We start from the raw sequence: 115343 nt of genomic DNA on the forward strand, positions 1-115343 counted from the left end.
ACCGTTACTACTAAAGGTAAAACTAAGCGTTTTGGTCGTACTTTGGGCCGCCGCAGCGATGTTAAAAAGGCTTATGTAAGCTTGGCTGCCGGTCAAGAGTTGGATTTGGAAGCCGCTGCTGCAGCTGCAGATAAGGAATAAACAAAATGGCAATCGTTAAAATGAAGCCAACTTCTGCAGGCCGTCGCGGCATGGTTCGCGTGGTAACAGAAGGTTTGCACAAAGGTGCGCCTTATGCACCTTTGCTCGAAAAGAAAAATTCTACTGCCGGTCGTAACAATAATGGTCATATCACCACCCGTCACAAAGGCGGCGGTCATAAACACCATTACCGTGTTGTAGACTTTAAACGTAACAAAGACGGTATCCCTGCAAAAGTAGAGCGTATCGAATACGATCCTAACCGTACTGCCTTCATTGCACTGTTGTGCTATGCAGACGGTGAGCGTCGCTACATCATCGCTCCTCGCGGTATTCAAGCTGGTGCTGTATTGGTTTCCGGTGCTGAAGCTGCCATCAAAGTAGGTAACACCCTGCCGATCCGCAACATCCCCGTTGGTACGACTATCCACTGTATCGAAATGAAACCTGGTAAAGGTGCACAAATTGCACGTTCTGCCGGTGCTTCTGCGGTATTGTTGGCTAAAGAAGGTGCATACGCTCAAGTCCGTCTGCGCTCTGGCGAAGTTCGTAAAATCAACGTAGATTGCCGTGCAACTATCGGTGAGGTTGGTAACGAAGAGCAAAGCCTTAAGAAAATCGGTAAGGCCGGTGCTAATCGTTGGCGCGGTATTCGTCCGACCGTTCGTGGTGTTGTCATGAACCCTGTCGATCACCCTCATGGTGGTGGTGAAGGTCGTACCGGTGAAGCTCGCGAACCAGTTAGCCCATGGGGTACTCCTGCTAAAGGCTACCGCACTCGTAATAACAAACGCACGGATAACATGATTGTTCGTCGTCGTTACTCAAATAAAGGTTAATTAGTATGGCTCGTTCATTGAAAAAAGGCCCATATGTAGACCTGCATTTGCTGAAAAAAGTAGATGCTGCTCGTGCAAGCAACGACAAGCGCCCGATTAAAACTTGGTCTCGTCGTTCTACCATTCTGCCTGACTTTATCGGTCTGACCATTGCTGTACACAACGGTCGCACTCATGTGCCCGTTTTTATCAGTGATAACATGGTTGGTCATAAATTAGGTGAATTCTCATTGACCCGTACCTTTAAAGGCCACTTGGCTGATAAAAAGGCTAAAAAGAAATAAGGTGAATCATGAGAGTAAATGCACAACATAAAAATGCCCGTATTTCAGCTCAAAAAGCTCGTTTGGTAGCTGATTTGATTCGTGGTAAAGACGTTGCCCAGGCTTTGAATATCTTGACTTTCAGCCCTAAAAAAGGTGCTGAGTTGATTAAAAAAGTATTGGAATCAGCTATTGCAAATGCCGAGCACAATAACGGTGCCGACATTGATGAGTTGAAAGTGGTAACTATCTTTGTTGACAAAGGTCCAAGCTTGAAACGATTCCAAGCTCGTGCCAAAGGTCGCGGTAACCGCATTGAAAAACAAACTTGTCATATCAACGTGACAGTGGGCAACTAAGGAAAAGCTATGGGACAAAAGATTAACCCTACAGGCTTTCGCCTGGCGGTAACTAAAGACTGGGCTTCAAAATGGTTTGCTAAAAGCACCGACTTTTCTGCTGTTTTGAAACAAGACATTGATGTTCGTAACTACCTGCGTAAAAAATTGGCGAATGCTTCTGTTGGTCGCGTAGTTATTGAACGTCCTGCAAAATCTGCACGCATTACCATCTACTCTGCCCGTCCGGGTGTTGTAATTGGTAAAAAAGGTGAGGATATCGAAGTTTTGAAACGTGATTTGCAAGCCCTGATGGGTGTGCCTGTTCATGTCAATATCGAAGAAATTCGTAAACCTGAATTAGATGCGCAAATTATTGCTGATGGTATTGCACAGCAATTAGAAAAACGTGTTCAATTCCGCCGTGCTATGAAGCGCGCAATGCAAAATGCTATGCGTTCAGGAGCAAAAGGTATCAAGATTATGACTTCAGGTCGTCTGAATGGTGCGGATATTGCTCGTAGCGAATGGTATCGTGAAGGTCGTGTACCTCTGCATACTTTGCGTGCAAACGTAGATTATGCAACTAGCGAAGCCCATACTACTTATGGCGTGCTGGGTCTGAAAGTTTGGGTCTATACTGAAGGTAATGTAAAGACTTCAGCTAAACCTGAGCATGAAAAGAAACAAAGAAAGGCAGGTGGACGTAATGCTGCAGCCAACTAGACTGAAATACCGCAAGCAACAAAAAGGTCGCAATACTGGTATTGCTACTCGCGGTAACAAAGTAAGTTTCGGTGAGTTCGGTTTGAAAGCCGTTGGTCGTGGTCGTTTGACTGCCCGCCAAATCGAAGCTGCTCGTCGTACAATGACTCGCCACATTAAACGTGGTGGTCGTATTTGGATTCGTGTATTCCCTGATAAACCAATTACTGAAAAACCTATTCAAGTTCGTATGGGTGGCGGTAAAGGTAACGTGGAATATTACATTGCCGAAATTAAACCAGGCAAAGTGTTGTATGAAATGGACGGTGTTCCAGAGGCTCTGGCTCGTGAAGCATTTGAATTGGCTGCTGCCAAATTGCCTATTCCTACGACCTTTGTAGTAAGACAGGTAGGTCAATAATGAAAGCAAATGAATTGAAAGACAAATCTATTGAGCAATTAAATGCAGATTTGTTGGACTTGTTGAAGGCTCAGTTTGGCTTACGTATGCAAAACGCAACTGGTCAATTGGGTAAACCAAGCGAATTAAAACGTGTACGTCGCGATATTGCTCGTATTAAAACCATTTTAACTGAAAAAGGTGCTAAGTAATGAGCGAAAATAAAAATGTTCGTACTTTGCAAGGCAAAGTGGTAAGCGACAAAATGGACAAAACTGTCACAGTGTTGGTTGAGCGTAAAGTAAAACACCCTCTGTACGGTAAAATTATCCGTTTATCAACTAAAATCCATGCCCATGATGAAAATAATCAATATGGAATTGGTGATGTAGTGGTAATTGCGGAATCTCGTCCACTGTCAAAAACCAAATCTTGGGTTGTTAAAGAACTGGTTGAGAAAGCACGTACTGTTTAAAATTTAAGACAGTTAGCTTCAATAAGAAACGAAGTGTTGCGCCAAAGTGAATTTGCGTGTAAACTTCGTTTCTTATCTTTCAGTTTCTTCTGGAAGTTTCTTCCCTTCGGGATCCAAGACTGGTTTACTAGAACCGTGATGGTTTCATTTAGTTAGCTTAATTTAAATAGGTGAGCGAGCTATATGAAAATGGTAAATTAAGTTGGTTAATTTAAAGGTACTAATATGATTCAAATGCAGACCATCTTAGATGTGGCTGATAACTCTGGTGCGCGTCGCGTGATGTGTATCAAGGTATTGGGCGGATCTAAGCGTCGCTACGCTTCTGTTGGCGATATTATTAAAGTCGCAGTTAAAGATGCGGCCCCACGTGGTCGTGTCAAAAAAGGTGATGTGTACAATGCAGTTGTTGTTCGTACTGCTAAAGGTGTGCGTCGTCCTGATGGTGCGTTGATTAAATTCGATAACAACGCCGCCGTGTTGTTAAACAATAAACTTGAACCTCTGGGTACCCGTATTTTTGGTCCGGTAACCCGTGAGTTGCGTACTGAGCGATTTATGAAAATCGTTTCATTGGCGCCTGAAGTGTTATAAGGAATAGCGCGATGAATAAAATCATTAAAGGTGACCAAGTTGTTGTGATCACTGGTAAGGATAAAGGTAAGCAAGGTCAAGTAGTTCGCGTATTAGGCGGTAAAGTTGTTGTTGAAGGTGTTAACGTTGTAAAACGTCATCAAAAACCTAATCCGATGCGTGGTGTTGAGGGTGGTATTGTTTCGAAAGAAATGCCGTTGGATATTTCTAATGTTGCAATTCTGAATCCGGAAACTAATAAAGCAGACCGTGTTGGTGTTAAACTGATTGAAAATGAAGGCAAAGTGAAGCGCGTTCGTTTCTTCAAATCAAATGGCTCTGTTATTGGAGCATAAGGAGATAACATGGCTCGTTTGAGAGAGTTTTATAAAGATACAGTTGTTCCTGAATTGGTTAAGCAGTTTGGTTACAAATCAGTAATGGAAGTTCCTCGTATTGAAAAAATCACTTTAAATATGGGTGTTAGAGAGGCTGTTGCTGATAAAAAAGTTATGGAGCATGCGGTATCTGATTTGGAAAAAATTGCTGGTCAAAAGCCAGTAGTTACTGTTGCTCGTAAATCTATCGCTGGCTTTAAAATTCGCGATAATTATCCTGTAGGTTGCAAAGTAACATTACGTCGTGATCAAATGTTCGAATTCTTGGATCGTTTGATTACTATTGCATTACCTCGAGTGCGTGACTTCCGTGGTGTAAGTGGCAAATCTTTTGATGGCCGTGGTAATTACAATATGGGTGTTCGCGAGCAAATCATTTTCCCGGAAATTGAATACGATAAAATTGATGCTTTGCGTGGTTTGAATATTACTATTACAACTACTGCAAAAACTGATGAAGAAGCTAAAGCTTTATTGTCGCTGTTCAAGTTTCCGTTTAAAGGATAATCATGGCTAAGAAAGCACTTATTAATCGTGAACTGAAACGTCAAGCTTTGGCGAAAAAGTTTGCAGCCAAACGTGAGGAAATTTTTGCTGTTATTAATGATGCGAATGCAACTGAAGAGGAGCGTTTTGAAGCTCGTCTGAAATTCCAATCCATTCCACGTAATGCAGCTCCTGTACGTCAACGCCGTCGTTGTGCTTTGACAGGTCGTCCTCGTGGTACTTTCCGTAAATTCGGTTTGGGTCGTATTAAAATCCGTGAAATCGCTATGCGTGGCGAGATTCCGGGTGTTGTTAAAGCTAGCTGGTAATAGGAGTATTAATAATGAGTATGCATGATCCTATTTCCGATATGTTGACTCGTATTCGTAATGCGCAACGTGCCAATAAGGTAGTAGTTGCCATGCCTTCTTCCAAATTAAAGTGTGCAATTGCAAAAGTCTTGAAAGAAGAGGGTTATATCGAGGATTTTTCGGTTTCTGCTGATGCGAAACCGGTATTGGAAATTCAATTGAAATACTATGCAGGTCGCCCTGTGATTGAGCAAATTAAACGTGTTTCACGTCCAGGTTTGCGTATTTACAAAGCTTCTAGCGAAATTCCTAATGTTATGAATGGCTTAGGTATCGCTATTGTTAGTACTTCTAAAGGTGTGATGACTGACCGCAAGGCTCGTTCTGAGGGTGTTGGTGGTGAGTTGTTGTGCATCGTAGCCTAGTGGAGAAAAGTAAATGTCACGTGTCGCAAAAAACCCAGTGACTGTTCCTGCTGGTGTAGAAGTAAAATTTGGAACAGAAGCATTGGTTATCAAGGGTAAGAATGGTGAGTTGTCTTTCCCTTTGCATTCTGATGTAGCCATTGAATTAAACGATGGTAAATTGACTTTTGCTGCAAAAAATGACAGTAAACAGGCAAATGCTATGTCTGGTACTGCCCGTGCATTAGTTAATAATATGGTTAAAGGTGTTTCTGAAGGTTTTGAGAAAAAACTGCAGTTGATTGGTGTGGGTTACCGTGCTCAAGCTCAAGGCAAAGTTTTAAACTTGTCTTTAGGTTTTTCCCATCCAATCGTATATGAAATGCCTGAAGGTGTTTCTGTTCAAACCCCTAGCCAAACAGAAATCGTTTTGACTGGTGCAGATAAACAAGTGATTGGTCAAGTTGCTGCTGAAATTCGTGCTTTCCGTTCTCCTGAACCTTATAAAGGTAAAGGTGTTCGTTATGTAGGCGAAGTGGTAGTGATGAAAGAAGCCAAGAAAAAATAATTGAGGTTCACTAATGGATAAACATGCAACCCGACTCCGTCGTGCACGCAAAACCCGTGCGCGAATTGCGGACTTGAAAATGGTAAGATTATGTGTGTTCCGTAGCAATAATCATATTTATGCTCAAGTAATTAGTGCTGAAGGTGATAAAGTATTGGCTCAAGCCTCTACATTGGAAGCTGAGGTACGTGGTAGCCTGAAATCTGGTAGCAACGTCGAAGCAGCTGCAGTGGTTGGCAAGCGTATTGCTGAGAAAGCTAAAGCAGTAGGTGTAGAAAAAGTTGCTTTTGATCGTTCAGGTTTCCAATATCACGGTCGTGTGAAAGCTTTGGCTGAAGCTGCACGTGAAAATGGTTTAAGCTTCTAATAATTGGAGACTTTCAGATGGCAAAACATGAAATTGAAGAACGCGGTGACGGCCTGATTGAAAAAATGGTCGCAGTTAATCGTGTGACTAAAGTAGTTAAAGGTGGTCGTATCATGGCTTTCTCTGCACTAACTGTTGTTGGTGATGGAGATGGTCGTATTGGTATGGGCAAAGGTAAGTCAAAAGAAGTGCCGGTAGCTGTTCAAAAAGCAATGGATCAGGCTCGTCGCTCTATGATTAAAGTACCTCTAAAAAATGGTACGATTCATCATGAGGTTATTGGACGTCATGGCGCTACCAAAGTCTTTATGCAGCCTGCTAAAGAAGGTAGTGGTGTAAAGGCGGGTGGTCCTATGCGCTTAGTTTTTGATGCTATGGGTATTCATAACATTTCTGCTAAAGTGCATGGTTCTACAAATCCTTATAACATTGTACGAGCTACATTAGACGGTTTGTCTAAGTTGTATACACCTGCAGATATTGCTGCTAAACGTGGCTTAACAGTAGAAGACATTTTAGGAGCAAGCCATGACTGAGCAAAAAAAGATTAAAGTTACATTGGTGAAGAGCCTGATTGGTACAATTGAATCTCATCGTGCATGTGCTCGTGGTTTAGGTTTGCGTCATCGTGAGCATACAGTAGAGGTTTTAGATACCCCTCAAAACCGTGGCATGATTAACAAAATCAGCTACTTGTTGAAAGTGGAGTCTTGATATGTTTCTAAATTCTATTCAACCTGCTGAGGGTGCTACCTACGCCCGTCGTCGTGTGGGTCGTGGTATTGGTAGCGGTTTAGGTAAAACCGGTGGTCGTGGTCATAAAGGTCAAAAAAGCCGTTCTGGTGGTTTTCATAAAGTAGGTTTTGAAGGTGGTCAAATGCCTTTACAACGTCGCCTGCCAAAACGTGGTTTTAAATCATTGACTGCTGCTGCAAATGCTGAGATTCGTTTGAGTGAATTGAACTTACTGGCTGTAAATGAGATTGATGTATTGGTTCTCAAGCAAGCTGGGTTGGTTTCTGCAGCTGTTTCTAATGTGAAAGTTATTGCCTCTGGTGAGCTTTCAAAAGCTGTTGTCCTGAAAGGCATTAAGGCCACTAAGGGTGCTAAAGCAGCGATTGAAGCTGCTGGTGGTAAAGTGGAAGAATAAGGCTTGCATTATAGTGGCTAATCAACAATCTTTATCAGGCTTGTCCAAATTTGGAGATCTGAAAAAACGCCTAACGTTTCTTTTAGGGGCGTTAGTTGTTTTTCGTATTGGTGCTCATATCCCAGTACCCGGCGTAGATGCTGTTGCTTTAGCTAAATTATATGAAAGCGCTGGGAACGGCATACTAGGCATGTTGAACATGTTTTCTGGTGGTTCGTTAGAGCGCTTTAGTATATTTGCAATTGGCATAATGCCATATATTTCAGCATCAATAATTATTCAGCTGGCCTCGGAAATTATTCCTTCTTTAAAGGCTTTAAAAAAGGAAGGAGAGGCGGGTCGAAAAGTTATTACAAAATATACAAGATATGGTACGGTGCTATTGGCCATCTTACAGAGTTTTGGTGTAGCTACTTTTGTATTCCAGCAAGGCGTGGTTGTTACTAATTCTTTGGAGTTCCATATTTCTACTGTAGTCAGCTTAGTCACAGGTACAATGTTCCTGATGTGGTTAGGTGAGCAGATTACAGAGCGAGGGATTGGGAATGGTATTTCCTTGATTATTACTGCTGGTATTGCTGCCGGTATACCTTCCGGTATCGCAAGATTATTAGCTTTAACGAGTCAAGGGGCAATTGGTATGCCGACGGCTGTGTCAATTGTTATTGGTGCGTTACTGTTAATTTATATTGTTGTATATTTTGAAAGTGCTCAGCGTAAAGTTCCTGTGCATTATGCAAAACGCCAAGTTGGCAGTGGTGTAATGCAGGGTTCAAATACGCATATGCCCTTTAAGTTGAATATGGCAGGCGTAATACCTCCCATTTTTGCGTCAAGTATTATTTTGTTTCCGTCCACTTTGTTAAGTTGGTTTGGTTCTAGTGATACAGGCAGTTTGTTGCATAAAATTGCTGGTTTGCTTCAGCATGGACAAGCTTTGTATATTTTGCTATTTACAGTAGCAATTATTTTCTTCTGCTATTTTTATACAGCCTTAGTTTTTAGTCCAAAAGAAATGGCGGAGAATTTGAAGAAAAGTGGCGCTTTCGTGCCAGGAATTCGACCTGGTAAGCAAACTTCGCAATATCTGGAACAGGTTGTGTTGCGTCTCACTTTATTTGGTGCGTTATATATTACAACTATTTGTTTAATTCCAGAGTTCTTGACAACAGCTTTGAATGTTCCTTTTTATTTGGGTGGTACATCTTTACTAATTTTAGTTGTAGTGACAATGGACTTTAGTACCCAAATTAACTCTTACCGCATGACTCAGCAATATGAGAGTTTAATGAGCGGTCTTGATATGAAATCTTTATCACGTAAGTAGAATTATGGCTAAAGAAGATACCATACAAATGCAGGGGGAGATTCTTGAAACTCTGCCTAACGCAACTTTTAAAGTAAAGCTTGAGAATGACCATGTTGTATTAGGTCATATTTCCGGGAAAATGCGTATGCACTATATCCGGATCTCTCCAGGGGATAAGGTGACGGTAGAACTGACACCTTATGATTTAACTCGAGCTCGGATTGTCTTCCGAGCTAGATAAAACGATATAAGGAAATATAATGCGTGTACAACCGTCTGTAAAGAAAATTTGCCGCAACTGTAAGATTATCCGTCGTAATCGAGTAGTTCGTGTAATTTGTACTGATCCTCGTCACAAACAACGTCAAGGCTAAGGGAACTTTTCTTTTAGTAAGACTTTGTGGTATAGTGACGAACTTTGCCGTTTAAAGGAAAAAATATGGCTCGTATTGCAGGGGTGAATATCCCTAATAATGCACATATCGTAATTGGCTTGCAGGCTATTTATGGTATTGGTGCTACTCGTGCTAAATTGATTTGCGAGGCAGCAAATATTGCTCCCACTACTAAAGCAAAAGATTTGGACGAGGCTCAATTAGACGCTTTGCGTGAACAAGTTGCTAAATATGAAGTGGAAGGTGACTTGCGTCGTGAAGTAACGATGAGCATCAAACGATTGATGGACATGGGTTGTTATCGTGGTTTCCGTCATCGTCGCGGTTTGCCTTGTCGTGGTCAACGCACTCGCACAAATGCTCGTACCCGTAAAGGTCCGCGTAAAGCGATTGCTGGTAAAAAATAATTTTTAAGGAATTTTATTAATGGCTAAAGCAAACACAGCTTCGCGTGTACGTAAAAAAGTACGTAAAACCGTAAGCGAAGGTATTGTGCATGTACATGCTTCTTTCAACAATACCATCATTACAATCACTGACCGTCAAGGCAATGCATTGTCTTGGGCTACCTCTGGCGGCGCTGGTTTTAAAGGTTCTCGTAAAAGTACACCATTTGCGGCTCAGGTAGCTGCAGAAGCAGCTGGTAAAGTTGCCCAAGAATATGGCGTTAAAAATTTAGAAGTTCGTATAAAAGGTCCTGGTCCTGGTCGAGAGTCTTCTGTACGTGCGCTCAACGCTCTTGGTTTTAAAATTACCAGTATTACCGACGTTACTCCGTTGCCTCATAACGGTTGCCGTCCGCCTAAAAAACGTCGTATTTAAAGGAGTGATTGAAACATGGCACGTTATATTGGCCCTAAATGTAAATTGGCACGTCGAGAAGGCACCGATTTATTTTTGAAGAGCGCTCGTCGTTCTTTGGATTCTAAATGTAAACTTGATTCAGCTCCTGGTCAGCATGGTGCAAAGAAACCACGTTTGTCTGACTATGGCTTGCAATTGCGTGAAAAGCAAAAGATTCGTCGTATTTATGGCGTTTTGGAACGTCAATTCCGTCGCTATTTTGCAGAAGCAGATCGACGTAAAGGCTCTACTGGTGAATTGCTGCTGCAATTGTTAGAGTCTCGTTTGGATAATGTAGTATATCGCATGGGATTCGGCTCGACTCGTGCTGAAGCACGTCAGCTGGTTTCTCATAAAGCAATTACCGTTAACGGTCAGGTTGTAAATATTCCTTCTTTCCAAGTTAAAGCAGGTGATGTTGTAGCTGTTCGTGAGAAAGCTAAAAAACAAGTTCGTATTCAAGAAGCTTTAAGTTTAGCAACTCAAATCGGTTTGCCAAGCTGGGTTTCTGTTGATACAGACAAATTGGAAGGTGTATTTAAAAATATGCCGGATCGTTCAGAATTAACTGGCGATATTAATGAACAGCTGGTGGTAGAATTCTACTCTAAATAATGCTAGCTCAGTGAGGGACAGTTAAATGCAAAATAGCACAACCGAATTTTTGAAACCTCGTCAAATTGATGTTGATACTTTATCTACAACTCGTGCAAAAGTATCTATGCAGCCGTTTGAGCGCGGTTTTGGTCATACTTTAGGTAATGCTTTGCGTCGTATCTTACTGTCATCCATGAATGGTTTTGCTCCTACTGAAGTGGTCATTTCCGGTGTGTTGCACGAATACTCTACTGTTGATGGTGTTCAAGAAGATGTTGTTGATATTTTATTGAATGTCAAAGGTATTGTATTTAAGCTACATGGACGTGGCCAAGTTCAGTTAACTTTGAAAAAATCAGGTGCCGGTGCGGTTGTTGCCGGTGATATCGAATTGCCACATGATGTGGAAGTTTTAAATCCTGAGCATATTATTTGTCATTTGGCTGAGAACGGTCAAATTGAGATGGAAATCAAAGTTGAGCAGGGTCGTGGCTATCAATCTGTTTCCGGTCGTCGTGTTGTACGCGATGAGAACCGTCAGATTGGTGCAATTCAGTTGGATGCGAGCTTTTCGCCCATCAGTCGTGTTAGCTTTGAAGTTGAACCTGCACGCGTAGAGCAGCGTACGGATTTGGATAAGTTGGTTTTGGATATTGAAACTGATGGTTCTATTGATCCTGAAGAAGCTGTACGTAGTGCCGCTCGTATTTTAATTGATCAAATGTCTATCTTTGCTGATTTGCAAGGTACTCCAGTAGAAGAAGTTGAAGAAAAAGCTCCTCCTATTGATCCTATCCTGCTGCGTCCGGTAGATGATTTGGAATTAACTGTACGTTCAGCTAATTGTCTGAAAGCTGAAGATATTTATTATATTGGCGATTTGATTCAACGTACTGAAACAGAGCTTCTTAAAACTCCGAATTTGGGTCGTAAATCTTTGAATGAAATCAAAGAAGTGTTGGCATCTAAAGGTCTGACACTAGGTTCCAAATTGGAAGCTTGGCCGCCTGTAGGCTTAGAAAAGCCGTAAGTTTGAAGATTAAAGGATAATGACATGCGTCATCGTAATGGTAACCGCAAATTAAACCGTACAAGCAGCCATCGCGCTGCAATGCTGCGTAATATGGCGAACTCATTGTTGACTCACGAGACTATTGTGACAACTTTGCCTAAAGCTAAAGAATTACGCCGCGTAGTTGAGCCCTTGATTACATTGGGTAAAAAACCTTCCTTGGCAAACCGTCGTTTGGCATTTGACCGCACTCGTGATCGTGATGTTGTAGTTAAATTGTTTGATGAATTGGGTCCACGTTTTGCTGCTCGTAATGGCGGTTATGTTCGTGTACTGAAATATGGTTTCCGCAAAGGCGACAATGCACCTTTGGCATTGATTGAATTAGTAGACAAAGCAGCAGAAGCTGCCGAGTAATCTAATACACCATAATAAAACACCATTTGTTTTCTCAAATGGTGTTTTATTATATGCAAACTATCTTCTGAATATTTTAAAAGCTCTATTTAAAATACTCTCAAGTATATTGATGTTATTCTCTTTACTTTACAGTAAAGGTTTATAGATAGAAGGTTGTTTTTTTCAGCCCTATACTATAACTGAAATTGATTGTGAACTTCTTTGCTGTTAAGCATTACACTTATTATGTTCTTTTTTGTATTCCATAATTTTATATGACTACTTCTCTTACGATCGCAATGAGTGTTGCTGAGGCATCGGGTGATCTGCTTGGTGCACATCTTATTTGTGCGATTAAAAAACGTTGTCCTGATGCAAGATTTATTGGTATCGGTGGCGAGCGCATGAAGGTGGAAGGATTTGAAAGTCTTTATGACCAAGAAAAATTGGCAGTACGAGGCTTTGTTGAGGTAGTTAAACGTTTGCCCGAAATCTTGAGAATCCGTAAAGGTCTGGTTAATGACCTTATTCGCATAAAACCGGATGTTTTTGTTGGGATTGATGCACCTGATTTTAATCTTTGGGTGGAAGAGAAACTTAAGAAAACAGGTATTCCAACGGTTCACTATGTCAGCCCTTCTGTTTGGGCGTGGAGGCGTGAACGGGTGAACAAAATCGTTCATCAAGTTAACCGGGTGTTGTGCCTTTTCCCAATGGAACCACAGCTCTATTTAGATGCCGGTGGTAAGGCTGAGTTTGTCGGTCATCCGATGGCTCAAACCATGCCTGTAGATGTTGATCAATCTTCTGCGCGTCGTCAGTTGGGAGTTGCACCGTCTATCCCAGTATTTACCTTGATGCCCGGCAGTCGTGTTAGCGAAATTGATTACATGGCTCCTGTGTTTTTTCAAACAGCATTACTTTTGTTGAGACGTTACCCGCAGGCTCAATTTCTTATGCCGGTTGCTACGCAAGCAACCCGTCGTCGTATATCAAAAATTCTTGCCTCTGCACAATTCTCGGGTCTTCCTATTACGCTGGTTGATAAACAAGCAGATACTGTTTGTACCGCGGCAGATGTAGTTTTGGTGACCAGCGGGACGGCAACGCTGGAAGTGGCTTTGTGTAAACGTCCTATGGTGATCAGCTATAAAATATCGCCTCTGACTTATGCTTATGTGAAGCGTAAAGTTAAAGTGCCGCATGTCGGTCTGCCCAATATTTTGTTGAACAAATGTGCTGTTCCAGAGCTTTTGCAACACGATGCCACGCCTGAAAAATTGGCGGAAGCCATGATTTATTGGTATGAACATCCTGAAGCGGTTGCCAACTTAAAACAAGATTTTCATGAGTTGCACTTATTATTAAGAAAAGATACCGATACACTGGTTGCAAATGCAGTGTTGGAAGAAGCAGGTTTTTTCAAATCTTAGTTTGACTTGCTGATTCAACAAGAGAAAAGAGCGGCAATCAGATTTACAAAAAAGTAATGAAGCAGAAAATGGGTTGCAGTTTAAACATCGCTTTGCCCCAACTTATCTATCCTTCAGCCGGCAAAGATGGCGTTTGCACGGCCTTTGCTATATCATTCCCTTATCTGAAACTAAGGAAAACATCATGTACGAAGTCAATCGTAGCGTCTTTTTGCTCATCCCGCTCGATCCTTTTTGGAACTGGCTGCAAACCCTGCCCGGCAATCATCTTGATGGTTTGACCCTTGAAGCTATTCAAGCCGATGCCAATTCTTACCTTGTTCGTCCGTGTGAAACCGCCGACGAAGTTTGGGACGAAATCGAGGCGCGGTTTGAAGACATTTTCGCTGCCGAACTTGCCGACTGGTGCGAAGATGAGAGCGAGTGGCCTGATTTGGATGCCGATATTTTCAACGAATGGTTTGATATCCAACTTTCTACCGTTATTACCGACCTCGAGCAAGAGCCGCTCGCCCGCGAGGCTTTTCAACCTTTCAATCTGAACTGATGAATATCCGCGTCCGCAATTACCATCTTGACGGCTACGGTCATGTCAATAACGCGCGCTATCTCGAATTTCTTGAAGAAGCGCGCTGGGCATTTTTTGAGGAACACGGGTTTTTGTCTGAAATCGACGGCTTGATGCTGGTGGTCGTCCGCACCGACATCCGTTATCGTCGTGCCGCCGTCGATGGCGACATATTGCGCTTTGAAGGTCGTCTGAAAGAGCTGACTTCGCGTCATATTATCCTTACCCAAAACATCGTTTTGCCCAGCGGTAAAAATGCCGTTGAAGCCGAAAGTACGCTGATGGTTGTCAGCGCAGAAAGCGGGCGGAGCATCAGTATTCCTGAACCTCTATTTACCCTTTTAAAACAATACGCCGAAGTATGAAAAAACTCATTACTATTGCCGCCGTCGCTATTATCGGCGCGCTGCTCGCCATCGTCCTCATTCCGGATAACAAACCTGCTCCTGCATTCTCTTTGTCCGATCTGCAAGGCAAATCAGTGTCCAACGCCAATTTGCAAGGCAAAGTCAGCTTCATCAATTTTTGGTTTCCTTCCTGTCCGGGCTGTGTCAGCGAAATGCCCAAAGTCATCAAAATGTCCAAAGACTATCAAGGAAAAGAGTTTCAAGTCCTTGGCATTGCCCAACCGATAGACCCGCTGGAAAGCGTAACCCAATACGTCCAAGAATACGGTTTGCCCTTTACCGTCATGTTTGATGCCGATAAAGCCGCCGCCCAAGCATTTGGCACGCAGGTTTACCCGACTTCTTTTCTGATCAATAAAAAAGGCGAAATTCTGAAAACCTTTGTCGGCGAACCGAATTTCGCTGAGCTTTATCAGGAAATAGACAAAGAATTGGCGAAGTAATGCAAGTTTGCGCGGTTCTTGACTGTTTTCAGACGACCTCTGTTGTGAATGTATTAAACAATCAACGATATTGTCCGTTGTCGGACTTAATGAAGGGCAATTTTGGTAAGTAGATTCTGAGGATCATTGAAAATGGCTTTGAAAAATAAACAATTTCTATATTTTATAGTGGATTAAATTTAAATCAGGACAAGGCGACGAAGCCGCAGACAGTACAGATAGTACGGCAAGGCGAGGCAACGCTGTACTGGTTTAAAGTTAATCCACTATATTTTTGTCGGCTTTATTTTGAGCGTATTTCAGCCGACATTTGCACAAGGCGTTCCTCAAAAAGGCATGCTGTGGGTTTATTGGGGTAATAGTTTAGATGGTAATGTCCGGAGTCAAAGGGTTTTATATTTTGACTTTATTCCTGAAGACACCAAAATATCGAATCAAAATCGGATATCCCTTAATTTGAGCAAATCGCAGCAAGCTGCCGTTTTGAAAGAGTTGGTGCTTCCGCCGAATTTTTACGAATATCAGGAAGATTCTGTCAAACAGCCGGTCCAAATCACTATGGGTAAAGTGGGAACAGAGGTGATTTGTGATGGGAAATATTATTCTGCCAAACTTATAAAATTTGAAAAAATTCCTAAAACAACGGCTAAACAAATACCTGATTCGGGCTGTATTTACTCGTTGATTATGAATAATGATTTTATCGTTAAATCCACAGATAGCCATAAGGTTAATCTTAGGAACCAACCGGATGCCCATGCCGACATAATCAAACGCTTGGACGACAACGCCATAGTAGAAAAATTGAAAACCGTTCGTAAGGATTGGTATCTCGTTCAATTAAAAGATACGGCTACCCAAGGGTATGTTCATAAAAGTCAGTTGGAGCGAGTGGAATAATCAACAGCTGTCGAGATATCGGCGTAATATAGTGGATTAACTTTAAACCAGTACGGCGTTGCCTCGCCTTGCCGTACTATTTGTACTGTCTGCGGCTTCGTCGCTTTGTCCTGATTTTTGTTAATCCACTATAAAGAAGGTCGTCTGAAAACCATTTTTCAGACGACCTTCTTTCATTTTTCCGCTTTAATAATGCGGCGGAATCTCATCACGCAGGCTGTAAGGTTCGCGCTCTCCGTTTGCGCCTTTGTCCTGCATTTTCTGATAAAGCAGCCTCAACTGTGCCTGCTGCAAATCCAGCGTCTGCTGCATTTTCGCCACCGTATCGTTCAGGCTGCCGATCAAATCTTCCTGAAGCGCGGTTTGGATTTCCAGCTCGGTGATGCGGTGTTCCAATTCGTCCATTTCGCTCATTTACAGCACCATCGCGGCAACCCAGCCGGCAATCATTAGCGGGATGTTGTAGTGGATAAAGGTTGGGATGACCGAGTCGCGGATGTGGTCGTGTTGTCCGTCGGCGTTCAGACCCATGGTCGGGCCGAGCGTCGAGTCGGACGCGGGCGAACCGGCATCGCCCAACGCCCCCGCCGTGCCGACGATGGCGACGGTTGCCAGCGGCGAGAAGCCGAGACTGATACACAGCGGCACATAAATCGCGGTAATAATCGGCAAGGTGGAGAAAGAAGAGCCGATGCCCATGGTGACCAACAATCCGACCAACAACATGGCAAATGCCGCCATGCCTTTATTGCCGCCGAAAAGCTGCATACTGTGTTCGACCAGCGGTTTGATTTCGCCTGTCGCGGTCATGACTGCCGCAAAACCTTGCGCTGCAATCATGATGAAACCGACCATCGCCATCATTTTGATGCCTTCGCCAAACACATCACTGGCGGCATTGCGGTTCATCACGCCGAGCATCATAAAGACGGCAAAACCCAGCATCGCGCCCAATACCAGCGAATCTTCATACATCAACTGAATCGCAAAACACACACCGATTGCGATTGCCGCCACCAGACTGCGGTAAGCCGAAGGTTGGGGCTGTTCGGATGCTTCGCGATTGTCCTCGGTATCAACGGTATTGGTTTGATAAGAACGCGGTTTACGGTAATGGAGAAGCGCTAAAATCAGCCCCGAAACCATGCCCAAAGCAGGAATCGCCATCGCGTGCATGACGCTGATGTCTTTTATGTCCATGCCCGCAGATTTGATGTTGCCCAAGAGAATGTCGTTCAAGAAAATCGCGCCGAAGCCGAAGGGCAGGAACATATAAGTCGTAACCAATCCGAACGTAATCACGCAAGTAATCAATCGACGGTCGACTTTCAAGCGGTTAAACACCAGCAAAAGCGGCGGAATAATCATCGGAATGAAGGCGATATGGATAGGCACGACGTTTTGACTCATGATACCCATCGCCAGAATAATCATCAGCAGCGTCCATTTCACCGAACTCTCGCCTTTTGCGGCATCCTGACTGTTGTTGAGTTTGCGGATAATGCCGCCCGCAAGCTGCTGCGGCAGCCCTGAATAGGTAATCGCCATCGCAAACGCACCGAGCATCGCATAAGACAAAGAAATCCGCGCGCCGCCCTTCAAGCCTTCGTTAAACACGGGAATAATCCCCGACTGAGTGACATTGCCTGCGGTATCCACGATGTTTTCCAGCGGCATTCCCGCCACCAGTCCGCCGACGAACGCACCGACAGTCAGGCTCAATACGACGTGTACGCGCGACAGCGACAACACGAGCATAACGATTACTGCAATCACTACGGCATTCATGCCTTTTCTCCGTTTCAGACGACCTGTCGGCCATCTATTTATATATTAAAAGAAACATCATAACCTAACATGATTTAACACGCTAGGGCAAACCGATTATTCATTCAAATGAATAGGATGGAATTTTGCAGGCAAGCAATTCAGACGACCCCCAGTGCAAAAACAATCCAAGCCGCCCGTTCAAGCTATCAGACAAAATGTAAAGGTATGAAGCTGCCTTGCCTGCCGTCTGTAATATCAGCAGCAGGAACTTGAGTATGCTTGTTATCTATTCGACTAGAACAAGAACAAATGTCGTATAATCAAGCCCCAAGTTTCCCCAGTCCTTAAGGTCGTCTGAAAACCATGCACTCAACTTACGCTACCGTACAGCGCGATTTGCTCGAAGCCAATCACCTTTCTCCCGAGCTGCTCGCCAAAAGCCTGAGCATCATCGGCGCGCATCACGTCGATTACGCCGACATTTACTGCCAGCGCACTGCTTTTGAGAGCTGGCATTTGGAAGAGGGTATCGTCAAATCGGGCAGTTTCCAAATCGATCAGGGTGTGGGTGTGCGCGCCGTTTCGGGCGAAAAAACCGCTTTTGCCTATGCGGACAGTTTGTGTATCGATTCGATCAACCGTTCCGCCCAAGCCGTCCGCGTTATCGGTGCGGCAGGTGGCGAAGTTTCTGTCAAAGTGCCGTCCGTTGCACAAGGCAAATCCGTCCATGCGACGCTGAATCCCATTATCGGTCTCGATTCCGCCGCCAAAGTTGCCTTATTGAATAAAGTGGAAACGCTTGCCAAAGCCGCCGATCCGCGCATTGTACAAGTGATGGCGGGGCTGACCTGCGAATACGACATGATTTACATCGCCCGTCTTGATGGCAGACACGCCGCCGACATCCGTCCGATGGTGCGCCTGAACGTTACCGTTATTGCCAAACAGGGCGACCGGCGCGAACAGGGCAGCGCAGGCGGTGGCGGACGCTATGACTTGGCTTATTTCGATGAAACTTTGGTGCGGCAGTTTGTCGATTCAGCCGTCAAACAAGCCCTGATTAATCTTGAATCCCGCCCTGCACCCGCAGGCGAAATGACCGTCGTTTTGGGCAACGGCTGGCCTGGCGTGTTGCTGCACGAAGCCGTCGGACACGGCTTGGAAGGCGATTTCAACCGTAAAGAAACCAGCGTCTTTTCAGGCAGAATCGGCGAGCGCGTTGCCGCTAAAGGCGTGACCGTCGTTGACCAAGGCGATATTGCCGACAGGCGCGGCTCGCTCAATATCGACGATGAAGGCAACGAAACGCGCCGCACCGTATTGATTGAAGACGGCATCTTAGTCGGCTATATGCAGGACGAAACCAACGCCCGCTTGATGGGTACGCAATCTACCGGCAATGGCCGCCGCGAAAGCTACGCCTCCGCCCCTATGCCGCGCATGACCAATACCTTCATGGAAAACGGCGGCTACGAACCCGATGAAATCATCGCATCCATCGACAAAGGCATTTACGCCGTCAACTTCGGCGGCGGACAAGTGGACATCACCAGCGGCAAATTTGTCTTCAGCGCATCCGAAGCGTGGTGGGTCGAAGGCGGTAAACTGCAATATCCCGTCAAAGGTGCAACCATCATCGGCAACGGCCCTGAAGTGTTGAAACATGTTTCCATGATAGGCAACGATACCGCGTTGGATAGCGGTGTCGGCGTGTGCGGTAAAGACGGGCAGAGCGTGCCGGTCGGCGTCGGACAACCGACCTTGCGGATTGATGCCGGGTTGACTGTCGGCGGTAGCGAGATTTAAGGTAGGTAATAAAGTCAAACGTCGTCTGAAAACTGTATTTAGGGTTTTCAGACGACGTTTTGTATTGGATGGTTGATTGGCTTGATTGGAAATGGGTGGAAGCCTTGCCTTACTCAAGTTCGCAGGAAACCGTGTTTTAAGGTATCAAGTGCCAAGTCTATCGATTCTAGCAACTCAAATAATCTGCACAGTTTGCAGCGTATCCATTTGTTAAGGTACAAATAAAGCAGGCTGCCGAAACCAATCGGCAGCCTGCTCCTAGCATTCAATGCGCTTTACTCTTGGACAAAAGTAACGCCGTGAAGATGGGAATTGAGGATGGCGGTCCGCAAAGCAGTCAATGCTTTGGGGCGGACGAAGTTCCGACGGTATGCCAAAACGACGCGGCGGTGCGGTACGGAGCCTGAAAACGGGATGATGCTGAACAACAAATGGTCGTTTTCGGTCAGTGCGGTAGCGGGCATGACGCTGATGGCGAGACCGCTGGCAACCATGTGGCGGATGGTGTTGATGGAGCTGCCTTGCAGGGTGTTGGTCAGACCTTGGATTTTCTGCTTGGCGGCAAGTTCGGAACAGCTTGATAAAACTTGATCGCGCATACAGTTGCCTTCAGTCAGCAACAAAACCTGTTCTTCGCCCAACATCTGCGGAGTAACGGCATCGAGTTCTTCGAAATGGTGTCCTTTAGGGACGATGACGAAGAAAGGCTCGTCATACAAAGGCTCGGTGACGATACCAGGCTCTTGGAAGGGTTCTGCGACTACGATGGCATCGACGTCGCCGCGTTTGAGCGATTCGGTCAGGATGTGCGTGTAGTTCTCTTCAAGCATCAGGGGCATTTTCGGCGCGGTTTCGCGCAGGGAAATGATGAGCTTGGGCAGAAGGTAGGGGGCGACGGTAAAAATCAGACCGAGTTTGAATGCGCCTTCCAATTCGTTTTGCTCTTCGCTGGCAAGGTGCTTGATCAGCTCGGCTTCTTCCAGCACGCGGCGGGCTTGGGCAACGATGCGTTCGCCCGCTTCAGTGGTGATGATGTCGTTGCTGCTGCGGTCAAACAGGGATACCGACAGCTCTTCTTCCAGCTTTTTGATGGCGATGGAAAGGGTGGGCTGGCTGACAAAGCAGCGGCGCGCGGCGCGTCCGAAATGACGCTCCTGCGCGACGGCTACGATGTAACGCAATTCGGTCAAGGTCATGTGTTAAGCCTTTTTCTGTTCCGTTTTTTGTTCAGGCAGGGTGATGTTCAATTCGAGAACGTCCATACCATCCTGTTTTTCTTGGGAAATGCGGATGTCGTCCAAAGAAACGTTGACGTATTTGGACAATACTTCCAGCAATTCTTTACGCAGGGTAGGCAGATAGTCGGGGGCTTGACCTTCTTGGGCGCGCTCTTGTGCAATGATGATTTGCAGGCGGTCGCGTGCAACGGCGGCGGTTTTCGGTTTTCTGCCGAACAACATATCCATTAATGACATGACTTAGCCTCCGAACAGCCGTTTGAAGAAGCCTTTTTTCTCGGCTTCAAGGAAACGCATTTCACGGTTTTCACCCAAGAGGCGCGCGATAACGTCTTTGTAGGCTTCTGCGGCAGTCGCACTGTCTTGGTGGATGACGGGTTCGCCGGCATTGGACGCTTGCAGGACGTTTTGCGATTCGGGAATGACGCCGATGAGCGGGATGCGCAAGATGTCGCAAATGTCTTGTACGGACAGCATTTCGCCTTTGTTGACGCGCTCGGGCGAGTAGCGGGTAATCAGCAGGTGTTCTTTGACCGTGCCGCCTTGTTCGGCTTTGCGGGATTTGCTTTGCAGGATGCCCAAGATGCGGTCGGAGTCGCGGACGCTGGATACTTCGGGGTTGGTGGTGACGATGGCTTCGTCGGCGAAGTAGAGCGCCATCAATGCGCCTTGTTCGATACCGGCGGGGGAGTCGCAGATGATGTATTCGAATCCCATTTTGTCACTACTCAATTCCTGCATGACTTTCTCAACGCCTTCACGGGTCAGCGCGTCTTTATCGCGGGTTTGCGATGCGGGCAGGATGAAGAGATTTTCGCAGTTTTTGTCTTTAATCAGAGCCTGGGTAAGTGTGGCTTCGCCTTGGATAACGTTAACCAGGTCGTAAACGACGCGTCGTTCGCAACCCATAATCAAGTCGAGGTTGCGCAAGCCGACGTCAAAGTCGATGACGGCTGTTTTGTGGCCGCGCAGAGCCAGTCCGGTTGCGATACTGGCGCTGGTCGTGGTTTTGCCTACGCCGCCTTTGCCTGAAGTTACTACGATGATTTTTGTCACGATGTTTCCTTTATCAAATGCTTGGAATGGTTAATCTGTGTCGATTGCGCTGATAACCAGGCGGTTGTCTTGCAATGAAACCTGTACGGCTTTTTTGTGCAGGTGGTCGGGCAGGTCTTGTTCGAAATTGCGGTAGATGCCCGCTACGGAGACCAGTTCCGCCTGCATGGAGTGGATGAAGATGCGCGCGTTGGTGTTGCCTTTCGCGCCTGCCAGAGCCCTGCCGCGCATGGGCGCATAAATATGAATGTTTCCGTCGGCAATGAGTTCCGCACCTTGGCTGACGATGCCGGTTACGATAAGGTCGCCGTTTTCCGCGTAAACCTGTTGTCCGGTGCGGACGGGGGTGCTGATGAGGACGGTCGGGTTGCTGATGACCGTTGCCTGAACGGGTGCAGGCTCTTGGTTGATTTTGGGCTGTTGCGGCTCGGATTTGTCGCTACGGCTGAAAACCAAATGGTAACGTGCTGCGAAGGATGCCCAATATTCGCTTTCGTGGCGCAGCCCCAGAATCTGCATGCCGTAACGGGCGAAAAGGGAAATCATGGAACCGATGTCCAATGACTCAGGATGGTCAAAATCCTGCACATCCAAAACGAAGGGGACGACATCCAATTCTTGGTATTGACCGGCGCGTTGGCGCAAAAATTCTTCCAGTTCGGTCAAGTCTGCGGTATGCAGGTGAATAGCCAGCACGTCAAGCCGGGCTGACTTTATGTCGAAGGCGGGTTTCATAATAGTGAGTAAATCATAAAATTTTTTAATTGTATAAGTTTACCGCGTAAATCTTGGCTATTCAATCCGTTTGGGCCGTCTGAAGTGAAATTTCCCGTATCTATCAGGTTGAAATCACGGCTGGAACGCGATTGCAAGCCGATTGCAAGGTTTTGTCATGAAATGACGTTATCTTTAAAATTGTTTGAAGTGGCGTAAAAGCGACAATAGGTCGTCTGAAATCCGGAGCAGGCTCTGAATCTGAACGATCCGTCAACGGAAGGAACAGATTTTTTTATAAAGGACGGTCGGTTATTGAAGGAATAAATGGTGGGATTCGGAGGTTTTTCAGGTTTGGGTGAGGCGATTTGAACCGCTAAGGTCGTCTGAAAATGCGGCCACCGGTTTCAGACGACCTTTTATAGTGGATTAAAATAAAAATGAGACAAGGCGGCAGCGCCCGCCGTGTACGGGTAGTACATAAGGGCGTTGGCAACGCCGTATCATTGCAATTTTAATCCACTATACTTTTCCGCTTTCTTTGCACATTCTTTGTCTAACTTGACATTTCCTTGCCGCCGCAACACCATAAAGGCAGAATCGGCAGCCGGTTCGAACCTGCCGTAGAGTTTTTTATCAACCGAAAGGCTATCCACGATGACACAATCCACTCACGATCCTTATGCGGATTGCCGCGAGCTGACGCTTCGGGGCATGATACTCGGTGCGCTGATTACCGTGATCTTTACCGCGTCGAACGTTTACCTCGGCTTGAAGGTCGGTCTGACCTTTGCTTCGTCGATTCCGGCGGCAGTGATTTCGATGGCGGTTTTGAAGTTTTGCAAAGGCAGCAATATTTTGGAAAACAATATGGTGCAGACGCAGGCTTCGGCGGCGGGTACGCTTTCGACCATCATCTTCGTCCTGCCCGGTTTGCTGATGGCGGGCTACTGGAGCGGTTTCCCGTTTTGGCAGACGACGCTTTTATGTATTGCCGGCGGGATTTTGGGGGTGATTTTTACCATTCCGCTGCGTTACGCGATGGTGGTGAAAAGCGAGTTGCCTTATCCCGAAGGCGTGGCGGCGGCGGAGATTTTGAAAGTCGGCAGCCACGAGGAGGAAGGCCGTCAGGGTGGCAGCGGCATTAAAGAGCTGGCGGCAGGCGGCGCGTTGGCGGGCTTTATGAGCTTTTGTTCCAACGGTTTGCGCGTGATTGCCGACAGCGCGAGTTATTGGTTTAAAAGCGGCACGGCGATTTTCCAACTGCCGATGGGCTTTTCGCTGGCATTGTTGGGCGCGGGCTACTTGGTCGGGCTGACGGGCGGTATCGCCATCCTGCTGGGTATTTCGATTGCTTGGGGCATTGCCGTGCCGTATTTTTCATCGCACATTCCGCAGCCTGCCGATATGGAAATGGCGGCGTTTGCGATGAAGCTGTGGAAGGAAAAAGTACGCTTTATCGGCGCGGGTACCATCGGTATCGCGGCGGTTTGGACGCTTTTGATGCTGCTTAAGCCGATGCTGGAAGGCCTGAAAATGTCGTTCAAGAGTTTCGGCGGCGGTACGCCCGCTGCGGAACGCGCCGAACAGGATTTGTCACCTAAAGCCATGATTTTTTGGGTATTGTCCATGATGCTGATTTTGGGCGTATCGTTTTATCACTTTATCGGCGATTCGCACATTACGGGCGGCATGGCTTGGCTTTTGGTGGTCGTTTGTACGCTTTTGGCTTCCGTCATCGGCTTTTTGGTCGCCGCCGCCTGCGGTTATATGGCGGGTTTGGTCGGTTCGTCTTCCAGCCCGATTTCGGGCGTGGGCATCGTTTCCATCGTTATCATTTCGCTGGTGTTGTTGGTCGTGGGCGAATCCGGCGGCTTGATGGCGGATGAAGCCAACCGCAAATTCTTGCTGGCTCTGACCTTGTTCTGCGGTTCGGCAGTGATTTGCGTGGCTTCGATTTCCAACGACAACCTGCAAGACTTGAAAACCGGCTACCTGCTCAAAGCAACGCCTTGGAGACAACAGATTGCGTTGATTATCGGCTGTATCGTCGGCGCATTCGTCATCTCGCCCGTGTTGGAACTGCTCTACGAAGCCTACGGCTTTACCGGCGCAATGCCGCGCGAAGGCATGGACGCGGCGCAGGCTTTGGCGGCTCCCCAAGCAACTTTGATGACGACCATCGCGTCAGGTATTTTCGCCCACAACCTTGAATGGGCGTACATCTTCACCGGTATCGCGATCGGCGCGGTGTTGATCGTCGTCGATTTGGTGTTGAAAAAATCGTCCGGCGGCAAACGCGCACTGCCTGTCCTCGCAGTCGGCATGGGCATCTACCTGCCGCCGTCCGTCACTATGCCTATCGTGATCGGCGCAGTGTTGGCGGCGGTGTTGAAACACATCATCGGCAAGCAAGCGGAAAATCGTGAAGGTCGTCTGAAAAACGCCGAACGCATCGGAACCTTGTTCTCCGCCGGTTTGATTGTCGGCGAAAGCCTGGTCGGCGTAGTGATGGCATTCATTATCGTCTTCTCCGTAACCAACGGCGGCTCCGACGCCCCGCTTGCGCTGGGTCTGGAAAACTGGGAAACCACCGCATCCTGGCTGGGACTAGCATTCTTCATCACAGGCATGGTGTTCTTCGCCCAACGCGTGTTGAAAGCAGGACGCGTCAAGTAAGTTGGGTTTGAAAATAAAGAGGTCGTCTGAAAACTTAGGATTCAGGTTTTCAGACGACCTTGTTTTTATCTGTAACCCGCCCCCTCTCCCGTCCGGTGGGAGAGGGCTGGAGAGAGGGCGGCTCTACGGGGCAAACGAATTTGATTTTACCCCAAGCCATAGAACCACCCCCATCCTAACCTTCCCCCGCCGGACGGGGGAAGGGACAGGTTGCTGTTGCTGCAACGAGTAGCGTGGGCTTTGCCCACGAGATGAAAGCAAATTCAATTATTGTCTAATTTGAATGGTTAAGTAGTGGATTTCGTGGGCAAAGCCCACGCTACTTGAGTTATCCCAAGCACGCGTTGATTGAACAAACGAGGTCGTCTGAAAACGAGCGTGAACGAGTTTACTAAAACCGGTTTTCACGTTTTCAGACGACCTGATTTTTACTTGCAACCTGCCCCCTCTCCCGTCTGGCGGGAGAGGGCTGGGGAGAGGGTGGTTCTACGGGTCAAACGAATTTGATTTTACCTAGACCCACAAAGCCACCCCCATCCTAATCTTCCTCCGTCGGACGGGGGAAGGGACAAGTTGCCGTTGCTGCAATCCGTAGCGTGGGTTCTACCCACGAAATCAGTGAAACGTGACCATCCAATTCAGTTTTTAGAAGATAGATTTCGTGGGCAAAGCCCACGCTACAAACTGGCGTGGATTAAATAAAAGGTCGTCTGAAAACTCAACTTCCAAGTTTTCAGACGACCTTTTGTGTCACGACAAGATAGTCGGCTTATGCTACTGAATTTTGATGAATCAGGCAGCCCATATAGAGATTGCCGTCTTTCTGCCAGCCGAACAATTGGTTTTGCTGGTCGCTGTTTTCAGCCATCAAGCCCAAAGTCAGCCAGTGGCTTTCTCGTGGAAGCTGACCGGTATAGGGTTCGGGCGTGTGTATGAGGGGCAGATCGAAATTATCGTTCCAGCTGACGCCTGCTTGGCGAAGTTTGCCGACGTATTGCTGCGTATCTTTAGGCGGTGCGGTAAACCAGGCGGCATGGACGGTGCGGTTTTTCAAAGCGTAATCGGCGTAATGTCCGAACGCTTTGTTTTGTGCCGTTTCATCGGACAAGGAGATGGCAATCGGACGCTGCAAAACTGCTTTGACGGGCAATTTATTCTGTTTGGCGGCATAAGGCGAGGCAAACACCAGCCAAGTCGCGTTTTCCGTAAACTCGGCATCTGAAGCGTCTTCGTTCAGCCATGCCGAAAAAATCACATGGATGCCTTCAAATTGGCGGTTTTCCACCCACTCACCCATCAAGCTTTCGCCATCAGACAGAGGCTTGATGGTCGCGCGGACACCCGCCATTTCGGCGATTTCTTCAAATCTTTGCTGCCAGTTCAAATACGCTTCTTCATCCGGCGCATCGATGTGCAGGGTCACAGGCAGCCGATACTCCGCCAATTCGCTCAATTTTTGATAAAAATGTTCGGCAACGTAAGGATAGCCGCTGCGCCACAGGTCCTCGTCTTCGTCACGCGGAAACAGAAACAGGTCAGCATTTCGTCCGCCTGACGCTTGGGTAATGACGTCCGGCAGCGACAAGGGTTCGGGCAGGATGGTATGCGAATCGACCAACACGATGCTTCTCTGCGCCCAATCCGTCCATTTTTTGCGGATATTTGATTTTTCGGTTTCCCAAGCATCTGCCGCCGCGCTGCGGTTCATCGACAAGATAAAGCGGTACAGCAAAGCCGCGCCCCAAACGCCAACAGGTATCAACAGATAAAACGGACTGATTTTCAGCCACAACACAACAATCAACGCCGCAATGAAAAGCAAAGCCAATACCGTCAGCCATACCCAAGGGGGTATTCCACTTGCTGTTTTTGCGGGCGACGATGGTATCGGGGATATCAGGAATAGACCAGTACATAATCTTCAGATATTGATTTGAAATAAATGGAATGAGTATAACAGCAAAAAAGCCAAATGTTTTTTCAAACTTGATTTCAGGTATCTTTTTCCCACCAAACGGATTGACCGAAAATCCCTGCCCGATGTTTTTCAGACGACCTTTTGAGCCGGATAGAAAAAAACACCGACATCGCGTAAAATATGCGCAAATTTTGTGATTCAATCAGGTCGTCTGAAACAGATTGCGCCTGATTTATTTTTCCGGAAAACACCATGAGCGAACAAAACAATCCGCAAACCGAGCCGCAGTTGGACGAAAACCAAATCATCGCCCTGCGCCGCGAAAAACTGCATAACATCCGCCAACAGCGCAACGCCTATCCCAACGACTTCAAGCGCGATAGCTTTGCCGCCGATTTGCACGCCCAATACGGCGAAATCGGCAAAGAAGAACTCGACCCGCAAGCCGTTCCCGTCAAAATTGCCGGTCGCATGATGCTCAAACGCCAAATGGGCAAGGCGAGCTTCGCCACCATCCAAGACGTAACCGGCCAAATCCAGCTTTATCTGAACAACAAAGGCGTGAGTCAGGAAGTTTTGGACGATTTCAACCATTGGGACTTGGGCGACATCGTCGGCGCGGAAGGTACTTTGTTCAAAACCAACCACGGCGAATTGACCGTGCGTGTGTCCGACATCCGCCTGCTGTCCAAATCCCTGCGCCCGCTGCCCGACAAACACAAAGGCTTGAGCGATCAGGAAACCAAATACCGTCAACGCTACGTCGATTTGATTGCCAACGAAGAATCGCGCAATACGTTTATCAAACGCAGCCAAATCATCCAATCCGTGCGTAATTTCATGGTGAACGAGCATTATCTCGAAGTCGAAACCCCGATGATGCACCCAATTCCCGGCGGCGCGACGGCGAAGCCCTTCGTGACCCACCACAACGCTTTGGACATCCCGCTCTACCTGCGCATCGCCCCCGAGCTGTATTTGAAACGCTTGGTGGTCGGCGGTTTGGAGCGCGTGTTTGAAATCAACCGCAGCTTCCGCAACGAAGGCATGTCCGTACGCCACAACCCCGAATTCACCATGATTGAATTCTACGAAGCCTTCTCCGACTACGAACGCATGATGCAGATGGCGGAAGACATCATCCGCAACGCATCGCGCACGGTAAACGGCACGGCGAAAATCAGCTACAACGGCAAAGAAGTCGATTTGGAAAGCCCGTTTGAGCGCCTGACCATTCTCGACGCCATCAAAAAATATAATCCGCACTACACCGACGAGCAGTTGAACGATGCGGAGTGGCTGAAAAAAGAAATCGTCAAACACGGCGAAAGCCTGCCGCCGTCTCCCGGCATCGGCAGCCTGCAACTTGCCTTGTTTGAAGGTTGCGCCGAAAGCAAACTGTGGAACCCGACCTTCATTGTCGATTACCCGGTCGAAGTTTCCCCGTTGGCACGCGCTTCCGATACCAAACAAGGTCTGACTGAGCGTTTCGAATTGTTCGTTGTCGGTCGCGAGCTGGCAAACGGCTATTCCGAGTTGAACGACCCTGAAGACCAAGCTGAACGCTTCAAATCGCAAGTGGCGCAAAAAGATGCGGGCGACGACGAAGCCATGCACTACGACGCTGACTACATCCGCGCGATGGAATTTGGTCTGCCGCCGACAGGCGGTTGCGGCATCGGCATCGACCGCCTGGTAATGCTGCTGACCGATTCGCAAACCATCCGCGACGTGATTTTGTTCCCGCAAATGCGTCCTGAATAAGGTAGGCAGATAATAAAAAAGGTCGTCTGAAAACCGGAAAATTGGTTTTCAGACGACCTTTTGTTTAAGTTAAACTTGATTCGGTTTTTGTTTTTCAATTGTCTATGTAAGCTCCGTATGCTGTATGTACTGAGGTGGCCGCAAGTGGTTTTACCAGAGGTAACGGATCGCACGGTTGATGAGTTCGTAAACCATCCGCGATGTCTGTTCACGCAAATGTACCCCGAATAAAGTCAGCAAAGAAAAAGGTCGTCTGAAAGATAAGTCTTATTTTCAGACGACCTTTTGTTTAAGCTAAACCCGATTCAGATTCAGCCTCTGTTTTTCAACCGTCCATGCAACTCCTGCACGCTGTATACGCCCAAGTGATCGCGGCTTTTTGCGCCTTCACTCATGGCTTCGCCGCCGGCGATGGTGGTGTATTGCGGCACGCGTTGGGTGAGGGAGGTGCGGCGGATGCTGTGGCTGTCGGAGATGGATTGCGCCGAGCTGCTGACGGTGTTCACCACCAGTGCGATTTCGCCGTTTTTAATCGCGTCCACGATGTGCGGGCGGCCTTCCTGCACTTTGTTTACCGCTTGTACGATGATGCCGTGCTCTTTCAGGTATTCGGCGGTGCCGCGTGTGGCGCAGACGCCGTAGCCTAAGGCTTGGAAGTTTTGCGCGGTTTTGACGATGAGCGGTTTGTCTTCGTCGCGTACGGCGAGGAAGATTTTGCCGGTCGGGTTCAGGCGTTCGCCAGCGCCGAGTTGGGCTTTGTAGTAGGCTTCGCCGAAGCTTGCGCCTACGCCCATCACTTCGCCGGTGGAGCGCATTTCGGGGCCGAGGATGGTGTCCACGCCGGGGAATTTGATGAAGGGGAACACGGCTTCTTTAACGGCATAAAAATCGGGAACGACTTCTTTTTCCACGCCTTGCTCTTGCAGGGAAATGCCTGCCATGCAGCGCGCGCCGACTTTGGCGAGCGGCACGCCGGTGGCTTTGGAGACGAAGGGGACGGTGCGGCTGGCGCGCGGGTTCACTTCCAACACGAACACCACGCCGTCTTGCACGGCAAACTGTACGTTCATCAGGCCGACCACGCCCAGCGCGTACGCCATAGCTTTGGTTTGGCGGCGGATTTCGTCTTGGATTTCTTCGCTGAGCGAGTAGGGCGGCAGCGAGCAGCCGGAGTCGCCGGAGTGGATGCCCGCCTGTTCGACGTGCTGCATGATGCCGCCGATAACGACGTCTTTGCCGTCTGAAACGCAGTCCACATCGACTTCAATCGCGTTGTTCAGGAAGAAATCGAGCAACACGGGGCTGTCTTCGGATACCTGCACGGCTTCGCGCATGTATTTTTGCAGCTCTTCGGCGGAATGGACGACCTGCATGGCGCGGCCGCCGAGGACGTAAGACGGGCGCACGACCAGCGGATAGCCGATTTCTTCGGCTTTGACGAGCGCTTCTTCTTCGTTGTGGGCGATGCGGTTGGGCGGTTGGCGCAGGCCTAAGTCGTTCAACACTTTTTGGAAGCGTTCGCGGTCTTCGGCGGCGTCGATGCTGTCGGCGGACGTGCCGATGATGTTCACGCCGTTTTCAACCAGCGCGTTGGCGAGTTTAAGCGGGGTTTGGCCGCCGTAATGCACAATCACGCCCCACGGGTTTTCGGTGCGGACGATTTCCAACACGTCTTCCAGCGTCAGCGGCTCGAAATACAGGCGGTCGCTGGTGTCGAAGTCGGTGGACACGGTTTCGGGGTTGCAGTTGACCATGATGGTTTCAAAGCCCGATTCGCGCAGGGCGAGCGCGGCGTGAACGCAGCAGTAGTCAAACTCGATGCCCTGACCGATGCGGTTCGGGCCGCCGCCGAGAATCATCACTTTTTTACGGTCGGAAGGACGCGCTTCGCATTCCTCTTCGTAAGTGGAATAGAGATAGGCGGTTTCGGTGGCGAACTCGGCGGCGCAGGTATCGACGCGTTTATACACGGGATGCAGGTTCAGCGCATAGCGGTGTTCGCGCACTTCTTTTTCTTTTACACCCAAAAGCTGCGCGATGCGTTTGTCGGAGAAGCCTTTGCGTTTCAGACGACGTAAGGCGGCGAAATCCAAATCTTGCAGGCAGCCTGCACTTACCTGCTGCTCTTCTTTCACCAAGTCTTCGATTTGCGCCAAGAACCAAGGGTCGATGGCGCAGATTTCGTGGATTTCTTCCAGCGTGAAGCCCGCGCGGAACGCGTCTGCCACAAAGAGCATACGCTCGGGACCGGGGTTCGCCAGTTCACGGCGGATTTCCGCTTTGTCTTCGCTGCGCGGATTGAAGCCGCACAAGCCCGTTTCCAAGCCGCGCAAGGCTTTTTGGAAGCTTTCCTGAATCGTGCGGCCCATCGCCATCACTTCGCCCACCGATTTCATCTGCGTGGTCAGGCGGTCGTCTGCGGCAGGGAATTTTTCAAACGCAAAACGCGGGATTTTGGTTACGACATAGTCGATGGAAGGCTCGAACGACGCTGGCGTGCGGCCGCCGGTGATGTCGTTGCGCAACTCGTCCAGCGTAAAGCCGACCGCCAGTTTCGCCGCCACCTTCGCAATCGGGAAACCCGTCGCTTTGGAAGCCAGCGCGGACGAACGGCTCACGCGCGGGTTCATCTCAATCACAATCATCTCGCCGTTTTCAGGGTTCACCGCAAACTGCACGTTCGAGCCGCCCGTGTCCACGCCGATTTCGCGCAATACCGCCAAGCTTGCGTTGCGCATGATTTGGTATTCCTTGTCCGTCAGCGTTTGCGCCGGCGCAACCGTAATCGAGTCGCCGGTATGCACGCCCATCGGGTCGAAGTTTTCAATCGAGCAGATGATGATGCAGTTGTCGGCCTTATCGCGCACCACTTCCATCTCGTACTCTTTCCAGCCGAGAACGGACTGCTCAATCAACAGCTCATGCGTGGGCGATGCATCGAAACCGCGTTCGCAAATCGCCAAAAACTCGTCTTTATTGTAGGCAATGCCGCCGCCCGAACCGCCCATCGTGAAAGACGGACGAATCAGCGTCGGAAAGCCGACCTGTTCCTGCGCCGCCAAAGCTTCGTTCATCGTGTGGCAGACAAAAGATTTCGGGCAGGAGAGGCCGATTTTCTCCATCGCCTCCTTAAAGCGGCCGCGGTCTTCCGCCTTGTCGATCGCGTCTTCCGTCGCGCCGATCAGCTCGACATTGTATTTTGCCAACACGCCGTTGCGCGCCAAATCCAGCGCACAGTTCAGCGCGGTCTGACCGCCCATCGTGGGCAGAATCGCATCAGGCCGCTCCTTGGCGATAATCTTCTCCACCGTCTGCCACATAATCGGCTCGATGTAGGTAACATCCGCCATTTCAGGGTCGGTCATGATGGTGGCGGGGTTGGAATTCACCAGAATGACTTTATAGCCTTCTTCACGCAAAGCCTTACAGGCCTGTGCGCCCGAATAGTCAAATTCGCAGGCCTGACCGATAACGATAGGGCCGGCGCCGATGATAAGGATGGATTTTAGGTCGGTACGTTTGGGCATGGGATTACTCATTTAGTTGACTATTAAATAGAAATTCGTATTTACTATAAATTTCTTAGTTTATATGGTATTTGGTAGTTATTTTTTTGGATAAAAGTTCTATCTTGGTTTTGGTGTTGGTTTTGGTTTTGGTTCTGGTTCTGGTTTTGGTTCTGGTTCTGGTTTTAATCTTAGTTGTTGTAATTTTTTAATATCATTAACGGTATAACAACCACCATTATTACCTAAGATTAAAATATTAGAAAAATCGGTAGTGTTTTTTTTAGGTGCTTTACTTATGTCGCTGCCACCACTGCCGCTGCCACCTTCGCCACCTTCGCCACCTTCGCCACCTTCGCCACCTTCGCCATCTTCGTCATCATCACAGCCAGTATCTTGCACTCTTAATTGACCAAATTCTCCCAAATATTTAATAAAATCTTCCAAGAAAATTCCATTGTTAATCATTGCATCATATTTAATGTGTTCGCCACTCTTTCTTAAATATGACAAGTATTCTTTATGAAATAAATTTAATTTATTTTCTTCTTCATTTAATTCTGCATATACTATAAAGTGGCATTGATGATTTTGAATGCTCTCTATCTCTTTTAAGATGTCCTTATTACTTTTTTCCTTTGCCACCTTTTTAAATTTATTAAACTCTGCTGTTTGTGAATTATCGTTACGTTTAAATTCTATCAAAATAAATTTATCATCTTGACCTAAAATGGTATCAGAGGTTTGTTTCTCATAATTGCCATCAAGGGGGGCAATAAATTGAAATTCACGATGATTATTTATTACAAATTGATACTCGACAGTTTTTTCCCACCATACTGGATTGTTATCTGACATATCACTTTCCTTTCTATTTAGATCCATTAGTAGCAAGCGTAGGTTGGGTTGAAAACCCAACACAAATCGCTTAATTGTCTAAAATGTTGGGTTTGCTAATCCAACGTGCCATAGCCCACATGTAGGGTATGTGCGGTACGCATGCATGCGTTCCCCATTTTCCCTGCAACCCCAACCCACCGCGTGCGTGCCTTGCGGCACACACCCTACCGATGGGTTCAAAGGTCGTCTGAAAAAACGCTCGCGGCGTTTATTTCATCTGCTTGGCGATAAAAGGCTACCTGAAAAATTCCTGCTGTTGATATTTCGGGCATTCTTTTTCAGACGACCTACAACGCCTGAACCCGCTGCAACCCGCTCCCTCCCCCGTGGGGGAGGGTTGGGGAGAGGGTATTCCCCGAATTGCGGCAATCTTTCCCAAACACCTTAACCGCCCCAATACAAGCCTTGCGGCTTGTTGCCCTCTCTCTAACTCTCTCCCACGGGAGAGAGGACGGGCGGCTGTTGGGGTTAAGGGTTGCTGCAAGGAAAAAGGTTGTGTAGCAGCCTGCATGTAGGGTGTGTGCGGTACGCACGCACGCGTTCTCTATTTTCCCTGCAACCCCAACCCACCGCGCGCGTGCCTTGCGGCACACACCCTTCCGATGGGTTCAAAGGTTGTCTGAAAAAACGCTCACGGCGTTTGTTCCACCTGCCTTGCGATAAAAGGCTACCTGAAAAATTCCTGCTGTTGATGTTTCGGGCATTCTTTTTTCAGACGACCTGTAATACTTGAATCTGCTGCAACCTGCCCCCTCCCCCGTGGGGGAGGGCTGGGGAGAGGGCATTCCCAAAATGGCGGCAACCTTTCTCAACACCTAAATCTCCCAAATACAAGCCTTGCGGCTTGTTGCCCTCTCTCTAACTCTCTCCCACGGGGAGAGAGGACGGGGTGGCTGTTGGGGTTAAAGGTTCTGCAAGGAAAACAGGTTGTGCGGGCTGCTTTTTTTCTTTTCAGACGACCTTCAATCAACGGCAAATCCAAGAAAGCCGTAGCCCACATGTAGTGTGTGTGCGGTACGCACGCACGCGTTCTCCATTTTCCCTGCAACCCCAACCCACCGCGTGCGTGCCTTGCGGCACACACCCTACCGATGGGTTCAAAGGTCGTCTGAAAAAACGCTCGCAGCGTTTGTTACATCTGCCTTGCGATAAAGGCTACCTGAAAAATCCCTGCTGTTGATATTTCAGGCATTCTTTTTCAGACGACCTGCAACGCCTGAATTCGCTGCAACCCGCTCCCTCCCCTGTGGGGGAGGGTTGGGGAGAGGGCATTCTCCAAATTTTGGCGACCTTCCCCAACACCCTAACCGCCCAAATACAAGCCTTGCGGTTTGTTACCCTCTCTCTAACTCTCTCCCACGGGGAGAGAGGACGGAGTGGCTGTTGGGGTTAAGGGTTGCTGCAAGGAAAACAGGTTGTGTAGCAGCCCGCATGTAGGGTGTGTGCGGTACGCACGCACGCGTTCTCTATTTTCCCTGCAACCCCAACCCACCGTGTGCGTGCCTCGCGGCACACACCCTACCGATGGGTTCAAAGGTCGTCTGAAAAAAACGCTCGCGGCGTTTGTTCCATCTGCCTTGCGATAAAGGCTACCTGAAAAATTCCTGCCGTTGATGTTTCCGGCATTCTTTTTCAGACGACCTGCAACGCCTGAATCTGCTGCAATCTACCCCCTCCCCCGTGGGGGAGGGTTGGGGAGAGGGCATTCCCCGAATTTCGGCAACCTTCCCCAACACACTAACCGCTCAAAATACAAGCCTTGCGGCTTGTTGCCCTCTCTCTAACTCTCTCCCACGGGGAGAGAGGACGGGTGGCTGTTGGGATTAAGGGTTCTGCAAGGAAAACAGGTTGTGTAGGTTGCTTTTTTGCTTTTCAGACGACCTTTATAAATGCTCAATTCAGGCAGCCTGTATCCTATAATTTTCAATAATTTAATCAAAATCAGTCATCTGCTACCGTGCAGGCTGTTTTTCCAATTCCTGTAACACGCGCAGGATTTCCGCGAGCACATCGTTTGTCTGCTGCAAAATTTCGTGATTCCAAAAACGCAACACGGTAAAGCCCAAGCTGTTGAGATATGCCGTCCGTGCGTGGTCGTACGCGGCTTGTTCTGTGTGCTGCCCGCCGTCTGCTTCGACAATCAGCTTGGGCGTTACGCACATAAAATCAACAATATAATTTCCCATCGGCTGCTGGCGGCGGAATTTATAGCCGTTCAGACAGCCTGCCCGCAGGTGCTGCCACAAATTTGCTTCCGCCTCGCTCATTTCTTTGCGCATGGTTTTGGCGCGTTGATGCAGGGCGGGGTTGTCGGCGGTCAATAGTTTTTCGGGCAGGTTCATTTTTTATTATTGGGTGTGGGAAACACCTTGATGACAATCTTTTTTCAGTAAGTGTAGATTGGGTTAAAAAACATAAAACGCGTAATCGTATAAAAATGTTGGATTTGGCAACCAACCTACCTTGGAGGTCGTCTGAAAAATCTCAGCGTTTTGAAACCCCAAAAATTTCTGCCGCAATTATTGATATGTAGATCTTGGTGAGTTTCTTTCCGGTAATGTTGGGAACGCTATTTTGTTATTGTGTATTGGGTGGTGAGTGCTGAGTTGCCGAGTGGAGTTTTATTCTATGTCTATGATGGTTTGTACGCCTTCGAATATTTTGTTGGATAGGTTTTCTAGGCTTCTTGCGCCTTCATCGACCCTCGATCCTTTTTGCTTGAGGGCTTGGTCCATATAGATGCTGCTTGTCATGGCGGGTTCTTTCAGGCAGTGGTCTACGGAAAATTGCTCCAATTCTGCGGCGGTTGTGGGGATGGCGCATTCGGAATTGGCTATGGTTTTGCTGCTTTCGGATATGGTTTTGTGTATGCCTTGGGTGGCGGAATCGAAGATGTCCGCGCCGAGTTGGCTGATTTTTTTCAGGTCGATGGTTTTGTCACCTGCGAAGGCTGGGGCGCTGATAAGCAGGCAGAGGAGTAAAGCCGTTTTTTTCATGAAATTACCTTTATGGGTAGGTTTTCTTCAGGCGGTTTGACGGGCAAACCGCCTTGTGGTTTGGTGTAATGTATTAATGATTGTTTTGTCTTTGGTAGTCTTCATTCCATGCTTGTACGGCTGTATTGGTATCGCGTGCGACGGAATGGATGGTGTTGCACGCGGATAATGCGCCGATTAATGCGATAAACAAGGCTACTTTTTTCATAGGGTTAATCCTTATGTTGATGGTGGTGAGTAAGTCCGGCCAGTGTGTGACCGGCATGAAATCGGTATGGTTTTAAAGGCTGGTGAAAAATGTGACCAAGCCCAAAAAGATACCGGGAATGTTTGCCAGTATGATGGGGTAGTCGCGTTTTTCTTTCAAAAAGCCGTAGGCAACCCATAATGTGCAGTTGATGGCGGCGACGAGGGGTTGCAGCGGCGAGCCGGGGTTGCCCGCGAGGTTGTTTTGGATTTGCGGGATATAGGAAACGTACATACCTACGGCGGTCAGGGTGGCGACGACGGAGAGTACGCGCATTTGTTTTTCAGTCATGGGTTTTCCTTTCTGATTTGAGGGGGTTGGTTTTTCAGACGACGTTTTGAGTTGAGAGGTCGTCTGAAAAGGCGGCTTATTATTTTGCCGCTTTCATGTTGTCAATGAATTTGTCAAACAGATAGCCGACATCTTGCGGACCGGGGCTCGCTTCGGGGTGACCTTGGAAACAGAACACGGGTTTGTCGGTCAGCTCGATGCCTTGCAAGGTGTTGTCGAACAAGGATTTGTGGGTAATCCTTGCGTTGGCGGGCAGGGTGTCGGCATCGACGGCGAAACCGTGGTTTTGGCTGGTGATGACGACTTTGCTGCTGTCCAAGTCTTGAACGGGGTGGTTTGCGCCGTGGTGGCTGAAGTGCATTTTCAGGGTTTTTGCACCGATGGCGAGGCTGATGAGCTGGTGTCCCAAGCAGATGCCGAAGATGGGTTTGCCGCTTGCCATCAGTTTTTGCACGGCTTCGATGGCGTAGGTACAAGGCTCGGGGTCGCCTGGGCCGTTGGAGAGGAACACGCCGTCGGGATTGAGCGCCAACACGTCTTCCGCGCTGGTTTGGGCGGGGACGACGGTCAGGCGGCAGCCACGTGCGGCGAGCATACGTAGGATGTTGGTTTTCACGCCGAAATCGTAGGCGACGACGTGGAACGGCTGTTCGGCAGGGGTAACGAAACCTTTGCCCAGCGCCCATTCGCCTTCGGTCCATTCGTAGGCTTCTGTGCAGGAAACTTCTTTCGCCAAATCTTTGCCGACCATGCTGCCGAACGCGGCGATGAGTTCTTGCGCTTTTTCAACCGTGGCATCCGCGCCGGTCAAAATCGCGCCTCCTTGTGCGCCTTTTTCGCGCAGCAGCGTGGTCAGGCGGCGGGTGTCGATGTCGGCGATGGCGACGGTTTTACTGCGCACCAGATAGTCGTGCAGGCTTTCGGAGGCGCGGAAGTTGCTGTGCAGCAAAGGCAGGTCGCGGATAATCAAGCCTGCGGCATAAACGCTGCGGCTTTCTTCATCTTCGGCGTTGGTGCCGGTGTTGCCGATGTGGGGGTAGGTGAGGGTGACGATTTGTTTGCAGTAGGACGGGTCGGTCAGGATTTCCTGATAGCCGGTCATGGAAGTGTTGAACACGACTTCGCCGGAAGTCGAACCTTCGTAACCGATTGATGTGCCGTGAAATACGCTGCCGTCAGCGAGAACGAGAAGAGCCGGAGTGGTCATGATGAATCCTGTTTGCCTGATGATGGTCGGTTTGCAGAAACGGGCAGGGGTCGTCTGAAAATTGTTTACAAAAAAGACCGCCTGAGAAAATATCGGCTAAAAAAAAACACGCCCCGCAGCCTTGATTTTGCTGCGTAACGTGCTTTTTCAGGCATAGCTGCCTATGCCGTAGAAGCAATGCATTCTACGTCAAAAAGCCATATCGTTCAAGCTGTGGCTTGGCAACGGATTTTCCCTTTACAATCATGAAGTCTGTTTCATTTTCGCCATTGTTCGCCGCATCAGATAAAAAAAACAGCCCGAACCCCACATAAATGACATCGTAAATGTTAGAATCTCATTCCGAGAAAATAAAAACAACGTCATCATCCGTCAACCGACGATTTTATGAAAAAAGAACGCATTATGAAAAACAAACCTTCACGTTGCCCCGGCTCCATCCGTCCGATGATTTACAGCATCGCCTCCGCGCTCGCACTGATGGGGGCGGCATCACAAGCGCAAGCACAGTTTGCCAAAACCCCGCTTTATTTGCAAAACGAAAGCCAAATTACAGAGCAGCCGAAAGTCAAACATAACATTATGTTTTTTATTGATGATTCGGCGAGTATGGGTTCTATTGTACCTGGAGCCAGGGGGAAGAGGGGGGAACCTTTAAATAGGTTAGAAGTAACGAAAAATGCGCTAAATGATATTCTTGATCAATATAAGGATCAGTTTAACTGGGGGTTGCAGACGCTTCATAACAATGGTCGATCAGATGCTGATTTTTTCAGTTCTGACCCAGAGGCAATGAAAACGCGTGTCAACAAGATGAGTACTGGCTATGCAACCCCAGCAACACGCCGCTATTTTGAAATTGTCAGTACGATTGTTATGCCTAAGGTTGAGTACCGTTGTCAAAAATCGTATGTCGTCATGATGTCGGATGGCGATGCTAACTATAGCTCTTATTGTGGTAATTCTCCATATTGGCCAGATAGGACGATTTTTGATTATGATGCCCGTCGTTTTTATTATGCTGCTAAAGATTACAATTGGAGAGTTCATAATGCTTATGATAGTGAAGATTACCAGAAAGCATACGAATATTTCGGCGAACGAAAAGGGCAAGATAGGCTTTTACGTTGTATGAGGGCAGAGCCTTCCTACGATCAGTTTTGGGATCGCGGTAACGGTTTGGCCTTTTTCAGTAAAAAACTAGCAGAAAAAGATTTTAAAGTCGGTGGTAAGGATAAAGCGGGTAAGAGCTGGGATGGCGATCCAAATGATTTTGGGGACTACAAAAAGCAAACTGTTCAAACATTTACTGTAGGTTTTGGTGGCGATATTACCCTGGCAGGTGAAGATTATCTGAAGCGAGGCGCCAGTAAAAAAGAGTGGTATTACATTGCTAATAAATCAGAAACCTTACTTGAGGCATTCAAAACTATTACAGATACGATTAAAAATGATAGCCAAAGTGAACCGATTACTTTGGATGGCGGTACCGCTCCGGCAACTTCCAGCAGCGGTATTCCCGATTTGGCGGCAACCATCAAGCTGAATACCGGCTCTTGGAGCAGTCAGATTTTATTTAATAAATTGAATAATAGTGATGGTAGACGGGAAGGTACGGTTACCCAGCCTTCCTTTGGTAATCGTAAAACATTGATTAACACAGGTTCTAATACTTACTTTATCGACGCCATCCCTACCGATAAAGTCAACAATGCCTATTTCGGCATTGAGAATAGTGACAAAGACGAATGGAAAAAACTGCTCAATTGGACGGGTAGGGTCGGCAATGATGACAGTGCATACAAGCCTTACCGTGACCGTAAACCTGGAGAGCGTGATTTGGGCGATATTTTGGACGGTTCCGTTGCTGCAGTCGGTAATCAGGAGAATGGTCGCCGCAAATATTTGGTTGCCGCAGCCAACGACGGTATGGTGCATATTTTCCAAAGTACGGCAGGCGAACATCCTTATGATTTGAAAGTCAGCTATCTTCCTTCTGCGATGGAGCGCGAAAACGATGCGTCAGGCAACCCGATTACGCTTGCCAAAGTATTGAAAGACATTGCACATGCGGATTACGGAAAATCCATTGAAAACCATAAATACGGCGTAAATGGTGGCTTTACCCTGCGTCAGACTGCCGCAGCTGAACAAGGCAGTAAGTTTCAGCAACGTGTCTTTATGTTTGGCGCAATGGGACAAGGCGGACGTGGTGCATACGCTCTCAATATAGGCGGTAAAGAAGATCAAACCACCAATACCGGTATGGATGCGGCTGCTTGGAGCGATAAAGTTCCTTTGTTTGAAACGGCCAAAGGTAAAGACAATACTTTGGGCTTTACCATCGGTACGCCGCAAATCGGTCGTGTTTCCACCAAACGTGAAACTGACGGTAGTGCCAAACTGGATGAAAACATCCGTTACGCAGGCTTCCTCGCCAGTGGCTACGCAGCCGAAGAAAAAGATGCGACAGCCAACGAAACTGCGTTATATGTTTACGAAATGCTTGGTAAAGAAGTTGGTACAGGCGAGAAACGCGGTCAGGCTGCAGGAAAACCCGGTGATCAACTGGCGAAAATTGTCGTGAAGGGTGGTGTAGGCGGGCTGTCTACACCGACGTTGCTCGATACCGATTTTGACGGGGTTGTCGATTTTGCCTTTGCAGGCGACCGAGGGGGTAATATGTACCGCTTCGACCTGCGTGCTGCAAGCCCGAAAGATTGGACTGCGGTTAAAATTTTCTCCGGTTCACCAAACAAGCCGATTACCTCGGCTCCTGCCGTATCACGAAAAGGAGCTAAGGAATACGTCGTGATTTTCGGTACGGGTAGCGAGATTTACCAAAGTGATTTGAGCAATACTGAAACACAATCGATTTACGGTATTTTTCAAAAACTGGATAAAGCGCCGAAAGATCTTGCTGCAGATAAGACAAATCAAGATGTTGCCGAGCAAAACCTACGCAAGCAAACGATTACTGAGGTAGAGCAGTCATATAACGATGGAAACAATCAGCCACGAACCAGTAAGGCATTGTATCTGAGTAATGAAAAAATTGAAGAGACGCATAAAGGCTGGTTCATCAATCTAGGTTCTGGCGAGCGTGTCAGCATTAAGCCGACTATGATTCTGCGGACTGCCATCGTTACGATACGCAAGTACACTTCCGATGGCGGTAAGACTATCGGCAAGGAGGAAGCGGAAAAAGACTTGTGTATGCCTGTCAGCAACAATAAGTCAACCGTAACCAGCACAACCTTCCTCGGCATCAATGCTGATAACGGCGGTGCACTCAATAGCCGTAGCGCACGTTTTACGCCTGATATATTTAAGCGTGAATTGAGTGGTTTTGGTACGCAATACGCCAATGGTTTGACTCAAGAAGGTATTGTCAGCTTCACCTTTATCGATCCGAACAAGCGTACGGACGATCCTGTTACCGCCGATGGTGATAGCGGTGAAACCGGTACGGATAAAGAGCTTGGGTTGGGTTCTGGTACGCCCAACAATAGATGCTTCTCAGGCAAAGAGGGTGACCAACGCAGCTTGTTGCTGAATAATGCGCAATCACTGGAAGTGAAAGGCCGTATCTGTGGTCTGCAACGTATCAGCTGGCGCGAGCTGTTTTTCTGATTGGTTCGTGTAAGCGTATGAAGACCAAGAGGTCGTCTGAAAACTTGGAAACAGGTTTTCAGACGACCTTTGTTTTATCTAAGATGCAATCAGTTTTGCGGTCGGTAAATCTTATCGAATACGCCGCCGTCGTTGAAAAATCGTGCTTGCGCTTTGCGCCAGCCGCCGAAGGTTTCGTCGATGCCGACCAGTTTTAAATCTGGGAAGCGTGTTTTAAATTCGGTGCGTACGGTTTCGTCGGTGGGGCGGTAGAAATGGCGGGCGGCCATTCGCTGCGCTTCTTTGCTATACAGCATTTCCAAATAGGTTTTGGCGATTTGTTCCGTGCCTTTTTCTTTTGCTACTGCGCTGACCACGGCGACGGGCGGTTCGCACAGCATGGATATTGACGGCGTGATGATTTCAAATTGGTTCGGATTTTCCTGCAAGGCGAGGTGGGCTTCGTTTTCCCATACCAGCAAAACATCGCCTAATCCGCGCCGTGTAAAGGTAATGGTCGAACCGCGCGCGCCTGCGTCCATGACCGGCACGCGGCGGTAGAGTTCGGAGACAAACTGTTCTGCCGCCACATCTCCGCCTTTTTCTTGTGCGTATGCCCAAGCCGACAGGAAATTCCAGCGTGCACCGCCTGAGGTTTTCGGGTTTGCCGTGATGATTTGTACGTCGCCTTTGACCAAGTCGTCCCAGTCATGAATCTGCTTGGGGTTGCCTTTGCGTACCAGGAACACGATGGTCGAAGTGTAGGGCGTGCTGTTGTGCGGCAGGGCTTTTTGCCAATCTGCCGACAAGAGTTGTCTGCCTGCTTTGCTGTGATGGAGCGCGTCGATGTCGGATGCCAGCGCAAGCGTCACGACATCGGCTTTCAAGCCGTTTTGCACGGTCAATGATTGCTTGCCCGAACCGCCGTTGGAGAGGCGGATATCTGCTTCCTGTCCGTGTGTTTTTTGCCAGTAGTGTTGGAAAAACGGGTTGTATTCGCGGTAGAACTCGCGTGTCGGGTCGTACGATACATTCAACATGACGACGCGTTCGGGTTTGCCTTTCGACGTGCCGCCGGACTGCCCGCATGAGGCGAGCCACACCGTCGCGCCGATGAAGATAATGCCCAGCCATGATTTGAGTCCCATCATATTTTCCTTATCAGACAAATACTTGAGCGGGGAATATAACAAGGCGGACATCGCGCGGGAAATATTGTTTGCTTCTTTGGATATAACGGAAATGCGTTTGCGGCGATATGTGGCTTGGTGTTTGCAGTTATGGCGCTTGAAGGGATGAATAACGGAAAGGTCGTCTGAAAACGGATTTCGGTTTTCAGACGACCTTTTGTCAATGATGAACCATGCAGACAATGCCTAGCTGTGAACGCTGTTTGCCCAAGTCTAAAACTATTTGCTTCGGACGGACAGGATTCAGCGGTGCATAATCATGGCTTTAATCCACGCGGGTATTTCGCGAGAGAGTTTGCGCAGGTAATTGGGCGTGGAGTCGCCGCAGGAATCGGAAGCGTAAAACTGGACGTTTTTGTCTTTCAAATGACGGTTGACGAGCCACTCGGCGCGTGCGAGATGGAAGGCGTCGCTGACGATGATGACGTTGGATGCGTCTTGTAACAGCGGTGCGCTCAGGGCGATGTTTTCAAAAGTGCTTTCCGATTTGTTTTCGATGCGGATGTGTTCGGGCGGGATGCCCATTTCTATCGCCATAGATTGCATGGCTGCCGCTTCGTTGCTGCCGTCGCCGTCCGTGCCACCGCTCATCAGCAATCCGCTGACTTTGTTTTTACGGTAGAGGGCAACGCCTGCTTCAACTCGGGAACGCAGGCAGGGATTGGGCTTGCCGCGCCTGTTGACGGAATTGCCCAAGATGACGGCGATGTCGGCAGGTTTGATGTTTTGGGATGCTTTTTCTGCTTGGACGGCTTGGTAATGCAGCCAAGCCACGCTGGTCGCCCAGATGAGAAGAAGCGGGAGGAAGCCCCATATTATCGATCTTTTCATAAATGATTCCTTTGGGTGTGTCGGGTGTGTGCGGCGGGATATCGGTTGGATGGCGCGGCAGTGAAACATCATAGCATATGCGGGTTGTCTGACCGGCGAGACGGGATGGGCGGTAGATTTCGGTTGCGGGCGGGGTGGGTATGTTGTGTTGTCATCGCGGGGAGGTCGTCTGAAACCATCTTCTGTTTTTCAGACGACCTCGTAAATGTTAAGATAAACCGTTTTTCCCTTTACGGTATGGAAGGGCGCAAAATGCGGCGGCATCGGGTCGCTTGCTGTTTTGCGTGGTTCCGCCATGTATTGACCGAAAGCCATTTATGACCGATATCCTCAATAAAATCCTTGCTACCAAGGCCCAAGAAGTGGCCGCGCAAAAAGCGGCAGCACCGCTTGCGGAAGTCAAAGCGCAGTTGCGCGATGCCGAACCTGTGCGTGACTTTTTTGCTTCCATCCGCAATAAACACGCCCAAAACTTGCCTGCCATTATCGCGGAAATCAAAAAAGCCAGTCCCAGCAAAGGGCTGATAAGGCCTGATTTTCACCCTGCGGATATTGCGCGTGCTTATGAAAGCGCGGGGGCGGCGTGTTTGTCTGTGTTGACCGACGAAGTGTATTTCCAAGGTTCGCCCGAGTATTTGAAACAGGCGCGTTCGGCGGTCAGCCTGCCGGTGTTGCGCAAGGATTTCATTATCGACGACTATCAGATTTATCAGGCGCGCACATGGGGCGCAGATGCGGTTTTATTGATTGCGGCGGCTTTGGATGCCGCGCAGTTGGCGCATTTTGAAGCCGTTGCCCACGATTTGGGTATGACTGTGCTGCTGGAATTGCACGATCAATCCGAATTGGAAAAATGCCGTAACATGACCACGCTGCTTTGGGGTGTGAACAACCGCAATCTGCGGACTTTTGAAGTCACGCTCCAGCAAACTTTAGACCTGCTGCCCGATTTGTCGGGCAAAACGGTCGTCACGGAAAGCGGTATCCTAAACAAAGACGATGTGGACTTTATGCGTGGACACGGCGTGCATACGTTTTTAATCGGCGAAACCTTTATGCGTGCGGCGGATATCGAAGCCGAAGTGCGTAAGTTGTTTTAATGCCGTGCCGTAAGGCGTGTAAAGCACACAATATCTTGCCTGCTTTTGAGGCGGTTTGCTTCGGAAGCAGGCATTTTAGTGTTTCCCCGACCGCCACACCGACCAGATAATCCACAGACTGTTGGCGAAGGCGATCAGGTAGCCGACGAAGCCGATAAACTTGGGGCCGGTTTCTATACTCATGACGATGGACGAACCGATAATCAGGGCGGCGGTTACGATGCCCATGGTCAGGCGGTTGGCGGCGCTGTCGATTTGATGGCTGATGCGGTCTGACTGCTTGAGGTCTAGGGTGATGCCGAATTTGCCTTTTTGCAGCATTCTGGTCAGCCTGAAGAAGTCTTGCGGCAGCGACTCTGCCATTTGCAACAGGGTGCGCAGTTGCGTTTTGGCATTGCGGGCGATGTGGGCGGCGGAGGCTTGTTCTTTGACGGCGGCTTCGGTGATGGGTTTGGCGCGTTCGAGCAGTTCGACACTGCCGTCTAGCCGTTTGACGACGCCTTCGAGGGTGATGAGGGTTTTGAAGAGCATCACGAGGTCGCCGGGCAGGGTCAGCCCGTGGCGGCGCATGATGGAGGTGATGTCGTTGATGACTTGGCTGACGCGCAGATCGCGGACGGCGGTGTGTTCGTAGTTGAGCAGCATTTCCAAAACGTCTGCGCCGAGCAGGTTTTCGTCGGGTAAATCGCCCTGCGCCCAGTCGCTGAGGACGTATTGGATGAGCAGCGCGTCGTTGTTGGTCAGGGCGTTGATGAGGTTGAGGATTTCGCGGCGGCGGGTATTGCCGAGGTGTCCGACCAGCCCGAAGTCGATGAAGGTAATGCCGCCGTTGTCGTTGATGAAGATGTTGCCCGGATGAGGGTCGGCATGGAAAAAGCCTTGCCGCAGCATCATAGTGAAGAGTGTGTCGGTAATCCGTCCGGCAAGCGCGCTGCGCAGGGTGTGGGGCATGGTTTCGAGGTCGGCGTCTTTCAGCAGCGTGCCGCCGATGTAGTCTTGTACAAGGATGTGCCGGTTGGAAATGTCGGGATAGACGGCGGGGATACGAACCAAGGGGTTGTCTGAAAAGGTCTGACCGAAGCGCTGCATATAGCGCAGCTCTACCGATAAGTCGGTTTCTTTTGCCAAATTCTTGGCAAAATAGGCGACCATTAATACGGGCTGATAGCGGCGCACTTCGGGAATTTCGGATTCCATCAGTCTGGCGAGATGGTTCAAAATCCGTAAATCCGCCTGAATGACCGGCTCGATGTCGGGACGTTTGACTTTGACGGCGACGGCGGTTCCGTCTAAAAGTTCGGCGCGGTGTACCTGCGCTACCGACGCGCTGCCTGCGGGTTTCGGGTCTATGCTGCGGAACACTTCGGAAACGGGTTTGCCCAGATAGGCTTCGACCAAAGTATAGATTTCAGACGACGGTATCGGCGCGACGTTGCTTTGCAGTTGTTCAAACTCTTCAATCCACTCCGCCCCGAAAATATCAACCCGCGTGGACAATACCTGACCGAGTTTGACGAAGGTCGGCCCCAGCTCTTCAAACGCTTTGCGAAAGCGTCGCGGCGTACTCATATAACGGCTGTCGGGATGTACTTCGTCCCCGCCCGCCGCGCCCAAACGGATACGCTGAACAAAGCCGCCCAAGCCGTATTTCGTCAGTACGGTAATAATTTCGCGCATTCTGGAAAAGTCGCGCATAGCGAGCAGAGTGGGTATCATCATCAGTTGAGTGTCTTTGCAAATTTTTTTATAAACAACGCTTTAACGCAATATAACAGACGCTTTTTTGCCAAACATCCTGTTTTTTATATACAATCGCCTGCATATCCCAGATACAGAATAACATAATAGCAGGCGGCAGACAGGTCGTCTGAAAATGGAATCAGTCAAACATGAAAGCCTTATCCAGGCTGGCGGCACTATTGACCTCGGTCTATGTGCTGTCCGGCATTCATCTTGCAAACGCCGACGATCTCGATTCGTTCGTCAAAAACAGACAGCAGGTTTTAAACCAATTTGAAGATGCAAGACAACCTGCTTCACCAGGAATCCTCCAACCCGGACGCGCAATTGCTGCCGCGGTTACACCCCGTCAACCCGTAAGCTCCGCACAGTCATCAGACAATGCTGACGAACTCATCAGCAGCGCGATGGGTCTTTTGGGCGTTGCCTACCGCTACGGCGGTACATCCGCGTCCACAGGTTTCGACTGCAGCGGCTTTATGCAACACATCTTCAAACGCTCGATGGGCGTGAACCTCCCGCGCACCTCCGCCGCACAGGCACAAATGGGCGTCGGCGTATCGCGTAGCGAATTGCAGCCGGGCGACATGGTGTTCTTCCGCACAATGGGTCGCGGCAGAATCTCCCACGTCGGCCTCTACATCGGCAACAACCGTTTCATCCACGCTCCGCGTACCGGCAAACGTATCGAAGTTACCAGCCTCAGCAACAAATACTGGAACGCCAAATATGCCTTCGCCCGTCGCGTGAAGAAAAACGATCCGTCCCGTTTCCTCAATTAAGTCTAGGAAAGCACCAACGTGAGTATGCCTGAAATGCCCAAATGGTATGACGACGACGGGCAAATCGTATCCTGCACTGAAAAAGTGAAAGTCATGACCGAGAACATGACCGAGCTTTATCAGGCGGCGCAAGACGCGTTTGAAGACGCGCTTTTGATGGGGTGCGGCGAGAAGCAGTTGCGCGAATACCTGCAAGCCTTGATTGAAGGTGTGGAAAACCCATATCGGAAATCCTAGGCGGAAAATCCCTATCCGACGGCGTGGCTTTTGACCATGCCGTTTTTTATGGGCGGTAACCAAACAAGGTCGTCTGAAAGCCGGCAAGATGCTTTCAGACGACCTTATCGTTTGGTTTCAACATGGATTGATTTGGATAAGCGCGAAAAACAGCAAATCGATGTTGTATAGTGGATTAACTTTAAACCAGTACGGCGTTACCTCGCCTTAGCTCAAAGAGAACGATTCTCTAAGGTGCTGAAGCACCAAGTGAATCGGTTCCGTACTATCTGTACTGTCTGCGGCTTCGTCGCCTTGTCCTGATTTTTGTTAATCCACTATATTTGGTCTGAGCCATACTTTTCAGACGACCCCAAGGGCGTTATGATTCAATTATTAACAAAGATTCATAAACTGCCCGTCTGCAAACCGGCAAATCATAGAGGAAACCCGACCCATGCACACCATACGCGCCTTGCTCGTCCTGCTCGGCTGCCTCGCGCTCGGCGAAACCGCCGCCTATCTTACGGGCATCAAATTGCCCGGCAGCATTATCGGCATGGGCATTTTGTTTGCCATGCTTCAGGCGGGGTGGGTGAAAGCCGAGTGGTTGCAACAGCTTACCGACGCGCTGATGTCAAACCTGACGCTTTTTCTCGTGCCGCCTTGCGTCGCCGTCATCAGCTATTTGGATTTGATTGCCGACAGTTGGCTGTCGATACTCGTCTCCGCCGCCGCCAGTACCGTGTGCGTCCTGTTGGTTACGGGCAAGGTGCACCAATGGATACGGGAGAAAATCTGATGGACGGCATCCTTTCCCTGTGGCAGCAGCCCAGCGTTTTGCTTTTCCTGACGCTGGCGGTTTACGCGTTGGCACTCATCCTGCGCGCACGGACGGGCTACCTGCTGCTCAACCCCGTCTTAATCAGTACCGTTACCCTGATTGCCTACCTCAAAATCCTCGACATCGACTACGCCGTGTACCACGATGCCGCGCAGTTTATCGACTTCTGGCTCAAACCCGCCGTCGTCGCACTTGCCGTCCCGCTCTATCAAAACCGTCAAAAAATCTTCAGCCAGTGGCTGCCCGTCATCGTCTCGCAGCTCGCCGGCAGCGTTACCGGCATCATCACAGGCATGTATTTCTCCAAATGGCTGGGCGCGGAACGCGAAGTCATCCTCTCGCTCGCCGCCAAATCCGTGACCAACCCCATCGCCATTGAAATCACCCGCACCATAGGCGGCATCCCCGCCATCACCGCCGCAACCGTCATCGTCGCCGGACTGGTCGGGCAGATAGCCGGTTATACCGTACTTAAAAACACCGTCGTCATGCTCTCGTCGGTCGGCATGTCGCTCGGCACCGCCTCACACGCCATGGGCATCGCCGCCTCGCTCGAACGCAGCCGGCGCATGGCGGCATACGCAGGGCTGGGGTTGACCCTCAACGGCGTACTGACCGCTGCCATCGCCCCGATTATCATCCCCGTATTAGGATTCTGAACACTTTTCAGACGACCCCGATGAACCAAAAGGTCGTCTGAAAACCAAATCAACAACAACCCCAAACAAAGGAGCAGCAAAATGGCAGTCAACCTCACAGAAAAAACCGCAGACCAACTGCTGAACATCGACGGCATCCAACTCTTCACCGCCCGCGCAGGCATCAAACAAACCGACCGCGCCGACCTGACCCTAATGGTACTTTCCGGCGGCAACACCGTCGGTGCCGTGTTTACCACCAACCGCTTCTGCGCCGCCCCCGTCCACATCGCCAAATCACACCTCTTCGACGAAGACGGCGTGCGCGCCATCATCATCAACACCGGCAACGCCAACGCAGGCACAGGCGCACAAGGCAGAATCGACGCCATCGAAACCTGCGCCGCCACCGCCGTACAAACCGGCTGCAAACCCTCGCAAGTCCTTCCCTTCTCCACAGGCGTCATCCTCGAACCGCTGCCCGTCTATAAAATCGTCGCCGCCCTGCCCAAAATGCAACCCGCAGACTGGGCAGACGCCGCACGCGCCATCATGACCACTGACACCGTGCCCAAATCCGCCTCGCGCGAAGGCAGCGTCGGCGAAAAACACACCGTCCGCGCCACCGGCATCGCCAAAGGCTCCGGCATGATCCATCCCAACATGGCGACCATGCTCTCCTTCATCGCCACCGATGCCAAAGTTTCCCAACCCATCCTCCAACTGATGACCCAAGAAATCGCCGACGAAACCTTCAACACCATCACCGTTGACGGCGACACCAGCACCAACGACAGCTTCGTCATCATCGCCACCGGCAAAAACAGCCAAAGCGAAATCGACAACATCGCCGACCCGCGCTACAAACAGCTCAAAGACCTGCTCGGCAGCCTCGCCCTCGAACTCGCCCAAGCCATCGTCCGCGACGGCGAAGGCGCGACCAAATTCATCACCGTCCGCGTCGAAAACGCCAAAACCCGCGACGAAGCCCGCCAAGTCGCCTACGCCGTCGCCCACTCGCCCCTCGTTAAAACCGCCTTCTTCGCCTCCGACCCCAACCTCGGCAGACTGCTCGCCGCCATCGGTTACGCAGGCATCGTCGATTTGGATGCTGACGCCCTCGAAATGTATCTGGACGACGTATTAGTCGCCGAAAACGGCGGCCGCGCCGCAAGCTACACCGAAGAACAAGGACAGGCAGTGATGGCGAAAGACGAAATCACCGTCCGCATCAAACTCCACCGCGGACAAGCCGCCGCCACCGTCTATACCTGCGACCTGTCGCACGACTACGTCTCCATCAACGCAGACTACCGCTCGTAAGGGCAGGTTGTAAGGTTGGGTTTTCAGACGACCTAGTGCGTCGGAAATCCAATCCACAGGCAAATTGTAGCGTGGGCTATGCCCATGAAAATATGAAAGGTCGTCTGAAACCTGTACGCAGGCTTTCAGACGACCTTTGCTTTCCAAAAAACAATCCGTGGGCAAAGCCCACGCTACGGTTGGCTTTCAACCTGTAATGCGGGCTTTTCCGCGAAAACAGCCCATCAATTAAACAAAAATTCCCCATGCCGTCATTCCCGCGCAGGCGGGAATCCATTTTTGAATTTCAGCAACCGTTTTTAAAACACCTGTTTTTTAGTCTTATAGAGTAGCGTGGGCTTTGCCCATGTATGTGCAGCGGAAGAAGTAGCCGTTGAAATTGGTTTTTATGTTTTCTCTATCGCCCGTAGAGCATGGTTTTTAGACGACCTTGTGCGTCAGTAATCCCAGTTTTTTCAAAAGCAACCCGTGGGCAAGCCCACGGCTACGGTTAGTTGTTTTTAAAACCCACCGTCGCTTAGCGTTTCCAATGGATTCCCGCCTGTGCGGGAATGACGGAATGTAATCTTTATCATCATCTCGCGCGTGCCTCGTCCCCAAAACACCTCCGCTGAAAAAAATGCAAAAAGGTCGTCTGAAAACCCTGTTTCCAAGTTTTCAGACGACCTTTCCTAATTACAGCAATCAATGCTGAATCGGCTTTACACCACGATATTCACCAGTCTGCCTGGTACGACGATGATTTTCTTGGCGGGCTTGCCTTCCATGAATTTCACCGCGCCTTCGGTGGCGAGTGCGGCGGCTTCGAGGTCGGCTTTGGAGGCGTCGGCAGCAACGGTGATTTTGCCGCGCAGTTTGCCGTTGACTTGAACCATGACTTCGATTTCGGATTTGACCAAGGCGGCTTCGTCGACTGTCGGCCAGCCGGCTTCCCACAGTTTCGCGCCGTTCAATTCGCTCCACAGGGTTTCGCAGATGTGCGGCACGATAGGCCATAACAGGCGTACGGCGGTTTCCAATACTTCTTGGGCGACGGCGCGGCCTTGTTCGCCGCCGGTGTCGGTTTTGTCGTATTGGTTGAGCAGTTCCATCACGGCGGCGATGGCGGTGTTGAACTGCTGGCGGCGTCCGTAGTCGTCGCTGACTTTGGCGGTGGTGGCGTGCAGTTTGTGGCGCAGGTCTTTGAGTTCTTTAGACAAACCGTCTTGGTTGCCTGCAAACGCTTTGACTGCTCCACCTTGTTTCAGGTATTCGTAAACGGTGCGCCACAGGCGGCGCAAGAAGCGGTGCGCGCCTTCGACGCCGCTGTCGCTCCATTCGAGAGACTGTTCGGGCGGTGCGGCAAACATCATAAACAGGCGGGCGGTGTCCGCGCCGTAGGCGTTAATCAGTTCTTGCGGATCGACGCCGTTGTTTTTGGACTTGGACATTTTTTCCGTGCCGCTGATGACGACGGGCAGTCCGTCGGCTTTAAGGACAGCGGAAACAGGGCGGCCTTTGTCGTCGAAAGTCAGCTCGACATCGGCGGGGTTGATCCAGTCTTTGCTGCCGTTGGCGTTTTCGCGGTAGTAGGTTTCGCAGACGACCATGCCTTGTGTGAGCAGGCGTTCGAACGGTTCGTCCACGCTGACCAAGCCTTCGTCGCGCATCAGTTTGGTGAAGAAGCGCGCGTATAAGAGGTGCAGAATCGCGTGTTCGATACCGCCGATGTATTGGTCGACCGCACCCCAGTATTTCGCGGCTTCAGTCGATACCATGCCTTCTGCGAATTTGGGCGACATATAGCGGAAGAAGTACCAGCTTGATTCCATGAAGGTGTCCATGGTGTCGGTTTCGCGTTTCGCCGCGCCGCCGCATGATGGGCAGGTGGTTTCGTAAAACTCGGGCATTTTTGCCAGCGGCGAACCCATGCCGTCGGGTACGACGTTTTCGGGCAGGACGACGGGCAGCTGGTCGGCAGGGACGGGTACGTCGCCGCATTTTTCGCAATGGACGATGGGAATCGGGCAGCCCCAGTAGCGTTGGCGCGAAATACCCCAGTCGCGCAGGCGGTATTGGGTTTTCGGTTCGCCCGCGTCTTGGTTTTGCAGCTTGGCGGCGATGGCGTCGAAGGCCGTCTGAAAATTCATGCCGTCCAGGTTGCCGCTGTTGACCAATACGCCGTTTTCTTTGTCGCCGTACCATTCTTGCCATCGGTTTGCGTCAAATGCGTTGTCGCCGACGGCAATGACTTGTTTTTTCGGCAGATTGTATTTGGTGGCGAACTCGAAATCGCGTTCGTCGTGCGCCGGAACAGCCATCACTGCGCCGTCGCCGTAGCCCCACAATACATAGTTGGCAATCCACACTTCCAGCTTGTCGCCGTTGAGCGGGTTGACGACGTAGCGGCCGGTCGGAACGCCTTTTTTCTCCATCGTCGCCATGTCGGCTTCGGCAACCGAGCCGGCTTTGCATTCGGCGATAAATGCCTGTAATTCGGGTTTGTCGGCGGCTGCGGCGGTTGCCAGCGGATGCTCGGCGGCAACGGCGACATAAGTCGCGCCCATCAGCGTGTCGGGACGGGTGGTATAAACTTGCAGGAATTTCGCGTAATCGCCTTCCAAGCCTTGTTTGCTGTCGTCTGAAACGGCGAAGCGCACGGTCATCCCGCGAGATTTGCCGATCCAGTTGCGCTGCATGGTTTTGACTTGTTCCGGCCAGTGTTCCAGCTTGTCCAAATCGTTGAGCAGCTCTTCGGCGTAATCCGTGATTTTGAAGTAATACATCGGGATTTCGCGTTTTTCGATCAATGCGCCGGAACGCCAACCGCGCCCGTCGATGACTTGCTCGTTGGCAAGGACGGTTTGGTCGACCGGGTCCCAGTTCACCGTGCCGTTTTTGCGATAGACGATGCCTTTTTCAAACAGCTTGGTAAACAGCCATTGTTCCCAGCGGTAGTATTCGGGTTTGCAGGTGGCGACTTCGCGTTCCCAGTCAATCGCAAAACCCAGGCTTTTGAGCTGGGTTTTCATGTATTCGATGTTGTCGTAGGTCCAAGCAGCGGGGGCGACGTTGTTTTTCATCGCCGCATTTTCCGCCGGCATGCCGAACGCGTCCCAACCCATAGGCTGCATGACGTTGAAGCCGTTTAAGAGTTTGAAGCGGCTCAATACGTCGCCGATGGTGTAGTTGCGCACATGCCCCATGTGCAGCTTGCCGCTGGGGTAGGGGAACATGGAGAGGCAGTAGTATTTGGGTTTGGAAGCGTCTTCGGAGACGTTGAAAATACGGGCGTCGTCCCATTTTTTCTGCGCCGCAGGTTCGATGGCGGCGGGCTGGTAATGTTCTTGCATGGTCATTCTGTTTTTCGCTTGAAAACGTTAGGAAAAATAAAGGATGGATTATAGCAGGTTGTCGTTAGGTCGGTTTGACAAAGGTCGTCTGAAAACAGAACGGTATTTTCAGATGACCTCGCATTCAGACACTTGAGTTTTCCCTACCCCACCCATATATCCGGTCTAGTTTTTACACATATCAACAACCATTACTATCATGAGCAACCAAGATTTTTATGCAACACTCGGCGTGGCGCGCGGTGCGAGCGACGACGAAATCAAAAAAGCCTACCGTAAGCTGGCGATGAAATACCATCCCGACCGCAATCCCGACAACAAAGAAGCGGAAGAGAAATTTAAAGAAGTTCAAAAAGCCTACGACACCTTGTCCGACAAAGAAAAACGCGCCATGTACGACCAATACGGCCATGCCGCGTTTGAGCAGGGCATGGGCGGCGGTGCGGGCGGATTCGGTGGTTTTGGCGGGTTCGGCGGCGCACAAGGCTTCGACTTCTCCGACATCTTCAGCCAAATGTTCGGCGGAGGCGGGGGCGGCGGCCGTCAGCAAAACTATCAAGGCGCGGATTTGCAGGTCGGCGTGGAAATCACGTTGGAAGATGCCGCCAAAGGCATCAAAAAACGCATCAACATCCCGACCTACGAAGAATGCGATGTCTGCCACGGCAGCGGCGCGAAACCCGGTACGTCCGCATCAACTTGTTCGACCTGTCACGGCTCCGGCACGGTACACGTCCGCCAAGCCATTTTCCAAATGCAGCAGACTTGTCCGACCTGTCACGGCACAGGCAAGGAAATCAAAGACCCGTGCGTCAAATGTCGTGGCGAAGGCCGCACCAAAACCAGCAAAACCGTTGAAGTCAACATTCCCGCCGGCATCGACGACGGTCAACGCATCCGCTTGAGCGGCGAAGGCGAACCGGGTACGCACGGCGCGCCCGCAGGCGATTTGTACGTCAACGTCCGCGTCAAAGAACACAAAATCTTCGAGCGCAACGGCTTGGATTTGCATTGCGAGTTGCCTATCAGTTTCGCCGTCGCAGCCTTGGGTGGCGAAGTCGAAGTCCCGACCTTGGACGGCAAAGTCAAACTGAGCATCCCGAAAGAAACGCAAACCGGCCGCCGTATGCGCGTCAAAGGTAAAGGCATCAAATCCCTGCGCTCCAGCGCGACGGGCGATTTGTACTGCCACGTTTTGGTGGAAACGCCGGTCAACCTGACCGACCGCCAGAAAGAGTTGTTGGAAGAGTTTGAAAAAATCTCCACCGGCCTCGACCGCAGCCAAACCCCGCGCAAAAAATCGTTCTGGGACAAAGTGGGCGATTTGTTTGACTGATTCGGGTTTGAAAACAGCAAAAGGTCGTCTGAAAGCTGATGTTGTCGGCTTTCAGACGACCTTTTCATCTGTCTGCAAGGCTTTCCCGCTATAATTCCCGCTTTCGCTATTTTCAGACGACCTCTTTTCTATGAAATCCTATCCCGATTCCTATCTCCATTTCGAAAACCTCGATGCCCCCGAAACGCAAAACTTCGCCGCTGAAGCGCATGCCGAAACGCGCGCTCATTTTTTGGAAAACGATAAGGCGCGCGCGCTGTCGGACGGGATTTTGGCGCAGATGCAGGACACGCGGCAGATTCCGTTTTGTCAGGAACACCGCGCGCGGATGTACCATTTCCATCAGGATGCGGAGCATCCGAAGGGCGTGTACCGCGTGTGTACGGCGGCGACCTATCGTTCGGGCTATCCTGAGTGGAAAATCTTGTTTTCAGTGGCGGATTTCGACGAACTGCTCGGCGACGATGTGTATTTGGGAGGGGTGTCGCACTTGGTGGAGCAGCCCAACCGCGCGCTGTTGACTTTAAGCAAATCGGGCGGCGATACGGCTTATACGCTGGAAGTGGATTTGGAGGCGGGCGGGCTGGTCGAGGGCGGTTTTCATTTTCCGGCGGGGAAAAACCATGTGTCGTGGCGCGATGAAAACAGCGTGTGGGTGTGTCCGGCCTGGGACGAGCGGCAGTTGACCGAATCGGGCTATCCGCGCGAGGTGTGGCTGGTGGAGCGCGGCAAGAGTTTCGAGGAAAGCCTGCCGGTGTACCAAATCGGCGAAGACGGGATGATGGTGAACGCGTGGCGTTACCTCGATCCGCAGGGTTCGCCGATTGATTTGATTGAAGCGTCGGACGGTTTTTACACCAAGACGTATTTGCAGGTGTCGTCTGAAGGCGAGGCGAAACCGTTGAACCTGCCCGCCGATTGCGACGTGGTCGGCTATTTGGCGGGGCATCTTTTGCTGACGCTGCGCAAGGACTGGCATCGCGCGAACCAAAGCTATCCGAGCGGCGCGCTGGTGGCGGTGAAGCTGAATCGGGGCGAACTCGGGGCGGCGCAGCTTTTGTTTGCGCCCGATGAAACGCAGGCATTGGAAAGCGTGGAAACGACCAAGCGTTTTGTGGTGGCGAGCCTTTTGGAAAACGTACAGGGTCGTCTGAAAGCGTGGCGTTTTACTGATGGCAAATGGCAGGAGGCCGAGTTGCCGCGCCTGCCTTCAGGCGCGCTGGAAATGACCGACCAGCCTTGGGGCGGCGACGTGGTTTACCTTGCCGCCAGCGATTTCACTACGCCGCTGACGCTGTTTGCGCTGGATTTGAACGTGATGGAACTGACCGTCATGCGCCGCCAGCCGCAGCAGTTTGTTTCAGACGACCTCGAAGTGCGGCAGTTTTGGGCGGTGTCGTCCGACGGCGAACGCATTCCTTATTTCCACGTCGGCAAAAACGCCGCGCCCGACACGCCGACGCTGGTCTATGCCTACGGCGGTTTCGGCGTGCCCGAGCTGCCGCATTATCTGGGCAGTATCGGCAAATACTGGCTGGAAGAGGGCAACGCCTTCGTATTGGCGAACATACGCGGCGGCGGCGAGTTCGGCCCGCGCTGGCATCAGGCGGCGCAGGGAATCAGCAAACACAAAAGCGTCGATGATTTGATTGCCGTCGTGCGCGATTTGTCCGAACGCGGCATGAGTTCGCCCAAACACATCGGTTTGCAGGGCGGCAGCAACGGCGGCCTGATTACCGCCGCCGCCTTCGTGCGCGAACCGCAAAGCATCGGCGCGCTGGTGTGCGAAGTGCCGCTGACCGACATGATCCGCTATCCGCTGCTCTCCGCCGGCGCAAGCTGGACGGACGAATACGGCAACCCGCAGAAATACGAAGTCTGCAAACGCTGGCTGGGCGAATTGTCGCCGTATCACAATCTTTCAGACGACGTGCCGTACCCGCCCGCGCTTATTACCACCAGCCTGTCCGACGACCGCGTCCATCCCGCCCACGCGCTCAAGTTCTACGCCAAACTGCGCGAAACCTCCGCACAATCTTGGCTCTACGCTCCGGACGGCGGCGGCCATACCGGCAACGGCACGCAACGCGAAGCCGCCGACGAACTCGCCTGCGTGTTGCTGTTTTTGAAAGAATTTTTGGAGTAAGGGTAGGGGGCGACACTGCCGCCGCGAATGAAAAAAGGTCGTCTGAAAACCGGAATTTCAGTTTTCAGACGACCTTTCTGCTTATTAACTCATTGATGTTAAATAAAAACAAATTCCCGCTTGTAGGTTAAAATCAGGCTATGCTAATATGCACAACAACAGGTTTTTCCAGAATAATCTGTGTTAGAATGCAGACTTAGATGGAAAACTCTATCCGGACTCGGTACAATACCGACGAATTTATTTCTCTTAAACAACCCGCCGCAAGGCAAAAGGAACGACTGATATGTCAAACATCGAACAACAAGTTAAGAAAATTGTTGCTGAACAACTGGGCGTAAACGAAGCCGAAGTCAAAAATGAATCTTCCTTCCAAGACGACCTGGGCGCAGATTCTTTGGACACCGTAGAATTGGTTATGGCTTTGGAAGAAGCTTTCGGTTGCGAAATCCCTGATGAAGAAGCCGAAAAAATCACTACCGTACAACTGGCTATCGACTACATCAACGCCCACAACGGCTAATCGGTCGCACCAAACATCCCCAGCCTCTGCTGCGTTAGCGCAATAGAGGCTGTTACCTTATATATGTGGGGCAAAATCCGTTATAATAGCCGCCCGGAATCCGATTCCGAACCGCTTTTTCATTTTCAGACGGCATCTTGCCGCATCCCACCGAAAACCAACAGCGAGATTATCATGAGTCAGAGAAGAGTAGTCATCACAGGCCTCGGCCAAGTATCACCGGTCGGCAACGACGTCGCCACCGCATGGAGCAACCTGCTCGCAGGCAAAAGCGGCATCGGCCGGATTACCCGCTTTGACGCATCCGACATCAACAGCCAAATCGCCGGCGAAGTGCGCGATTTCGATATTGGTCAATACATCAGCGCGAAAGAAGCTCGCCGCATGGACGTATTCATCCACTACGGCATCGCCGCCGCGCTGCAAGCCATCAACGATGCCGGTTTGGACGAATTAGAAAGCCTCGATAAAGACCGTGTCGGCGTGAACATCGGTTCCGGCATCGGCGGTCTGCCCAGCATCGAAGCCACCGGCAAAGCCGTTATCGAAGGCGGCGCGCGTAAAATCAATCCTTTCTTCATTCCCGGTTCGCTGATTAACCTGATTGCGGGTCATGTAACCATCCTCAAAGGCTACCGCGGCCCCAGCTACGGCATGGTTTCCGCCTGTACCACCGGCGCGCACTCCATCGGCGACTCCGCCCGACTGATTAAATACGGCGACGCGGACGTGATGATTGCAGGCGGTGCCGAAGGCGCGATCAGCACTTTGGGCGTCGGCGGCTTCGCTGCGATGAAAGCCCTCTCCACCCGCAACGACGACCCCGCCACCGCTTCCCGTCCGTGGGACAAAGGCCGCGACGGCTTCGTTATCGGCGAAGGCGCGGGCGTGCTGGTGTTGGAAGAATTGGAACACGCCAAAAAACGCGGTGCGAAAATTTACGCCGAAATCGTCGGCTTCGGCATGAGTTCCGATGCTTACCACATTACTGCTCCGAACGAAGAAGGCCCTGCGTTGGCGGTTACCCGCGCGCTGAAAGATGCCGGACTGAATCCCGAAGACGTCGATTACGTCAACGCTCACGGCACGTCCACTCCGCTGGGCGATGCCAACGAAACCAAAGCGCTCAAGCGCGCACTGGGCGACCATGCCCGTAAAGTTATCGTCAACTCCACCAAATCCATGACCGGCCATTTGCTCGGAGCGGCAGGCGGCGTGGAAGCGCTGTACAGCGTGTTGGCGGTACATGAGCAAAAATCCCCGCCGACCATCAACATCTTCGAACAAGACATCGAAGCGGGCTGCGATTTGGATTACTGCCCCAACGAAGCGCGCGACGCGAAAATCGACGTTGCCATCTCCAACTCTTTCGGCTTCGGCGGCACCAACGGTACGCTGGTGTTCAAACGTTTCAAAGACTGATTGAAGCGGTTTGAGACAAGACCAAAGGTCGTCTGAAAACCTGAAACAAGGGTTTTCAGACGACCTTTTTTATCATGTTAAACATTGTCTGCATTGAAAAAGCCGGGTTTCGCATCATGCAAAACACGGCTTGAAAAGTGGTCGAAAAGGCTTTTGGTCGATATCTGATTTTCGTCTTATGCCTGATAATCGATGCCCAATTGTTTCAGCAGATATTCAAATGTTTCCGGCGTATCGAAGTGGAGGACGATTTTGCCTTTTTTGTGATTGGTGGTTTTGACTTCCGCATTAACGCCCAGCCTTTCGGTCAAAACGTCGTTCAGACGACGTATATCGGGGCTGATGGTTTTTTTGATTTCCTGTTTGGCTTGATGGGCGATTTGGCTGCGGCGTTCGACTTCGCGTACCGACCAACCGTTTTTCACCGCTTTTTGCGCCAATTCGAGCTGCTCAACCACAGGCAGGGTCAGCAGGGCGCGGGCGTGCCCCATCTCAAGATGGCGGTGGTAGAGCATTTCTTGGACAGGCTCGGGCAGGCTCAACAGGCGCAGGCTGTTGGAAATGGCGCTGCGGCTTTTGCCGACTGCCTTAGCGATGGTTTCATGAGTCAGTCCGAACTCGTCGGCAAGGCGTTTCAAACCTTGCGCTTCTTCAATCGGGTTTAAGTTTTCGCGTTGCAGGTTTTCAATCAAACCCATTGCCAGCGCGGTTTCATCGCTGATGGTTTTGATGACGACCGGAATCTCGGTCAGTCCGGCGAGCTGGGATGCGCGCCAGCGGCGTTCGCCGGCGATCAGTTCGTATTGGGAAAGGCCGTGTTCGCGCACGATGACCGGTTGGATAACGCCTTGCGCTTTAATCGAATCCGCCAGCTCCTGCAAGGCTTCGTCGTCCATCTGTACCCGCGCCTGATAGCGGCCGGGCTGGATGTCGTTGATGGCGACGGTAGTCAGGCGGTCGCTGCTGCTGTTGTCCACGCCGTTGGAAATCAGGGAATCTAAACCGCGGCCCAAACCGCCTTTTGCTTTTGCCATATCGTGTCCCTTTCAGACGACCCTAAGAATGAAAAAACAGTATTCTATCGGATATTCACAAGCGCCGACAATTTGTATTGCTGTGTTATTCCAAGTGGCGATTTTTACTATAATGAACCCCCTCGGTTATTTTTCAGACGACCCACAGAAAGATTATTTATGACCCGACGCCTGATTATCGGCATCAGCGGTGCCAGCGGTTTCCAATATGGTGTCAAAGCCTTACAGCTTTTGCGCGCACACGACATCGAAACGCATTTGGTTGTTTCCAAAGGTGCGGAAATGACACGCGCTTTGGAAACAGACTACACCAAAGAAGAAGTCTATGCGCTCGCCGATGTTGTGTATTCCGTCAACCACATCGGCGAACGCATTGCCAGCGGCTCGTTTAAAACGGACGGTATGTTGATTGCGCCTTGCTCCATGCGGACGCTGGCATCCGTCGCACACGGATTCGGCGACAATCTGCTGACCCGCGCTGCCGATGTGATCTTGAAAGAACGCCGCCGTTTGGTGTTGATGGTGCGTGAAGCACCGTTAAACCTCGCCCATATTGAAAACATGCGCCGAGTGATCGAGATGGGCGGCATTATTTTCCCGCCCATCCCCGCCATGTATCAGCAGCCGCAAACCGTTGACGACATCATTACCCACAGCGTTGCCCATGCCTTGGACATGTTCGACATCGAAACCGAAGGCGTGCCCAGATGGAACGGTGGGCAAACCGAAGCAGACTGAAGACAATGCAGTTTGATAACGGAACTTTGCCGCCCCGAAGCTCGCCGCAAACGTGCTAAGCCGCTGAATTATCCAGCAGAATCAGGTATAATAACAGTCTATTTCCGTCCGTCGGACAGCTTGACCGTCCGGGTGGCGCGCTCAACTGTCGTTCAGACGACCTCAGCAGAAATTCTTTTAAAAAATCTTACAGATAAAGACCATGACTGACCAAAAACACGAAGAATACGGCGCCGACAGCATACAAGTGCTGGAAGGCTTGGAAGCGGTACGCAAACGCCCCGGTATGTATATCGGCGACACGCAGGACGGCAGCGGCCTGCACCACATGGTGTTCGAAGTATTGGACAACGCCATCGACGAAGCACTGGCGGGACATTGCGACAAAATCACCGTAACCATCCATGCCGACAATTCCGTCAGCGTGGCCGACAACGGGCGCGGCATGCCCACCGGCATCCACCCGAAAGAAGGACGCTCCGCCGCCGAAGTCATCATGACCGTATTGCACGCGGGCGGTAAGTTCGACAACAACAGCTACAAAATCTCCGGCGGCCTGCACGGCGTGGGCGTGTCCGTCGTCAACGCGCTGTCCGACTGGGTAACGCTGACCATCTACCGCGACGGCAAAGAACACTTCGTCCGCTTCGTGCGCGGCGAAACCGAAGAGCCGTTAAGGGTTGTCGGCGATTCCGACAAAAAAGGCACGACCGTGCGCTTCCTCGCCAGCGCGGAAACCTTCGGCAACGTCGAATACAGCTTCGACATCCTCGCCAAACGCATCCGCGAACTTTCCTTCCTGAACAACGGCGTGGACATCGAATTGATTGACGAGCGCGACGGCAAACACGAAAGCTTCGCCCTTTCCGGCGGCGTGGCTGGGTTCGTGCAATACATGAACCGCAAAAAAACGCCGTTGCACGAAAAAATCTTCTACGCGTTCGGCGAGAAAGACGGCATGAGCGTCGAATGCGCGATGCAGTGGAACGACAGCTATCAGGAAAGCGTGCAGTGCTTCACCAACAACATCCCGCAGCGCGACGGCGGTACGCATTTGACCGCATTGCGCCAAGTGATGACGCGCACCATCAACAGCTACATCGAAGCCAACGAAGTCGCCAAAAAAGCCAAAGTTGAAACCGCCGGCGACGATATGCGCGAAGGTTTGACCTGCGTGTTGTCCGTCAAACTGCCCGACCCCAAATTCTCGTCCCAAACCAAAGACAAACTGGTTTCCAGCGAAATCGGCCCCGTCGTCAATGAAGTCATCAACCAAGCCCTGACCGACTTCCTCGAAGAAAATCCGAACGAAGCCAAAATCATCACCAGCAAAATCGTCGATGCCGCCCGTGCGCGCGAAGCCGCCCGCAAAGCCCGCGAAATCACCCGCCGCAAAGGCGTGATGGACGGCTTGGGACTGCCCGGCAAACTCGCCGACTGCCAAGAAAAAGACCCCGCCTTGTCAGAACTTTATCTGGTCGAGGGCGATTCCGCAGGCGGTTCTGCCAAACAAGGCCGCGACCGTAAATTCCAAGCCATTTTGCCGCTCAAAGGCAAAATCTTGAACGTCGAAAAAGCCCGTTTTGAAAAAATGCTCGCCAGCCAAGAGGTCGCCACCCTGATTACCGCACTGGGCGCAGGCATCGGCAAAGAAGAGTTCAACCCCGAAAAACTGCGTTACCACCGCATCATCATCATGACCGATGCCGACGTGGACGGTGCGCACATCCGCACCCTGCTCCTGACCTTCTTCTACCGCCAAATGCCCGAACTGGTCGAACGCGGCTACATCTACATCGCCCAACCGCCGCTCTACAAAGCCAAATATGGCAAGCAAGAGCGTTACCTCAAAGACGAACTTGAAAAAGACCAATGGCTGCTCGGTCTTGCCTTGGAAAAAGCCAAAATCGTTTCAGACGGCCGCACCATCGAAGGCGCAGAACTTGCCGACACCGCCAAACAATTCCTGTTGGCGAAAACCGTCATCGAACAGGAAAGCCGCTTCGTGGACGAACTCGTCCTGCGCGCCATGCTGCACGCGTCGCCCGTCGATTTGACGTTGTCTGAAAACGCCGATAAAGCCGTTGCCGAACTTTCCGGTTTGCTCGACGAAAAAGAAGTCGCCCTCGAACGCATCGAAGGACACGAAGGCAACCGCTTCATCAAAATCACCCGTAAGCTGCACGGCAACGTCATGGTCAGCTACATCGAACCCAAGTTCCTCAACAGCAAAGCCTACCAAACCCTCACCCAAACCGCCGCCGCGCTCAAAGGCTTGGTCGGCGAGGGCGCCAAGCTTTACAAAGGCGAGAACGAATATGATGTGGACAGCTTTGAAACCGCGCTGAACATCCTGCTCCAAAATGCCCAAAAAGGCATGTCCATCCAGCGATACAAAGGTTTGGGCGAGATGAACCCCGAGCAGCTTTGGGAAACCACGATGGATCCCGCCGTGCGCCGTCTGTTGAAAGTGCGTATCGAAGACGCCATCGCCGCCGACGAAGTATTCGTTACCCTGATGGGCGACGAAGTCGAACCGCGCCGCGCCTTCATCGAAAACAACGCACTGATTGCGCAAAATATTGACGCTTGATAGGAGCTGAAACATGAAAAGGTCGTCTGAAAATTGGGATTTCCGGTTTTCAGACGACCTTTTTGATTGGTGGGAACGTTGCGGCGTGATACTGCGAAAATGCTCGAAATATTCGTCCAGTCAGTCCGGTAAGCCGACGAAAACGCTGCCTATACCTTTGGGTAGTAAATTGCTGCCAATCGGGAAATTTATCTGCATTTTTTTTAAACCATAGGCATATTGATATGCAAACATGGGTTTGATTGTTATAGTGGATTAAATTTAAACCAGTACGGCGTTGCCTCGCCTTGCCGTACTATTTGTACTGTCTGCGGCTTCGTCGCCTTGTCCTGATTTAAATTTAATCCACTATACAAACCTCCTCCTTTGGTCACGCCGGAGCGTATGGTGTTTCGGCTGTCCGCATTTTTTAACTCATTTTTATGGAAACCCCATGATGAAAAGCAACCGTCTCGCCTGCGCTGTTTTGGCAGCCTTGTTATCCCTCCAAACCTTGCCTACGTATGCCGCTAAACCGGATACTGCTTCAGCCGTCGAGGCATCTGCGCCAAACTCGAAAAACGCTTCAACTGCTTCAGAGGAAGAGATTGCCAAACAGATGGTCGTCGGCCCGGCAGTTATCGACTTGGGCAACCAGGCAAAACTGAAACTGCCCGCCAAAATGGTCTTTATTAAAAAAGATGCCGCCAATAGCTTGATGGAAGAATGGGGTAATGGCACAAATCCCGACCGCTACGGGTTGATTATTCCGGAGCAAAAAAATAAAGACAGCGCAGCCCCTTGGTGGGTCGATTTGAATTTCAATGATTCAGGTTACATCAAAGACGACGATGCCAAAGAATGGGATGTCGAAGGCATGCTCAAGCAACTGAAAGAAGGTTCTGAGGAGCAAAACAAAGAACGTGCCGCCCGCAACCTGCCTGAATTGGAAACGCGCGGCTGGGTGGAAAAACCGCAATATGATGCGGCTACCCACCGCCTGATTTGGTCGATTGACGTTTGGGAGAAAAACAAACCCGACCAAAATCCTGCCATCAACTACAACACTTACCAGCTCGGCCGCGAAGGCTTTATCGAACTGACCATGGTTACCGATTTGAATAGCGTAGACCAATACAAACCTATCGCACGGGAATTATTGGGCAATATCGAATTCAACGAAGGCAAGCGTTACAGCGATTTCAATGCCGCGACCGACAAAGTGGCGGAATACGGATTGGCTGCCTTAGTCGGCGGATTGGCTGCGAAAAAATTGGGCTTGCTGGCTCTTGCCGGCGCATTGCTCGCCAAATTCGGCAAATTGATTGCTGTCGGCGTGATTGGTGCAGGCGCGCTGTTTAAAGGCTTATGGCGCAAAAAAGATAAAAACCAAAGCGAAGAATAAGTCCCTGAGAAACCAAAAAGGTCGTCTGAAAATTTTCAGACGACCTTTTCAACGTTTTAAGAACGTATCCGTTTCAACACTTCTTCCTTGCCGATTAATGCCAACACAGCATCGACGCTGGGTGTTTTCGCCGTGCCGCAGACGGCGAGGCGCAGGGGCATGCCGAGTTTGCCCATTTTGATGCCTTCTTCGTCGCAGAAAGGTTTGAACAGGTCGTGGATAGCTTCGGCGTTCCAGTCTTCCAGTCCTTCAAGGCGTTCGGCGAAGCGCAGCATACGGGCGGCAGCTTCGTCGTCCCAGTGTTTCTGCACGTCCGCTTCGGCAGGCGTTTGTTTGACGTAGAAGTAGAGGCACTCGTCGGCGAGGGTGTTCAGGTCTTGGGCGCGGTCTTTGACCAATGCCAACACGTCTTCCAACGCGGGTTTTGCCGTGTCGTAAATATCGCGCAGGGCGAGGCGGGGTTTGACGAGTTCGGCAAGTTTTTCGTTGGGCGTGATTTTGATGTGTTCGCCGTTTATCCAGTAGAGCTTTTTCAAGTCCATACGGCTTGGAGACGGGGAAACGTCTTTCAAATCAAACCATTCGATGAATTGTTCCATCGTGAAGAACTCGTCGTCGCCGTGCGCCCAGCCCAAACGCGCCAAATAGTTGAGCATGGCTTCGGGCAGGATGCCCATCGCGCCGAAATCGGTGATGGCGACGGTATCGCCGCTGCGTTTGGAGATTTTTTTGCCTTGTTCGTTGAGAATCATGGGCAGGTGGCCGTATTCGGGCAGGTTTGCGCCGATGGCTTTTAAGATGTTGATTTGTTTTGGGGTATTGTTCACATGGTCGTCACCGCGGATAACGTGGGTAACGCCCATGTCGTAGTCGTCCACCACGACGCAGAAGTTGTAGGTCGGCGTGCCGTCGGCGCGGGCGATAATCAGGTCGTCGAGCGCTTCGTTGGGAATGGAGATTTCGCCTTTGACCAAGTCCGGCCATTGGGTAACGCCGTCCAAAGGCGTTTTGAAGCGGACGACGGGTTGCACGTCAGCAGGGATTTCGGGCAGGGTTTTGCCTGCTTCGGGACGCCAGCGGCGGTCGTAAGTCGCCGTACCTTCTTTTTCGGCTTTCTCGCGCATGGCTTCCAGCTCTTCTTTGCTGCAATAGCAGTAGTAGGCGGCGCCTTTTTCCAAGAGTTCGGCGATGACTTCTTTATAGCGGTCAAAACGGCGGGTTTGATACACGACATTGTCGGCGTTGTCGTAATCGAGACCGACCCATTTCATGCCGTCGAGGATGATGTTGACGGATTCGGCGGTGGAACGCGCCAAGTCAGTGTCTTCGATACGCAATAAGAACTCGCCTTTGTGATGGCGGGCAAACGCCCATGAAAACAAGGCGGTGCGCACACCGCCGATGTGCAGGTAGCCGGTGGGGCTGGGGGCGAAACGAGTTTTGACGGTCATGATGGCTCCAAAGTCTTTGAAAACAGGTATTTTACTTTTTCGGCAAGGTTTAAACAATGTAAGGCCGTCTGAAAATAATGTCGGCGCAGAAGGACCGTCTGGGAACTTTTCTCCTTAAAACAAGACAAATGAGAATCATTTCTTTGAAAGTATCCGCTCATGAACAAACGCGCTTTATTTGCCGCCCTCGCCCTCCTGCCCATTTTTGCCCAAGCCGAAATCAAAACTATCAAAGACGTATTGGGACGCGAAGTCAAAGTCGATGTCCCTGTCAAACGCGCGGTTTTGGCGTTTTACTATCCCGACTATATCGCGGTAACGGGCGCGGACAAATTTAAAAACGTCATCGGCATTTCGCGTGAGTTTTGGGAGAAATTCAATCCCGGCAGCTGGGCGATGTTCAAACAGAAGCTGCCTACGCTGCAAAACATTGCGGACATCGGCAACATCAGCACCGGCACGTTTTCACTGGAGAAAACGCTCGCGCTCAAGCCGGACGTATTGATTCTGGCCGACTGGCAGTATAAGGCCGTCGCCACCCACCTGCCGCGCATTAAAGCGGCAGGCATACCCGTCGTCGTGGTCGATTTCAACGCCGAAACCGTCGCACGGCACACGCGCAGTGCGGAAATTTTCGGCGAACTCAACGGTACGCAGGCGCGCGCCCAAAAAATTGCCGCCGAATACGCCCGAGGCATTGCCGATATCCAAAAACGCGTCGCGCGCGCCAAGCAGTCCAAACCGAAAATCTATATCGAGTTCGGCGACAAAGGCCCGTCCGAATACAGCTACACCTTCGGTAAAGATATGTGGGGCGCGATTGCCGACACAGTAGGCGGCAACAATATCGCCGCGCCTTACGTTAAAAACTGGGGACCGATAAACCCTGAAAAATTCCTGACGGCCAAACCCGACGTCATCGTCATTTCGGGGACGGAAAACGGCCATAAAGACAAGCCTGACATTATGGCGATGGGCATAGGCATCAGCCAGGCCGATGCGCAACGCCGCCTGGCCGGATTTGTCAAACGCAAAGGCTGGGCAGACATTCCTGCCGTCAAAAACAAACGCGTTTACGGCATCTACCACACCGCCTCCCGCTCGCTCACCGATTTGGCCAGCGCGCAATTTATCGCCAAAACCCTGTATCCGCAGCAGTTTGCCGACATAGACCCAAACAAGACCTATCTGGACTTCTACCGCAAATACCTGCCCGTCGTGCCGGACGGTACGTTTTACATCCGATTGAAATAGCGGCTGCAAAAATCATAGGCTCAGGCCGTATAGCGGTCGAAACGGCGGGTTTGGTACACGACGTTGTCGGCGTTGTCGTAATCGAGACCGACCCATTTCATGCCGTCGAGGATGATGTTGACGGATTCGGCGGTGGAACGCGCCAAGTCGGTGTCTTCGATACGCAATAGGAACTCGCCTTTGTGATGGCGGGCAAACGCCCATGAAAACAAGGCGGTGCGCACGCCGCCGATGTGCAGGTAGCCGGTGGGGCTGGGGGCGAAACGGGTTTTGACGGTCATGATGGCTCCAGAATCTTTTAAAACGGGTATTTTACTGTTTTTAGACGGAATCGGACAATGAAAGGTCGTCTGAAACCTGAAAATTCGGTTTTCAGACGACCTTTTTCATTTATTCGTCCTCTGTTTGACTCATCGTCAGCCAGTCCCAAAAGTTTTCGCTCCATTTGCCGATGCGGTAGAGGAAGAGGGCGTAGCTTTCTTGAAGCAGGAATTTGTTTTTTTCTTTGCCTTGGTCGAACCGCGTGGTTGGCGTGGCGGAAATGTAGGCTTCGATGTCGAGGTCGGAGGCGATTTCGAGGGCGCGGGCGAGGTGGTAGGGGTCGCTGACGATGATGATGCTTTCGATGCCTTCGGCGCGCAGTATCGGACGGATGTTGCGGATGTTTTCGTAGGTGTTGCGCGAGGTGTTTTCAAAGATGATGTTGTGCGCGGGTATGCCTTGTTTGAGGGCGTAACGCCGACCGACTTCGGCTTCGGTCATGTAGCCTTTTTTGGGTGTTCCGCCGGTGAAAACGATTTTTTCGACGCGGTGGCTTTGGTAGAGGGTGATGGCGTGGTTGATGCGTTCGCGGAAGATGGGCGAGGGCCGTTTGTCCCATGCGGCGGCGCCGAGCACGAGGGCGGCATCGGCGCGGACATGACGCGGCAGCGGCTGCGAGCCGGTGTGGTACACCTGCCATGCGCTGATGCCGAATATGCCGAGTACCAACAGGATACTCAGCCCTATGCCGCGAAAGAGGTAGTAGCGCAAGCCGTTGCGGCTGCGAAACAGGGAAATCATGTAGGGACGGCCTTCCCGCGCTTCAGTCCAACAGGGCTTCGATGTTTTCGAGCGGTCTGCCGATGGCGGCTTTGTCCTGTGTGGTCAGGATGGGGCGTTCGAGCAGGGCAGGGTGGGCGGCGATGGCTTTGAGTAAGGCTTGGTTGTCGAGGTCAGGATTGTCCAAGCCGAGTTCTTTGTATAAGTCGTCTTTGACACGCATCATGCCGCGCACGGATTCCAAGTCCAGTTTGGCAAAGATGTCTTTCAGTGTCGCCAAATCAGGCGGGGTGTCAAGGTATTTGACGACTTCGGCTTTGATGCCGTGCGCTTCGAGCAGGTCGAAAGCGGCACGTGATTTGCTGCAACGGGGATTGTGGTAGAGCGTGAATTCAGACGACATAGCGTTCTCCGATGTATATAGATTTTGCTGATGGGCTTTATAGTGGATTTAATTTAAATCAGGACAAGGCGACGAAGACGCAGACAGTACAGATAGTACGGAAAGGCGAGGCAACGCCGTACTGGTTTAAAGTTAATCCACTATATTATCGGCTGCATTGGAGATTTCCTCAACTTATCACCCGATAATCGTCATTTTTTACCGCTAAAATCCAACATCTTCATTTTCTCCATAGACAGCACGCTGAAAGGGGTTACAATGCCATCATCTGATTGATGCAAAGGATGGAACTTATGAAAAAATTATTGCTTGCCTCTGTTTTGATGACTGCCGCCCTGTCTGCCCCTGCGTTTGCAGCCGACCCGCTGGCGGGCTGGAACGACAACAAGCCGCAAAGCCTGCAATCACTCAAAGCCCCTGTGCGCGTGGTGAACCTGTGGGCGACTTGGTGCGGTCCGTGCCGTAAGGAAATGCCCGCCATGTCCGCGTGGTACAAAGCGCAGAAAAAAGGCAGCGTCGATATGGTCGGCATCGCGTTGGATACTTCCGACAACATCGGCAAATTCCTGAAACAAACCCCCGTCAGCTATCATGTTTGGCGTTATACCGGCGCGGACAGCCGCAATTTCATGAAGTCTTACGGCAACAACGTCGGCGTATTGCCGTTCACCGTCGTCGAAGCCCCGAAATGCGGCTACAAACAAACCATCACCGGCGAAGTCAACGAAAAAAGCCTGACCGCCGCCGTCAATGCGGCTAAAGAAAAATGTAAATAATTCGGACTGAGGCTGAACTTAGAAAATCAAAAGGTCGTCTGAAAACCAGAAATCTCTGGTTTTCAGACGACCTTTTGATATTTTGAGGTTTACACGCCCTGTTTCAGGCTGGCTTCGATGAATCCGTCCAAATCGCCGTCCAATACGGCTTTAGTGTTGCCGACTTCGTAGCCTGTGCGCAAGTCTTTGATGCGTGAGGAGTCCAAGACGTATGAACGGATTTGGCTGCCCCAACCTACATCGGATTTGCCTTCTTCCAACGCCTGTTTCTCTTCGTTGCGTTTGCGCATTTCCAATTCATACAGTTTGGATTTCAACATTTCCATCGCAGCGGCTTTGTTGGCGTGTTGAGAACGGTCGTTTTGACACTGCACTACAATCCCCGTCGGCTCGTGGGTAATACGCACGGCGGAGTCGGTTTTATTGATGTGCTGACCGCCCGCGCCCGATGCGCGGTAGGTGTCGATACGCAAATCGGCGGGGTTGATTTCGATTTCGATGGAATCGTCGATTTCGGGGTACACGAACACGGATGAGAACGACGTATGGCGTTTGTTGTTCGAGTCAAACGGCGAGTAGCGCACCAGTCGGTGAACGCCGGTTTCCGTGCGCAGCAAGCCGTAGGCGTATTCGCCTTCAACGCGGATGGTGGCGCGGTTGATGCCCGCAATTTCGCCGTCGTCTTCTTCAAGGATTTCGATTTTGAAGCCTTTGCGCTCGGCGTAGCGGCTGTACATGCGGAACAGCATGCCCGCCCAGTCTTCCGCTTCCGTACCGCCCGCGCCTGCGGTGATGTCAATAAAGCAGTTGTTCGGGTCGGCGGGCTGGTTGAACATCCGTTTGAACTCCAAATCCGCCATCTGTTTTTCCAGCCCCGCCACATCTTCTTGCACGGCGGCGAAACCTTCTTCGTCGTTTTCTTCGACGGTCATTTCAATCAGCATGCGGTTGTCTTCGATGCCCGTCGCGATGTTGTCGAGCGTCAACACGATGCCTTCAAGGATTTTGCGCTCTTTGCCGATTTCTTGGGCGCGTTTCGGGTCGTTCCACAGCTCAGGGTCTTCGGAAAGGCCGATGACTTCTTCCAATCGGTCTTTCTTGCCCTGATAGTCCATATAGACGCGGATGTCTTCGCTGCGCTTTTCCAAATCGTTCAGGGTGTTGTTGAGCTGGTTGATTACTTCGGCTTCCATGATTCTTCTGTGCTTTCAAAATTTTAGGGGCGTATTGTAAGGGATTTGCGGGCTTTTTTCTATGATAAAGGTCGTCTGAAAACCTGAATCTCAAGTTTTCAGACGACCTTATATATTGGCATCTTTAGGTTTGCACCCTCCGATAGCCATGTGGCGGATTCCTATCCGGTCTGACCGGATTATTTATTCAGACGCTGCCATTGTGCGGGGGTGTAGGTTCGGGTAGTGGTTTTCTCGTTGCCACGACGGTCGGTTCGGGTTTCAGTTACCACGACCTTGTCCTCGTCAGAGGTATCGACTGAACGGGAGTAGAACAACGTCAGAATATACTCGGGGCTGTAACGGTAGCGTTCTTCGATACGGGTGCAGCAGTCGACTTCATTCGTCACAATCAGGGCTTTTTGTTTGTTGTCGACGCGGAACATACCCATGTAATTCTTGGTCAATTCAGTCAGTGAATAATTGGAGCCAAAATAACCATACTCGCCTTGCTCGTAGATGTCGTATGTAGGAGAGTTTTTAGGGCCTTTATTGCCGGTTGCAACGGCAATATCCTTGCGTCCGTCAAAGGTGAAGTCTTTCATAATCAAAGGGCTTTTTGCTGCAGAGATTTTGCTGCCTTCGCCGCGTTCAAATATCAGGTCGTCACTCTTAAAAACATTTGTGGTTTCCTGCTTGGGGTGATACAAAAACACCGCACCTTTGCCGCCGCAATGATTGTCTTTGCAGCCCTCGACAGAAATATGCGCCTGCCAGCCGTCGGGCAAATCAGTCACACGGAAAAATTCTTTTGCCTGAGCGCCAGCAGCAGCGAAAAGAGCAAATAGCATGAGGTATTTTTTCATCATAGTTCCTTTACGTTTAACCCCGACCGGGTAATCAAATCAAATTTATGCAGAAGAGTAACCCTCTTCATATCAGGCAGCAAGGGCAATTAAGCCAAACAGGTATTCTTTCATAATTTTCTTATCCTTGCTTTACAAAATGACAAAAGGTCGTCTGAAAGCAGGAAAGGTGTGCGGATAGGCGGGAAAGCGTTGTGTGTATGGTTTAACCGATTGGGGCGCGGCATACAAGGAAGCATTGTATAAGGAAGGGCGTCAAGGTCGTCTGAAAATGAGTTTCAGACGACCTTTGGTTTGGTTGGAAAGGGAGTGGTTTAGAAAGGCTGCACGTAGATTCCAAGTTTGCATGATTTGCTGGTGTGCGAACGTGCGGCGTTGCCCAATTCGGCAGCCTGCACATTAAAACCCCGCCCGATCCAATTCCTCCAACAGAGCAGGCCGGCGTGGTTTCTCGCTATATCGTTCCCTGATTTCGTCGGCAAAGTCTTCCATTGCCTGCCGTTGTGCGGAATATTGGCGGCGGAGGATCTTTAATTGGTTGAAGAGCTGGCGGTATTGCTTACGGTTGCTTGCCTTATTGATTTCAGCCGCAAAGATTTTCAGGTAGCAAGCTACGATTCGGTCGTGATACGGCTCGGGGAAAGACGGGGCAAAACGTTCCATCATGTACAACGAAAGGTGTTGCTGCAATAGGGCGAGCAGTAGATCGAATTCCTGTTCATGCTCCAATATTTCGGCTTGCAGCGAATATTGGCCCGACAAGCGCGCAAGCAGGCGGTTGAATTCATGCGGCCATTCGGCGGCGGGAAACGTGGCTTTCCACGCCTCGTAATGCGGCAATGAAAGGCTGGTGGAAAACGCCAAATCCGCTGCGATTTCGCGTACATTTTTACCGGTTTCCTTCAATACATCAAACAGTTGCAGCTTCCATTTGTGCGCTGTGCCGGGGGTTCCCTCAGCTTTGGTAATCTTGATTCCTTCACGCAAGAGGCGTTCTGCTTCCGCCCAATCTTGCTGCCCGACAGCTTGTTCTACCGCAATTTGTCTGAATTGCGGCAGGTGCAGATGTCGTCTGAAATAATCCTGCGCGGCAGCAGTATCGCCTTTCGCCTGCAAAACCTGCCAACCCTCGAATGCCCAAAATTCATGTTCCCAACCCGACTTGATAACAGCCAAACGTTTAGCCACATAATCTTGCCACGCCTGCCATTCGCCGCGCAGCCGCCAGATTCGGGCGCGGATTTGGTAGATTTTATTGCCTGCCTCCGAGAAATCAAAATAGCGGCTGTCGTCCAAACATTTGTCCAAAAAATTAATCAAACGCTTCGGGACATTTTCCATGACCGCCTCTTCCAGCAGGTCGATTGCCATATACATAGCATCGCCCAACATACCGTCCGAATCGTCCGCCTTTTCAAAAGCATCCTGCAAACGCGGTATCAACAAAGGCAAAGCCTGCTGCAACGCCGCCGTCCCTTCCTGCGCCACATCTTCCAACCAGTTTTGCAGCCTGAAGCCCAAATCAGCGGCTTCGTAGTAATCATAATATCGGGTTCGGGAAAAGATACTAGAGAGCTGCTGCCGATACGGATTGCCGCCCTGTTTAGGCTGCTGCGCGTCAGATTCGTCAGGCTGCCCGTCCGGCGTTTGAGCGCGCACCGCATACCACAACGCCGCCATATGCTTGCACGCCCAGCCATAAGGACAATCGCAGCCCCCGTCCTTAATGTACAAATCACTATCCAGCTTCAGCCATACCGAATAGTTTTCCGAACCGCACACCTCTGCCCGATAACGCCCGGCGGAAGTTTTTTGGACATCGTGAACCTTGCCCTGCTGAAAATACAGCAGTCCGCGTTCGGCGATGTGGGGCGGAAATAGGCGGGGTAGGTAGATACCGGACATGGTTTGCTTCCAAGAAGTTGTTGAAACATGGGGAGTTTACTGGTTCGGGCGATGTTTGGGGAGATGGTGGCGGGAATCTTTGCTTTGCGAAGTGGAAAAAGGTCGTCTGAAAATGGGTTTCAGACGATCTGTGGGGGATTAGTGTGATTCACAGGTAATTTAGGATAAACTATGGGGTACTTTGGTGTTTAGACAGTATGTGGCATAATATAAGTGCATATAGTTCTTTTTTAAAATGAATGTAACTCACGCTATACTGATAACCTATATTTTGTTATAATAACCCTATTGATTATCTAATTGCTCGCTTAGCAGATATTAATTAAAATATATTAAATTCGGTGAATAACACAATAATCAAGCTATTTTAACTCTTAGAATAATCATGAAACAAAACAATAATTTAACATTTTTAATTAGCCAGGTTTTTCGAAAATCTGTTTTTGAAGATATAGTATTCAAATCTAACCATTCAATTTGGGAAAAGCTGCTAAATAATTCTGAAATTAGAGTTGAGCTGAATGGATTAAATTTATCACAAGCTTTTGATTTATTGTATAGAATAATAGAAAAAAGTTATAGAAATGAATATGTTTTTAAAAATAATATTGCTCATAAATTAGTAAAGAGCCGTCATAAGTTATCCAATGTAACTTATATTAATGAGTTTCATGTGTTAAATTCAATATGTGATATTGCTATATTTAATGGTACATCAACTGCTTATGAAATAAAAACAGAATTAGATAATTTTGATAGAATTGAAAGTCAACTATCTGATTATAGAAAAATTTTTGAGAAAATATATATTGTAACTGTTGAGTCAAAAATTAATTTTCTTCAGAATAGAATACCTTCAGAAATTGGTATTCTTGAATTAACATCAAGAAATAGCCTTTGTACTATTAGAGAAGCAAATTCCAATTTTGAAGAGTTATCTTATACAGCAATGCTATCTAGTTTAAGATACTCAGAAATGTTAAGAATGATGAAGGACTTATTTGATTATGAACCATCAAAATCTCCTAAACAAATAAAACAAGATTGTATAAGTTTATTTGAATCAATGTCTATAATAGATGCTCATCATCATTTTGTTAAAGTACTCCGTCAAAGGTCTTTAAATCAACAAGAAAAAGAATTCGTTAGGAGTTTGCCTTATTCATTGTTAGCATTAATTTTAAATATGCGACCCAGTAATAATAAAATGGGAAAAATTCTCTACAATCTGAATAATATAATTATTTAGATTGAATGTTTGTTTGTTGTAATCTTAACTGAAAAGAAAGGGAAGTAGATGTATTACTGTTACTTGCGAGCTAAGCGTAATGAATTATTGGCAATCCGAGATTCTGCTAGAAAAATTCAAAACTCACAGATTTCTATAATTTTAGAACCTGTCAGACTGAATATTACAGAATTATTGACGTGTGTTAACGAGATTATTAATGATGATTACGGGGGGAATTTAATTTATGTTCTGAATCCAACAATTGGAGATTTGGCTAATAATAATCAATTGATTATTCAGCAAGCTTCTCGATTGGTAGAAGAACAACCATCCATAACATTTGGAATAATAATAACAAATGGGACAGATATTACAGAAATTGAATATTGGAGAAATATATTTCCAAATTCTCGTTTTGCTTTAATTCATAATGGTGAATTAAATATAAATGACGCAAGTGTCATTAATGGTATGCCCCATATTATTGAAAATATTTTTTACAGTAATAGAGTTAGCTCTTTATATGTAAATCAATTTATTCAAAATAAAGTTATTTTGGAGGATTGTTTTAATAGATTAAATAGAAATTCCGACTATCAGCATAATATCATTGAATTTTTCTCTGATCGCCATTTGAATTTTACTCAGCACGGTCTGCGAGGGTTTGCAAATTTTAGCACTATTGGTGATTATTATGCTGATGGAGGGGCGCAGCCTTATACTACAGCTTTTCATTTGACTTTCCCTGACCAACAAGGGGTAATTTGGATTCAACATTGTTTGTCAGATCCTCGTGAATATAGAGAAGAAACTTCAATCCAAAAAGAAGAATTATTGGAGGATATTTATACAACTATTATGAATAGGCAAGATATACTCCGATGGTCTACAGCCTGCCAAGAATTAGTTCGGTATTACGAATCTGCTCATTATTCATTCTCATTAGGAACTTTAAAAAGATTGTCAATTCGACATCATTTTGAATTGATGGATTATTTAAAAACACAAGGTATTTACTAAAATCTCAAGGTCGTTTGAAAATTTTCAAACGACCTTTTATTATATATTGCTCAATTTATCCCACTCTTTCAACAACCTCTTCACCGACACCGGATACGGTGTCTTCAATTCCTGTGCAAACAGCGACACTCTCAATTCTTCAATCATCCATTTAAACGCGGCGAGGTCGTCTGAAACGGGTTGTCCTTGTTTCACCAAGCTATCGGTTTTTTCCTGCCACATTTGTTCCAGTTCTTGAATATCGGCTTCGCGGGCTGCGTCGCGGGCGGGGTTGCCGCTGTATTTTTCGAGGCGCAGGATCATGGCTTTGAGGTAAATGGGGAGGCGCGGCCATTGTGCCCACGGGGTGCGGGTGGCGAAGCCGGCGGCGAGTAGGGTTTGCAGGCGTTGGCGCATGAGGTGGGTGAGCGGGTGTTTGCCGAGTTTGCTGTTGAGTTCGGCGTAGGCGGCGGCGGTTTCCTGCAAGTAGCGGCTGAGGGCTTCTTTGACGGCGGGCAGGCGGCTGCGGGCGCGTTTGATTTGTTCTTTGAAGGCTTTTTCGTTGCGCGGCAGCTCGTCTTCGCCGATAAAGGCGCGGTCGCAGACGGCTTGGGTGAGGTCGTCGCGCAGGGTGTCGGCGTTGATGTGTTTGAGCAGCATGGCGGCTTGGGTGAAGCCTTGGATGCCTTTGTTCAGGTCTTTAACTTGTTCTTTTAGTTGTAGTTTCATGAGTTCGATCACGCCTAATCTGTGGGCTTGTTCGGCGGCGGCGGACGTGTCGAACAGGCGGAGGGCGATGCGGCCGTCTTTTTCTTTTTGCAGGCCGAGGTAGCCGGTGAGCTGTTGTTTGCCGCGGGCGAATTTGATGGATTCGGGCAGGGTGCCGATGTCCCATGCGGTAACGTTGTCGCGCTCGAATTCTTGGGTGTTGTCGCGGAAGGTGGTGGCGGCGGCTTTGCCAAGTTGTTGTTGGATTTGGATTAAATCGCGACCCATGGCTAATTCTTGTCCGCCGTCGTCGATGATGCGGAGGTTGAAATAGCAGTGTTCGGGTAGCCTGAACGCGGCCCATTCGTCTTGGTTGATTTGCTCGAGTATGCGGATGTCGCCTGCGGTTTTGGCGATGGCTTGGGCGAGCTGGGGCAGGATGGGGGCGTTGCGGTCGGGGTTTTGGCTTAAAAATTGGGTGATGAATTCGGGCACGGGCACGCAGATTCGGCGGATTTGTTTGGGCAGTGCTTTGATTTGTAGCTGGATTTTTTCGCGTATCATGCCGGGCACGAGCCATTCGAGGGCGGCGGGGCTGATGCGGTTGAGCACGGTGAGCGGCAGGGTGAGGGTAACGCCGTCAAGCGGGTGGTGCGGCTCGAAGCGGTAGCTGAGTTTGAATTTGCCGTCTGCGGTTTGCCAGTGTTTGGGGAATTGTTCTTCGGTGATGTGCGCGGCGGCGTGCTGCATGAGATCGTCGCGGCTGAGGAACAGCAGGCGCGGGTTGTCGCGCTCGGCGGTTTTGAGCCAGGCTTGGAAGGTGCGGATGTCGGCGAGGGGGAGGGGTTTCAGACGGTTTTTTTGGGGTGCAGTTTGCTGGGCGGCGTAGGTTGGGTTGTCAAACCCAACGGTTTTCGCGGTTGCGGCGGGTGTTGGGTTTTCAACCCAACCTACGGTGTTGCTGTGATTTTCATTTTGGCGAGATACATTATGCTCGTTTTGGCGAAACTCGCTGCGTTCTTTTTCAGACGACCTTTCGGCTTTGTCGGCGGCGTAGGTTGGGTTGTCAGACCCAACAAGTTTCGCGGTTGCGGCGGGTGTTGGGTTTTCAACCCAACCTACGGTGTTGCCGTGATTTTCATTTTGGCGAGACCCATTATGCTCGTTTTGGGGAAACTCGCTGCGTTCATTTTCAGACGACCTTTCGGCTTTGTCGGCGGCGTAGGTTGGGTTGTCAAACCCAACGGTTTTCGCGGTTGCGGCAGGTGTTGGGTTTTCAACCCAACCTACGGTGTTGCTGTGATTTTCATTTTGGCGAGACGCGTTACGCTCGTTTTGGCGAAACTCGTTGCGCTCATTTTCAGACGACCTCTCGGCTTCGTCAGATTCAATAATCCGTACGGAATCTTCACTTCCCCAAACGCTGCCTTGCGCGTCTTTCCACGCCATTTCGGGCAGACGTTCGTTATAAAACGCGAACAGGGCTTCATCATCTACCAGCACATCTTGCTTGCGCGATTTGTGTTCCAACTCACTAATTTCCTTAATCAGCTTTTTGTTGTGGACAAAAAAGTCCGCTTTCAAATCGCATTCCTGCGCCACCAGCGCGCTGCGGATAAAGATTTCGCGCGCTTCTTCGGGAGCGATTCTGCCGTAGGACACGGGGCGGCGCGGCAAGACGGTCAGGCCGTAGAGCGTTACCCGTTCGCTGGCGATGACTTCGCCGCGTTTTTGTTCCCAGTGCGGCTCGAAATAGTGGTAGCGGACGAGGTGCGGGGCTTCCTGCTCAATCCATTCGGGCTGGATGGCAGCTAAATCGCGAGCATAAAGTTTTGTCGTTTCAACCAGTTCTGCCGCCATCACCCATTTGGGTTTGGCTTTGAACAGGGCGGAGGCGGGGAAAAGGTGGAAGCGGCTGCCGCGCGCGCCGGTGTAGTCGTTGCCGTCGGGCGATTTCATGCCGACGTTAGCGATGAGACCGGTGAGCAGGGCGCGGTGGATTTGTTCGTAGCCCGCTTCTTTGGCAGCACGGATTTGGGCGCGGTGTTGTTTTTTATCCAGTTGTTTTTGTTTGAGTTTGGCGGATAGGTCTTGGTCGCCTTGGTTTTCAGACGACGTGAGCTGCTTGACTTCGGGAGGTCGTCTGAAAGCGGCTTCCTTGGTGGTCAAACCCATTTCAATCGCGGTTTGGGCAAGCTGGTGGTGCAGCTCGCGCCATTCGCGCATCCGCAGGTGCGACAGGAAATATTGGCGGCACCACTGCACCAGCTGCTTGTTGGACAAACCCTTGTCGCGCTCGCGCTGAAAGCTGTCCCAAATGTTCAGATAGGCAAGGAAATCGGACTGCTTGTCGGTAAAACGCTCGTGCGCCTTGGCGGCGGCATCGCGCGCTTCCAACGGCCGCTCGCGCGGGTCTTGAATCGACAGCGCGGACGCGATCACCAATATTTCCGCCATGCAGTCGTGCTTCTTCGCCGCCAACAAAATGCGCGCGATTTTCGGGTCGATGGGCAGGCGCGCCATTTGTTCGCCGAGTTTGGTCAGGCGGTAGCGGGGAGGGGCAACGATATTGCCCGAAGCGTTTTGAAGGTCGTCTGAAACGGTTTTGTCGTTTGTCGGATTGTGTCGGGCATGGATGCCCGAGCCGTGTGCTTGATTTTTAGTGTTCTGCATAGTTTTTAGGTCGGGCGTTTATGTCCGACGTGGTCTCAATTTATATCGTTTGTAGGATTGCGCCGCTTTATTGCGGATAAACATATTCCGCTTTGCCATTGCGGATGTTCAGGCTGCCCGCATCGCCTGTGATCAGATTGCCCGTTACCGAGCCTTCGGTGCAGCCCGAAACCTTCATATCGTAGCCCAGCGTGTGAATCAGGAAAGTTGAAAGCTGCTGGTGGAAGGCAATTTCACAAGGCGCAAAGGCTTGGTTGGCGGATTGCTGCACGGCGGCATCAGGACTGTATAACACCAACGGTACGATGTAGCTGTCGGGATGTACCGTGCCTTGGTTGAAGGTGTCTTTGTGCACATACTGCCCGTGGTCTGAGGTATAGACAAACAACCAGTTGTTTTCAGGCTGTTTTTGCAGCTGCTGGAACACGGTTTGGATCATTTGGTCGGTTTTGTGGATGGTGCTGTCGTATTTGTCCACGATATTGGCTTCGCCGAACACCTTATCCTGTTGTTGCAACAGCGCGCCGTATGGGACGTGCGAACCGCGTTGGTGCAACACAATAAAATGCTTGCCCTGCTGCAAATTGATTTTGTCGAACAGCGGCAGCAGCTTATCGTCGGGCATATTGTCGCCGTTGCGGTAGCCGAGTTGGGTCGGCTGAATCAGATGGTCAATCCACTTTTTGCCGATTAGGTTCAAAATCGCCATCTCGTTTTCCGCCTGCGCGCTGTAAAAATACGTTTCGTAACCCTGCTCTTTGGCGAGGCGGAACATATTGGTATCGCCGCTGCTGATTTGCTCATAGCCGTTGGCATGCGGTATCGCATTGAAAAAGCTGGGCAGGGAGACTGCCGTCATCAAAGCGGCGGAATAGCTTTGCTTCACAATCGGCTTAAAGTCAGCTTGCGACAGTTGGGTCAAAAACGGCGAAGTTTCGCGTCCGTAGCCAAACAGTTTCAAATGCGCCGCGCTTTCGCTTTCGCCCATAATCAGGATGATATTTTGAATACTGGCTTGTCCGGTTTTGCTTGGCGCAGGCTGTTTGAACACAGGGATTTTGCTTAAATCAAACAATTGATACGGCAATACGCGCCCGACAAAATAGCCGAAGCTGAAATAATTGGCTTTGACGCGGCTGTATGTCGGTTTGGGCGAAATACCGTGTTCCTGCGTCGTACTGAATGAACGTCCAAAAATCAGCAACATCGCCGCAGCGAACAATATATCGGCGGCAAAATGCGTCTTACGGCGGAACTTGGCAAGGCTGCAAAACAACACGACTTCCGCTACACCCCACAACGCAGGCAGCCACAACTTATCCAACATTGACGCGCCCGCGCTGCCGACTTCGGTAACCTCTTTCAGCATCAGCCAATAGTTGATGCCCGTCATCCAACTTTGATAAACCGCGTAATGCACATTGTTGGCAATGATGCTGAGCGCAAAAAACAACGCAATCAGCAACCGTGAAGCCTTATAACGCGCAAACAGATACAGCGCAGCAATCACAAATGTCAGCGCAAACGTTTCCGCCATTTTCGCAGCCGGCAGGGTTTCAATCCCGAATACAAAACGATAGGCAATTTCGCTGGCAGTAAGTAGGGATGAATAGAGAAAGAGAACGAAAAGGGATTTTTTCATAATGGGAAGTTCACAATAAAAGTTGCAGGACGGGTTGAGGGGCGGCAACGGTATTCTTTACGGCTATTTGTTTACAGATTGTTTTCAAGAATGAGGTCGTCTGAAAATGGTTGGTAGAGTTGATTAAGGGCGGTAGGTTGTTTTTGGTTTTGTAGGTTAGACATAAATGCCTGCCCTACTTAATTTTCAGACGACCTCCACCGCCCCCAATTCCAGCAACACCTGAAACCCATCATTGATATACCGCGAGTCGGGCATTTCTAAAAACGGGAATGCTGCCACATCGCCGAGTTTCAACGCTGCCATGCGCAGGATAACGGCGGCGAGGTTGCTGCGGACGATTTCGGGGTCGGTGAATTCGGTGCGGCTGTTGAAATCTTCTTCTGAAAACAGTCGGATACACACGCCTGCGGAGACGCGTCCGCAGCGGCCGGAGCGTTGGCGGGCGGCGGCTTGGGAGATTTTTTCGACATGAAGCTGCTCTACTTTTGCCCGTGCGGAATAGCGTTTGACGCGTGCGAGGCCGGTGTCGATGACGTATTTGATGCCCGGCACGGTGAGCGAGGTTTCGGCGACGTTGGTTGCCAGTACGATGCGGCGTTTTGCGCCTGAAGGGTGGAAGATTTTGTGCTGTTCGGCGTGCGACAGGCGTGCGAACAGGGGCAGGATTTCGTCGTTGCGGCGCAGCGTGGATTTGCGCAGGGCTTCGGCGGCTTCGCGGATTTCGCGTTCGCCCGGCAGGAACACCAAAATATCGCCTTCTCCGTGTCGCGCCAATTCGTCCGCCGCATCGACAATCGCGTCGGTCAGTTCCACTTCTGCGTCGTCTTCGTCTTTGCTGGTCAGTGGGCGGTAGAGGATTTCGACGGGGTAGGTGCGCCCGCTCACTTCCAGCACGGGCGCGCCGTTGAAGTGTTGGGAGAAGCGTTCCGCGTCTATGGTTGCCGAGGTGATGATGACTTTCAAATCGGGGCGGCGTGGCAGCAGTTGTTTCAGGTAGCCCAAGAGGAAGTCGATGTTCAGGCTGCGTTCGTGTGCTTCGTCGATAATAATCGTGTCGTAGGCGGCGAGATAACGGTCGGTCTGCGTTTCCGCCAGCAGAATGCCGTCGGTCATCAGCTTGATGCAGGCATCGCGCGAGGTGTGGTCGGTGAAGCGCACTTTATAGCCGACCGCGCTGCCGATTTCCGATTTCAGCTCTTCGGCAATCCGCTCCGCCACCGAGCGCGCAGCCAAACGGCGCGGCTGGGTATGCCCGATCAAACCCGCCGCCCCGCGCCCGAGTTCCAAACAAATCTTGGGCAACTGCGTGGTTTTGCCCGAACCGGTTTCGCCGCAGATAATCGTTACCTGATTCTCGGCAATGGCTTTTTTGATTTCGTCGAGCTTTTCGTGAACGGGCAGGGTGTTGTCGAATTCGGGTTTGGGCAAGGCGGTCAAACGCTTCAAAAAGATTTCGTGCGATTTTCGGTATTTTTCTTCGACTTTGGACAAACCGCCGTATTTGTTAGGATTTTTGAAGGCGGAACGCAGGAAGTGGCGGTCTTTTGAGAGGGTTTGGGAGAAATCGGGGGATGGCATGGTACGGGCGGATATCGGTGAAAATAAGAAAGGTAGTATTATAGCAAACTGGCTTTGCCTAATCGGTATGGGTACTATGGAGACCTCTATTGGAGGCAGGCTGTATGGTTTAATAAAAAGGAATATTCATGAAAAAGATTTTATGTTTGGTTTTGGCGATGAGCATGGGCAGCGTGGCATTTGCCGCGGAGTACCGAACGAAACAGCCCATTGCTTACGATTGGCTGAAAATCAACGGCAACCAGTTCAATATTGAATCTGCCAACGAGCGCGGACATATATGTAGCGCACAAGGCGAGATGGATAAGAATAAGGTTTGGAAAGATGGAGAAGGCTGCCAAATATCGTTCCAATTCAAGGGGGATGAGGTAAAAGTGGATGCCGAAGGCTGCGACAATTATTGCGGCGCAGGCGTATCTTTCCCGTCAGAGTATTACAAACTGCCGCAGGTTTGCTCCCAACCAAGCGTCAAACAGATGGAAAACCGTTTTCAGACGACCTTGCGTTCAGGAAAATTCGAACAGGCAGCAGGCATCAAACAAAATTATCTGAAACAGTGCGGCGATTTCCTCAATCCGATTGAAACAGTGACCGCAGCCAACGATGCTGCCGATGCGTACCGTCAGGCAAACAACAAAGCCGCCTGCATCCAAACTTTGGATGCGGTGCAGGATCATTATGAGAGCGAATTGTTGGATAAGGACTTGGTGAATAAGATTAATGTACAGATGGAGCGTGACAAAGCTTTGCGCCAACAATGTAGCTGAACGCTGATAAAAAGGTTGCTAGAAGGTCGTCTGAAAAGTAAATGAGTACTTTATGACGGCCTTTATTATTGCCGTTGGTCGTAAAAAATGCTCGTTTGGCATATTTATTACAAAGTCATATTGATTGTGCTTAGAATGCGTTCCTGTCTTCGTCAGATAACAATTTTAAGAACAAAATTATGAAAAAATATCTTGCTTTGATGTGTGTTGCAGCCTTATCTGCCTGCGGTGGCGGCGGCTCCTCCCCCAGTACGCAATCCACGCCGACACAGGCTCCAAAATCTGCCCAAGCTCTGCCCTCGGCAGACGCAGCTTCCGTATTGCCGGTATCTGCGAAGTCGGAAAAACCGGAATCCGGCAAACAATTTTTCAGCGGAACCAATTCTTCCGATTCCGCAGTGGCATTCAATCATGCCGATTGGAACAAAATCACCATCGAAGGCGTAGAGGTCGATCTTGCAGCCGTACAAGGCGAGAGTTTTAAAAACGGCTGGCGAGACAGCGTCGGCGGTTCCGAGAATAAACGCCTTGCCAATTTTGGCGGCAATTATGTCCTGCACCACAGCACACTCGATGCGGTTGCCGGTATCGTGAAGACCGAATCGCAAAACAATTACGCATTCTTCAACGGCAATTTTACCCGTGAAGCAGAAATGCCGAAAATCGGACAGGCTGTTTACGACGTATCAACCGTCAGCGTGCGCGGTACTTTGGCGCAGGGATACGGTACAGGTCGTCTGACTGCCGATTTCGAAAGCAAAAAAGTCAGCGGCAGCCTCGGCTATTTCAACAAAACGCTCACCGTTGATGCGGATATCAACGGCAACAGATTTTCTTCCGTCTCCCCGACGGCAGAAATACACGGCGGTTTCTTCGGTTCCGCAGCCGCAGAGACAGCCGGTGTTTATCAGGTCGGTAAAATCGTAGGGACGTTTGCCGGTCAAAAACAATAAAAAGTGAAAGTTGCATTTACTTTTTTACAAGGGGTGCAGACATTCAAAATTCCACGGCTTTCGGTATAAATATCGGATGCGTAGCAATGGTACTTTAATATTGGTCATCTTACGGGCATTGCTGCCAAAGAAGAAAGTAGTTAAAAACGAAAAAGCGCAGAGTTTTGAATGGTCGAACCACCCCAAGGGGAAAGGTCGTCTGAAAACGGTTTGGTTATCCGTTTCAGACGACCTATTTTTATGGAGGGTTCACAAAGGCAATGTTGAAGCATTCGCAAGCAGTTGCAGGGAAAAGAAAGAGCGGTTTTGTCGCGATTCCTCTATATCGGTTACAATCCGTTTTTTCTTCTCAAACCAATATTCCAAAACACAAAATTATGCTGAAAATCATCTCCGCCAACGTCAACGGCATCCGCTCCGCTTACAAAAAAGGATTTTACGAATACATCGCCGCATCGGGCGCGGACATTGTCTGCGTGCAGGAACTCAAAGCGCAGGAAGCCGATTTGTCCGACGAAATGAAAAATCCGCACGGGATGCACGGCCATTGGCATTGCGCCGAAAAACGCGGTTACAGCGGCGTAGCGGTGTACAGCAAACGCGCGCCTGACAATGTGCAAATCGGCATGGGCATTGAAGAATTCGACCGCGAAGGGCGGTTTGTGCGCTGCGATTTCGGCAAGTTGTCGGTGATTTCGCTTTACCTGCCCAGCGGCACCAGCGCGCCGGAGCGGCAGGAATTGAAATACCGTTTTTTAGACGCGTTCTATCCCATGCTTGAAGCCATGAAGGCGGAAGGGCGCGACATTGTTGTTTGCGGAGACTGGAATATTGCCCACCAAAACATCGACTTGAAAAACTGGAAAGGCAACCAGAAAAACTCAGGCTTCCTGCCCGAAGAACGCGAATGGATAGGCAAAGTCATCCATACGCTCGGCTGGACGGATATGTGGCGCACGCTTTATCCCGATAATCCGGGCTACACTTGGTGGAGCAACCGCGGGCAGGCGTATGCGAAAGATGTCGGGTGGCGTATCGATTATCAGATGGTTACACCCGAACTTGCCGCCAAAGCGATGTCCGCGCATGTTTATAAAGACGAGAAATTTTCCGACCATGCCCCGTTGGTCGTGGAGTACGACTATGCTGCCCAATAAAGTTTTCGGCAAATACGATTGGAACATGAACGGTAAAACCGGCATAGGCGCGGCATGGGTGGTCGCCGCGTTTGTACTGCCTATGCTGGTGTGGACGATATTCATGCTGGCGCGGATGTCCGGCTGGGTTGAAATGACCCGCGCAAATCCGCTTTGGGCGTTGGTGTGGCTGCTGTTTTCGCTGCCCTGTATTCTGATTGCCGCCAAGTGTTTCGGTTGGAAAGGCTGGCGGTTGATTGCCAACATCCTGATCTGCCTTGCCACCTGCGCCGTTTTAAGCGCTCCCGCCGCGATCTTGATTACCTATACGCTCAACGATTTACTCAAATAGGTCGTCTGAAATGCGAACTTTCGAACTCGAAGACCTGACGCTTTTCTTGATACGCGACGCGGACGAAGCAGAAATGTGGATAGACCGCTGGGCGGTCAGCTATCCCGTCGTCCAAACCGCTGCCGCTTCCGCTAACCAAAGCATCGCCCAATGGCAGGCAAATATTCAAACAGCGTTTGAAGGCATCAGCGGCGAACACATCGCCGTCGTCGCACACGGCGCAGGCGTATCCGCTTTTCTGGCGTGGCTCTACCAAACCGACATCCTGACACAGAAAAAAATCGTCAACATCATCCTCGTTTCGCCGCACCCCGAAGCCTTCCCCGACGATGAAATACACACCTTCCAGCGCGCCCGTTGTCCCTGCCGCACCGCGCTTGTCATCGCCGAACAAAACGGCACACCGCGCAACTGGGCGGCAGAACAGGCAAACCTGTGGAACGCCCGCCTCCTCCTGTCGCCACATTCCGGCACGCTCAACGGTGCACTCGGCGGCTGGCAATGGGGCATGAAGCTGATGCAGGAAATGCTCTTGAGTTGAACAAAACGCTTGCAGGGATAAAGCAGAAAAGGTCGTCTGAAACCGGAAATCAGGTTTCAGACGACCTTTTCGCAGGCAAGTATAGTGGATTAACTTTAAATCAGGACAAGGCGACGAAGCCGCAGACAGTACAGATAGTACGGCAAGGCGAGGCAACGCCGTACTGGTTTAAAGTTAATCCACTATAACAGTTTCGGGTAAAATACGGCAGTTTGCCAATCATCCGAAAGAATCCCATGTATTCCTTAGCCCGCAGCCTGTTGTTTAAACTTGATGCCGAAAAAGCCCACCATTTCACTCTCGACGCGCTCAACAAAGTTTATAAACTCGGTTTACTTCCGATTTTTGACAACCGAACCAAGCCCGTCAAACTCATGGGCATCAACTTGCCCAACCCCGTCGGTCTTGCTGCCGGACTCGACAAAAACGGCGAATACATAGACGCATTGGGCGCGCTCGGCTTCGGCTTCCTCGAAATCGGCACGGTAACGCCCAAGCTGCAGCCCGGCAACCCGCAGCCGCGCCTCTTCCGCGTTCCCGAACACCAAGGCATCATCAACCGCATGGGCTTCAACAACCACGGCATCGACGCCATGATTCAAAACATCGAAAAAAGCCGTTATCAAGGCGTATTGGGCATCAACATCGGCAAAAACGCCGGCACCCCCATCGAAAACGCCGCCGACGACTATTTAATCTGCCTCGAAAAAGCCTACGCACACGCAAGTTACATTACCGTCAATATTTCCTCACCCAACACCAAAAACCTCCGCGCACTGCAAGGCGGCGACGAACTGAGCGCGCTGCTCGAAGCCCTGAAAAATAAACAGGCGCAGCTTGCCGCCGCACACGGAAAATACGTCCCACTCGCCGTCAAAATCGCTCCCGATTTAGATGAAGCACAAATCGAAGACATCGCCCACGTCGTCAAATCCGTCGAAATGGACGGCATCATCGCCACCAACACCACCATTGACAAATCAAGCCTCGGCAGCCATCCGCTCGCAGGTGAGCAGGGCGGTTTAAGCGGTCTGCCCGTGCGCGAAAAAAGCAACCAAGTGCTGAAAACATTGGCGGGACACATAGACGGCAAGCTGCCGATTATTGGCGTCGGCGGTATTATGAACGGCAAGGACGCCGCAGAAAAAATCCGCCTCGGCGCAACCGCCGTCCAAGTGTACAGCGGCATGATTTATAAAGGTCCGGCATTAGTGAAGGAATGTCTGGCAGCGTTGAAGTAAGGGAGGCTTTTAAGAAAAAAGGTCGTCTGAAACCCAAGATTGGGTTTCAGACGACCTTTTTCAAATGAATTATTGTAAATAATTTTAGGATTTTCTTAGGATGCAATTTGAATATATATTCACATATATGACAATAATAATTATATATACCATTAGGATTAAACCTTAGAATGGAAAATATATTGAAATCGCATATAATTATGCTTGTTAGTATAACAATAATATTTTTTCTCTTGCAAAATAAGATGAGGATGCAACAAAATAATCCAATTATTCCGCTTAGTATTTCTATAAAATATAAAAAAAATATGCCATATATTCCTAAAATAAGTTTTGAAGTGATAAATTGTATAAATATTATCAAGGCTGGTATTGTAAATATTATTTGTAATAATAATATTTTATAATAGCTTTCCGTATTGAAATATTTAGTCATATTATTTAACTCCATCATGTTTCTTTAACTGATTGTAAAGATCACTAGTGCTTCCCAGGCTATCGATAAATCCCCAAAATCCATGTGTATAAATCTTAAAACTTTTATAGCCAATAGGATGCATAATATTCTTAGAAATTCTACTTTAAATTTTATCCGTAATGCCTGTCCCAGCTTTTTACTATCAGGATGGGGCTTTACATTAAAACGTTACGATTTTTATTTAGGTATATTCTCATAACAAATAAGCAGGTTGGAGTGTCATTCAACAAGGTCATCAAATTACCTAAAAATGTTAGGCTCCCAGCCCCTTTACCTGTTAATCAGGTAAAGAAATTAGATTCAGTTTTAAATTAATCAACCAGATTATGAGAACAAATAAGGTTCCGTAATACATTCCATACATGAAACTCCTCAATTGACTTGTTTTTCTTTCGGTATGAATAAATCCTCCAGAGAATAATAAACAAAATAAAAATATAAAATAAAAAAATGGTTCATGAATAAGTAGCATTAATAGAGTTATTGTCCATATTGCAGTATATATATAAAAATAATTACGGAATATAAAATTTCTTTCGAAGAAATTCATATCTTTCATTCTTTTTCTCAGTTCTACGTCGTTTTTCCACTCAATAACAAGAAAAATAAAAAGAATGAATAAAGCAATACTTGGCAAGTAGATATTAATAAGAGAATTGATGTCCATTTTTTAGTATGTGTAGAAAATATAATGATTTTTTTGCATGATAAACCTGAGATGAGACTTGAATCCGAAGTAGTCTAATGTGTTTTAACAGTATTTGAAGGACAAAGCGCTAAAGCTTCCTTGGATCGGAGTGATGTAAACATATAATGTACTAGATCAGGATTGTTTGAATAGTATTCACTGACCAAATAAGGAGAGTTGTTTGAATAAAAATAACAATATAATTTACCATTATCCAAAAAAGGTTGTATTTGGGAAGTTGGAATATTGAAGTCTTTTAAATAGTCTATTCCTTTAGAAGTTATAGGATAAAGTTGAGAAAGAGGTATTTCATCCGCTTTATTTGCTTCAAAAATAACGATCATTCCATTTGTTTCAACAAAAGTCCTCAAGAATATATTGCGACTGCTTTTGGGAAAAATATCAATATACCATGAAAATGACTTAGAATTTAAAAACTCATCAGGAGTTTTGTAATAATCATCAGCATGTTGATCATAGCTGAACATTAATATCAGAAATGGTATAAATATGATTGCAGATAGTATGCCTAAAGATATTAAAGATAATTTAATAAATTTCTTCATGGATGCACCTTTTAAAGACGAATTGCTGTTTTAATCAAAGGACTGTCACGGATAACTAAGGAAATTCAGTTCAAAGCAGACTTATTACTATGAGGAAAAGCCTCTAAGCTCGTACGAGCTAAATAATACATCGAAACGATTTGTTGCAGGTGTGATTACCAGAGTAGCAAATAGCAGCCCGCATTGTGAACGGTATTTGAGGAATGTAGTTGCTGCTGAATTACATTTTTCGAGAAACATTTAGATTGGAATAAAACTCAGGTTTTCGTGGTTAAAAGTCCTAGGTATAGCCTGAAGTAGATACTTTCCAATTTTCAATTGAGTCAGTCATTTAAATAAATTCACATATGAATTCCAAGGCATATAAACCCTAAAAGAAACCATAAAAATAGGGATGTGGAAACGAATACTTTCCCTAAGATTTTCTTTCTCAAATTTAATCCTTTGGCAAATAAAACGACTATTAAGCCTAAGAAAAATATGAGAAATAATACCCCTTGTAGTATGCCTGTTTTAAAAATGTAGGGGAAGCAATATGGCAATCCGATATACCCTGCTTTCAGAAAAAGATAAATGGTGTCTCCGAGTGCCAAATATATAATCAAATAGGGAAAAAGAAGTGCCAATAGCCAATAAAATAAGTTTTTCATGTATTGTTCTTTCTTGTGGCGTTGAGATTCTTTATAGGCTGTAATCTAGATCATTAGCCACATCTTTGCTTTTCAGTGTTAGAGAATGTATTTTAGGTCGTCTGAAAGTTTTTCAGACGACCTTTATTTAAATCTAATTTGCACTTGCTTATTTGGATTATGCTTGTTATTTAGTGAATGATTTTAAAAATATAATCACTAACCAAACACATGTAATATCCATAAAAAGAATTGCAGGCATATGAACTTAAGGTATATGCACTGAATAATAATGTAAATATACTTATGGATACCGAAATTGGTAAGGTTTTCATATTTCTTATAAAGAGTAAATTTATCAGAGTAGCTACTGAAAACAGACTTGCAATATAGCTTGATAATTTAATGAATGTAAGTAAATATGAAAATAATTCTGCATCCATCACTATTGTTATTTTTATGAGCCATATGGTCAAAAATATCAATGACGGAAGATTTAGCAAAATTTGAGCAATCAGTAAGAAGTAATTTTTTTGCTTCATTTTATTTAATATTTTCAATTTGATCATGAATATCTTTAGTTTACTCCTAGCTATCCTAATAGTATGAAAAACCATCTGTATGGCTTATAACCTCTATAATACGGAGCCCTACCCATAGGGAAGTAAGTCATTCCAACCTTTACACTTATACGAAAATGAGAATTTTGTATTTCAGTATCTGAATTAGATAACAAACTAACCATTTTCTTTATAGCAATGTTAGCGCGACTGTAAGTACATAAATTAGGTCGTCTAAAAGTTTTCAGACGACCTTTGTGAAGGTTGGGTTTTAAAATTGCTATTTTTCTTTACATTTTAGATCTATATACGCCCAAAAATCTTGATTTAGTTTCTCTTGTTCTTTTTGTGTTAAATGATCAATACCAATCCTATTAGATAATGGCATCTTTTGATTAGATTCTTTTAGTAAGCAACTAGAAAAGCTAAGAATTTTTCTTAAATCTAACTTACTATACTGCATATTCTTTCTGGGTTGATTAAAATAGTCATCATAAATTTCAACAAATGCCAAGTTCATGATGATTAGATTGTCAATGCTGCTTAAATTATCCAATTGTTTAGAGTCAATTGCCTGATTTCTGGATTTAATCAAAAAAACTATATTATTCAGATGATTGAGTTTTAATGTTACTTCAAAATTTTCTTGATCCATAATATCCTGTTGATTTTGCTTATCGGCATATGCAGCAACAGAAAATGAAAACATTAAAATAAGTAATAATATTTTTTTCATAAGAAGATTCTCAATGATTCTATAACTATAACACATTGTGTTGTCTATAACATTCTTCTTGACAGAGTGATGGCAAAAGAGTATTTCTTTGTTTCTGTGACTCAACAATACAACATGCTGTACATACTTCCAATGTATTAGGCTTTATTTGTTTTGTGCACCGATTGATAGGCTCTTCTAATGTCCACTTGCGGAATATCTTTATCGGATTTAGACCAGAATCAGGTTTTGGAGCCTTTCCATAATTCCCATAGCCTATTTCTTTATTTTTGTGATCAATACCGATAATGCTTGACGAACAACCTTTAGCATTATTTTTATCACATGCAGTAATTACCTGTTTGGCTATATCTGGTGTAGTCTCCCATCCTAAAACATCAGTCCACCTCGATATATTGAAAGCATAAATATACAAACTTTCTCCACCGGCTAATCTAATCGGATCCTGCTGCGTAAACCGTCCAATCTCCGGATCATAGTAGCGGAAGAAGTTGTAATGCAGCCCGGTTTCTTCATCGTAATGCTGATTCTGCAGGCGGAAGGGTTGATGTATATCCAGTTTCAGACGACCTTCTTGGGTCAGTTTGCCCCAGCCGCTATAGTCACCGCTCTAAACAATATTGCCTTCTTCATCGGTCATCTCGCATGGGATGCCGGGTTCTCTTGTCTGACCTAAAGTTTTATAGGAAGTAATCTGGACATTTCGTTACCTCTTTAATCTTCGGTGCCGATGCAGCTTGGGCTTCTTTGCGGTATTTTTGTGACAGGGACAGCCATCTTGTAGAGACTAACTTTTGTTATCGCCTGACAAGGATGTATTTTAGGTCGTCTGAAAACTTTTCAGACGACCTTTGTGTATATATTATGTTTTCAACTCAGCCTGTACTTACTATTCAAGAAAGTTAATCGGTTACTTCTTCTAATGACCATTTTTCGTTAATTTTTTTAATTAGAAACTCTCGTTTGTGATATTCCCCATTCAGTTCAGTATTTTCATTTATTCTTATGTATCTAACACTGTTGTCCTCCTTATTAAATTGAATACCTATGCGGGTTTGAGGATTCGGAGTGCCATTATCAATGCCAATTGCACTCAATCCATTTTCAGTTCTGAGCATTTCTATATAAGAATTGCTCTGTTTGTTTTCAATTACTATATGGGCGTGCTTATCTGTGGGTCCTTCTTCTTCATGCTGACTCCAATTAGTAAATTGGTTTTTTCCTGAATGGCAAGCCGAGAGAAAAAGTACAAATAGCAACATTAGTCTATTATTTTTCATGTGATTTCCTTTGAATTTGATTGATAAATCATTTTTTTCCTTTAATTCGATTCAATTCTGCCCAAGCATCTCTAGGACAATCGTTGTACATTTTTTTTAACGTTAGATATTGATCTTCACTACACTTGCCAATATTATGACATTTTGTCACTTCGATATGAAAAGTTGCATTTACCCCACTTTCTGCTATTACAGGATCTGCAAGAGCTGTTTCTAATCCAAATATAGTACCGAAAAATCTACTCACAGTACCCCATCCCCCGGTTATACGAGCCGTCCCAGGAGCATGTTTAACAGTTTGGGTAATGCCTCCGGCAGCTGAAATAGCATTACCAGACTGTCCCACAGCATAACCAGCCGCGGTTGGAACCCCTTTACTAGTTACGGGTTGGCAAGCCAAACCTAAGTGATCGAACCATTCCTGAATATTAAATCCAAATGCATATAAATTTAATCCTCCCAGTAACCCAATAGGATCCTGCTGTGTAAACCGCCCAATCTCCGGATCATAATAGCGGAAGAAGTTGTAATGCAGCCCCGTTTCTTCATCATAATGCTGATTCTGTAGGCGGAAGGGTTGATGTATATCCAGTTTCAGACGACCTTCTTGGGTCAGTTTGCCCCAGCCGCTATAGTCGCCGCTCCAAACAATATTGCCTTCCTCATCGGTCATCTCTCGCGGGATGCCGATTTGATCGTTGTGGTAATACAGGATTTCTCTTGCCTTGTCTGAGCCATTGTAGGTGGTGATTTGGGCAAGGGGTTCATAGTTTCGGTCTTCGGTATAAACATAGGTATAGGTGCGGTCTTTATGATATTCCTGTAGCAGGCGGCTGCCGTCCCATAGGTATTGGATTTCGTTGCCGTCTGGATGGACTTTGGCTATGCGGCGGCCCATTGGGTCGTAGCGGTAGCGGTATAAGACGGCGTTTTGTCCGGGGCGATAGATTTCGGCTTCGGTCGGTTGATTATCCGCATTGTAGCGGTAATGTTGGATTTCGCCATCATGCTGCTGTTTTTCGATCAGGTTGCCCAACGGGTCGTAGCGGTAACTGATGCCTTTGTATTGGGTAAGGCGGTTGCCACTGATTCTGCTTCCGTCGGTAAGGTTGTGGGCAGGGTCATAGCGATAGTGCTCGTCCGCGCTTTGGCTAATTCTGCCCAGTGCGTCATAGGTGTAATCCCTGCTGCCGTTGGTTTGGTCGTCGGTACGGACGAGGTTGCCGGTAGTGTCGTATTGGTAACGGCGACCGATAAGGACGGCAGGGTCTGCTTTGTTGTGGCTGTTCGGTTGGGCGATTTGTTGTTTCAGACGACCTAATGGGTCAAGTTGAAATTGGGTATTCAACTTGCCGATAGTCCGCTCGATCGGGCGATGCAGGGCATCACGCTCGATGTCGGCAAGGGTGGTGCCGTCTAGGTTAATATGGTGCAGGTGTCCGCTGCCGTAATACAGGCGGTTTAAAACTTCACCTGTCGGCAGGATGGTTTGGGTGCGGTTACCCAGTACGTCGTAACGGTGTTCGGTAATCTGTGCAGCAACATCTTTGGATTGTGAACGGCTGGTACTGGACGTAATAGGTTCATCCAAGTGAATGAGCTGTTCTTTAATCAGTCCGTTGTGATCATAGCCGAAGCGAAGCTCACTATGGGCGTTGTGTGCTTGGATCAGACGGTTAAGTTTGTCATAGCGGTAGTGGGTGCTCAGGATTTCTCCGCCGTCCAGATGACTGTCTTTCTGACGGATACGGCCGATACGGTCGCGGTGGTAGGTGATCGTCCGTAGCGGGCGAGTACGCACGTCAATGTTCCCAGACGCGTATTCTTCTTCGCGTATGAGTTCGCCGGCAGGGTTGTAGGTGTAACGTGTCATTTTGCCGTCAAAGCCGGTCTCGCGGATCAGGCGGTCGCGCTCATCGTATTCGAAGGTATAGCTGTCGCCGTTTTCGTTGACGAGGGTTTTCAGACGACCTACGGAATCGTAACGGTATTGGAATGCACCACCCAGCGCGTTGTAGCGGATGGTTGGTTTGTTGTCATTGTCGTAATCGTAGGCGGTACGGTTACCTTCGGCATCTGTCAGAACACTCAGTCGACCAGCGTGATCGTAGCTGAAGTGTTCGCTACTGCCATCCGGATAGTCGGTACGCAATGGTTTCCTATTTTGGTAATGGTAGCGCGTGGTGTGACCGGCTGCATCGGTAATACTTTCGAGTTTGCCCTCATCGTTATAGGTATAGCGGGTTTGCTGACCGGAACAGTCGGTTTGAGTGCTCAGGCGGTGGTGCTGGTCATATTCGAAAGTATAAGTATTGTTTTTTGCATCGGTAATTTGGGTAATTTGCCCATTTTCGTTGTAACGGTAACGGGTTGTATTGCCTTTGCTATCACTTTGGGTTGCAGGTAATCCTTGTTCGTTGTACTCAATCAGGGTCTTTTGATTGTGCGGGAGGGTAATCTCTACCGGTCGGCGTTCTTGGTCATAACGAATGTGCTGATTTTGCCCACCTTCTCCGCCAACAAAGGTCAGCAGCCCGCATTCGTTATAACGGTAGCGGGTTTCACGTCCCATTTCATCAGTAATTTTAATGGGTCGGCCCAAAGCATCACGTTCAGTCAAAACGCTACTGCCATCTGCAAAGACTTTTTTAACGACTTCGCCATGATGGTCGTAATAAAGGTGTTCACTACGTCCTAATGCGTCAGTGATTTGGGTATGTCCGTCGGCATAGGCAAAACGCCACTCTTCGCCATTGTCGGTATGGCTGCGCAATACCCGGCCTTTAGGGGTATAGTGGTCGTATTGATAGTAGGTATTTAATCCTGCTGCAGTTTGGTGACGGATCATCATATGGCGGCGATAACCGAAACGTCGGTGAACGAAACCTTCGGTATCTTCTACTGCGACAAGATCGCCGTTGTCGTCATAACGGTAACGGACAAGAAGTTCCCGACCTTCAGGTAGGTTATCGTTATAGCTACCCATACTGATAAGGCGGTAAACGGGGATCTGCGTTAAAGGGCTGAGATTGTCAAACTCGAACCATATCTCACGTCCCAGTTCGTCAATAACGGTATGCGGCAAGCCGGTATCTTCATTGTAAACAATGCGATAACCATTGCCATGGCGGTCGCTTACCTGTATCAGGGCGTAAGTGCCATTACCACTGCCACTACGATCGGTGTCATTCAAGTGTAGTGGTGAAAATCTATGCCTGTTGCTACCGTCCAGATTACTGATTTGATAGCTGCCATTATCGATTCGTTCGAAGATGATTTGTTCTGCTTCAAACAGAACCTGTCCTTCATCTTCCTCCAGTTCTGGCAGATCAAATGTACGTCCCTGATTATCGGTATAGGTAAAGCGACCGTCTTTGCGCTCTAGCTTGGCGCTCAATGTGGTGCGCCAACCGCTACCCAGCCAACTTTCTTTCAAATCAGAAAAATAGCTACGACTCCATACAAACGGCACCAATCCATCAAAAGCAAAATCAGTTTCATCCGGTAAAACTTTTATGCCTGAAATAGGATTGACAGGACGACCAATTAATTCGGCAATTTTACAAGGGATACAGGTTTTATCGGTTTTTGCAAAACCATTAAAGAAAAAGCTATCAGAACCGCCTACAGGCATTGCAGGTGCTTTGACGCGAACAATCTTAGGAGAAGCAAGAATAATTTCACCATTTTTTAATTTGATATAGCTTCCGCCTCCGCCACTGATCATTACCTCATCTTGACCGACGATCATTACTTTGGCAGTACTACTGGTCAGCTCAAGGTCTTTTTTTGCGCCAATCTGCATCTTGTTATTTTTTGCCTGTATTTCAACCTTGCCTTGGGCTGCATGGATTTTAATGGCTTTATTTTGTGCAAATAGGTTGATGCTTTTTAGAGCGTGTGCAGTAAAGTTCTTGCCGGCACTGATATTACTGTCCTGCATGCTGACCCAGTGGATATGTCCTTGCGCTGTATTCAATATGCTTTGTTTGGTGCTGGCGGCCAGACCGTCAGGAGCGGAAATGACGATTCCCGATTTTTTCAGTTTCTTTAAGTTGCTGTTGATGTGGTTTGCTTGAGCAATGCTTTCTGTTGCAGTATTGCCCGCACGTTTGGCAGCAGTATCTAGTAATTTGGCAGCAATCAATGCTTTTCGCATGCGTCGTATCGCTTTGCCCATCTCTAGAACTTCGCCTTTTGCACCTCCCTGAGCATCCGAGCTGACGAGTATGCCTTTCCCTGCCCGCACTGCGCCCCAGCCGTCGGTTCTGAGTTCGAAGCCTTCGCCGTTTTCTCCGCGTTTGTTGCGACTTGAGTCGACAATGTGGCCGAGGTTGAGTTGGGACTTCTGGTAGTCGGTGGCGAGTTTGATGTGTTCCTGACCTTTTTGGTCTTCCATCCTGAGTTTGTTGTTTGCCCAGGTACGGATGACGTTCCTTGTGTTCCAATCGGCAGGGATGTGGTCGGGATGGGCGCTGTCGTGCATGACGCCGGAGATATACGGACGGTCGGGGTTGCCTTGGACGAAGGACAGCATGACTTCGGTGCCTTCGTGTAAGGGGAAGTGGATACCGTATTCGGGACCGGCATAGGGTTTGGCCAGTCGGACGGGACGGCTTTCTCCACCGGGACTCCATTCGTCCAAATCAAACGGCAGTTTGACGCGGTAGCGTCCCATGTCGTCGATGTAGGCGTAGGTGCAGTTCTCCGCCGCGGTCACCCGTGCGGGCAGTGTGCCGGCGATATGGGGGCGCGGTGTGGTGCGTTCGGGACGGAAGGCGAGTTGGGCGGGGACGGCGGTAAAGGTATGGCTGTAGGCGCTATCGCGGCTGCCGCTGTGTTCCATACTGAGTACCAGCCAGCCGTCGGGTGCTTCGGGGAAAGCAGTATCGGTTTGGAACACTTTCATCGGCGCCATAGAGACGACGTTGCCGCTGCCGTTGGCGACGGTTTGGCGGCAAAGGAAGGCTTCGTTCAACAGGGTCGTCTGAACTTTGGCTTCGTCGGAGGTTTTGGGATGGAGGCCCCAGTTTTGCTGTTTGCCCAGTAAGACGGTATTGTCGGCTGACTCTTCGGATTGTTTGTTGTCGGTTTCGGCAAAGAGGTCGGTATCGGCGGTGCGGTAGTTGTAGTCGGCACTGCGTATGCCTTCGACGATGGGGTTGTGACGGATGCTTAAGTTGAATAATGCTTCGGTACCGACGCTTTCCAGTCCGGCATGGGGACGGTAGGAAATGGGTAAGCTTTGGTCGCGGAAGTAGTGTTCGGGACTGTCGCCGAAGACGACCACATCGCCATGTTGTTCATTCTGCTCGAAGGCATACCAAATGCCTTCTTCCTCACACAGACGGTTGATAAAGGCGAAGTCGCTTTCGAGATACTGGGTCACATACTCGCGGACGGTGTAGCTGCGGCTTTTTTGGAAACGGTAGTCGACGCCGGAGAAGCCGTGGTGTTTGAAGACGGCGGCAACGATATCGGGGACGGTTTGGTTTTGAAACAGTCGGGAGGATTGGAAATGTTTTAAAGCCGCGAAACGCGGCTCTAAAACAAAGCGGTAAACGGTTTCATCCTTAGATACCGACAACTTCTCACACGAAGTCACGATGCCCTGCCATTGTTTCGCCGGAGGCTCGTCTGAACCGGCTGCGAAGGCGGCGGCGACTTCGGACAATACGGCCTCCTGCGGACGAATTTCAAACGCTGCTCGCTGGTTGAGGTAGGAAGACAGCGGCAGGGAGGAATCGGTGGAGGTGGCGGTGATTTCGACGCGGTAGGCGGTGTTGGCGGCTTCGGAGGCGGTGAAGGATTTGACGGAGAGGGAGGGGGAGAAACGGGCGAAGGTGAGGTGGTAGGATTGGCGGGCAGTCATGGCGATCTGGATGATTTATGATGAAAGTTTAAACATAAATCAAAAAAGCGAATAAGACAAACGGATAATGATGAACGGTAAAAATGTTGTATAGATGGTTTTTAAAGTTCTGAAAATAACAAGGATGATGAATGAAAGAGGTTGTTTGAAAGTTTTTCAGACGACCTCTTTCAAAGTTGGGTTTTCAACTCAACCTATGACTGCTGTCTTTATTTCAAGAAAGGTTTCGAAATCAGGTACATGCCATTTTTACGATGGACCCCAAATAACCAAAGGGACATGTAAAACAAGATATAAATTTAGATGATATTAATCAATATTGAGTTTTAAAACAACCTAGATTTACTATTTAATTTATGAAGGATATAGTTTACTACCAATTGGATTGTCTCCATTGTGATAGATGTCTTTATAAATGTAAATGATCGAGAAACCTTTAGGATAATTTAGTTGCATTTTTCTAATATGTTCATCAAAAACTTCAAATTCCATGATTACATTGGAATGGATAATAGAAGAATATTTAAACGATGTATGTAAGGTTGGTTTATTGCTGTAATTTGAGTTATAAATTCTATATTTTGTTTCTATCTTTTGTAATTTTATGATTTTTTGTCTTTCGAAGTCTTTCTCAGATATAAAATTAGACAAATTATATGTAGTATCAAAATATAAAGTTAAAAATGGGTCTTTTTGGAAATTTTGAGGTATCATTAGGGTTACTTTTGATTTTGTAAGGATGTATCTTTTAAAGCCATTTTTTTGAATATCCTCCTCAATCCCAATACCTTCTTTTTCCCATTTTTTAATATCTTCCTCATCTAATATTTGATCATTCATGACCCCTATTGCTATATTCAACATATAAAAGAAGTTTTCTTTTTCAAAAGCAATTTCTTGGCTATTCATATGAACCTCACTTTTTGTTACTTTATTGATTGGAGTTAATAGCTTAGTATCAGGCTTCTGTTGTCTGTTTTCTAAAAATGTATCAGTACGTTTCTCCTTCACTCGGTTCTTTTGCTCATCATGTTCGGACTGAGTGCAAGCAATAAAAAATAAAAAACAACAAGATAATGTGATTTGTTTAATTTTCATAATATATCTCTTAGAAATGTTAGCTACCCGTTACAGACCAATGAGGATTATCTCTCTTTCTTTTTGGGGCTGTACTAGATTAGCAGATATGTTATCCTTAAAATATAAAGATAACGCTCTGAAAATTAAAGAAAAAAGCATGGAATAGCTACTCTGTTTTTGTGTTCGAAGTTACCGCCCGTTCTGCTGCCGATATTTTGGGTATCCATCCCAATTCGGCAGTCCTGTTCTAACGCAATATCCGCATGGTCATCAGCCATTATCTAGCCTTGGCTGCTGATGAAGTTTTTGAGGGTTCTATCGAGTTGGACGAAAGCTATTTCTGCGGACGGCGCAAGGGTAGATGTGGTCGTAGTGCAGCAGGAAAAGAGGTTGTCTTTGGTGTTCTGAAACGCAACGGACGGGTTTGCCAGATACTTCAAGATATTGGATTTCACCCTAATCTACGCTTGTTCGCTCCATATCAATCAACGTGAACCGTCGCGCGGGAGCGCTACTAATGGGGAAGCAGGCGGGTCTTGATAGCTTTCGTCGATCTCAAAGCCTTCTGCGCGGGCTTTGTCTTCCATTTGTTTCCTTTCCTTTGATCTTAAGCGGAGCTCTTTATCCAAGGCTTCGCGGTAGCCCGGTTTGCCAAATTCTTCTTGTACATGCAACCGGAGGAAATCCCAATATGCCTTTACGGTAATTTGCAGAGCATACTGACCGTTGCCGTATTGGTCACGATACTGCTCCGAGCCATCCTTACCAAGCATAAACTCCACAAGCACACCCTCCGCATATAGAGTCCCTATCTGAGCTAAGTTGGGCAGTTTCTTCCATTCCTCAGGGGTTAGTTCAATAGCGGTGGGAATGCCGGTTATCGGTTTTGCTTTAATTCTACCGCCTTCCACTTCAAAAAAGGCGGCGGCATTTTTACGATCGCGCTTAATCCTTGGGTCGCTGAGGTAAATCAAATCTGTCCAACCGGCTTGATGCATCTGCCTGATCAGATTATAGAAATTCTGTCTTGCTTCTTCGTCACTGATGTTGCTGCTTTTGCCGAGGCTAGAAAACATGTCAAATTCATCAATACCTAAGAACGGGTTATGACTTCCATTTTCATATGCGGTAATACTGCTTACATGAGGTATTTTAAAAGTATGTCTACCATGTTCAAAAACAACGGTTTTTTTCTGATTAAAGTCTATTTCATATTGATTGACATTAAAAAACTCTGAGTCGTCAGAAGGCCCTTCATAATTTTCGGGGAATCTGTTAACAAAATGTTTGCTGGATTCCGGCAGGGTAATGGATACCGTGTCAGGTAGGTTGTCTTTGGGTGTTTCTTTTGACAGGGGAATACAACCTCCTGATAAGAGGATGATGGCGGCGAATGAAATGATTTTATTTATCCAATTTTTAGGCATGGTTATCGTCCGTTTTTTGTGATTTAAATCTGTATCAAAGGTGGGAGCAAAGACAATAAGGCAACTGCCAATAATAATTTTTTCATTTTTTGTTTATCTTTGGGTTAGAGTCTATTTTTTAAAATACGGCTAGATGAAAGTCTGAACATAAATCAAAAAGCCCAAAAGGAAAAATGGGTGATGATGAGTGGTAAAGATGTCGTGTGAATGGTTGTTTGATATAGTGGATTAACTTTCAACCAGTACGGCGTTGCCTCGCCTTAGCTCAAAGAGAACGATTCTCTAAGGTGCTGAAGCACCAAGTGAATCGGTTCCGTACTATCTGTACTGTCTGTGGCTTCGTCGCCTTGTCCTGATTTAAATTTAATCCACTATAAGCGCGGGAATGGATAGGCTGGATATGAAAAAGGTCGTCTGAAAACCGTTTTTCAGACGACCTTTTGACTTTTTAGCCGATTTTAAGGCTGGTAGCTGGGTTTCATGCCGTTGGGCAGGAGTTGCCAGACGTAGCCTGTGGTTTTCATTTTGCCGGCAACTTCGCCTGCTTCGTCGCCGTAGCCCCAGAAGTAGTCTACGCGGACGGCGCCTTTGATGGCGCTGCCTGTGTCTTGCGCCATGATGAGGCGGTTGAGGGCTTTTTTGGTGGTCGGATGAGCGGTGGCGACAAACAACGGTGCGCCCAAGGTGATGTAGTGGCGGTCGATTGCGCCTGCGTATTCACCCAAGAGCGGGGTGCCCAATGCGCCGACCGGTCCGGCTTCGCTGCTGCCGGTCAGTTCGCGGAAGAAGACGTAGCTGGGGTTTTGTCCCAAGACTTCGGCGAGGCGGCCGGGGTTTTGCTTCATGTAGGCTTTGATGCCCTGCATGCTGGTTTGTGCGAGGGGGAGGTAGCCTTTGTCTGCCATGTAGCGTCCGATGGAGACGTAGGGGTGTTCGTTTTTGTCGGCGAATCCGACGCGGATGTATTTGCCGGACGGGGTTTTCAGACGACCTGAACCTTGGATGTGCATGAAGAAGAGTTCGACGGGGTCTTCTGCGTAACCGAGGATGGGGGCTTTGCCGTTGAGCGCGCCGCCGTTGATTTGGTTGCGGGTGTAGTAGGGGACGAAGCGGCTGCCTTCAAATCTGCCTTTGAGGGCGGTGCTACGGGCGGTAATGGGGAATTGGGACAGGTCGGCGGTGTGTGTGCCGCTGTTGTCGATGACGCCGCTGTTGGCACCGGTTTGGCGGATGCGGACGGTGGCTTTGCTGCCTCTCAAATTGGCGGACAGTGGGACGGAAACGAAGTCGTTGGGGATGCCGTAGATGGGGAAGCGGGCTTTGCTTGTAGCTTTGTCATCGCCGAGCAGGACGGGCTCGTAGTAGCCTGTGATGGTGCCGGCGGGGTTGCCGTTGTTGCTGACTTGCCAAGGGGTGAAATAGCGTTCGAAGAAATGCTTGGCTTGGAAATGGTGGACGGGCGTCTGCATGGCTTGGGCGCACACGTCTTGCCAGCCTGCGCGGTTTTTGAGTTTCTCGCAGCCTAAGCGGAAGGATTGGAGGCTTTTGGCGAAGTGTTGGGTGCTCCAGTGCGGCAGTTCTTGGTGGGACACGACGGTGTAGGTCGCGCCACCGCCGCTGACGGTGGTGCCGACGGGGTCGGGCGTGCCGGTCGGGCGGTCCGGGCCTTTGACGGTGGTGGTGTCGACTTCGGGAAGGTTTTTGATGCGTTTGCTCGGGCAGGCGGAGAGGACGGCTGCGGCGATGGTGAGGAGTGTGAGGCGGTATAGGTGTTTTTTCATAATGTTGTCTTAAAGATCGTCTGAAATCTGCCGTTGGATGGCGTGAAATCTATAAGCTGCTGCGCTGACTTGCTTTGAGACGCAAGCTGAACGATTTTCTTGCGTCTTCGGCTTGCGGGCTCGGATTGCTTCTCGATTGATTTCATGTTGGAAGAACAGATTTGCAGGCGGGATATTTGGTCCGTTTATTCAAGAGCTTGGGATTTTAACACAGTTTGCCTGCCTGCTTCGGCGGTATGGAAAAAGGTCGTCTGAAAACCTTGTATATCGGTTTTCAGACGACCTTTGCCGTATCTTGAAGCCAATCTTATTTCTGATTGTCTTCGATGATTTTTTTGAGGTGCGGCATGGGGCTGTATCCGCTTTGGCTGCGGCCGTTCGGGAAAACGAGGGTCGGCGTGCCGTTGAAGCCGAATTGTTCGCCCAAAGAAGTGGTCTCGGCAACGGGATTTTCGCAATTGGCTTTGCCGCTCGGGAATTGGCCTTTGCGCATCCAGTCGGTCCAGGCCTGGGTCGGGTTGGGCTGGCACCATAGGATTTCGGCTTTACGCGCGGCATCGGGGTGCAGGCTCGGAATCGGCATCATGAAGTTGTAAATCGTGATGTCGGTCATTTTTTCAAACTCGTGTTCCAAGCGTTTGCAGTATGGGCAGTCGGGATCGGAGAATACGGCGACTTTCAGCTTGCCGTTGCCGCGCACTTCTTTGATGGCTTTGTCCAAAGGCAGGGAGGCGAAGTCGATTTTGTTCAAATCAGCGGCGCGTTCGTCGGTCAGGCTTTTGCGCGTGTTGACGTCGATGAGGTCGCCGACGAACATATAGTCGCCTTTGGCATCGGTGTAAATGATTTGTTTACCGCTGACAACGACTTCATAAATGCCTTGAATAGGGGTTTCGCTGACGCTGATGACTTTCAGGCCTTGGGATTCGTAAATTTTTTCGAGGCGGGCTTTCAAGGCTTCGCCGACTTTGCCTTGCACGGGGGCAGCGGGCTTGGCGGCGGCAGAAGAGGGCGCAGCATTTGCTTGTGAAACGGGTGTTTGCCCGCACGCAGTCAGCGAGATCAGAGCGATGGGGGCTAAGATTTTGATTAATTTGGTTTTCATTTTTAAGTATAGGCGTGTGTCAAGAAAACTCCATTGTATCAAACCTCTGTCATGCCTGCATTGTATTGAGGCTCAATTTATCGTCTGAAAATAGCTTTCGGCTGTTAAAATACGCAAAAAAATGATTTGCCTGCCTGTATGATCTACCACCGCATCGCCGTAAACATATGGCTAAGCGGACTTCGGGCCGGTTTGAGGTCGTCTGAAAGATTTGCTGCGGGCAACTGAAAGATTTTATCGACACTTTGAGAGAAAAGATGAACCAACAAGAATACGCTGAATATCTGTTTAAGCTGCTGGGCGAAGAGCCACGGGCAGCAGATAAATATAATGGCTGGGAAGATTATTTCTATGGTTTGTTTCAAGGTTTCATGCCCGACGGAGAAGGTGTGGCTGCGGTGTTTGAGCCTTTGGAAAAGGGGCAGGAATTGCTGGCGCGCATCATGCCTGTGTATCAAAGCACTACCGAACACAACCAAGAAATTCTCGATAGCGGCTATATTCCCGGTTATTTCTGCCCGCCTGCGCAAGATGAGGCAGAAGTGAGACAGACGGGCGAGCGTTTGCTGGAAGGTCTGCGCGAATTTGCTCGCTTTGTTGAAGACGAAGAGCTGATTGCAGCCTTGGCAGCGATTAAACAGATACGTTTTGGCGAGCCTGCGGAAGAGTTTAATGATACTCAGGACTTGTTTAGAGAAGCATTTGGTGAATGGCGGATTAGCAATACAGATTACAACAGCCCCGAACAAGTGTTAGACGAAGCCTATTATTCTATAAATTGCGATTATTACCTGTCCGCCTATCTGCAATACCCGCTTTACCGCACCAAGCCTGACAGCGATTTTCTCCGTCCTTATTTCGATTTGTGGAGACAGGGCTACGGCTTTACTTTGGATGAAGACTGTTTGTATTTGCGCAAATAGCTTCCGTCTCTTCAGACGGCCTCAAACCATTTTTCCGACCACGCCATGATCTACCACCGCATCGCTGTAAACGTGCCGCTTTCAGACGGCCTTTTGACTTATTCCCATTCCGAGCCGCTGCCGCAGGGAACGCGGGTGTTTGTGCCTTTCCGCAACAAGACCGTGGTCGGGATTGTGTGGGAAACGGATATTGCGCCCGATATGGATGCGGCGCGGATTTTGGGCGTTCAGACGACCTTTTCGGACGAGCCGCCGCTGCCTGAAAGCTGGCGTGATTTGCTCTCGTTTACGTCGCGTTATTACCACTATCCGACGGGGCAGGCGGTGTTTGCCGCACTGCCGCAGGGTTTGAAGGAAACGCGCGCGGTGGAAATGCCGCAGCCGCCGTTGTTTTACGCGCTGAACGAAGCGGGCAGGGCGCAAACGCCGCCGCCGGCGCGGTTCAACAAAAAAGCGGCTTTGTGGGACGCGCTATTGTCGGGCGGGATGACGATGGCGGCGTTGAAACAGGTAAACGCGCAGGCGGCGAAATTGATTGAGGATTGGGCGGAGCAGGGTTGGATTGAAACTGCGGAAGCGGCGAAACCCGTTTTAAGGTCGTCTGAATTTCAGCTCAACGCCGACCAGCAGAAGGCTTCCGATGAAATTCAGACGGCCTTTGGCAGCTTCCAGCCGTTTCTGCTGTACGGCATCACCGGCAGCGGCAAGACCGAGGTGTATTTCGATGCGATGGCGAAAGTGTTGGCGCAGGGGCGGCAGGTGTTGTTTTTGTTGCCCGAAATCAACCTCACGCCGCAGCTTTTGAAGCGGGTGGAAAACCGTTTCGCCGACGTGCCGACTGCTGTGTTGCACAGCCAGATGGCGGCAGGCAGGCGCACGCAGGATTATCTGCGCGCCATGTTGGGGCAGGCGAAATTGGTCATCGGCACGCGGCTGGCGGTGTTCACGCCTTTGCCTGATGTCGGGCTGATTGTGGTCGATGAGGAACACGACGGCTCGTTCAAACAGGACAACGAATTGCGCTACCACGCCCGCGATTTGGCGGTGTGGCGGGCGAAGCAGAGCGGCTGCCCCGTTGTGTTGGGCAGCGCCACGCCCAGCTTGGAGAGCTGGCACAAGGCGCAAAGCGGTGCGTACCACCTGCTGCAACTGACCGAACGCGCCCATACCGCCGCGCAACTGCCGCAAGTGGACATCCTCAACGTAGGCCGTCTGAAACTCGACAACGGCTTCTCACCGCAAGCCTTGCAGCTTTTGAAACAGAATTTTGAAGCGGGCGGCATGTCGCTGGTGTACCTCAACCGGCGCGGTTTTGCGCCCGCGCTGTTTTGCGGCGACTGCGGCCATACCTTCGGCTGTCCGAACTGCTCCGCCAAAATGGTGCTGCACCAACGCGCCCGCCAACTGCGCTGCCACCACTGCGACCACCGCGAACCCATTCCGTTCAAATGCCCCGACTGCGGCAACCAAGACCTGACCGCTGTCGGTCACGGCACGCAGCGCGTCGAAGAAACCCTGCGCGCCTTCCTGCCCAAGGCAGCCGTCGTCCGCGTCGACAGGGACAGCACGGCGCACAAAAACGACTGGGCGGATTTGTACCGCCGCATCGCCGACAATGAAATCGACATTTTGGTCGGCACGCAGATGCTTGCCAAAGGCCATGATTTCGCGCGGCTCAATCTTGTTATCGTATTAAACGCCGACGGCAGCCTGTATAGCGCGGACTTTCGTGCGCCGGAAAGGCTGTTTGCCGAGCTGATGCAGGTGTCCGGCAGGGCGGGGCGCGCCGACAAACCCGGCAAGGTGTTGATACAGACCGAACTGCCCGAACATCCCGTCTTTGCCGCCGTCAAAGCGCAGGACTACGCCGTGTTTGCCGAAAACGAATTGAACGAACGGCAAATGTTCGCCATGCCGCCCTTCGGTTTCCAGACCGCCGTTCGCGCCGACGCGCCGCGCGTTGCCGATGCGATGGAATTTCTCAACGCCGCCAAAGAAACCCTCGCCCCGCTTTTGCCCGAAAGCGTCTCCCAGTTCGGCGCCGCCCCCATGCTGATGGTGCGCCTCGCCGAACGTGAACGCGCGCAAATCTTCCTCGAATCAACATCCCGACAGGATTTGCACCGCGCCGTGAGTTTGTGGGTGCAGGTGTTGCAGCAGAACAGGGACGGCAAAATCCGATGGTCGGTGGATGTGGATGTGCAGGAAGCGTAAGCGGGATAGGGAAGGGGTCGTCTGAAAAAGTGGAAGAGGCATTTTCAGACGACCTTTTTGTTTAAACCGTCTTGATGGTTTGTATAGTGGATTAACTTTAAACCAGTACGGCGTTGCCTCGCCTTGCCGTACTATCTGTACTGTCTGCGGCTTCGTCGCCTTGTCCTGATTTAAAGTTAATCCACTATAAAAAGCGGCAAGGTTAGGATGGGCAGGGTTGCGCCTGCATTGAAAAACAGTTGAGCCTTCACAAAAGCCCTACGATAAAATACGCGGCATGAAAGCCTGATGCTGCGCCGCAGTTTGCAGTTTAGGCTTTGCTGACATATCGCCCATTTTGAGTTCCATACGGAGTTTGCATGTATATAGGACGCTTTGCCCCCAGCCCTACCGGCTTGCTGCACATAGGCTCGCTGCTGACCGCTTTGGCTTCTTATGCCGATGCGCGCGCCAACGGCGGTAAATGGCTGGTGCGTATGGAAGACTTGGATCCGCCCAGGGAAATGGCGGGTGCCGCCGCGCATATTTTGCACACATTGGAAGCGTTCGGCTTTGAATGGGACGGCGAAGTCGCCTATCAAAGCCGACGGGAAGGGCTGTATCAAGAGGCATTGGGTCGTCTGAAAAACGCAGGGTTGGTGTATCCGTGTTATTGCAGCCGTAAAGACTGGCAGGCGGCGGCAACGGCGGGGGCGGATGGATTTGTGTACAACGGACGTTGCCGCGTTCCGGCGCAAAGGCCTGAAGCGAATGGGAAAACGCCTGCTTGGCGGATTGCCGTTCCCGACAGGATAATCGGTTTTCAGGATGGGATTGTCGGCTATTACGCCCAAAATCTGGCACACGATATCGGCGATTTTGTTCTGTTGCGTGCGGATGGTTTTTGGGCGTATCAACTTGCCGTGGTCGCGGACGATGCCGAACAAGGAATCACGCATATCGTGCGCGGACAGGATTTGCTGGTGTCCACGCCGCGTCAGATTTATTTGCAGCAATGTCTCGGCGCAAACACGCCGCATTACGCGCACCTGCCTTTGCTGGTCAATTCGCAGGGGCAGAAATGGTCCAAGCAAACGCTTGCTCCCGCTTTGGATTTGAACCGGCGCGAAGCGCTTTTGCGGCAAGTGATGCGTTATCTCGATCTTCCCGATGCGCCCGAGGTTGACCGCCCCGAAGAATTGTTGGCATGGGCGGTTTCACATTGGGATATACGGACGATACCGTTTCATGACATAGTCACGGAGTAAATTTGTAAATTTGCAACAAATTACTTGAGGTATTACTTAAATTTTTTAATTTTTGTAAGTAATCGCTTGTTTTTTGGATAAAGTTAACAGAATTAAGGTATATTCCTAAACACCTCCAAACCACTTTCATTTGAGATGAATGTTTGGTCCGCCTGCCAAAACGGCAGAAGGGGGCAAACGTATGAGAAAAATGTTTCAACATACTAAAACACGCGGGAACGTTGTGTATTGATTTAAAATTCGCATCCACATTCAAAATAACAAAGAAAATTATGTTAAGTGCCATTATTGTTGAAGACGAAGTGCTGGCAGCAGAGCGCTTAAGGGTCTTACTTGAAGAATGCAACGTCGTCTTGCTCAATGTATTTCACCATGCCCAGCCGGCATTGGATTGGTTGAGCATACACGAAGCAGATGTCGTATTTGCCGATATCGGACTGCCTGAAATCAATGGTTTGGAGTTTGTCGAACGCATCAAGCGCGGTGCCAAACGCCAGCCCGAAATTATTTTCACCACCGCCTATGAAGAGCACGCCCTGCGAGCCTTCGAATTGGCTGCCGCCGACTATCTGCTCAAGCCCATCAGAATGACCCGTCTGCAAGCGGCGCTTGACCGCGTTGGCGAAAAATACCGCGAAAAAGCCGACGATTTCACCCATTTCACTGTCTTCAGCCGTGATTTGATGATTGAAATCCCGTGGCAGCAGGCGCGTTATTTATTGGCGGAACACAAAACCGTATTCCTGATTACCGGCGACGGTCAGCGCTACGAATTGCCCAAAACGCTGGTTTCATGGGAAGAGCTGCTCGGAGACAAAGTAATCCGTATCCACCGCAACGCCATCGTGTTCCGACACACCTTAGACTGCCTTATCCGCTTGGATGAAGAAGAAGACGAAAGCAATGCCATTTGGGGTGCGAAGGTTTTGGACGCACCCAAACCGCTTCCCGTCAGCCGCCGCCAATTGGCAACCCTGCGCAAGATTCTGAAAAAACAAATCTGATGGCGGATTTGCCGCATCATCAACAAAGCCCTGCCGTTTGGCAGGGCTTTTGTTTTTCAGACGACCCCTTGTCGTGAACCGACACGGTAGTCGTAACAAGGTGGCAGAGTAGTAGATGGATAAGATTAGGATAAGGCGGGGCAACAGGTTATCCCGATGGAAGGGTAATCCGTTATCAGCCTCTAATTCCCGTTGTCCGAACCTTATTGCGATGCGCCGTCATTCGTCGTTTTATCATGATCCCGTACGATTTTGTCGTACACGGCTTCGGGCAGGTAGCGGCGTATCATGTCGCGCCAGCCGTCGGGGCCGACCAAGCCTTTGACCATGGTGGAAGACACTTCCGCGATTTCACGCGGCGGCATCAGGAAGACCGTCGAAATTTCGGGCGCGAGGTCACTGTTGATATAGCGCATCGAGCGTTCGTATTCATAGTCGGCGGCGGAGCGGATACCGCGAACGATAAAGCCCGCGCCGATTTCGCGCGCGTAGCGGACCAAGAAGCGGTTTTCAAATACGCAGACACGGACATTGGGAAAGTTGCCCGTAATCGCTTCAAGCATGGCGCGGCGCTCGTCTATGGTGTAGGTGTTGCGTTTTTCAGGGTTGATACCGATGGCGACGACGAGCTCATCAAAAAGAGCCTGCGCTTCTTTTATCATCCAAAGATGACCGAGCGTCGGCGGGTCGAAACTGCCTGCGTAAACAGCGCGGCGCGGGGGAATCGTTTTCATGGAAAGTAGAATGAGTGATGGCAGCCGTCAGCATAGCGGGCGGGGGCGGGAATGTCAAAAAGGTCGTCTGAAACACAAATCAGTCCGTATTGGGGCGAAACTGGGTTTTCAGACGACCCATTCATTAAAACATGATTGATATGAAATCAAGTACCGGAAAGATTTGCTTCGGGTGGTTTAAAGCAATAACGCGGCGATACTGGATTAGCCTTCCTTTACTTCGAAATCCTTTAATAGCATAATGAATAGAAATTATTATCAAAATTTATCCGTATTAGGTAAATGGGCGAAAGTGCATTTGTATAGTGGATTAAATTTAAATCAGGACAAGGCGGCGAAGCCGCAGACAGTACAGATAGTACGGAACCGATTCACTTGGCGTTTCAGCACTTTAGAGAATCGTTCTCTTTGAGCTAAGGCGAGGCAACGCCGTACCGGTTTAAAGTTAATCCGCTATATTTCAGACGGATTCGATATGGAGATTGGAAAATGGAACTGAAAAGACGTGATTTCTTAAAAATGACCGCCGCTTTGGCAGCGGCAGGCGTTTCGCCTTCGCTGTTGGCAGCGGGGAAAGAGCAGTTTACCGTGTACGGCGCGCCGGCGATGCCCAGCGTTACCATTGCCGTAGCGGCGTTGCAGGGTAAGCTGGCGAAGCAGGCGGAGGTGTCGCTGAAGGTTTGGCGTTCGCCCGACCAGCTTCGCGCGGGCGTGGCGAGCGGGCAATTTAAAGTGATGATGAGTCCGAGCAATGTCGGCGTGAACCTGCGCAACCAAGGGCAGAAAGTCGGCATGGTGAATATTTTGACCAACGGCATCACGCAGTTAGTTTGTAAAGGCAGCGCGATTGCCTCGCCGCAGGATTTGGTCGGCAAAAAAATCCTCGTGCCGTTTAAAAACGACATGCCCGACATCGTGCTGCAAGCCTTGTTGAAAAAACTGAAAATCGACGCGCACAAAGTCGGCATCACTTATACCGCCACGCCGCCGGAAGCGGTGGGGCTGTTTTTAAGCAAGGATTACCACGCCGCCATCCTGCCCGAACCGATGGCGAGCGCGGGTATGCTCAAAGGCAAAACCATGGGCGTAAACGTCGTGCGCGGCTTTGATTTGGTGAAGGCGTGGGGGCAGGCGTTTGACACCAAACCGCTGATTCCGATGGCGGGCATCATTGCCAACGAAGAATATTTCCACGCACACAAGGCGCAGTTCGACATCTTCCATCAGGATTTGAAAAACGCGCTCAACTGGATACTTGCCAACCGCCAAAGCGCCGCTAAAATCGGCAAAAACTACCTACCCGCCCCCGAACCCGCCCTAGTCATGGGCTTGGACGGCGCACGGCTGACGGTAACCAAAGGCAGCGAAGTCAAGAACGAGATTTTGAAGTTTTACGAAATCCTGATGCAGTTCAACCCGAAACTTTTGGGCGGCAAGCTGCCGGATAACGGATTCTTCTTGGCTTAAAGGGGGAATAGGTCGTCTGAAAAAGTAGGTCGGATACTCGTTTCCGACATTTCGGATGTTTTCAGACGACCTATCAGGACATGATCAGCAGCGTAGGTAAGATTCTTGAATCCGACATTTCAGCTAAATGAGGCTGTCGGATACGAGTATCCGACCTACTTTTTTCAGATGACCTATCAGATAACAGTCGGAACAATACACAAAAAGCCGTCATTCCCGCGCAGGCGGGAATCCAGTATCTAAATTGGTTGATACAGATAACGAAAAATATGTGAGTATTTAAGGGAGTGATGATGGAATTTTTCCGATGGAGCAATATTTATGTTCATTAAAAAATTTCTTTTTACATGTTTTATTGCCATTGTTTTTGCCGGTGCCAATGCTTGTACCCGCAATATTAACGAGGGTTGTGAGAAAACTATTCAATTTACAATGGATGATAATATTACCGTTTCCAATGTGATACATTGGGAAATCATGCCCGGAAAATATGTTCTAAATTTTAGACATTATCAGGCATCAGACTCAGAAGGGGCGGTTCATCGTTTGACTGAAGATCAGCTCATTAATGCCATTAAGTACTCCATTGCGCAAATCGATAAAAATAAATTGTATGAAATACAGTTAAACTGGAGCAGCAGCGAGACATCCAGAAAGTCGGTTGAGAAAGCGCTTAAGGAAAATACTTTGTTGGGCGGCAGGTATTCGGCATTCGATAAAAAGATACAAAAGATTACAACGAAATCTTTTGTTCAAAGCCCGTTCATACAGAAGTTGTGCATGCAGATTGATAATCTGAAGGTGAGCTGTAATTTCAAATCATATTTCTTGGAGCCTATTTTATTTAAGACGGGCGAGTATAGCTCCGGAAAAACTATTCGCTCAGATGAAAATGCAAATATCGACTGGATTGGTTTAGCTTCATATGAACTATGGTTTGGTATTCCTATTAATCAGGGGGAACCGCAGTCGTAACCCGACGAAACCCCGAAATCCCAAACCAAGGTCGTCTGAAAAACATTATTTGGGAAAACCAAACCGTTTCGTTGGGTTACGGTGTTCCATCTAACCCAATCAGCCATTTTTTCAGACGACCTACCGTCCCCAAAACCATCCCCATCAACCAACACTCAAACCATGATTAAAACCGACAAAATCCGCAAACCGCAGCCTGCGGTGTTTTACATCATCGACTACCTTTGGAGCGGCTTTGCCGGTCTGGGCGTGGCGATGGTGGTGGTGGCGTTGTGGGCGTGGGGCAGTGCCGTGTTTGGTGAGTTTATGCTGCCCGCGCCGGTGGAGGTGTTTCAAAAGTCGTTTGATTTATTGAAACATTTTCAGGAAAACGAAATCGGGATTTCGCTGTGGCGGTCGGTGGTGGGCATTTCTGTTGCGCTGGCGGCGGGATTGGCGGCGGGGCTGGTGGCGGGCAGTTTTAAGACGGCGATGGCGTTGCTCAAGCCTGTGATTACGGTTTTGTTGGCGATGCCGCCGATTATTTGGGTGGTGATGGCGTTGTTTTGGTTCGGTTTCGGCAATCCGAGCGTGCTGTTTACCATCATTGTGTTGGTTGCGCCGCTGACGTTTGCGAGTGCGGCGGTCGGAATGGCGAGCGTGAACAAACAGCATGAGGAATTGTTTGATGCTTATAAATTAGGCCGTCTGAAAAAAATCCGTTATCTGTATATCCCGCATCTGACGGGCTATGTGATTTCCAGCATCGGCGTGGCGGTGGCGATGGGGGTGAAGGTGGTGATTATGGCGGAACTCTTGGGCGCGAGCGAAGGCGTGGGCGCGCGGATTGCGGACGCGAGGGCGATGTTGGAGACTTCGACGGTGATGGCTTATGTGGTGTTGGTTATCGTGTTTGTGTCGCTGTTTGAATACCTGATTACCAAGCCTTTGGAAATTTTGTTTATGCCGTGGAGAAGATGATGCTCTATCTTGAAAACGTGCGTTTTGAAATTCTCCGCGATCCCATTGTGCGCGATTTCAGTTTGAACCTGCAACACGGCGAAGTAAAAGCTTTGTTCGGGCCGAGCGGCTGCGGCAAGACGACGGTTTTGCGGCTGATTGCGGGTTTGGAAACGCCGAAATCGGGCACGATACGCAATACTTTCCGCAAAACGGGTTTTCTGTTTCAGGAAAACCGCCTGCCGGGAAACTTGACCGCGATGCAGAATATCGCTATTTTTATGGACAAACTTGATGAAGGCGAAATCATCGCGCTGGCGGCGAAAGTCGGGCTGACTGCGGGCGATTTGAACAAATATCCGACCGAATTGTCCGGCGGCATGGCGAAACGGGTAGCATTTTTGCGCCTGCTGCTGTGCGGCTGCGACCTTGCCTTGCTGGACGAGCCGTTCGTCGGTTTGGACCGCGATTTGCGCGATATTTTGGTCGCCATGCTGGTGGAAAAAATCGAGCGGCAGGGCATGGCGTGTATGCTGGTAACGCACGACCGCTTCGAAGCCGCACGCCTGAGCCATGAAATCATGCTGCTTTCCACTAAGGGCATGAACGTGCAAAACGTGATAACCCTGCCCACGCCGCTGTCCGAACGCGATTCGGCTTTTGAAGAAGCTGTTGTGGCGAGGGAGTTTCAGGGGATTCATTATTATGAGTGATGAGGGGATTTGAGTGTCTGACGAACCTTGCGGTTCGTTGCCCTCTCCTACGGGGAGAGGGAATCAGGTTGCTGAAAATTAGAGGGTGCAGGATTGGGAATCAGATGTCAGGTAAACCTGAAAATGTTCAGGCTCGACAGCCCAATTCCCTCTCCCCGTGGGAGATGGCTAGGGAGAGGGTAAGCAAGCCGCAGGCTTGCCTCTTTAGCGAAAGATACGAATCTGTTATCCGAACGCGATTCGGTTTTTGAAAAAGCCGTGGTGCCAAGGGGGCAGGGGATTCATTATGAGGTGCTTTATGTTTTCGACTGTGATTACTGCTGCTGTTTTATATATTGCTACAGCAGTAGATTTGTTGGTAATACTATTAATATTTTTTGCTAGAGCAAATACTAGAAAAGAATATCGAGATATTTATATCGGACAATATTTAGGTTCTGTAATTTTAATATTAGTTAGTTTATTTCTAGCTTTTGTTTTGCATTATGTTCCGGAAAAATGGGTGTTGGGTTTATTAGGTTTAATACCGATTTACTTAGGTATTAAAGTTGCTATTTACGACGATTGTGAGGGCGAAAAAAGAGCTAAAAAAGAATTGGATGAAAAAGGGTTGTCAAAATTAGTCGGTATTGTTGCTTTGGTTACAGTTGCTAGTTGTGGTGCAGATAATATTGGACTTTTTGTTCCTTACTTTGTGACTTTAGATCTTGTCGACTTATTAGTTACTCTTCTTGTATTTTTAATATTGATTTTTGTTTTAGTATATACAGCACAAAGATTGGCTAATATTTCAGGTATTGGTGAAATTGTAGAGAAGTTTAGTCGTTGGATAATGGCTGTTATTTATATTGGTTTAGGATTATTTATTATTATTGAAAATAATACAATTCAAACAATAATATCAATAATATGAATGATACGGGCATTTGAGTATCTGACAAACCTTGCGGTTCGTTACCCTCTCCCTAACCCTCTCCCACGGGGCGAGGGGAACAGGTTGCTGAAAATCAGAGAGCACAGGATTGAAAATCAGATGGCAGGTAAACCTGAAAATGCTCGGGCTCGACAGCCTAATCCCCTCTCCCCGTGGGAGAGGGCTAGGGAGAGGGTAAGCAAGCCGCAGGCTTGCCTCTTTGGCAAAAGATACGGCCCTGTCCGCCCAATAAATCCATATCCGAAAGCATCTTCATGCAGAATCAAGCCAAGTCATGAATAAATTTTTCACCCACCCCATGCGGCCGTTTTTTGTCGGCGCGGCGGTACTTGCCATACTCGGCGTGTTGGTGTTTCTCATCAGCCCCGGTGCCATCGTCTTGCACCGCCAAATCTTCTTAGAACTCATGCTGCCTGCGGCATACGGCGGTTTTCTGACTGCCGCCATGCTCGAATGGACGGGTTATAAAGGTCGTCTGAAACCTGTTGCTACTTTGATGGCGGCATTGTTGCTCGCCGCATCCGTCCTGTTGCCGTTTGCGACGCAAACCTCTTCGTTTTTCGTCGCCGCCTATTGGCTGGTGTTGCTGCTGTTCTGCGCCTGGCTGATTTGGCTCGACCGCAACACCGACAACTTTGCCCTGCTAATGTTACTTGCCGCGTTCACCGTTTTTCAGACGGCCTATGCCGTCAGCGGTGA

The 115343-nt window shown here is 49.3% G+C and carries 112 protein-coding genes and 3 pseudogenes (2 of these 115 running past the window's edge); 73 read left to right on the forward strand and 42 right to left on the reverse strand.

Annotated elements, in window-relative coordinates:
- From rplW to DBZ16_RS09550, 31 genes are all read left to right on the forward strand, one after another.
- On the forward strand, positions 1-141 hold the final stretch of the coding sequence (rplW, locus tag DBZ16_RS09400; protein ID WP_002231529.1) for a 50S ribosomal protein L23. 174 nt of this gene lie to the left of the window's left edge; only the last 141 of its 315 coding nucleotides appear in the window; the start codon falls outside the window, past its left edge; it ends in the stop codon at positions 139-141.
- 5 nt (positions 142-146) lie between these two features.
- On the forward strand, positions 147-980 hold the full coding sequence (gene rplB / locus DBZ16_RS09405) for a 50S ribosomal protein L2 (protein WP_003742892.1): 834 nt from the start codon (positions 147-149) through the stop codon (positions 978-980).
- A 5-nt stretch (positions 981-985) separates the two neighbouring features.
- Positions 986-1264 (forward strand): 30S ribosomal protein S19, encoded by a 279-nt coding sequence (gene rpsS / locus DBZ16_RS09410; RefSeq protein ID WP_002215422.1) that lies wholly within the window; start codon positions 986-988, stop codon positions 1262-1264.
- Between the two features lie 8 nt (positions 1265-1272).
- Positions 1273-1602, forward strand: a complete 330-nt coding sequence (rplV, locus tag DBZ16_RS09415) for a 50S ribosomal protein L22 (RefSeq protein ID WP_003675877.1) — start codon at positions 1273-1275, stop codon at positions 1600-1602.
- Positions 1603-1611: 9 nt separating this feature from the next.
- Entirely contained in the window at positions 1612-2307 is a 696-nt protein-coding gene (gene rpsC / locus DBZ16_RS09420; protein WP_107813807.1) for a 30S ribosomal protein S3, read from the forward strand.
- Positions 2291-2707 carry a 50S ribosomal protein L16 gene (gene rplP, locus DBZ16_RS09425; RefSeq protein WP_003675880.1) on the forward strand — a complete coding sequence of 139 codons (417 nt, stop codon included), beginning with the start codon at positions 2291-2293 and terminating at the stop codon, positions 2705-2707. The genes rpsC and rplP overlap by 17 nt, the downstream gene beginning before the upstream one ends.
- Positions 2707-2898, forward strand: a complete 192-nt coding sequence (gene rpmC, locus DBZ16_RS09430; RefSeq protein WP_003675882.1) for a 50S ribosomal protein L29 — start codon at positions 2707-2709, stop codon at positions 2896-2898. Before rplP ends, rpmC begins: the two co-directional genes overlap by 1 nt.
- Positions 2898-3161: a 30S ribosomal protein S17 gene (gene rpsQ / locus DBZ16_RS09435; RefSeq protein ID WP_003707145.1), complete on the forward strand. Its 264-nt coding sequence runs from the start codon at positions 2898-2900 to the stop codon at positions 3159-3161. Before rpmC ends, rpsQ begins: the two co-directional genes overlap by 1 nt.
- 225 nt (positions 3162-3386) lie before the next feature.
- Positions 3387-3755, forward strand: a complete 369-nt coding sequence (rplN, locus tag DBZ16_RS09440; protein WP_002215434.1) for a 50S ribosomal protein L14 — start codon at positions 3387-3389, stop codon at positions 3753-3755.
- Between the two features lie 11 nt (positions 3756-3766).
- Complete coding sequence (rplX, locus tag DBZ16_RS09445; protein ID WP_107813808.1) at positions 3767-4090, forward strand: 50S ribosomal protein L24; 324 nt, start codon at positions 3767-3769, stop codon at positions 4088-4090.
- A 9-nt stretch (positions 4091-4099) separates the two neighbouring features.
- Complete coding sequence (gene rplE / locus DBZ16_RS09450) at positions 4100-4639, forward strand: 50S ribosomal protein L5 (RefSeq protein ID WP_107813809.1); 540 nt, start codon at positions 4100-4102, stop codon at positions 4637-4639.
- Positions 4640-4641: 2 nt separating this feature from the next.
- Entirely contained in the window at positions 4642-4947 is a 306-nt protein-coding gene (gene rpsN / locus DBZ16_RS09455) for a 30S ribosomal protein S14 (RefSeq protein ID WP_107813810.1), read from the forward strand.
- Between the two features lie 14 nt (positions 4948-4961).
- Positions 4962-5354, forward strand: coding sequence for a 30S ribosomal protein S8 (rpsH, locus tag DBZ16_RS09460; RefSeq protein ID WP_003742898.1), 393 nt, complete (start codon positions 4962-4964; stop codon positions 5352-5354).
- 13 nt (positions 5355-5367) lie between these two features.
- Complete coding sequence (gene rplF / locus DBZ16_RS09465; protein ID WP_003742899.1) at positions 5368-5901, forward strand: 50S ribosomal protein L6; 534 nt, start codon at positions 5368-5370, stop codon at positions 5899-5901.
- A 13-nt stretch (positions 5902-5914) separates the two neighbouring features.
- On the forward strand, positions 5915-6268 hold the full coding sequence (gene rplR, locus DBZ16_RS09470; RefSeq protein WP_003742901.1) for a 50S ribosomal protein L18: 354 nt from the start codon (positions 5915-5917) through the stop codon (positions 6266-6268).
- 17 nt (positions 6269-6285) lie between these two features.
- Positions 6286-6804, forward strand: coding sequence for a 30S ribosomal protein S5 (gene rpsE / locus DBZ16_RS09475; RefSeq protein ID WP_003742903.1), 519 nt, complete (start codon positions 6286-6288; stop codon positions 6802-6804).
- Positions 6797-6982, forward strand: a complete 186-nt coding sequence (gene rpmD, locus DBZ16_RS09480) for a 50S ribosomal protein L30 (RefSeq protein ID WP_039855919.1) — start codon at positions 6797-6799, stop codon at positions 6980-6982. The genes rpsE and rpmD overlap by 8 nt, the downstream gene beginning before the upstream one ends.
- A 1-nt stretch (position 6983) precedes the next feature.
- A complete protein-coding gene (gene rplO, locus DBZ16_RS09485) occupies positions 6984-7418 on the forward strand; it encodes a 50S ribosomal protein L15 (protein WP_107813811.1) in 435 nt (144 codons plus the stop codon).
- Positions 7419-7431: 13 nt separating this feature from the next.
- A complete protein-coding gene (gene secY, locus DBZ16_RS09490; protein ID WP_107813901.1) occupies positions 7432-8745 on the forward strand; it encodes a preprotein translocase subunit SecY in 1314 nt (437 codons plus the stop codon).
- 4 nt (positions 8746-8749) lie between these two features.
- The gene (gene infA, locus DBZ16_RS09495; RefSeq protein WP_003684714.1) at positions 8750-8968 is read left to right on the forward strand and encodes a translation initiation factor IF-1; all 219 of its coding nucleotides are present in this window, start codon (positions 8750-8752) and stop codon (positions 8966-8968) included.
- A gap of 19 nt (positions 8969-8987) precedes the next feature.
- Entirely contained in the window at positions 8988-9101 is a 114-nt protein-coding gene (rpmJ, locus tag DBZ16_RS09500) for a 50S ribosomal protein L36 (RefSeq protein ID WP_003697674.1), read from the forward strand.
- Positions 9102-9166: 65 nt separating this feature from the next.
- Positions 9167-9529 carry a 30S ribosomal protein S13 gene (gene rpsM / locus DBZ16_RS09505; protein ID WP_003749295.1) on the forward strand — a complete coding sequence of 121 codons (363 nt, stop codon included), beginning with the start codon at positions 9167-9169 and terminating at the stop codon, positions 9527-9529.
- A 19-nt stretch (positions 9530-9548) separates the two neighbouring features.
- A complete protein-coding gene (gene rpsK / locus DBZ16_RS09510) occupies positions 9549-9944 on the forward strand; it encodes a 30S ribosomal protein S11 (protein ID WP_002216249.1) in 396 nt (131 codons plus the stop codon).
- A 15-nt stretch (positions 9945-9959) separates the two neighbouring features.
- Entirely contained in the window at positions 9960-10580 is a 621-nt protein-coding gene (gene rpsD / locus DBZ16_RS09515; RefSeq protein WP_107813812.1) for a 30S ribosomal protein S4, read from the forward strand.
- A gap of 25 nt (positions 10581-10605) precedes the next feature.
- Positions 10606-11592: a DNA-directed RNA polymerase subunit alpha gene (locus tag DBZ16_RS09520; protein ID WP_107813813.1), complete on the forward strand. Its 987-nt coding sequence runs from the start codon at positions 10606-10608 to the stop codon at positions 11590-11592.
- Positions 11593-11616: 24 nt separating this feature from the next.
- Positions 11617-11991, forward strand: a complete 375-nt coding sequence (rplQ, locus tag DBZ16_RS09525; protein WP_009313013.1) for a 50S ribosomal protein L17 — start codon at positions 11617-11619, stop codon at positions 11989-11991.
- A gap of 257 nt (positions 11992-12248) precedes the next feature.
- Positions 12249-13406, forward strand: coding sequence for a lipid-A-disaccharide synthase (gene lpxB, locus DBZ16_RS09530; protein ID WP_107813814.1), 1158 nt, complete (start codon positions 12249-12251; stop codon positions 13404-13406).
- Positions 13407-13590: 184 nt separating this feature from the next.
- Positions 13591-13953, forward strand: a complete 363-nt coding sequence (locus tag DBZ16_RS09535) for a VacJ (RefSeq protein WP_107813815.1) — start codon at positions 13591-13593, stop codon at positions 13951-13953.
- Positions 13953-14339, forward strand: a complete 387-nt coding sequence (locus DBZ16_RS09540) for an acyl-CoA thioesterase (protein ID WP_107813816.1) — start codon at positions 13953-13955, stop codon at positions 14337-14339. The genes DBZ16_RS09535 and DBZ16_RS09540 overlap by 1 nt, the downstream gene beginning before the upstream one ends.
- Complete coding sequence (locus DBZ16_RS09545) at positions 14336-14824, forward strand: TlpA family protein disulfide reductase (protein ID WP_107813817.1); 489 nt, start codon at positions 14336-14338, stop codon at positions 14822-14824. The genes DBZ16_RS09540 and DBZ16_RS09545 overlap by 4 nt, the downstream gene beginning before the upstream one ends.
- A 288-nt stretch (positions 14825-15112) precedes the next feature.
- Positions 15113-15724 (forward strand): SH3 domain-containing protein, encoded by a 612-nt coding sequence (locus DBZ16_RS09550; RefSeq protein ID WP_240600339.1) that lies wholly within the window; start codon positions 15113-15115, stop codon positions 15722-15724.
- A 186-nt stretch (positions 15725-15910) separates the two neighbouring features.
- Here DBZ16_RS09550 and DBZ16_RS09555 read toward each other — a convergent pair whose 3' ends face one another.
- Both DBZ16_RS09555 and DBZ16_RS09560 read right to left on the reverse strand, forming a co-directional pair.
- Positions 15911-16138 (reverse strand): SlyX family protein, encoded by a 228-nt coding sequence (locus tag DBZ16_RS09555; protein ID WP_003742919.1) that lies wholly within the window; start codon positions 16136-16138, stop codon positions 15911-15913.
- Positions 16139-17512: a Na+/H+ antiporter family protein gene (locus DBZ16_RS09560; protein WP_107813819.1), complete on the reverse strand. Its 1374-nt coding sequence runs from the start codon at positions 17510-17512 to the stop codon at positions 16139-16141.
- A gap of 345 nt (positions 17513-17857) precedes the next feature.
- On the opposite strand from DBZ16_RS09560, the gene tldD reads away from it, so the two are divergent.
- A complete protein-coding gene (gene tldD / locus DBZ16_RS09565; RefSeq protein ID WP_107813820.1) occupies positions 17858-19300 on the forward strand; it encodes a metalloprotease TldD in 1443 nt (480 codons plus the stop codon).
- Positions 19301-19575: 275 nt separating this feature from the next.
- Here tldD and DBZ16_RS09570 read toward each other — a convergent pair whose 3' ends face one another.
- The 4 genes from DBZ16_RS09570 to minC are packed head-to-tail and all read right to left on the reverse strand — an operon-like array spanning position 19576 to position 22329.
- Positions 19576-20496: a hydrogen peroxide-inducible genes activator gene (locus DBZ16_RS09570; RefSeq protein WP_049230000.1), complete on the reverse strand. Its 921-nt coding sequence runs from the start codon at positions 20494-20496 to the stop codon at positions 19576-19578.
- 3 nt (positions 20497-20499) lie between these two features.
- Positions 20500-20775, reverse strand: a complete 276-nt coding sequence (minE, locus tag DBZ16_RS09575) for a cell division topological specificity factor MinE (protein WP_003765670.1) — start codon at positions 20773-20775, stop codon at positions 20500-20502.
- Positions 20776-20778: 3 nt separating this feature from the next.
- Positions 20779-21594, reverse strand: a complete 816-nt coding sequence (gene minD / locus DBZ16_RS09580) for a septum site-determining protein MinD (protein WP_003762203.1) — start codon at positions 21592-21594, stop codon at positions 20779-20781.
- A gap of 30 nt (positions 21595-21624) precedes the next feature.
- Positions 21625-22329: a septum site-determining protein MinC gene (gene minC, locus DBZ16_RS09585; protein WP_003762201.1), complete on the reverse strand. Its 705-nt coding sequence runs from the start codon at positions 22327-22329 to the stop codon at positions 21625-21627.
- A gap of 636 nt (positions 22330-22965) precedes the next feature.
- Here minC and DBZ16_RS09590 point away from each other — a divergent pair.
- Positions 22966-24987, forward strand: coding sequence for an OPT family oligopeptide transporter (locus DBZ16_RS09590; protein WP_107813821.1), 2022 nt, complete (start codon positions 22966-22968; stop codon positions 24985-24987).
- A gap of 769 nt (positions 24988-25756) precedes the next feature.
- On the opposite strand, the gene DBZ16_RS09605 is transcribed toward DBZ16_RS09590, so the two are convergent.
- On the reverse strand, positions 25757-26815 hold the full coding sequence (locus DBZ16_RS09605; protein ID WP_240600343.1) for a hypothetical protein: 1059 nt from the start codon (positions 26813-26815) through the stop codon (positions 25757-25759).
- Positions 26816-27157: 342 nt separating this feature from the next.
- Here DBZ16_RS09605 and lysS point away from each other — a divergent pair, with 342 nt between their 5' ends.
- Positions 27158-28669, forward strand: a complete 1512-nt coding sequence (gene lysS / locus DBZ16_RS09615; protein WP_107813824.1) for a lysine--tRNA ligase — start codon at positions 27158-27160, stop codon at positions 28667-28669.
- A 311-nt stretch (positions 28670-28980) separates the two neighbouring features.
- Here the strand turns inward: lysS and carB are convergent, their stop codons facing one another.
- Positions 28981-32196: a carbamoyl-phosphate synthase large subunit gene (carB, locus tag DBZ16_RS09620; protein WP_107813825.1), complete on the reverse strand. Its 3216-nt coding sequence runs from the start codon at positions 32194-32196 to the stop codon at positions 28981-28983.
- A gap of 99 nt (positions 32197-32295) precedes the next feature.
- Positions 32296-33033 carry a hypothetical protein gene (locus DBZ16_RS15085; protein ID WP_159070319.1) on the reverse strand — a complete coding sequence of 246 codons (738 nt, stop codon included), beginning with the start codon at positions 33031-33033 and terminating at the stop codon, positions 32296-32298.
- Positions 33034-33178: 145 nt separating this feature from the next.
- Here DBZ16_RS15085 and DBZ16_RS15420 point away from each other — a divergent pair, with 145 nt between their 5' ends.
- Positions 33179-33463 (forward strand): hypothetical protein, encoded by a 285-nt coding sequence (locus DBZ16_RS15420; protein WP_167390287.1) that lies wholly within the window; start codon positions 33179-33181, stop codon positions 33461-33463.
- A gap of 1564 nt (positions 33464-35027) precedes the next feature.
- On the opposite strand, the gene DBZ16_RS09640 is transcribed toward DBZ16_RS15420, so the two are convergent.
- The 5 genes from DBZ16_RS09640 to carA all read right to left on the reverse strand — a co-directional run bounded on the left by DBZ16_RS09640 (position 35028) and on the right by carA (position 37816).
- The gene (locus DBZ16_RS09640; protein ID WP_107813826.1) at positions 35028-35417 is read right to left on the reverse strand and encodes an endonuclease domain-containing protein; all 390 of its coding nucleotides are present in this window, start codon (positions 35415-35417) and stop codon (positions 35028-35030) included.
- A gap of 279 nt (positions 35418-35696) precedes the next feature.
- Positions 35697-36071, reverse strand: coding sequence for a hypothetical protein (locus DBZ16_RS09645; protein ID WP_107813827.1), 375 nt, complete (start codon positions 36069-36071; stop codon positions 35697-35699).
- Positions 36072-36144: 73 nt separating this feature from the next.
- Positions 36145-36279 carry a hypothetical protein gene (locus DBZ16_RS16530; RefSeq protein WP_276308308.1) on the reverse strand — a complete coding sequence of 45 codons (135 nt, stop codon included), beginning with the start codon at positions 36277-36279 and terminating at the stop codon, positions 36145-36147.
- A gap of 72 nt (positions 36280-36351) precedes the next feature.
- Complete coding sequence (locus tag DBZ16_RS09650; protein ID WP_107813828.1) at positions 36352-36609, reverse strand: SemiSWEET family transporter; 258 nt, start codon at positions 36607-36609, stop codon at positions 36352-36354.
- A gap of 79 nt (positions 36610-36688) precedes the next feature.
- The gene (gene carA, locus DBZ16_RS09655; RefSeq protein WP_107813829.1) at positions 36689-37816 is read right to left on the reverse strand and encodes a glutamine-hydrolyzing carbamoyl-phosphate synthase small subunit; all 1128 of its coding nucleotides are present in this window, start codon (positions 37814-37816) and stop codon (positions 36689-36691) included.
- 387 nt (positions 37817-38203) lie between these two features.
- Here carA and pilC point away from each other — a divergent pair, with 387 nt between their 5' ends.
- Positions 38204-41449 carry a PilC family type IV pilus tip adhesin gene (pilC, locus tag DBZ16_RS09660; protein ID WP_107813830.1) on the forward strand — a complete coding sequence of 1082 codons (3246 nt, stop codon included), beginning with the start codon at positions 38204-38206 and terminating at the stop codon, positions 41447-41449.
- A gap of 89 nt (positions 41450-41538) precedes the next feature.
- Here pilC and DBZ16_RS09665 read toward each other — a convergent pair whose 3' ends face one another.
- The gene (locus tag DBZ16_RS09665; protein WP_276308309.1) at positions 41539-42801 is read right to left on the reverse strand and encodes a sulfate ABC transporter substrate-binding protein; all 1263 of its coding nucleotides are present in this window, start codon (positions 42799-42801) and stop codon (positions 41539-41541) included.
- A 60-nt stretch (positions 42802-42861) separates the two neighbouring features.
- On the reverse strand, positions 42862-43449 hold the full coding sequence (locus tag DBZ16_RS09670; RefSeq protein WP_107813831.1) for a YdcF family protein: 588 nt from the start codon (positions 43447-43449) through the stop codon (positions 42862-42864).
- A 317-nt stretch (positions 43450-43766) separates the two neighbouring features.
- Here DBZ16_RS09670 and trpC point away from each other — a divergent pair, with 317 nt between their 5' ends.
- Entirely contained in the window at positions 43767-44549 is a 783-nt protein-coding gene (trpC, locus tag DBZ16_RS09680) for an indole-3-glycerol phosphate synthase TrpC (protein WP_107813833.1), read from the forward strand.
- Between the two features lie 75 nt (positions 44550-44624).
- Here the strand turns inward: trpC and DBZ16_RS09685 are convergent, their stop codons facing one another.
- Positions 44625-46268: an ABC1 kinase family protein gene (locus DBZ16_RS09685; RefSeq protein ID WP_107813834.1), complete on the reverse strand. Its 1644-nt coding sequence runs from the start codon at positions 46266-46268 to the stop codon at positions 44625-44627.
- A gap of 170 nt (positions 46269-46438) precedes the next feature.
- On the opposite strand from DBZ16_RS09685, the gene DBZ16_RS09690 reads away from it, so the two are divergent.
- The 6 genes from DBZ16_RS09690 to argJ all read left to right on the forward strand — a co-directional run bounded on the left by DBZ16_RS09690 (position 46439) and on the right by argJ (position 50092).
- The gene (locus DBZ16_RS09690) at positions 46439-47071 is read left to right on the forward strand and encodes a C40 family peptidase (RefSeq protein WP_107813835.1); all 633 of its coding nucleotides are present in this window, start codon (positions 46439-46441) and stop codon (positions 47069-47071) included.
- 18 nt (positions 47072-47089) lie between these two features.
- Positions 47090-47308 carry a hypothetical protein gene (locus tag DBZ16_RS09695; RefSeq protein ID WP_003765602.1) on the forward strand — a complete coding sequence of 73 codons (219 nt, stop codon included), beginning with the start codon at positions 47090-47092 and terminating at the stop codon, positions 47306-47308.
- A gap of 30 nt (positions 47309-47338) precedes the next feature.
- Positions 47339-47479, forward strand: a complete 141-nt coding sequence (locus DBZ16_RS15425; RefSeq protein WP_167390286.1) for a hypothetical protein — start codon at positions 47339-47341, stop codon at positions 47477-47479.
- 265 nt (positions 47480-47744) lie between these two features.
- Entirely contained in the window at positions 47745-48089 is a 345-nt protein-coding gene (locus tag DBZ16_RS09700) for a CidA/LrgA family protein (RefSeq protein WP_009313070.1), read from the forward strand.
- Positions 48089-48790, forward strand: a complete 702-nt coding sequence (locus DBZ16_RS09705; RefSeq protein ID WP_107813903.1) for an LrgB family protein — start codon at positions 48089-48091, stop codon at positions 48788-48790. Before DBZ16_RS09700 ends, DBZ16_RS09705 begins: the two co-directional genes overlap by 1 nt.
- Before the next feature lie 81 nt (positions 48791-48871).
- Positions 48872-50092, forward strand: coding sequence for a bifunctional glutamate N-acetyltransferase/amino-acid acetyltransferase ArgJ (gene argJ / locus DBZ16_RS09710; protein ID WP_107813836.1), 1221 nt, complete (start codon positions 48872-48874; stop codon positions 50090-50092).
- Between the two features lie 76 nt (positions 50093-50168).
- Here argJ and DBZ16_RS15090 read toward each other — a convergent pair whose 3' ends face one another.
- Positions 50169-50369, reverse strand: coding sequence for a hypothetical protein (locus DBZ16_RS15090; protein WP_159070320.1), 201 nt, complete (start codon positions 50367-50369; stop codon positions 50169-50171).
- Between the two features lie 424 nt (positions 50370-50793).
- On the reverse strand, positions 50794-53424 hold the full coding sequence (gene leuS, locus DBZ16_RS09715; protein WP_107813904.1) for a leucine--tRNA ligase: 2631 nt from the start codon (positions 53422-53424) through the stop codon (positions 50794-50796).
- A 199-nt stretch (positions 53425-53623) separates the two neighbouring features.
- Between leuS and dnaJ the strand changes: the two genes are divergently transcribed.
- The 4 genes from dnaJ to fabF all read left to right on the forward strand — a co-directional run bounded on the left by dnaJ (position 53624) and on the right by fabF (position 58851).
- Positions 53624-54760, forward strand: a complete 1137-nt coding sequence (gene dnaJ, locus DBZ16_RS09720) for a molecular chaperone DnaJ (RefSeq protein WP_107813837.1) — start codon at positions 53624-53626, stop codon at positions 54758-54760.
- 130 nt (positions 54761-54890) lie between these two features.
- On the forward strand, positions 54891-56906 hold the full coding sequence (locus DBZ16_RS09725) for a prolyl oligopeptidase family serine peptidase (protein ID WP_107813838.1): 2016 nt from the start codon (positions 54891-54893) through the stop codon (positions 56904-56906).
- Positions 56907-57192: 286 nt separating this feature from the next.
- Positions 57193-57429: an acyl carrier protein gene (acpP, locus tag DBZ16_RS09730; protein WP_003742600.1), complete on the forward strand. Its 237-nt coding sequence runs from the start codon at positions 57193-57195 to the stop codon at positions 57427-57429.
- Positions 57430-57603: 174 nt separating this feature from the next.
- Positions 57604-58851, forward strand: coding sequence for a beta-ketoacyl-ACP synthase II (gene fabF / locus DBZ16_RS09735; RefSeq protein ID WP_107813905.1), 1248 nt, complete (start codon positions 57604-57606; stop codon positions 58849-58851).
- A gap of 176 nt (positions 58852-59027) precedes the next feature.
- Here fabF and DBZ16_RS09740 read toward each other — a convergent pair whose 3' ends face one another.
- A complete protein-coding gene (locus DBZ16_RS09740) occupies positions 59028-59885 on the reverse strand; it encodes a ParB/RepB/Spo0J family partition protein (RefSeq protein WP_107813839.1) in 858 nt (285 codons plus the stop codon).
- 159 nt (positions 59886-60044) lie between these two features.
- Here DBZ16_RS09740 and DBZ16_RS09745 point away from each other — a divergent pair, with 159 nt between their 5' ends.
- From DBZ16_RS09745 to DBZ16_RS09755, 3 genes are all read left to right on the forward strand, one after another.
- A complete protein-coding gene (locus DBZ16_RS09745; protein ID WP_107813840.1) occupies positions 60045-60623 on the forward strand; it encodes a UbiX family flavin prenyltransferase in 579 nt (192 codons plus the stop codon).
- A gap of 202 nt (positions 60624-60825) precedes the next feature.
- The gene (gene gyrB / locus DBZ16_RS09750) at positions 60826-63216 is read left to right on the forward strand and encodes a DNA topoisomerase (ATP-hydrolyzing) subunit B (protein ID WP_107813841.1); all 2391 of its coding nucleotides are present in this window, start codon (positions 60826-60828) and stop codon (positions 63214-63216) included.
- Positions 63217-63649: 433 nt separating this feature from the next.
- Entirely contained in the window at positions 63650-64600 is a 951-nt protein-coding gene (locus DBZ16_RS09755) for a DUF2167 domain-containing protein (RefSeq protein ID WP_107813842.1), read from the forward strand.
- A gap of 56 nt (positions 64601-64656) precedes the next feature.
- Here the strand turns inward: DBZ16_RS09755 and gltX are convergent, their stop codons facing one another.
- Positions 64657-66051: a glutamate--tRNA ligase gene (gene gltX, locus DBZ16_RS09760; RefSeq protein WP_107813843.1), complete on the reverse strand. Its 1395-nt coding sequence runs from the start codon at positions 66049-66051 to the stop codon at positions 64657-64659.
- 159 nt (positions 66052-66210) lie between these two features.
- On the opposite strand from gltX, the gene DBZ16_RS09765 reads away from it, so the two are divergent.
- Complete coding sequence (locus DBZ16_RS09765) at positions 66211-67305, forward strand: ABC transporter substrate-binding protein (RefSeq protein WP_060974926.1); 1095 nt, start codon at positions 66211-66213, stop codon at positions 67303-67305.
- Between the two features lie 29 nt (positions 67306-67334).
- On the opposite strand, the pseudogene DBZ16_RS09770 reads toward DBZ16_RS09765, so the two are convergent.
- The 3 genes and pseudogenes from DBZ16_RS09770 to arsC all read right to left on the reverse strand — a co-directional run.
- Positions 67335-67586, reverse strand: a pseudogene (locus DBZ16_RS09770) (glutamate--tRNA ligase family protein); the annotation flags it as partial.
- Positions 67587-67695: 109 nt separating this feature from the next.
- Complete coding sequence (locus DBZ16_RS09775; RefSeq protein WP_107813844.1) at positions 67696-68367, reverse strand: YdcF family protein; 672 nt, start codon at positions 68365-68367, stop codon at positions 67696-67698.
- 22 nt (positions 68368-68389) lie between these two features.
- Positions 68390-68749, reverse strand: coding sequence for an arsenate reductase (glutaredoxin) (gene arsC / locus DBZ16_RS09780; protein WP_107813845.1), 360 nt, complete (start codon positions 68747-68749; stop codon positions 68390-68392).
- Between the two features lie 293 nt (positions 68750-69042).
- Here arsC and DBZ16_RS09785 point away from each other — a divergent pair, with 293 nt between their 5' ends.
- Positions 69043-69525, forward strand: a complete 483-nt coding sequence (locus tag DBZ16_RS09785) for a TlpA disulfide reductase family protein (RefSeq protein ID WP_003775962.1) — start codon at positions 69043-69045, stop codon at positions 69523-69525.
- An 89-nt stretch (positions 69526-69614) separates the two neighbouring features.
- On the opposite strand, the gene prfB is transcribed toward DBZ16_RS09785, so the two are convergent.
- From prfB to DBZ16_RS09800, 3 genes are all read right to left on the reverse strand, one after another.
- Complete coding sequence (gene prfB, locus DBZ16_RS09790) at positions 69615-70718, reverse strand: peptide chain release factor 2 (RefSeq protein WP_107813846.1); 1104 nt, start codon at positions 70716-70718, stop codon at positions 69615-69617.
- 179 nt (positions 70719-70897) lie between these two features.
- Positions 70898-71563 (reverse strand): XAC2610-related protein, encoded by a 666-nt coding sequence (locus tag DBZ16_RS09795; protein WP_107813847.1) that lies wholly within the window; start codon positions 71561-71563, stop codon positions 70898-70900.
- A 399-nt stretch (positions 71564-71962) separates the two neighbouring features.
- Positions 71963-73468 (reverse strand): SWIM zinc finger family protein, encoded by a 1506-nt coding sequence (locus DBZ16_RS09800; RefSeq protein WP_107813848.1) that lies wholly within the window; start codon positions 73466-73468, stop codon positions 71963-71965.
- A 385-nt stretch (positions 73469-73853) separates the two neighbouring features.
- Here DBZ16_RS09800 and DBZ16_RS09805 point away from each other — a divergent pair, with 385 nt between their 5' ends.
- The gene (locus DBZ16_RS09805) at positions 73854-74717 is read left to right on the forward strand and encodes a sce7726 family protein (protein ID WP_107813849.1); all 864 of its coding nucleotides are present in this window, start codon (positions 73854-73856) and stop codon (positions 74715-74717) included.
- Positions 74718-74765: 48 nt separating this feature from the next.
- Positions 74766-75719 carry a sce7725 family protein gene (locus DBZ16_RS09810; protein ID WP_107813850.1) on the forward strand — a complete coding sequence of 318 codons (954 nt, stop codon included), beginning with the start codon at positions 74766-74768 and terminating at the stop codon, positions 75717-75719.
- Between the two features lie 39 nt (positions 75720-75758).
- Here DBZ16_RS09810 and DBZ16_RS09815 read toward each other — a convergent pair whose 3' ends face one another.
- The 3 genes from DBZ16_RS09815 to hrpA form a co-directional block, all read right to left on the reverse strand.
- Positions 75759-79079 carry a DUF3418 domain-containing protein gene (locus DBZ16_RS09815; protein ID WP_107813851.1) on the reverse strand — a complete coding sequence of 1107 codons (3321 nt, stop codon included), beginning with the start codon at positions 79077-79079 and terminating at the stop codon, positions 75759-75761.
- A gap of 67 nt (positions 79080-79146) precedes the next feature.
- Complete coding sequence (locus tag DBZ16_RS09820) at positions 79147-80724, reverse strand: phosphoethanolamine transferase (protein ID WP_205836791.1); 1578 nt, start codon at positions 80722-80724, stop codon at positions 79147-79149.
- Positions 80725-80907: 183 nt separating this feature from the next.
- A complete protein-coding gene (gene hrpA, locus DBZ16_RS09825) occupies positions 80908-82302 on the reverse strand; it encodes an ATP-dependent RNA helicase HrpA (protein WP_107813852.1) in 1395 nt (464 codons plus the stop codon).
- A 128-nt stretch (positions 82303-82430) separates the two neighbouring features.
- On the opposite strand from hrpA, the gene DBZ16_RS09830 reads away from it, so the two are divergent.
- The 6 genes from DBZ16_RS09830 (at position 82431) to DBZ16_RS09860 (ending at position 87292) form a co-directional block, all read left to right on the forward strand.
- Positions 82431-83069: an acid shock protein gene (locus tag DBZ16_RS09830; protein WP_107813853.1), complete on the forward strand. Its 639-nt coding sequence runs from the start codon at positions 82431-82433 to the stop codon at positions 83067-83069.
- Positions 83070-83248: 179 nt separating this feature from the next.
- Positions 83249-84022 (forward strand): transferrin-binding protein-like solute binding protein, encoded by a 774-nt coding sequence (locus DBZ16_RS09840; protein ID WP_107813854.1) that lies wholly within the window; start codon positions 83249-83251, stop codon positions 84020-84022.
- A gap of 377 nt (positions 84023-84399) precedes the next feature.
- The gene (locus DBZ16_RS09845; RefSeq protein WP_107813855.1) at positions 84400-85179 is read left to right on the forward strand and encodes an exodeoxyribonuclease III; all 780 of its coding nucleotides are present in this window, start codon (positions 84400-84402) and stop codon (positions 85177-85179) included.
- Positions 85166-85510 carry a hypothetical protein gene (locus DBZ16_RS09850; protein ID WP_107813856.1) on the forward strand — a complete coding sequence of 115 codons (345 nt, stop codon included), beginning with the start codon at positions 85166-85168 and terminating at the stop codon, positions 85508-85510. The genes DBZ16_RS09845 and DBZ16_RS09850 overlap by 14 nt, the downstream gene beginning before the upstream one ends.
- A 10-nt stretch (positions 85511-85520) precedes the next feature.
- Complete coding sequence (locus DBZ16_RS09855; RefSeq protein ID WP_107813857.1) at positions 85521-86051, forward strand: alpha/beta hydrolase; 531 nt, start codon at positions 85521-85523, stop codon at positions 86049-86051.
- A 236-nt stretch (positions 86052-86287) separates the two neighbouring features.
- Positions 86288-87292 carry a quinone-dependent dihydroorotate dehydrogenase gene (locus tag DBZ16_RS09860; protein WP_107813858.1) on the forward strand — a complete coding sequence of 335 codons (1005 nt, stop codon included), beginning with the start codon at positions 86288-86290 and terminating at the stop codon, positions 87290-87292.
- A 1219-nt stretch (positions 87293-88511) separates the two neighbouring features.
- Here the strand turns inward: DBZ16_RS09860 and DBZ16_RS09875 are convergent.
- The 4 genes from DBZ16_RS09875 to DBZ16_RS16730 form a co-directional block, all read right to left on the reverse strand.
- Positions 88512-89024 carry a hypothetical protein gene (locus DBZ16_RS09875; protein ID WP_107813861.1) on the reverse strand — a complete coding sequence of 171 codons (513 nt, stop codon included), beginning with the start codon at positions 89022-89024 and terminating at the stop codon, positions 88512-88514.
- Positions 89025-89365: 341 nt separating this feature from the next.
- Positions 89366-89674, reverse strand: coding sequence for a hypothetical protein (locus DBZ16_RS09880; RefSeq protein ID WP_107813862.1), 309 nt, complete (start codon positions 89672-89674; stop codon positions 89366-89368).
- Positions 89675-90493: 819 nt separating this feature from the next.
- The gene (locus DBZ16_RS09890) at positions 90494-90949 is read right to left on the reverse strand and encodes a hypothetical protein (RefSeq protein WP_070870037.1); all 456 of its coding nucleotides are present in this window, start codon (positions 90947-90949) and stop codon (positions 90494-90496) included.
- A 25-nt stretch (positions 90950-90974) separates the two neighbouring features.
- Positions 90975-91532 (reverse strand): RHS repeat-associated core domain-containing protein, encoded by a 558-nt coding sequence (locus tag DBZ16_RS16730; RefSeq protein WP_107813863.1) that lies wholly within the window; start codon positions 91530-91532, stop codon positions 90975-90977.
- Here DBZ16_RS16730 and DBZ16_RS09900 point away from each other — a divergent pair.
- Positions 91446-91625: a hypothetical protein gene (locus DBZ16_RS09900; RefSeq protein ID WP_107813864.1), complete on the forward strand. Its 180-nt coding sequence runs from the start codon at positions 91446-91448 to the stop codon at positions 91623-91625. The two genes, DBZ16_RS16730 and DBZ16_RS09900, sit on opposite strands and share 87 nt — an antisense overlap.
- A 226-nt stretch (positions 91626-91851) precedes the next feature.
- Here the strand turns inward: DBZ16_RS09900 and DBZ16_RS09905 are convergent, their stop codons facing one another.
- From DBZ16_RS09905 to DBZ16_RS15940, 3 genes are all read right to left on the reverse strand, one after another.
- Positions 91852-92229, reverse strand: a complete 378-nt coding sequence (locus DBZ16_RS09905; RefSeq protein WP_107813865.1) for a hypothetical protein — start codon at positions 92227-92229, stop codon at positions 91852-91854.
- Between the two features lie 28 nt (positions 92230-92257).
- A complete protein-coding gene (gene vgrG, locus DBZ16_RS09910; RefSeq protein ID WP_107813866.1) occupies positions 92258-98101 on the reverse strand; it encodes a type VI secretion system tip protein VgrG in 5844 nt (1947 codons plus the stop codon).
- A 354-nt stretch (positions 98102-98455) separates the two neighbouring features.
- Complete coding sequence (locus DBZ16_RS15940; protein ID WP_205836789.1) at positions 98456-99199, reverse strand: hypothetical protein; 744 nt, start codon at positions 99197-99199, stop codon at positions 98456-98458.
- 161 nt (positions 99200-99360) lie between these two features.
- Between DBZ16_RS15940 and DBZ16_RS09920 the strand changes: the two are divergent.
- Positions 99361-99606, forward strand: a pseudogene (locus DBZ16_RS09920) (IS1595 family transposase); the annotation flags it as partial.
- Between the two features lie 60 nt (positions 99607-99666).
- Here DBZ16_RS09920 and DBZ16_RS09925 read toward each other — a convergent pair.
- The 3 genes from DBZ16_RS09925 to DBZ16_RS09940 all read right to left on the reverse strand — a co-directional run bounded on the left by DBZ16_RS09925 (position 99667) and on the right by DBZ16_RS09940 (position 103494).
- Positions 99667-100608 carry a hypothetical protein gene (locus DBZ16_RS09925; RefSeq protein WP_107813867.1) on the reverse strand — a complete coding sequence of 314 codons (942 nt, stop codon included), beginning with the start codon at positions 100606-100608 and terminating at the stop codon, positions 99667-99669.
- 458 nt (positions 100609-101066) lie between these two features.
- A complete protein-coding gene (gene mltA, locus DBZ16_RS09935; protein ID WP_107813868.1) occupies positions 101067-102389 on the reverse strand; it encodes a murein transglycosylase A in 1323 nt (440 codons plus the stop codon).
- A 307-nt stretch (positions 102390-102696) separates the two neighbouring features.
- Complete coding sequence (locus tag DBZ16_RS09940) at positions 102697-103494, reverse strand: DsbC family protein (RefSeq protein ID WP_070515056.1); 798 nt, start codon at positions 103492-103494, stop codon at positions 102697-102699.
- A 257-nt stretch (positions 103495-103751) separates the two neighbouring features.
- Between DBZ16_RS09940 and DBZ16_RS09945 the strand changes: the two genes are divergently transcribed.
- Both DBZ16_RS09945 and DBZ16_RS09950 read left to right on the forward strand, forming a co-directional pair.
- Positions 103752-104417 carry a hypothetical protein gene (locus DBZ16_RS09945; RefSeq protein WP_107813869.1) on the forward strand — a complete coding sequence of 222 codons (666 nt, stop codon included), beginning with the start codon at positions 103752-103754 and terminating at the stop codon, positions 104415-104417.
- Positions 104418-104462: 45 nt separating this feature from the next.
- Entirely contained in the window at positions 104463-106631 is a 2169-nt protein-coding gene (locus tag DBZ16_RS09950) for a primosomal protein N' (RefSeq protein ID WP_107813870.1), read from the forward strand.
- A 63-nt stretch (positions 106632-106694) separates the two neighbouring features.
- On the opposite strand, the pseudogene DBZ16_RS15945 reads toward DBZ16_RS09950, so the two are convergent.
- Positions 106695-106820: pseudogene (locus DBZ16_RS15945) on the reverse strand (IS5/IS1182 family transposase); the annotation flags it as partial.
- A 170-nt stretch (positions 106821-106990) separates the two neighbouring features.
- Between DBZ16_RS15945 and gluQRS the strand changes: the two are divergent.
- Positions 106991-107878, forward strand: coding sequence for a tRNA glutamyl-Q(34) synthetase GluQRS (gluQRS, locus tag DBZ16_RS09965; RefSeq protein ID WP_107813872.1), 888 nt, complete (start codon positions 106991-106993; stop codon positions 107876-107878).
- 272 nt (positions 107879-108150) lie between these two features.
- Positions 108151-108882: a LytR/AlgR family response regulator transcription factor gene (locus DBZ16_RS09975; RefSeq protein ID WP_107813873.1), complete on the forward strand. Its 732-nt coding sequence runs from the start codon at positions 108151-108153 to the stop codon at positions 108880-108882.
- Positions 108883-109085: 203 nt separating this feature from the next.
- Here DBZ16_RS09975 and coaD read toward each other — a convergent pair whose 3' ends face one another.
- Positions 109086-109616, reverse strand: coding sequence for a pantetheine-phosphate adenylyltransferase (coaD, locus tag DBZ16_RS09980; RefSeq protein WP_107813874.1), 531 nt, complete (start codon positions 109614-109616; stop codon positions 109086-109088).
- Positions 109617-109626: 10 nt separating this feature from the next.
- Here coaD and DBZ16_RS16535 point away from each other — a divergent pair, with 10 nt between their 5' ends.
- The 7 genes from DBZ16_RS16535 to DBZ16_RS10015 all read left to right on the forward strand — a co-directional run.
- The gene (locus DBZ16_RS16535; RefSeq protein WP_276308310.1) at positions 109627-109755 is read left to right on the forward strand and encodes a hypothetical protein; all 129 of its coding nucleotides are present in this window, start codon (positions 109627-109629) and stop codon (positions 109753-109755) included.
- 350 nt (positions 109756-110105) lie between these two features.
- On the forward strand, positions 110106-111083 hold the full coding sequence (locus tag DBZ16_RS09990) for an ABC transporter substrate-binding protein (protein WP_107813875.1): 978 nt from the start codon (positions 110106-110108) through the stop codon (positions 111081-111083).
- 321 nt (positions 111084-111404) lie between these two features.
- Positions 111405-112058: a hypothetical protein gene (locus DBZ16_RS09995; protein ID WP_107813876.1), complete on the forward strand. Its 654-nt coding sequence runs from the start codon at positions 111405-111407 to the stop codon at positions 112056-112058.
- Between the two features lie 162 nt (positions 112059-112220).
- Entirely contained in the window at positions 112221-113018 is a 798-nt protein-coding gene (locus tag DBZ16_RS10000) for an ABC transporter permease (protein WP_107813877.1), read from the forward strand.
- Positions 113018-113710, forward strand: coding sequence for an ATP-binding cassette domain-containing protein (locus DBZ16_RS10005; RefSeq protein ID WP_192831516.1), 693 nt, complete (start codon positions 113018-113020; stop codon positions 113708-113710). The genes DBZ16_RS10000 and DBZ16_RS10005 overlap by 1 nt, the downstream gene beginning before the upstream one ends.
- A 298-nt stretch (positions 113711-114008) precedes the next feature.
- Positions 114009-114623: a CadD family cadmium resistance transporter gene (locus DBZ16_RS10010; RefSeq protein WP_004519352.1), complete on the forward strand. Its 615-nt coding sequence runs from the start codon at positions 114009-114011 to the stop codon at positions 114621-114623.
- A 295-nt stretch (positions 114624-114918) separates the two neighbouring features.
- On the forward strand, positions 114919-115343 hold the 5' portion of the coding sequence (locus DBZ16_RS10015; RefSeq protein ID WP_107813878.1) for an NnrS family protein. It continues 673 nt past the right edge of the window; only the first 425 of its 1098 coding nucleotides appear in the window; it begins with the start codon at positions 114919-114921; its stop codon lies beyond the right edge, outside the window.

Source organism: Neisseria sicca, assembly GCF_003044565.1.
Taxonomy (GTDB): domain Bacteria; phylum Pseudomonadota; class Gammaproteobacteria; order Burkholderiales; family Neisseriaceae; genus Neisseria; species Neisseria sicca_A.

Excerpts from the sequence above, each read along its gene's own strand:
- rplB (WP_003742892.1), top strand. The coding sequence starts at position 147 with ATGGCAATCGTTAAAATGAAGCCAACTTCTGCAGGCCGTCGCGGCATG.
- rpsS (WP_002215422.1), top strand. The coding sequence starts at position 986 with ATGGCTCGTTCATTGAAAAAAGGCCCATATGTAGACCTGCATTTGCTG.
- rplV (WP_003675877.1), top strand. The coding sequence starts at position 1,273 with ATGAGAGTAAATGCACAACATAAAAATGCCCGTATTTCAGCTCAAAAA.
- rpsC (WP_107813807.1), top strand. The coding sequence starts at position 1,612 with ATGGGACAAAAGATTAACCCTACAGGCTTTCGCCTGGCGGTAACTAAA.
- rplP (WP_003675880.1), top strand. The coding sequence starts at position 2,291 with ATGCTGCAGCCAACTAGACTGAAATACCGCAAGCAACAAAAAGGTCGC.
- rpmC (WP_003675882.1), top strand. The coding sequence starts at position 2,707 with ATGAAAGCAAATGAATTGAAAGACAAATCTATTGAGCAATTAAATGCA.
- rpsQ (WP_003707145.1), top strand. The coding sequence starts at position 2,898 with ATGAGCGAAAATAAAAATGTTCGTACTTTGCAAGGCAAAGTGGTAAGC.
- rplN (WP_002215434.1), top strand. The coding sequence starts at position 3,387 with ATGATTCAAATGCAGACCATCTTAGATGTGGCTGATAACTCTGGTGCG.
- rplX (WP_107813808.1), top strand. The coding sequence starts at position 3,767 with ATGAATAAAATCATTAAAGGTGACCAAGTTGTTGTGATCACTGGTAAG.
- rplE (WP_107813809.1), top strand. The coding sequence starts at position 4,100 with ATGGCTCGTTTGAGAGAGTTTTATAAAGATACAGTTGTTCCTGAATTG.
- rpsN (WP_107813810.1), top strand. The coding sequence starts at position 4,642 with ATGGCTAAGAAAGCACTTATTAATCGTGAACTGAAACGTCAAGCTTTG.
- rpsH (WP_003742898.1), top strand. The coding sequence starts at position 4,962 with ATGAGTATGCATGATCCTATTTCCGATATGTTGACTCGTATTCGTAAT.
- rplF (WP_003742899.1), top strand. The coding sequence starts at position 5,368 with ATGTCACGTGTCGCAAAAAACCCAGTGACTGTTCCTGCTGGTGTAGAA.
- rplR (WP_003742901.1), top strand. The coding sequence starts at position 5,915 with ATGGATAAACATGCAACCCGACTCCGTCGTGCACGCAAAACCCGTGCG.
- rpsE (WP_003742903.1), top strand. The coding sequence starts at position 6,286 with ATGGCAAAACATGAAATTGAAGAACGCGGTGACGGCCTGATTGAAAAA.
- rpmD (WP_039855919.1), top strand. The coding sequence starts at position 6,797 with ATGACTGAGCAAAAAAAGATTAAAGTTACATTGGTGAAGAGCCTGATT.
- rplO (WP_107813811.1), top strand. The coding sequence starts at position 6,984 with ATGTTTCTAAATTCTATTCAACCTGCTGAGGGTGCTACCTACGCCCGT.
- infA (WP_003684714.1), top strand. The coding sequence starts at position 8,750 with ATGGCTAAAGAAGATACCATACAAATGCAGGGGGAGATTCTTGAAACT.
- rpmJ (WP_003697674.1), top strand. The coding sequence starts at position 8,988 with ATGCGTGTACAACCGTCTGTAAAGAAAATTTGCCGCAACTGTAAGATT.
- rpsM (WP_003749295.1), top strand. The coding sequence starts at position 9,167 with ATGGCTCGTATTGCAGGGGTGAATATCCCTAATAATGCACATATCGTA.
- rpsK (WP_002216249.1), top strand. The coding sequence starts at position 9,549 with ATGGCTAAAGCAAACACAGCTTCGCGTGTACGTAAAAAAGTACGTAAA.
- rpsD (WP_107813812.1), top strand. The coding sequence starts at position 9,960 with ATGGCACGTTATATTGGCCCTAAATGTAAATTGGCACGTCGAGAAGGC.
- DBZ16_RS09520 (WP_107813813.1), top strand. The coding sequence starts at position 10,606 with ATGCAAAATAGCACAACCGAATTTTTGAAACCTCGTCAAATTGATGTT.
- rplQ (WP_009313013.1), top strand. The coding sequence starts at position 11,617 with ATGCGTCATCGTAATGGTAACCGCAAATTAAACCGTACAAGCAGCCAT.
- lpxB (WP_107813814.1), top strand. The coding sequence starts at position 12,249 with ATGACTACTTCTCTTACGATCGCAATGAGTGTTGCTGAGGCATCGGGT.
- DBZ16_RS09535 (WP_107813815.1), top strand. The coding sequence starts at position 13,591 with ATGTACGAAGTCAATCGTAGCGTCTTTTTGCTCATCCCGCTCGATCCT.
- DBZ16_RS09540 (WP_107813816.1), top strand. The coding sequence starts at position 13,953 with ATGAATATCCGCGTCCGCAATTACCATCTTGACGGCTACGGTCATGTC.
- DBZ16_RS09545 (WP_107813817.1), top strand. The coding sequence starts at position 14,336 with ATGAAAAAACTCATTACTATTGCCGCCGTCGCTATTATCGGCGCGCTG.
- DBZ16_RS09555 (WP_003742919.1), bottom strand. The coding sequence starts at position 16,138 with ATGAGCGAAATGGACGAATTGGAACACCGCATCACCGAGCTGGAAATC.
- DBZ16_RS09560 (WP_107813819.1), bottom strand. The coding sequence starts at position 17,512 with ATGAATGCCGTAGTGATTGCAGTAATCGTTATGCTCGTGTTGTCGCTG.
- tldD (WP_107813820.1), top strand. The coding sequence starts at position 17,858 with ATGCACTCAACTTACGCTACCGTACAGCGCGATTTGCTCGAAGCCAAT.
- DBZ16_RS09570 (WP_049230000.1), bottom strand. The coding sequence starts at position 20,496 with ATGACCTTGACCGAATTGCGTTACATCGTAGCCGTCGCGCAGGAGCGT.
- minE (WP_003765670.1), bottom strand. The coding sequence starts at position 20,775 with ATGTCATTAATGGATATGTTGTTCGGCAGAAAACCGAAAACCGCCGCC.
- minC (WP_003762201.1), bottom strand. The coding sequence starts at position 22,329 with ATGAAACCCGCCTTCGACATAAAGTCAGCCCGGCTTGACGTGCTGGCT.
- DBZ16_RS09590 (WP_107813821.1), top strand. The coding sequence starts at position 22,966 with ATGACACAATCCACTCACGATCCTTATGCGGATTGCCGCGAGCTGACG.
- lysS (WP_107813824.1), top strand. The coding sequence starts at position 27,158 with ATGAGCGAACAAAACAATCCGCAAACCGAGCCGCAGTTGGACGAAAAC.
- carB (WP_107813825.1), bottom strand. The coding sequence starts at position 32,196 with ATGCCCAAACGTACCGACCTAAAATCCATCCTTATCATCGGCGCCGGC.
- DBZ16_RS15085 (WP_159070319.1), bottom strand. The coding sequence starts at position 33,033 with ATGTCAGATAACAATCCAGTATGGTGGGAAAAAACTGTCGAGTATCAA.
- DBZ16_RS15420 (WP_167390287.1), top strand. The coding sequence starts at position 33,179 with ATGCGTTCCCCATTTTCCCTGCAACCCCAACCCACCGCGTGCGTGCCT.
- DBZ16_RS09640 (WP_107813826.1), bottom strand. The coding sequence starts at position 35,417 with ATGAACCTGCCCGAAAAACTATTGACCGCCGACAACCCCGCCCTGCAT.
- DBZ16_RS09645 (WP_107813827.1), bottom strand. The coding sequence starts at position 36,071 with ATGAAAAAAACGGCTTTACTCCTCTGCCTGCTTATCAGCGCCCCAGCC.
- DBZ16_RS16530 (WP_276308308.1), bottom strand. The coding sequence starts at position 36,279 with ATGAAAAAAGTAGCCTTGTTTATCGCATTAATCGGCGCATTATCCGCG.
- DBZ16_RS09650 (WP_107813828.1), bottom strand. The coding sequence starts at position 36,609 with ATGACTGAAAAACAAATGCGCGTACTCTCCGTCGTCGCCACCCTGACC.
- carA (WP_107813829.1), bottom strand. The coding sequence starts at position 37,816 with ATGACCACTCCGGCTCTTCTCGTTCTCGCTGACGGCAGCGTATTTCAC.
- pilC (WP_107813830.1), top strand. The coding sequence starts at position 38,204 with ATGAAAAAAGAACGCATTATGAAAAACAAACCTTCACGTTGCCCCGGC.
- DBZ16_RS09670 (WP_107813831.1), bottom strand. The coding sequence starts at position 43,449 with ATGAAAAGATCGATAATATGGGGCTTCCTCCCGCTTCTTCTCATCTGG.
- trpC (WP_107813833.1), top strand. The coding sequence starts at position 43,767 with ATGACCGATATCCTCAATAAAATCCTTGCTACCAAGGCCCAAGAAGTG.
- DBZ16_RS09685 (WP_107813834.1), bottom strand. The coding sequence starts at position 46,268 with ATGATGATACCCACTCTGCTCGCTATGCGCGACTTTTCCAGAATGCGC.
- DBZ16_RS09690 (WP_107813835.1), top strand. The coding sequence starts at position 46,439 with ATGAAAGCCTTATCCAGGCTGGCGGCACTATTGACCTCGGTCTATGTG.
- DBZ16_RS09700 (WP_009313070.1), top strand. The coding sequence starts at position 47,745 with ATGCACACCATACGCGCCTTGCTCGTCCTGCTCGGCTGCCTCGCGCTC.
- DBZ16_RS09705 (WP_107813903.1), top strand. The coding sequence starts at position 48,089 with ATGGACGGCATCCTTTCCCTGTGGCAGCAGCCCAGCGTTTTGCTTTTC.
- argJ (WP_107813836.1), top strand. The coding sequence starts at position 48,872 with ATGGCAGTCAACCTCACAGAAAAAACCGCAGACCAACTGCTGAACATC.
- DBZ16_RS15090 (WP_159070320.1), bottom strand. The coding sequence starts at position 50,369 with ATGGATTCCCGCCTGCGCGGGAATGACGGCATGGGGAATTTTTGTTTA.
- leuS (WP_107813904.1), bottom strand. The coding sequence starts at position 53,424 with ATGCAAGAACATTACCAGCCCGCCGCCATCGAACCTGCGGCGCAGAAA.
- dnaJ (WP_107813837.1), top strand. The coding sequence starts at position 53,624 with ATGAGCAACCAAGATTTTTATGCAACACTCGGCGTGGCGCGCGGTGCG.
- DBZ16_RS09725 (WP_107813838.1), top strand. The coding sequence starts at position 54,891 with ATGAAATCCTATCCCGATTCCTATCTCCATTTCGAAAACCTCGATGCC.
- acpP (WP_003742600.1), top strand. The coding sequence starts at position 57,193 with ATGTCAAACATCGAACAACAAGTTAAGAAAATTGTTGCTGAACAACTG.
- fabF (WP_107813905.1), top strand. The coding sequence starts at position 57,604 with ATGAGTCAGAGAAGAGTAGTCATCACAGGCCTCGGCCAAGTATCACCG.
- DBZ16_RS09740 (WP_107813839.1), bottom strand. The coding sequence starts at position 59,885 with ATGGCAAAAGCAAAAGGCGGTTTGGGCCGCGGTTTAGATTCCCTGATT.
- DBZ16_RS09745 (WP_107813840.1), top strand. The coding sequence starts at position 60,045 with ATGACCCGACGCCTGATTATCGGCATCAGCGGTGCCAGCGGTTTCCAA.
- gyrB (WP_107813841.1), top strand. The coding sequence starts at position 60,826 with ATGACTGACCAAAAACACGAAGAATACGGCGCCGACAGCATACAAGTG.
- DBZ16_RS09755 (WP_107813842.1), top strand. The coding sequence starts at position 63,650 with ATGATGAAAAGCAACCGTCTCGCCTGCGCTGTTTTGGCAGCCTTGTTA.
- gltX (WP_107813843.1), bottom strand. The coding sequence starts at position 66,051 with ATGACCGTCAAAACTCGTTTCGCCCCCAGCCCCACCGGCTACCTGCAC.
- DBZ16_RS09765 (WP_060974926.1), top strand. The coding sequence starts at position 66,211 with ATGAACAAACGCGCTTTATTTGCCGCCCTCGCCCTCCTGCCCATTTTT.
- DBZ16_RS09775 (WP_107813844.1), bottom strand. The coding sequence starts at position 68,367 with ATGATTTCCCTGTTTCGCAGCCGCAACGGCTTGCGCTACTACCTCTTT.
- arsC (WP_107813845.1), bottom strand. The coding sequence starts at position 68,749 with ATGTCGTCTGAATTCACGCTCTACCACAATCCCCGTTGCAGCAAATCA.
- DBZ16_RS09785 (WP_003775962.1), top strand. The coding sequence starts at position 69,043 with ATGAAAAAATTATTGCTTGCCTCTGTTTTGATGACTGCCGCCCTGTCT.
- prfB (WP_107813846.1), bottom strand. The coding sequence starts at position 70,718 with ATGGAAGCCGAAGTAATCAACCAGCTCAACAACACCCTGAACGATTTG.
- DBZ16_RS09795 (WP_107813847.1), bottom strand. The coding sequence starts at position 71,563 with ATGAAAAAATACCTCATGCTATTTGCTCTTTTCGCTGCTGCTGGCGCT.
- DBZ16_RS09800 (WP_107813848.1), bottom strand. The coding sequence starts at position 73,468 with ATGTCCGGTATCTACCTACCCCGCCTATTTCCGCCCCACATCGCCGAA.
- DBZ16_RS09805 (WP_107813849.1), top strand. The coding sequence starts at position 73,854 with ATGAAACAAAACAATAATTTAACATTTTTAATTAGCCAGGTTTTTCGA.
- DBZ16_RS09810 (WP_107813850.1), top strand. The coding sequence starts at position 74,766 with ATGTATTACTGTTACTTGCGAGCTAAGCGTAATGAATTATTGGCAATC.
- DBZ16_RS09815 (WP_107813851.1), bottom strand. The coding sequence starts at position 79,079 with ATGCAGAACACTAAAAATCAAGCACACGGCTCGGGCATCCATGCCCGA.
- hrpA (WP_107813852.1), bottom strand. The coding sequence starts at position 82,302 with ATGCCATCCCCCGATTTCTCCCAAACCCTCTCAAAAGACCGCCACTTC.
- DBZ16_RS09830 (WP_107813853.1), top strand. The coding sequence starts at position 82,431 with ATGAAAAAGATTTTATGTTTGGTTTTGGCGATGAGCATGGGCAGCGTG.
- DBZ16_RS09840 (WP_107813854.1), top strand. The coding sequence starts at position 83,249 with ATGAAAAAATATCTTGCTTTGATGTGTGTTGCAGCCTTATCTGCCTGC.
- DBZ16_RS09845 (WP_107813855.1), top strand. The coding sequence starts at position 84,400 with ATGCTGAAAATCATCTCCGCCAACGTCAACGGCATCCGCTCCGCTTAC.
- DBZ16_RS09850 (WP_107813856.1), top strand. The coding sequence starts at position 85,166 with ATGCTGCCCAATAAAGTTTTCGGCAAATACGATTGGAACATGAACGGT.
- DBZ16_RS09855 (WP_107813857.1), top strand. The coding sequence starts at position 85,521 with ATGCGAACTTTCGAACTCGAAGACCTGACGCTTTTCTTGATACGCGAC.
- DBZ16_RS09860 (WP_107813858.1), top strand. The coding sequence starts at position 86,288 with ATGTATTCCTTAGCCCGCAGCCTGTTGTTTAAACTTGATGCCGAAAAA.
- DBZ16_RS09875 (WP_107813861.1), bottom strand. The coding sequence starts at position 89,024 with ATGAAGAAATTTATTAAATTATCTTTAATATCTTTAGGCATACTATCT.
- DBZ16_RS09880 (WP_107813862.1), bottom strand. The coding sequence starts at position 89,674 with ATGAAAAACTTATTTTATTGGCTATTGGCACTTCTTTTTCCCTATTTG.
- DBZ16_RS09890 (WP_070870037.1), bottom strand. The coding sequence starts at position 90,949 with ATGAAAAAAATATTATTACTTATTTTAATGTTTTCATTTTCTGTTGCT.
- DBZ16_RS09900 (WP_107813864.1), top strand. The coding sequence starts at position 91,446 with ATGCAGCCCGGTTTCTTCATCGTAATGCTGATTCTGCAGGCGGAAGGG.
- DBZ16_RS09905 (WP_107813865.1), bottom strand. The coding sequence starts at position 92,229 with ATGAAAAATAATAGACTAATGTTGCTATTTGTACTTTTTCTCTCGGCT.
- vgrG (WP_107813866.1), bottom strand. The coding sequence starts at position 98,101 with ATGACTGCCCGCCAATCCTACCACCTCACCTTCGCCCGTTTCTCCCCC.
- DBZ16_RS15940 (WP_205836789.1), bottom strand. The coding sequence starts at position 99,199 with ATGAAAATTAAACAAATCACATTATCTTGTTGTTTTTTATTTTTTATT.
- DBZ16_RS09925 (WP_107813867.1), bottom strand. The coding sequence starts at position 100,608 with ATGCCTAAAAATTGGATAAATAAAATCATTTCATTCGCCGCCATCATC.
- mltA (WP_107813868.1), bottom strand. The coding sequence starts at position 102,389 with ATGAAAAAACACCTATACCGCCTCACACTCCTCACCATCGCCGCAGCC.
- DBZ16_RS09940 (WP_070515056.1), bottom strand. The coding sequence starts at position 103,494 with ATGAAAACCAAATTAATCAAAATCTTAGCCCCCATCGCTCTGATCTCG.
- DBZ16_RS09945 (WP_107813869.1), top strand. The coding sequence starts at position 103,752 with ATGAACCAACAAGAATACGCTGAATATCTGTTTAAGCTGCTGGGCGAA.
- DBZ16_RS09950 (WP_107813870.1), top strand. The coding sequence starts at position 104,463 with ATGATCTACCACCGCATCGCTGTAAACGTGCCGCTTTCAGACGGCCTT.
- gluQRS (WP_107813872.1), top strand. The coding sequence starts at position 106,991 with ATGTATATAGGACGCTTTGCCCCCAGCCCTACCGGCTTGCTGCACATA.
- DBZ16_RS09975 (WP_107813873.1), top strand. The coding sequence starts at position 108,151 with ATGTTAAGTGCCATTATTGTTGAAGACGAAGTGCTGGCAGCAGAGCGC.
- coaD (WP_107813874.1), bottom strand. The coding sequence starts at position 109,616 with ATGAAAACGATTCCCCCGCGCCGCGCTGTTTACGCAGGCAGTTTCGAC.
- DBZ16_RS16535 (WP_276308310.1), top strand. The coding sequence starts at position 109,627 with ATGAGTGATGGCAGCCGTCAGCATAGCGGGCGGGGGCGGGAATGTCAA.
- DBZ16_RS09990 (WP_107813875.1), top strand. The coding sequence starts at position 110,106 with ATGGAACTGAAAAGACGTGATTTCTTAAAAATGACCGCCGCTTTGGCA.
- DBZ16_RS09995 (WP_107813876.1), top strand. The coding sequence starts at position 111,405 with ATGTTCATTAAAAAATTTCTTTTTACATGTTTTATTGCCATTGTTTTT.
- DBZ16_RS10000 (WP_107813877.1), top strand. The coding sequence starts at position 112,221 with ATGATTAAAACCGACAAAATCCGCAAACCGCAGCCTGCGGTGTTTTAC.
- DBZ16_RS10005 (WP_192831516.1), top strand. The coding sequence starts at position 113,018 with ATGCTCTATCTTGAAAACGTGCGTTTTGAAATTCTCCGCGATCCCATT.
- DBZ16_RS10010 (WP_004519352.1), top strand. The coding sequence starts at position 114,009 with ATGTTTTCGACTGTGATTACTGCTGCTGTTTTATATATTGCTACAGCA.